Annotated in this window: 74 protein-coding genes and 1 other RNA gene; 27 read left to right on the top strand and 48 right to left on the bottom strand. The window is 55.9% G+C overall.

Annotated features, from left to right (window positions below):
• Positions 1–463 precede the first annotated feature (463 nt).
• Complete coding sequence (locus EF096_RS20625; RefSeq protein ID WP_123890465.1) at positions 464–883, bottom strand: pilin; 420 nt, start codon at positions 881–883, stop codon at positions 464–466.
• A 279-nt stretch (positions 884–1,162) separates the two neighbouring features.
• Between EF096_RS20625 and pilB the strand changes: the two genes are divergently transcribed.
• From pilB to EF096_RS14200, 6 genes are all read left to right on the top strand, one after another.
• Positions 1,163–2,863 (top strand): type IV-A pilus assembly ATPase PilB, encoded by a 1,701-nt coding sequence (gene pilB, locus EF096_RS14225; RefSeq protein WP_123890464.1) that lies wholly within the window; start codon positions 1,163–1,165, stop codon positions 2,861–2,863.
• 3 nt (positions 2,864–2,866) lie between these two features.
• Positions 2,867–4,129 (top strand): type II secretion system F family protein, encoded by a 1,263-nt coding sequence (locus EF096_RS14220; RefSeq protein WP_123890463.1) that lies wholly within the window; start codon positions 2,867–2,869, stop codon positions 4,127–4,129.
• A gap of 3 nt (positions 4,130–4,132) precedes the next feature.
• Positions 4,133–5,005: a prepilin peptidase gene (locus tag EF096_RS14215; RefSeq protein ID WP_123890462.1), complete on the top strand. Its 873-nt coding sequence runs from the start codon at positions 4,133–4,135 to the stop codon at positions 5,003–5,005.
• Positions 5,006–5,083: 78 nt separating this feature from the next.
• The gene (coaE, locus tag EF096_RS14210) at positions 5,084–5,695 is read left to right on the top strand and encodes a dephospho-CoA kinase (protein WP_123890461.1); all 612 of its coding nucleotides are present in this window, start codon (positions 5,084–5,086) and stop codon (positions 5,693–5,695) included.
• The gene (yacG, locus tag EF096_RS14205; protein WP_123890460.1) at positions 5,692–5,880 is read left to right on the top strand and encodes a DNA gyrase inhibitor YacG; all 189 of its coding nucleotides are present in this window, start codon (positions 5,692–5,694) and stop codon (positions 5,878–5,880) included. The genes coaE and yacG overlap by 4 nt, the downstream gene beginning before the upstream one ends.
• A gap of 31 nt (positions 5,881–5,911) precedes the next feature.
• Entirely contained in the window at positions 5,912–6,856 is a 945-nt protein-coding gene (locus tag EF096_RS14200; RefSeq protein ID WP_123890459.1) for a Nudix family hydrolase, read from the top strand.
• A gap of 8 nt (positions 6,857–6,864) precedes the next feature.
• On the opposite strand, the gene ispH is transcribed toward EF096_RS14200, so the two are convergent.
• From ispH to murJ, 6 genes are all read right to left on the bottom strand, one after another.
• Positions 6,865–7,812, bottom strand: coding sequence for a 4-hydroxy-3-methylbut-2-enyl diphosphate reductase (gene ispH, locus EF096_RS14195; RefSeq protein WP_123890458.1), 948 nt, complete (start codon positions 7,810–7,812; stop codon positions 6,865–6,867).
• 93 nt (positions 7,813–7,905) lie between these two features.
• Positions 7,906–8,343 carry an FKBP-type peptidyl-prolyl cis-trans isomerase gene (gene fkpB, locus EF096_RS14190; RefSeq protein WP_123890457.1) on the bottom strand — a complete coding sequence of 146 codons (438 nt, stop codon included), beginning with the start codon at positions 8,341–8,343 and terminating at the stop codon, positions 7,906–7,908.
• A 91-nt stretch (positions 8,344–8,434) separates the two neighbouring features.
• Positions 8,435–8,932 carry a signal peptidase II gene (gene lspA / locus EF096_RS14185; protein WP_123890456.1) on the bottom strand — a complete coding sequence of 166 codons (498 nt, stop codon included), beginning with the start codon at positions 8,930–8,932 and terminating at the stop codon, positions 8,435–8,437.
• A complete protein-coding gene (gene ileS, locus EF096_RS14180) occupies positions 8,925–11,750 on the bottom strand; it encodes an isoleucine--tRNA ligase (protein ID WP_123890455.1) in 2,826 nt (941 codons plus the stop codon). Before ileS ends, lspA begins: the two co-directional genes overlap by 8 nt.
• A gap of 22 nt (positions 11,751–11,772) precedes the next feature.
• Positions 11,773–12,699 (bottom strand): bifunctional riboflavin kinase/FAD synthetase, encoded by a 927-nt coding sequence (gene ribF, locus EF096_RS14175; protein WP_123890454.1) that lies wholly within the window; start codon positions 12,697–12,699, stop codon positions 11,773–11,775.
• A gap of 96 nt (positions 12,700–12,795) precedes the next feature.
• Entirely contained in the window at positions 12,796–14,367 is a 1,572-nt protein-coding gene (gene murJ / locus EF096_RS14170; protein WP_123890453.1) for a murein biosynthesis integral membrane protein MurJ, read from the bottom strand.
• A 274-nt stretch (positions 14,368–14,641) separates the two neighbouring features.
• Between murJ and rpsT the strand changes: the two genes are divergently transcribed.
• Positions 14,642–14,914, top strand: coding sequence for a 30S ribosomal protein S20 (rpsT, locus tag EF096_RS14165; RefSeq protein ID WP_123890477.1), 273 nt, complete (start codon positions 14,642–14,644; stop codon positions 14,912–14,914).
• Positions 14,915–15,057: 143 nt separating this feature from the next.
• On the opposite strand, the gene proB is transcribed toward rpsT, so the two are convergent.
• The 4 genes from proB to rplU all read right to left on the bottom strand — a co-directional run bounded on the left by proB (position 15,058) and on the right by rplU (position 18,164).
• Positions 15,058–16,176: a glutamate 5-kinase gene (proB, locus tag EF096_RS14160; RefSeq protein ID WP_123890452.1), complete on the bottom strand. Its 1,119-nt coding sequence runs from the start codon at positions 16,174–16,176 to the stop codon at positions 15,058–15,060.
• Positions 16,177–16,261: 85 nt separating this feature from the next.
• A complete protein-coding gene (gene cgtA / locus EF096_RS14155) occupies positions 16,262–17,473 on the bottom strand; it encodes an Obg family GTPase CgtA (protein WP_123890451.1) in 1,212 nt (403 codons plus the stop codon).
• A gap of 98 nt (positions 17,474–17,571) precedes the next feature.
• Positions 17,572–17,829 (bottom strand): 50S ribosomal protein L27, encoded by a 258-nt coding sequence (gene rpmA, locus EF096_RS14150; protein WP_123890450.1) that lies wholly within the window; start codon positions 17,827–17,829, stop codon positions 17,572–17,574.
• Between the two features lie 23 nt (positions 17,830–17,852).
• Positions 17,853–18,164, bottom strand: a complete 312-nt coding sequence (gene rplU, locus EF096_RS14145; protein WP_123890476.1) for a 50S ribosomal protein L21 — start codon at positions 18,162–18,164, stop codon at positions 17,853–17,855.
• A 257-nt stretch (positions 18,165–18,421) separates the two neighbouring features.
• Here rplU and EF096_RS14140 point away from each other — a divergent pair, with 257 nt between their 5' ends.
• On the top strand, positions 18,422–19,390 hold the full coding sequence (locus EF096_RS14140; protein WP_123890449.1) for a polyprenyl synthetase family protein: 969 nt from the start codon (positions 18,422–18,424) through the stop codon (positions 19,388–19,390).
• 103 nt (positions 19,391–19,493) lie between these two features.
• Here the strand turns inward: EF096_RS14140 and EF096_RS14135 are convergent, their stop codons facing one another.
• On the bottom strand, positions 19,494–20,111 hold the full coding sequence (locus EF096_RS14135; protein WP_123890448.1) for an FKBP-type peptidyl-prolyl cis-trans isomerase: 618 nt from the start codon (positions 20,109–20,111) through the stop codon (positions 19,494–19,496).
• 119 nt (positions 20,112–20,230) lie between these two features.
• Between EF096_RS14135 and EF096_RS14130 the strand changes: the two genes are divergently transcribed.
• Together EF096_RS14130 and trmA are read left to right on the top strand one after the other, a co-directional pair.
• Complete coding sequence (locus EF096_RS14130) at positions 20,231–21,523, top strand: NCS2 family permease (RefSeq protein WP_123890447.1); 1,293 nt, start codon at positions 20,231–20,233, stop codon at positions 21,521–21,523.
• Positions 21,523–22,608 (top strand): tRNA (uridine(54)-C5)-methyltransferase TrmA, encoded by a 1,086-nt coding sequence (gene trmA / locus EF096_RS14125; RefSeq protein ID WP_123890446.1) that lies wholly within the window; start codon positions 21,523–21,525, stop codon positions 22,606–22,608. Before EF096_RS14130 ends, trmA begins: the two co-directional genes overlap by 1 nt.
• Before the next feature lie 26 nt (positions 22,609–22,634).
• On the opposite strand, the gene EF096_RS20615 is transcribed toward trmA, so the two are convergent.
• The 6 genes from EF096_RS20615 to EF096_RS21005 are packed head-to-tail and all read right to left on the bottom strand — an operon-like array spanning position 22,635 to position 28,568.
• A complete protein-coding gene (locus EF096_RS20615) occupies positions 22,635–23,030 on the bottom strand; it encodes a type IV pilin protein (RefSeq protein ID WP_123890475.1) in 396 nt (131 codons plus the stop codon).
• 6 nt (positions 23,031–23,036) lie between these two features.
• Positions 23,037–26,270 carry a PilC/PilY family type IV pilus protein gene (locus EF096_RS14115; RefSeq protein ID WP_123890445.1) on the bottom strand — a complete coding sequence of 1,078 codons (3,234 nt, stop codon included), beginning with the start codon at positions 26,268–26,270 and terminating at the stop codon, positions 23,037–23,039.
• A 16-nt stretch (positions 26,271–26,286) separates the two neighbouring features.
• Positions 26,287–26,808 (bottom strand): pilus assembly PilX family protein, encoded by a 522-nt coding sequence (locus EF096_RS14110; RefSeq protein ID WP_123890444.1) that lies wholly within the window; start codon positions 26,806–26,808, stop codon positions 26,287–26,289.
• Between the two features lies 1 nt (position 26,809).
• A complete protein-coding gene (locus tag EF096_RS14105; RefSeq protein ID WP_123890474.1) occupies positions 26,810–27,604 on the bottom strand; it encodes a PilW family protein in 795 nt (264 codons plus the stop codon).
• Positions 27,601–28,107: a type IV pilus modification protein PilV gene (gene pilV, locus EF096_RS14100; protein WP_123890443.1), complete on the bottom strand. Its 507-nt coding sequence runs from the start codon at positions 28,105–28,107 to the stop codon at positions 27,601–27,603. The genes EF096_RS14105 and pilV overlap by 4 nt, the downstream gene beginning before the upstream one ends.
• Positions 28,104–28,568 (bottom strand): GspH/FimT family pseudopilin, encoded by a 465-nt coding sequence (locus EF096_RS21005; protein WP_123890473.1) that lies wholly within the window; start codon positions 28,566–28,568, stop codon positions 28,104–28,106. The genes pilV and EF096_RS21005 overlap by 4 nt, the downstream gene beginning before the upstream one ends.
• A 147-nt stretch (positions 28,569–28,715) precedes the next feature.
• Here EF096_RS21005 and EF096_RS14090 point away from each other — a divergent pair, with 147 nt between their 5' ends.
• Positions 28,716–29,234, top strand: coding sequence for a GspH/FimT family pseudopilin (locus EF096_RS14090; protein WP_158611286.1), 519 nt, complete (start codon positions 28,716–28,718; stop codon positions 29,232–29,234).
• Between the two features lie 61 nt (positions 29,235–29,295).
• On the opposite strand, the gene argJ is transcribed toward EF096_RS14090, so the two are convergent.
• From argJ to EF096_RS14075, 3 genes are all read right to left on the bottom strand, one after another.
• Positions 29,296–30,513, bottom strand: a complete 1,218-nt coding sequence (gene argJ / locus EF096_RS14085) for a bifunctional glutamate N-acetyltransferase/amino-acid acetyltransferase ArgJ (protein ID WP_123890441.1) — start codon at positions 30,511–30,513, stop codon at positions 29,296–29,298.
• A 157-nt stretch (positions 30,514–30,670) separates the two neighbouring features.
• Positions 30,671–33,412, bottom strand: coding sequence for a preprotein translocase subunit SecA (gene secA, locus EF096_RS14080; RefSeq protein ID WP_123890440.1), 2,742 nt, complete (start codon positions 33,410–33,412; stop codon positions 30,671–30,673).
• Positions 33,413–33,586: 174 nt separating this feature from the next.
• A complete protein-coding gene (locus EF096_RS14075) occupies positions 33,587–34,519 on the bottom strand; it encodes a M23 family metallopeptidase (protein WP_123890439.1) in 933 nt (310 codons plus the stop codon).
• 77 nt (positions 34,520–34,596) lie between these two features.
• Between EF096_RS14075 and EF096_RS14070 the strand changes: the two genes are divergently transcribed.
• On the top strand, positions 34,597–35,049 hold the full coding sequence (locus EF096_RS14070; RefSeq protein ID WP_123890438.1) for a DUF721 domain-containing protein: 453 nt from the start codon (positions 34,597–34,599) through the stop codon (positions 35,047–35,049).
• 160 nt (positions 35,050–35,209) lie between these two features.
• Here the strand turns inward: EF096_RS14070 and lpxC are convergent, their stop codons facing one another.
• From lpxC to rsmI, 18 genes are all read right to left on the bottom strand, one after another.
• Positions 35,210–36,121 (bottom strand): UDP-3-O-acyl-N-acetylglucosamine deacetylase, encoded by a 912-nt coding sequence (gene lpxC / locus EF096_RS14065; RefSeq protein ID WP_123890437.1) that lies wholly within the window; start codon positions 36,119–36,121, stop codon positions 35,210–35,212.
• Between the two features lie 111 nt (positions 36,122–36,232).
• Entirely contained in the window at positions 36,233–37,411 is a 1,179-nt protein-coding gene (ftsZ, locus tag EF096_RS14060) for a cell division protein FtsZ (protein ID WP_123890436.1), read from the bottom strand.
• A 92-nt stretch (positions 37,412–37,503) separates the two neighbouring features.
• A complete protein-coding gene (gene ftsA, locus EF096_RS14055; RefSeq protein WP_123890435.1) occupies positions 37,504–38,739 on the bottom strand; it encodes a cell division protein FtsA in 1,236 nt (411 codons plus the stop codon).
• A gap of 10 nt (positions 38,740–38,749) precedes the next feature.
• On the bottom strand, positions 38,750–39,613 hold the full coding sequence (locus tag EF096_RS14050; protein WP_235869746.1) for a cell division protein FtsQ/DivIB: 864 nt from the start codon (positions 39,611–39,613) through the stop codon (positions 38,750–38,752).
• 12 nt (positions 39,614–39,625) lie between these two features.
• Positions 39,626–40,543, bottom strand: coding sequence for a D-alanine--D-alanine ligase (locus tag EF096_RS14045; RefSeq protein ID WP_123890471.1), 918 nt, complete (start codon positions 40,541–40,543; stop codon positions 39,626–39,628).
• Positions 40,543–41,949, bottom strand: a complete 1,407-nt coding sequence (gene murC, locus EF096_RS14040; RefSeq protein ID WP_218565776.1) for a UDP-N-acetylmuramate--L-alanine ligase — start codon at positions 41,947–41,949, stop codon at positions 40,543–40,545. The genes EF096_RS14045 and murC overlap by 1 nt, the downstream gene beginning before the upstream one ends.
• A gap of 34 nt (positions 41,950–41,983) precedes the next feature.
• Complete coding sequence (gene murG / locus EF096_RS14035) at positions 41,984–43,057, bottom strand: undecaprenyldiphospho-muramoylpentapeptide beta-N-acetylglucosaminyltransferase (RefSeq protein WP_123890433.1); 1,074 nt, start codon at positions 43,055–43,057, stop codon at positions 41,984–41,986.
• Complete coding sequence (gene ftsW / locus EF096_RS14030; RefSeq protein WP_123890432.1) at positions 43,050–44,225, bottom strand: putative lipid II flippase FtsW; 1,176 nt, start codon at positions 44,223–44,225, stop codon at positions 43,050–43,052. The genes murG and ftsW overlap by 8 nt, the downstream gene beginning before the upstream one ends.
• On the bottom strand, positions 44,222–45,571 hold the full coding sequence (murD, locus tag EF096_RS14025; protein WP_123890431.1) for a UDP-N-acetylmuramoyl-L-alanine--D-glutamate ligase: 1,350 nt from the start codon (positions 45,569–45,571) through the stop codon (positions 44,222–44,224). The genes ftsW and murD overlap by 4 nt, the downstream gene beginning before the upstream one ends.
• A 20-nt stretch (positions 45,572–45,591) precedes the next feature.
• Positions 45,592–46,674, bottom strand: coding sequence for a phospho-N-acetylmuramoyl-pentapeptide-transferase (gene mraY / locus EF096_RS14020; RefSeq protein ID WP_123890430.1), 1,083 nt, complete (start codon positions 46,672–46,674; stop codon positions 45,592–45,594).
• A 1-nt stretch (position 46,675) separates the two neighbouring features.
• Complete coding sequence (locus EF096_RS14015) at positions 46,676–48,064, bottom strand: UDP-N-acetylmuramoyl-tripeptide--D-alanyl-D-alanine ligase (protein ID WP_123890429.1); 1,389 nt, start codon at positions 48,062–48,064, stop codon at positions 46,676–46,678.
• On the bottom strand, positions 48,057–49,508 hold the full coding sequence (locus EF096_RS14010) for a UDP-N-acetylmuramoyl-L-alanyl-D-glutamate--2,6-diaminopimelate ligase (RefSeq protein WP_123890428.1): 1,452 nt from the start codon (positions 49,506–49,508) through the stop codon (positions 48,057–48,059). The genes EF096_RS14015 and EF096_RS14010 overlap by 8 nt, the downstream gene beginning before the upstream one ends.
• Positions 49,505–51,250: a peptidoglycan D,D-transpeptidase FtsI family protein gene (locus tag EF096_RS14005; RefSeq protein WP_123890427.1), complete on the bottom strand. Its 1,746-nt coding sequence runs from the start codon at positions 51,248–51,250 to the stop codon at positions 49,505–49,507. Before EF096_RS14005 ends, EF096_RS14010 begins: the two co-directional genes overlap by 4 nt.
• The gene (gene ftsL / locus EF096_RS14000; RefSeq protein ID WP_123890470.1) at positions 51,247–51,537 is read right to left on the bottom strand and encodes a cell division protein FtsL; all 291 of its coding nucleotides are present in this window, start codon (positions 51,535–51,537) and stop codon (positions 51,247–51,249) included. Before ftsL ends, EF096_RS14005 begins: the two co-directional genes overlap by 4 nt.
• A 17-nt stretch (positions 51,538–51,554) precedes the next feature.
• Complete coding sequence (gene rsmH, locus EF096_RS13995; RefSeq protein ID WP_123890425.1) at positions 51,555–52,493, bottom strand: 16S rRNA (cytosine(1402)-N(4))-methyltransferase RsmH; 939 nt, start codon at positions 52,491–52,493, stop codon at positions 51,555–51,557.
• On the bottom strand, positions 52,490–52,945 hold the full coding sequence (gene mraZ / locus EF096_RS13990) for a division/cell wall cluster transcriptional repressor MraZ (protein WP_123890423.1): 456 nt from the start codon (positions 52,943–52,945) through the stop codon (positions 52,490–52,492). The genes rsmH and mraZ overlap by 4 nt, the downstream gene beginning before the upstream one ends.
• Positions 52,946–53,246: 301 nt before the next feature.
• Positions 53,247–53,605, bottom strand: an RNA gene (gene rnpB, locus EF096_RS13985) — RNase P RNA component class A.
• A gap of 63 nt (positions 53,606–53,668) precedes the next feature.
• A complete protein-coding gene (gene rsmI / locus EF096_RS13980; protein WP_218565775.1) occupies positions 53,669–54,523 on the bottom strand; it encodes a 16S rRNA (cytidine(1402)-2'-O)-methyltransferase in 855 nt (284 codons plus the stop codon).
• A 156-nt stretch (positions 54,524–54,679) separates the two neighbouring features.
• Here rsmI and EF096_RS13975 point away from each other — a divergent pair, with 156 nt between their 5' ends.
• Genes EF096_RS13975 through EF096_RS13960 form a run of 4 tightly spaced genes read left to right on the top strand, consistent with a single transcriptional unit; the run spans position 54,680 to position 58,042 of the window.
• Positions 54,680–56,500: a penicillin-binding protein activator gene (locus EF096_RS13975; protein ID WP_123890420.1), complete on the top strand. Its 1,821-nt coding sequence runs from the start codon at positions 54,680–54,682 to the stop codon at positions 56,498–56,500.
• Positions 56,500–56,874: a YraN family protein gene (locus EF096_RS13970; RefSeq protein ID WP_123890418.1), complete on the top strand. Its 375-nt coding sequence runs from the start codon at positions 56,500–56,502 to the stop codon at positions 56,872–56,874. Before EF096_RS13975 ends, EF096_RS13970 begins: the two co-directional genes overlap by 1 nt.
• Positions 56,875–56,885: 11 nt before the next feature.
• The gene (locus tag EF096_RS13965) at positions 56,886–57,479 is read left to right on the top strand and encodes a phosphoheptose isomerase (RefSeq protein WP_123890416.1); all 594 of its coding nucleotides are present in this window, start codon (positions 56,886–56,888) and stop codon (positions 57,477–57,479) included.
• Positions 57,476–58,042, top strand: coding sequence for a BON domain-containing protein (locus tag EF096_RS13960; RefSeq protein WP_123890414.1), 567 nt, complete (start codon positions 57,476–57,478; stop codon positions 58,040–58,042). Before EF096_RS13965 ends, EF096_RS13960 begins: the two co-directional genes overlap by 4 nt.
• A 99-nt stretch (positions 58,043–58,141) precedes the next feature.
• On the opposite strand, the gene EF096_RS13955 is transcribed toward EF096_RS13960, so the two are convergent.
• The 7 genes from EF096_RS13955 to rplM all read right to left on the bottom strand — a co-directional run bounded on the left by EF096_RS13955 (position 58,142) and on the right by rplM (position 63,078).
• On the bottom strand, positions 58,142–58,543 hold the full coding sequence (locus tag EF096_RS13955; RefSeq protein WP_123890469.1) for a ClpXP protease specificity-enhancing factor: 402 nt from the start codon (positions 58,541–58,543) through the stop codon (positions 58,142–58,144).
• Positions 58,544–58,581: 38 nt separating this feature from the next.
• On the bottom strand, positions 58,582–59,211 hold the full coding sequence (locus tag EF096_RS13950) for a glutathione S-transferase N-terminal domain-containing protein (protein WP_123890412.1): 630 nt from the start codon (positions 59,209–59,211) through the stop codon (positions 58,582–58,584).
• A gap of 162 nt (positions 59,212–59,373) precedes the next feature.
• A complete protein-coding gene (locus EF096_RS13945; RefSeq protein ID WP_123890410.1) occupies positions 59,374–60,162 on the bottom strand; it encodes a cytochrome c1 in 789 nt (262 codons plus the stop codon).
• Positions 60,162–61,385, bottom strand: coding sequence for a cytochrome b (locus tag EF096_RS13940; protein ID WP_123890408.1), 1,224 nt, complete (start codon positions 61,383–61,385; stop codon positions 60,162–60,164). Before EF096_RS13940 ends, EF096_RS13945 begins: the two co-directional genes overlap by 1 nt.
• Positions 61,385–61,978 (bottom strand): ubiquinol-cytochrome c reductase iron-sulfur subunit, encoded by a 594-nt coding sequence (gene petA / locus EF096_RS13935; protein WP_123890406.1) that lies wholly within the window; start codon positions 61,976–61,978, stop codon positions 61,385–61,387. The genes EF096_RS13940 and petA overlap by 1 nt, the downstream gene beginning before the upstream one ends.
• A 266-nt stretch (positions 61,979–62,244) precedes the next feature.
• Positions 62,245–62,637: a 30S ribosomal protein S9 gene (rpsI, locus tag EF096_RS13930; protein WP_123890404.1), complete on the bottom strand. Its 393-nt coding sequence runs from the start codon at positions 62,635–62,637 to the stop codon at positions 62,245–62,247.
• A 12-nt stretch (positions 62,638–62,649) separates the two neighbouring features.
• Positions 62,650–63,078, bottom strand: a complete 429-nt coding sequence (gene rplM / locus EF096_RS13925; protein ID WP_123890402.1) for a 50S ribosomal protein L13 — start codon at positions 63,076–63,078, stop codon at positions 62,650–62,652.
• Positions 63,079–63,344: 266 nt separating this feature from the next.
• Between rplM and EF096_RS13920 the strand changes: the two genes are divergently transcribed.
• Together EF096_RS13920 and EF096_RS13915 are read left to right on the top strand one after the other, a co-directional pair.
• On the top strand, positions 63,345–64,385 hold the full coding sequence (locus EF096_RS13920; protein WP_123890400.1) for an NADP(H)-dependent aldo-keto reductase: 1,041 nt from the start codon (positions 63,345–63,347) through the stop codon (positions 64,383–64,385).
• Positions 64,386–64,530: 145 nt separating this feature from the next.
• Positions 64,531–65,544: a GlxA family transcriptional regulator gene (locus EF096_RS13915; protein WP_123890398.1), complete on the top strand. Its 1,014-nt coding sequence runs from the start codon at positions 64,531–64,533 to the stop codon at positions 65,542–65,544.
• Here the strand turns inward: EF096_RS13915 and zapE are convergent, their stop codons facing one another.
• Positions 65,545–66,636 carry a cell division protein ZapE gene (gene zapE / locus EF096_RS13910; protein WP_123890396.1) on the bottom strand — a complete coding sequence of 364 codons (1,092 nt, stop codon included), beginning with the start codon at positions 66,634–66,636 and terminating at the stop codon, positions 65,545–65,547.
• A 215-nt stretch (positions 66,637–66,851) separates the two neighbouring features.
• A complete protein-coding gene (locus EF096_RS13905) occupies positions 66,852–67,655 on the bottom strand; it encodes an alpha/beta hydrolase (protein WP_408003386.1) in 804 nt (267 codons plus the stop codon).
• A gap of 17 nt (positions 67,656–67,672) precedes the next feature.
• On the opposite strand from EF096_RS13905, the gene EF096_RS13900 reads away from it, so the two are divergent.
• The 9 genes from EF096_RS13900 (at position 67,673) to EF096_RS13860 (ending at position 83,922) form a co-directional block, all read left to right on the top strand.
• Positions 67,673–68,218: a YhcB family protein gene (locus tag EF096_RS13900; RefSeq protein ID WP_220469192.1), complete on the top strand. Its 546-nt coding sequence runs from the start codon at positions 67,673–67,675 to the stop codon at positions 68,216–68,218.
• Between the two features lie 53 nt (positions 68,219–68,271).
• The gene (locus EF096_RS13895; RefSeq protein WP_123890466.1) at positions 68,272–69,411 is read left to right on the top strand and encodes an MlaE family ABC transporter permease; all 1,140 of its coding nucleotides are present in this window, start codon (positions 68,272–68,274) and stop codon (positions 69,409–69,411) included.
• Entirely contained in the window at positions 69,408–70,214 is an 807-nt protein-coding gene (locus EF096_RS13890; RefSeq protein WP_123890394.1) for an ABC transporter ATP-binding protein, read from the top strand. Before EF096_RS13895 ends, EF096_RS13890 begins: the two co-directional genes overlap by 4 nt.
• 3 nt (positions 70,215–70,217) lie before the next feature.
• Positions 70,218–71,156: an MlaD family protein gene (locus EF096_RS13885; RefSeq protein ID WP_123890392.1), complete on the top strand. Its 939-nt coding sequence runs from the start codon at positions 70,218–70,220 to the stop codon at positions 71,154–71,156.
• Entirely contained in the window at positions 71,153–71,794 is a 642-nt protein-coding gene (locus EF096_RS13880) for an ABC-type transport auxiliary lipoprotein family protein (RefSeq protein WP_123890391.1), read from the top strand. Before EF096_RS13885 ends, EF096_RS13880 begins: the two co-directional genes overlap by 4 nt.
• 97 nt (positions 71,795–71,891) lie before the next feature.
• Positions 71,892–72,860, top strand: coding sequence for a helix-turn-helix transcriptional regulator (locus EF096_RS13875; RefSeq protein WP_123890389.1), 969 nt, complete (start codon positions 71,892–71,894; stop codon positions 72,858–72,860).
• A 134-nt stretch (positions 72,861–72,994) separates the two neighbouring features.
• Positions 72,995–74,656, top strand: a complete 1,662-nt coding sequence (locus EF096_RS13870; RefSeq protein WP_158611285.1) for a ShlB/FhaC/HecB family hemolysin secretion/activation protein — start codon at positions 72,995–72,997, stop codon at positions 74,654–74,656.
• Positions 74,657–74,718: 62 nt separating this feature from the next.
• Positions 74,719–79,245 (top strand): two-partner secretion domain-containing protein, encoded by a 4,527-nt coding sequence (locus tag EF096_RS13865; RefSeq protein WP_123890385.1) that lies wholly within the window; start codon positions 74,719–74,721, stop codon positions 79,243–79,245.
• Positions 79,246–79,323: 78 nt separating this feature from the next.
• Positions 79,324–83,922, top strand: a complete 4,599-nt coding sequence (locus EF096_RS13860; protein WP_123890383.1) for an MBG domain-containing protein — start codon at positions 79,324–79,326, stop codon at positions 83,920–83,922.
• Positions 83,923–84,055: the final 133 nt, after the last annotated feature.

Here is an 84,055-nt window from a genome sequence, read left to right as displayed (position 1 = left end):
AGGATGTTGGCGATTACCTGATGGGGTATTACAACCAGCAACGGCCTCATACGTTCAACGGTGGTATATCGCCGGTAGTAGCCGAAGAAAAACTTATAATACTGTCCGGGATCAGTTGACCACTACACATTGAGCATTACCTCTTCAGCAAGCTGATAAGGCATTGTAGCTCTTGACCAACGTTTCGGCTGCTCGGAGTAAACCTGATTGCAGTTTTCGTGAAACTTCGCCAAGACTTCAATATCTGACCACTACTGCGGATAAAGGTCTTCACTGCGGCAGCACTCGCTCAGTTCTGTCTCTTAGAGACTGGGGTGCGATAGCACCCGCCAGGTTACTTCTGCTGGCGAATTGTAATTCCGAAAGCAGAAACACCAATCCCCGGCGGGCCGGGGATTGGTGTTAGCGCAAGAAGCTAATAATTGAGGTCAAGCAAAAATGTTAGCTTGAACCCTATTATTACTTAGCGGCAACCAGAAGGAATGTGGCTATCATCAAGCGTACCAGTACACGTCCAGCGAGAAATCTGGCCAGAACCTGTAACAGTTGGGGTCAGGACCAGGGTGTCGCCGGAGATCGCACCGTCATCAAAGGTTACAGTAATGCCACCAGCACCTGTTACAACCACATCACCCGCACCAAAATACTTACCTTCGAGCAGCTGCGCAGACGCGATAGTCGTAGCACTGGCAGCAGCCGCACCAGCTGTCGCAGAGTCAACCGCAATATCTGCCTGCAGACCAGCGGTCGCTTTCAGGCCTTCAGTTGCTTGGGCACGCGCCGTGTAATCTTGGTAAGCTGGTAGTGCAATAGCAGCCAAAATGCCGATGATCGCGATCACGATCATCAGTTCGATAAGAGTAAAACCTTTTTGAGCTTTCATTTAGTTCTCCATTCATATTTGAGATAGCCCTGCGGCTTGCCAACAAAAAGCAATTATCAGGCCAACCAAGAAAATCAAGAGCAAACCCGGTCCCACCTTGGATCCATTGCGCGCCTAACCTGCTAAGAGCGCCCCCAGACGTCGTTTTGTGACCATATTCGTCACTCTTACCCAGCACTAAAAAGCCCAGTCGCTATCTGACTTTCCGTGCAAGCCAACCAAGACCTATACTATAGTGAAGTTAAAATTCGCGCCTTGTATCAGAGATACGGACTCCCCATGGAAAACCCTTCCCTATCTGGCCTAGCCAGACGCATCGTGCAAGACGAGCTGCTTGATGCAGCAGTCGCGGCGAAAGCCACCCAGCAAGCTAGCCAAGATAAAATCCCTTTTATTACCTATTTGGTACAAAAGAAGCTCGCTAGTTCGCGCGACTTGGCCATGGTGTGTGCGGAAGAATTTGGCTATCCCTACTTTGATCTCTTAGCGATAGACAAGGAAGCACAGCCTCAGGATCTTGTTAGCGAGAAACTGATACGCCAACACAGCGTTTTGCCATTATTCAAGCGTGGCTCTCGCCTTTACCTGGCCACTTCAGACCCAACGAACCAGCAGGCTCTCAGCGACATCCAGTTCAACACAGGTCTAATGACGGACGCAGTCATTGTCGAAGATGACAAACTACATTTAGCAATAGAAAAATTTCTAGACAGCCCCACAGGTGGCCTGGGCGACATGTCTGATGCAGACCTGGATGATTTGGACATTCAGTCCGTCACTGATGACGACAAAAAGGACATGTCCAATGACTCCGACGACGCTCCAATCGTTCGCTTCGTCAATAAAATGCTACTGGACGCAGTGCGCATGGGGTCATCCGACTTGCACTTTGAGCCGTATGAAAAGGCATACCGGGTTCGCTTCCGCACCGACGGTATTTTGCACGAAGTTTCCAAGCCCCCCCAACAGCTGGGCGTTCGTATAGCAGCAAGATTGAAAGTCATGTCATCTATGGACTTAGCAGAAAGACGAAAACCACAAGATGGCCGTATCAAACTGAAAATATCAAAAAACAAAGCTATAGACTTTCGCGTGAACACCCTGCCCACCCTTTGGGGTGAGAAAGTCGTACTGCGTATTCTCGACTCGGAAAGCGCCAAGATGGGCATTGATGCGCTGGGCTACGAGGCAGACCAGAAGCAGATGTACATGGCGGCACTGGAAAGACCTCAAGGCATGATTTTGGTAACCGGCCCCACCGGTTCAGGTAAAACGGTCTCGCTCTACACCGGTTTAAACATTCTAAACACCGTAGAACGCAACATATCTACCGCTGAAGACCCGGTAGAGATCAACCTTGAAGGTATTAACCAGGTTAACGTCAACCCCAAACAGGGGCTGGATTTTGCTAAAGCCCTACGCGCTTTTCTCCGGCAAGACCCAGACATCATCATGGTGGGTGAGATCCGTGACCTGGAAACAGCAGAGATTGCCATCAAGGCAGCCCAAACAGGCCATATGGTGATGTCTACTCTGCACACCAACAGCGCTGCAGAGACACTGACGCGGCTGCGCAATATGGGCGTGCCGTCCTTCAATATTGCCACCTCAGTCAACCTGATTATCGCGCAGCGCTTGGCTCGTCGACTTTGCAAGAGCTGCAAGAAACCAATGGAGGTACCACGCGACACCTTGCTGGAGGAAGGCTTTGCAGCGGACAAAATTGATGCAGGCGTTACAATTTTTGGACCAGTGGGTTGCGAAAACTGTAAAGATGGTTATAAAGGGCGTGTAGGTATCTATGAAGTCGTCAAAATAACCCCAGCCATGCAGCGTATTATCATGGAAGACGGCAATTCTATTCAGATTTCTGAAGTAGCCCAGAGTGAGGGTTTTAGAAGCTTGCGCCAGTCCGCCCTGATGAAAGCAGAAGAGGGCGTTACCAGCCTGGCGGAAGTTAACCGAGTGACCAAGGATTAAGTCATGGCGCAACAAGCAGCACTAAAAAAGAATCCTGCAGCCGCCAATAAAAAGGCCAAGGAAGAAAAGCTCTACCCATTCAAATGGGAGGGTAAAGACCGGAAAGGCACCAAGATCACCGGCGAAATTCAAGGCTCAAATGCGGCGTTAATCAAGAACCAGCTAAGAAAGCAGGGTATTCTTGTAACCAAAATCAACAAAAAATCGACGCTTTTTGGCAAACGCGCAAAAAAGATCAAGCCACTTGATATCGCCTTCTTTACTCGTCAACTGGCAACTATGATGGAGTCTGGTGTCCCCATCATCCAGGCTTTTGAAATCATTGCCGAGGGAGCCGAAAACCCCAATATGGCCCAGTTGGTCAACGAGGTGAAAGTTGATGTGGCTGCAGGTAATACCTTGGCAGACTCGCTACGCCAACATCCTAAATATTTTGACGATTTGTTCTGCAACCTAGTCGAATCCGGCGAACAGTCAGGTCGATTAGAGTCGCTTTTGGATCGCATTGCGACCTACAAAGAGAAAACAGAAGCTCTTAAAGCTAAAATCAAAAAAGCGATGACTTATCCTGTTTCAGTAGTATTGGTTGCGGTCATTGTCACTGCGATCATGCTGCTTAAAGTAGTGCCGAGTTTTCAGGACGTTTTTTCCAGCTTTGGCGCGGAGCTCCCAAGCTTCACTCTTTTTGTAATTGGTCTTTCAGAATGGCTTCAGGCTTGGTGGTTTGTCGCTCTCATTGCGATCATCGTAGGCGGTTACATATATGGTAAAGCACATACGAAATCAAAAAAACTAAGGGATGCTGAAGATCGTGCTTTGCTAAAGGCTCCTATAGTCGGCGATATAATTTATCAAGCGGCCGTGGCAAGGTATGCACGAACACTTTCCACTACTTTTGCCGCCGGCGTACCCTTGGTTGAAGCACTTGACTCAGTCGCCGGCGCCGCAGGTAACGTAGTTTTCTACAACGCCGTCATGAAGATCAAAGAAGATGTCTCCGCGGGTTCACAGCTCAATTTCTCTATGCGCGCAACAAATGTTTTTCCATCATTAGCTGTACAAATGGCAGGCATCGGCGAAGAGTCCGGCAACCTCGACGGGATGCTAGAGAAGGTAGCCGACTACTATGAAGCAGAGGTTGATAACAAAGTCGACAACCTTACCACCCTGCTTGAACCGATGATCATGTGCGTGCTCGGCGTTTTGGTCGGCGGCCTCATCATCGCCATGTACCTTCCCATCTTCCAGCTCGGCAACGTCGTATAACGCATGCAAATTCTCGACTACCTGGCCAGCCAAGCGCTGGCCTTTATTTTGCTCGCAGGCCTGCTGGGCCTGATCATCGGCAGCTTCCTCAACGTGGTCATCCATCGCCTGCCCAGAATGATGGAGGCGCAGTGGCTGCAGCAAAGCCGTGAGATGCTGGAGCTGGAGTCACCAGAGGCAGAACAGACGACCTACAACCTGATATTGCCGCACTCCCACTGCCCTCATTGCAAGACCGAGATCAAGCCCTGGCAAAACCTGCCGGTGATCAGTTACCTGCTGCTCAGAGGCCGTTGCGGGCAATGCAAGGAGACGATCAGCGCTCGTTACCCCCTGGTTGAACTGCTTACCGCTGGGCTATCAATGCTGGTCGCATGGCAGTTTGGCTTCGGTTGGCCGGCGGCGGGCATGCTGGTGCTGACCTGGGGCTTGATCAGTCTTAGCATGATTGACGCGGACACCCAGTTACTGCCGGACGTACTCGTCCTGCCGTTGTTATGGCTAGGGCTGATTGCCAATAGTTTTGGTACTTACACCTCTCTGGACGAAGCGCTCTGGGGCGCCGTGGTCGGTTACCTCAGCCTATGGTCAGTTTATTGGGTATTCAAGCTGGTGACCGGTAAAGAAGGCATGGGCTATGGCGATTTCAAGCTGCTGGCTATGCTCGGTACATGGGGTGGCTGGCAAATTCTGCCACTGACTATCCTTATGTCATCGCTGGTCGGCGCTATTCTTGGCATCATCATCCTGAAGACGCGCGGACAGGACAATGCAACCCCACTGCCCTTCGGGCCTTACCTGGCTATAGCAGGCTGGATTGCACTCATCTGGGGTGAGACAATCACCAGCAGCTATATGCAGTTCGCTGGCTTCTGAGCCAGCGTAACGCCGCTGCAGACGGCACTTCGCATTATCATCTTGAATCCACACGCCCGGAAATAGCTGTTGCCCGTTATGAGTATGATCATAGGATTGACTGGCGGTATCGGTAGCGGCAAGTCAGCCGCAGCCAACCATTTTGCGACAGAGCACGGCATTCATGTGGTAGATGCCGATCTCAAGTCACGGGTGGTGGTAGAGCCAGGCAAACCGGCCCTGGCGCACATTGTTGATCGCTTTGGTGATGACATATTGCTGCCGGACGGCAACCTCGACCGAGCGGCATTACGCCAGCGTATTTTCAGCGACGCTGATGAGCGTATCTGGCTCGAATCCTTACTGCATCCACTGATTCGCGAAGAGACCCTGCGCGACCTCAACAGCGCGACCTCGCCCTATGTGCTCCTGGTTTCGCCGCTACTGATTGAGTCAGGGCAGCACCACCTGACCAGCCGGGTCATAGTGGTAGACGTGCCTGAGGCGCTGCAGCTCGCCAGGACGGCTACGCGCGACCAGGTTTCCGAAGATCAGGTGAAAGCTATCATGCAAGCACAGTCGCAGCGCGAAGCCAGGCTCAGCCAGGCCCACGACATCATTACCAATGATCGTGATCTGGCCCACCTGCACGAGCAGGTCAACACATTGCATCAGCAGTATCTGGCTATGCTGCAGGAGAAAAACCCATGACCCTGAATGTTGAATGTCCAACCTGCAAGGCACCCGTCACCTGGGACGCCAGCTTTCCTGACCGCCCCTTCTGTTCACAGCGCTGTCGCTTGATTGACCTGGGCGCCTGGGCTTCTGAAGAACATGTCATCCCCGGCAATGAGCAGGAACAGGACGTGTTTTCCGAAGACCTGTCCCGGCAATGATCCCATACCGCCCAACGCCCTCGGCACACTGATGCGCCGCATTCACGTGATGGCCGGAGTTATCGTAGACCCGGCCGGCAATATACTAATCGCCAAGCGCCCTGACAGTAGCCACCAGGGCGGATTGTGGGAGTTTCCGGGTGGCAAGCTGGAGTCGGACGAAGAGCGCCTTGCAGGGCTGAGTAGGGAGCTGCAGGAGGAGCTGGGCATCCAGGTTATTGAAGCTCACCCACTGATAGACATCCGCCATGACTATACCGACAAGTCCATTCGGCTGGATGTATGGAAGGTCACTGCTTTTTCGGGTGAGGCACACGGTGCCGAGGGCCAGCCGGTGCGCTGGGTACCGCCACAGACACTGTCTGATTTTGACTTTCCGGCAGCCAACAAGCCCATCGTGATCGCAGCGCAGCTGCCTGATCAGTACCTGATCACACCGGACACCGACGAACAATCGCTGTTGGCTGGACTGGAGCAGGCCAAGGCTAATGGCATTCGCCTCGTGCAACTACGTCAGACCCAACTGGACTGCGCCGCGTATCGTGATCTGGCGGTCAAGGTGCTGGAGCGCTTTGGTGACCACTTTCAATGGCTGCTCAAAGGCGACAATCCGCCAACCTGGCCCGACGCTGGCTGGCATCTCACCAGTGCCCAGCTACGCCGCCTATGGCAGCAGCGCGCACAACAAGCGAAGCCAGGCAACAAACTAATGGCCGCCTCTTGCCACAATGCGGAAGAATTGCAGATGGCGATGGAGCTGGGCATCGACTTTGTAACGCTATCGCCTATTGCTGCGACCCAAAGTCATCCAGGCAGCGAGCCATTGGGCTGGGCGGCTGCAGAGCAACTGATGCAAGCGGCAACTCTGCCAGTCTACCTGCTCGGGGGTATGACGCCTGAACATCTCGACCAAGCGCGCAACTGCGGCGCGCAGGGTGTAGCCGGCATCAGCGCGTTCTGGCCAGACACGCACTAAAACCAACGTTATTCAACCTCAACTACCCTCAGCTCTTTCGGCATGCTGAAGACGATATTCTCTTCCTGCCCGGCCAACTCTTCAGCACCGGTGGCACCTTGCGCATGCAGATGCTGAATAACCTGGCGCACCAGCACGTCAGGCGCGGACGCACCCGCCGTCACGCCGATATTGTTTGCCATAGCCAACCACTGCGGCTGAATCTCATCAGCCCCATCAATCAAATAAGCTGGCGTACCCATACGCTCAGACAACTCACGCAGACGGTTGGAGTTGGAGCTATTCGGGCTACCCACCACCAGTACAAGATCACATTCGCGGGCTAGCTGCTTGACCGCATCCTGACGATTCTGGGTGGCGTAGCAGATATCATCCTTGCGCGGCCCATCGATAGCGGGGAAGCGACTACGCAGCGCATCAATCACCCGCGCCGTATCATCCATGGACAAGGTGGTTTGCGTTACAAAGGCCAAGCGCTCCGGATCTTGTATTTGCAACTTGGCGACGTCTGCTTCGTCCTCAACCAGATAGATTTTGCCACCCCTAGCCTCGTCATACTGGCCCATGGTGCCCTCAACTTCGGGATGACCGGCATGGCCAATCAGCACGCACTCGCGGCCGTCGCGACTGTAACGCGATACTTCCATGTGAACCTTGGTCACCAGCGGGCAAGTCGCGTCAAACACCTTAAGGCCGCGGTCGGCCGCTTCCTGGCGCACAGCCTGAGAAACACCGTGTGCGCTGAAGATAACAATGACATCGTCTGGCACCTGATCAATTTCTTCGACAAAAATCGCGCCACGACTACGCAGGTCTTCAACCACAAATTTGTTATGCACCACTTCATGACGCACATAAATGGGCGGGCCAAATACTTCAAGAGCGCGATTAACGATCTCGATGGCGCGATCAACGCCGGCGCAAAAGCCGCGGGGGTTAGCCAATTTGATCTGCATAGGTACCTCGGGAGGAAAAGGCGAGTGTCGCTGGATTATTCGTCATCGCAACGTCGAATGCGGTTAGGCGACTAACAACAGAAAGCGGCCTGCTCAGGCCGCCTGTACATTGATGATTTCCACATCGAAGGTAATCACCTTACCCGCCAGTGGGTGGTTAAAGTCAACCTCAACCACCTGATCGTGGATGGTTTTCACTACACCGGGTAGCTCACCGCCAGCCGCATCCCGAAAGATAACCAATAGACCTTCTTCCAGCTCCATTTCGTCGAATTGATCACGCGGGATAGTTTGCAGGTTCTGCGGATTACCAGGACCGAAACCGCGCTCAGGCTCGATTTCAAAACCGCGCTTGTCGCCCGCCTTCAAGCCAAAAATAGCCTGCTCAAAACCCGGCAACAAGCTGCCATCGCCTACCTTGAAGGTGGCTGGCTGCTTATCTAGCGTGCTATCGACCACATCGCCATTAGGCAATTTCAGCGTAAAGTGCAAGGTAACCAGTGTGTCGTGGTTGATGCGCAGATCAGTCATGTGGGTACCTCAATGTAAATTTTACGTGACGTGAGGGGCTGTTTGGGCTGAGCCTCTAACAGCGACACCAGCTACTTCTAGCTTCTAGCTTCTAGCTTTGGGACGACTTCTTACCCACAAACATATCCAGTATCAGGCAGGCTGCGCCGACCGAGATAGCGCTGTCGGCAATATTGAACGCCGGGAAGAACCAATCCTGTTGCCAATGCACCAGAATAAAGTCGATCACGTGCCCCAATACCACTCGATCATACAAATTGCCCAGCGCACCACCCAGGATCAGTGCCAGTGCGACGGCCTCCAGCCGCTTACTGCGATCCAGCCGAGACAACCAGACGCAGAGCACAACACTGACCACCACCGCAATCGCGGCAAACAACCAACGCTGCCAGCCTGCGGCATCAGCCAGAAAGCTGAAGGCGGCACCCGTGTTGTAGGCCAGGGTGAAGCTGAACAGGTCCGGGATCACCGGTACCTGTTGATACATGCCCAGATTACTGACAGCAATCCATTTGGTCAGTTGGTCCAGCGCGATTACCACCAGCGATAGCCAGAGCCACCCCAGGCTACCTTTGTTGGCTTCAGGCATGCTGACGCACCTCACCAGCCCCTTCGATATTGTCTACGCAGCGACCACAGATCTCCGGGTGCGCCGGGTTAACACCCACGTCTGAGCGGAAGTGCCAGCAACGAGCGCACTTGGCTTCGACCGACTTGAGAATGCGCAGCTTGAGCCCTGGTAGCTCAGTCGCTACCGCGTCATTGGTCGCGTCTGCCAGTGGCGCCAGCGTGGCCTGAGAGGTAATGAGTACAAAGCGCAGCTCATCACCCAGCTTCGCCAACTGCTCACTCAAGGCAGACTCTACGTACAGCGTCACCTCGGCCTCAAGGTTGCCGCGAATCGCCTTGGCGCTACGCAGATTTTCCAACTCTTTGTTTACCGCCTCTTTAACACCCATGACGGTAGCCCAAAACTCGCGACCCAGGTTCTGATCAGCCGGCAGCTCTGCCAAGCCGTCGTACCAGGTGTTCAACATGACCGAGTCATTATGCTCACCGGGCAAATGTTGCCACAACTCTTCCGAGGTGAAGGACAGCACTGGCGCAATCCAGCGCACCAACGCCTCAGCGATGTGGTACAGCGCAGTCTGGCAAGAGCGACGGGCAATACTATTGGCCTGCGTGGTGTACTGACGATCCTTGATGATATCCAGATAGAAACCGCCCAACTCCTGCACGCAGAAATTGTGTACTTTCTGGTAAACGTTCCAGAACTTGTAGGTGTCGTAGGCTTCAACGATTTCCGCCTGCAACAGGCGCGCACGATCGACAGCCCAGCGGTCCAGATCCAGCATCTGCTCTGCAGGCAGCGCATCCACTTTCGGATCAAAGCCATTCAGATTCGAAAGCAGGAAGCGCGCGGTATTGCGGATGCGGCGGTAGGCGTCGGCACTGCGCTGCAAAATCTGGTCAGATACCGCCATTTCACCGGAATAATCGGTAGACGAAACCCACAGACGCAGAATATCGGCGCCCAAGGTGTCGTTCACTTTCTGTGGTGCGATGGTATTACCCAGCGACTTGGACATCTTGCGGCCATTCTCGTCGACCGTGAAACCATGGGTCAGCAAACCGCGATAGGGCGCGTGCCCATCAATCGCACAGCCGGTCAGCAACGAGGAGTGGAACCAGCCACGATGCTGATCAGAACCTTCCAAGTATAGGTCGGCCAAGGGCCCCTGCTGATGCCCCATCGGATTGGAGCCACGCATCACGTGCCAATGGGTGGTGCCGGAGTCGAACCACACGTCCAGGGTATCGCTGATCTTGTCGTACTGTGCAGCCTCATCCCCCAACAATTCACTCGCATCCATATCGAACCAGGCGTCTATGCCGCCTTGTTCAACACGCTGAGCTACCTGTTCGATCAGCTCAAGGGTGCGCGGGTGCAGCTCTCCGCTCTCTTTATGCAGAAAGAAGGGAATCGGCACACCCCAGTTACGTTGCCGCGAGATACACCAGTCAGGGCGACCGGCGATCATATTGTGCAGGCGCTGCTTGCCCCATGCGGGGACAAAATCGGTCTCTTCAATAGCCTTGATCGCTTGTTCGCGCAAAGACTCACCGCCAGCGACCGGCAGATCCATACCAACAAACCATTGCGCAGTGGCGCGATAGATCAGGGGCGTTTTGTGGCGCCAGCAATGCATATAGCTGTGGTTGATGCTCTCGTGCTTGAGCAGAGCACCGACTTCTTCAAGCTTGGCGACGATGGCCGGATTGGCCTTCCAGATAAACTGGCCGCCAAAGAATGGCAGGTCAGCAACGTAAACACCGTTGCTCTGTACTGGGCTGAAAATGTCGTCATTGGTCATGCCGTACTGTTTACAGGCGCGGAAGTCATCCTCACCGTAAGCCGGTGCCGAATGCACCACGCCAGTACCCGCATCCAGCTCAACGTATTCAGCCAGATATACTGGAGAGAGGCGATCATAAAATGGGTGGCGGAAATTGATCATCTCCAGCGCTGTACCCGGTGCAGTCGCCAGCACCTCGCCCTGCAAGCCATAGCGGGCCAAGCTGTCAGCTACCAGATCTTCAGCCAACAGCAGCAAGCGCTCGCCGGTATCAACCAGCGCGTAGTTGAATTCGGGATGTACGTTCAACGCCTGGTTAGCAGGAATGGTCCAGGGCGTGGTCGTCCAGATCACGACAGCCGCAGGTTTGGGCAGCGCGGCTAGGCCAAACGCGGCGGCCAACTTATCGGCATCCTCTACCGGGAAGGCAACATCAATGGCATCAGACTTTTTGTCCTGATACTCCACTTCGGCCTCGGCCAGCGCCGAACCACAATCAAAGCACCAGTTAACCGGCTTGAGCCCTTTGAAAACGACACCCTGCTCGACCATCTTGCCCAGCGCACGGATCTCACCGGCTTCGTTGGCAAAGTTCATGGTGAGGTAAGGGTTATCCCAGTCGCCTAGCACGCCAAGACGGATAAAGTCGGCTTTCTGCAAAGCGACCTGCTCGGTCGCGTAGGCGCGACTCAACTGACGCACCTTGTCTGCCGGCAAATGCTTGCCGTGGGTCGTCTCCACCTTGTGCTCAATTGGCAGGCCGTGGCAATCCCAACCCGGAACGTAGGGCGCGTCGAAGCCAGATAAGGTCTTGGAGCGCACGATCATATCTTTGATGATCTTGTTCAGCGCATGACCAATATGGATCACACCGTTAGCATAGGGAGGGCCATCGTGCAGGATGAACTGCGGACGACCCTGGCTGACCTCACGGATACGCTGGTACAAACCGTCAAGACGCTTGAGGGTTTCTGGCTCACGATTGGGCAACCCGGCCTTCATCGGAAAATCCGTGGCGGGCAGGTTCAGTGTCGCTTTGTAATCAGTCATCTCGGTTCAGGCTCTTTTAAGTTCACAGGCCCCATTGGGCCCTGGCCGCGGCAAAATCAGCCTTGATTGCCGCCTGCAATTCATCCAGCGAGTCGAAACGTTGCTCGTCTCGCAATTTTTCGTGAAATACGACATCCAGCCGGCGGCCATAAAGGTCGCCAGCAAAATCAAAAAGATGTACTTCCAGATGCGCCTTGCCGTCGCCCTTCACCGTCGGACGCTTGCCAATGTTGGCAACGCCCTTGAGCTGAACACCGTCCAGCTCGACGCTAACGCGGTAAACACCGTGCAACGGCGGATTGACGCGCTTCAGCTGGACATTCGCGGTAGGCGCGCCAATCGTACGCCCCAGTTGCTGACCATAAAGCACTCGTCCGGCAATACTGAACGGCCGACCAAGCAGGCGCTCAGCCAAAGCAAAATCCCCTTCGCCCAGCACCTGACGCAAGCGCGTACTACTTATACGCTCGTCGCTTTCCGCGACGGTATTGGCTGCCTCGACAGTGAAACCATGGCGCTCACCGCTATTTTGCAGGAAAGCGAAATCACCGGAGCGATCACAACCAAAGCGGAAATCATCGCCCACCTCAAGATGTTTCACCCCGAGCCCATCGATCAACACCTGCTGAACAAATTGCTCGGCACTGAGTTCACGCAAGCGACGATTAAAGGCCAGACACAACACGCGATCGACGCCCTGCGCCTGCAATAGCGAGAGCTTCTCGCGTAGGCGCGTCAGTCTGGGCGGAGCGGCATCGGGGGCAAAATACTCTCGTGGCTGCGGCTCAAATATCACCACACAACCGGGCAGTCCGAGACGTGCAGAGTGCGCACGCAACCGGGAGAGAATCGCCTGGTGGCCGGCATGCACGCCGTCGAAGTTGCCAATTGTTGCAACACAGCCCCGGTGCCGGGGCCGCAGATTATGTAGACCGCGGACCAGTTCCATAATGCTCGTTAATGGTGGATCAGTCGAAACGCTGGAGTATACAGGTTTGCAGCCGCCAACGTCATGCACGCTGTCGCTGCGACGCTTTGCAGTACATCAATCGTTACGCAGATCGCGCAAGCGCAGGCCACCAATCAGCAGCACCAGCAGGTAAACACCCATACCCGCAGCCACCAGCAGCGTCATTTCCCCGGCTTTTTGCTGCCACCCCCACACCAGCCAATCCTGCGTTGGCGGCACCAGCCACAACAATACCAACGCCATTGCTACACAGGCAGCTAATAAACGAGCCGTAAAGGCCAGCCAACCGGGTTGTGCCTGAAACACGCCTGCCTTGCGTAAGCCCCACCAGAGCAGCCCGGCATTCAAGAGTGCAGAAAGCGATGTCGCCAACGCTAGCCCCACATGCGCCAATGGCCAGATAAAGATCAGATTCAGGCCCATGTTGGTAATCATGCAGATAATCGCAATCTTGACCGGCGTTTTGGTGTCCTGGCGGGCAAAATAGCCGGGGGCCAGCACCTTGATCAGCATAAAGGTCATTACCCCAACGGAATAGGCCCGTAGCGCAGCAGCGGCTTGCACCACGTCCTCGTCAGCCATAGCGCCATAATGAAACAGCGACGCAATCATTGGCTCAGCGAGCAACAGCAGCGCAATAGCGGCCGGCACACCGACCAAAAGCACCATACGCACTGCCCAGTCCAGCGTGCGCGCAAAAGCGCGCGGATCTTCGGCCGAGTGCTGGCGCGACAGTGCTGGCAAGATTACGGTACCTATGGCGATACCAAAAGCGCCAAGCGGTAGCTCAGACAGACGATCTGCGTAATACAGCCAGGAAATACTGCCGGTTTGCAGGAAAGAGGCGAGCACAGTGTCCAGCAATAGATTGATCTGACTAACCGACACCCCAAACAACGCGGGGATCATCAACGTCATAATGCGCTTAACACCCGGATCTTTGCGATTGGGCCGCGGCGTTGGCAAGAGTTTGATCTGCGCCAGAAACGGCAACTGAAACAGCAGCTGCGCTACCCCGGCGATAAACACTCCCCAGGCAAGCGCCATGATTGGCTGATCGAAATAAGGGGTAAGGCATACGGTGGCGCCGATCATACACACGTTAAGCAATACCGGAGTAAAAGCCGGCACCGCAAAGCGGCCGTAACTATTGAGGATCGCACCACAGAGTGCGGTCAAAGAGATCAAAAACAGATAGGGGAAGGTAATACGCAACATATCGGTAGCCAGTTCAAGCTTACCGTGGTCGTCGTGAAAACCTGGCGCGAACAGCATGATCAACACTGGCGCGCCTGCCACACCCACCGCTGTAATCGCAGCAAGCGTCAACCCGAGAGTTCCGGTTACCCGATCAACCAGCTGCTTGACGTCTGCCAACGCGCGCTTGGCGCGGTACTCGGACAACACAGGTACAAAGGCTTGAGCAAAAGCACCCTCGGCAAACAGCCGGCGCAAAAAGTTTGGGATCTTGAACGCAATAAAGAAGGCATCAGCCTCGGATTGCGAGCCAAAGTAAGCCGCCACCACCACATCACGCACCATACCCAGAATACGTGACAGCAGCGTCATTACACTGACAACCATCCCTGAACGCAGGAGGCTTGGGGCCTTTGGAGGCTGCTTGTCGGAGGATGGAGATTGGGTCATGAATGTGCGCGCCAGGAAAAGCCGACATCATAGCGCCCCGCCGCCCGAATTGTCAGGTGCCGCCAACGTAATCAGCAAACAAGTAATAGAGGTACACCAAGCGCTTTCCCTGTATACTCTGCGCACCGCGCCGAACGACAGGCAACTCTTTGCTGGCATACAGCAAAACCGCCTGTCGGTTTTCCTCAGCCCTCTTGACATTAACCTGTCTCGGCTGCATAGTACGCGGCCTTATTTGTACCTAATTCATCCAGATTTTCTGAGGAGCACGACGGTGGCCAACTCACCTCAAGCCAAGAAACGCGCCAAGCAGGCCGAGAAGCGCCGCAATCACAATGCAAGCCTGCGCTCCATGGTCCGTACCTACATCAAGAACGTGATCAAGGCTATCGACGCCAAAGATCTCGAGCAGGCTAAGACTGCCTATACTGCAGCTATTCCGGTCATCGACCGCATGGCTGACAAGGGCATCATCGACAAGAACAAGGCAGCTCGCCATAAGAGCCGCTTGAACGCACACATCAAGGCAATGGCTGAAGCCGCCTGATCTGCGATTCTTGTTGCAAAAAAAACCGGCCTTGAGCCGGTTTTTTTATTGCCTCGTATAACCACTTGGCACGTCTAATCTATCGCAACTTCAGCCCGCCACTTATTAAGCAGGCCTGCCCAAACAACAAAGGCTTTACCTGGTCAGATCAGCACCAGGTTGTCCTTGTGTACCAACTCCGGATCGTCGATATAACCCAAGATGCGCGCAATAGATTCTGTTGGCTTACCGGCAATACGCGCAGCATCCTGAGCAGCGTAGTTAACCAACCCACGCGCGACCTCTCGGCCATCAGGCGCTATACACACAACCATTTCACCACGCCTGAAACCACCCTCCACAGCGGTAACACCCACCGGCAACAGACTATGCCGCCCAGTAGCAAGCGCCTTTACGGCGCCATCATCCAGCAGCAACCGCCCGCGCGTCTGCAAGTGCCCAGCCAGCCATTGCTTACGGGCCGCGAGCATGCCTCTCTCAGGCAAGAGCAAGGTACCCAGCTCCTCGCCTTGATGCAGCCGTGAGACGACGCGCTCAATACGCCCGCCGACGATAACGGTAGCTGCGCCTGAACGCGCAGCGAGCCGCGCAGCGCGCAACTTGGTCTGCATCCCGCCACGCCCAAGCGCGCCCGCACTACCGCCAGCCATCACGTCCAGCGACGAGTCATCCGCCATCGCTTCCGAGACCAGCTGCGCCTGCGGGTTATTGCGCGGATCGGCGGTGTACAGGCCATCTCTATCGGTAAGAATCACCAACAGATCAGCCTCTACCAGATTAGTCACCAGTGCACCCAAAGTGTCGTTATCCCCAAACCGAATCTCGTCGGTCACCACAGTGTCGTTTTCATTGATCACGGGAATGACATTCAGATCCAGCAGAGCCCGCAGCGTGCTGCGGGCATTCAGATAGCGCTTGCGATCAGACAGATCATCGTGAGTCAGCAATACCTGCGCAGTAGACAAGCCGTGCTGCTGGAAACTGGACTCCCAGGCCTGCACCAGACCCATCTGACCAATGGCGGCAGCCGCCTGCATATCGTGCGTCGTCTTGGGCCGCTCAGTCCAACCCAGGCGACTCATACCTGCCGCAACCGCACCGGACGAAACCAGAACCAACTCAGCGCCGCTGGCGCGTAAGGCCGCTAATTGCTCGACCCATACGGACATGGCAGCACGGTCGAGACCTCGACCATCACCGGTTAATAAGGCACTACCAATCTTGACCACCCAACGACGGGCTCCGGTTACCTTTTCACGCATGCTGATCCCATCAACAGATTGCCCATATTTAAACCAGAACCCCGACTGCAACCAGTCGGAGCTAACACGGTTGCACTAAAGCGAATCAATGGACGTAGAAAATCTCCGGACCATCTTCATCATCTTCGTCGTCATCTTCATCATCGTCCTCACCCTCAAGGGCGATACCCTGCTTGCGCAGAGCGCGACGATCGTCCAGCGCCTGAATGTGCGCGCGCGCCTCATCTTCAATCTGCTGATCAAGCACGGCCTGTTCGGCGGCGTACTCCTCATCATCCTCAAGGCGATTTTCGCGCTCATCCAGCCAGTTCATTACTGCCTTGGCCAGCTCAGCAGTGCCCTGGCGCTCAGAAGCCGAAATAACAAATACCGGACCTTCCCACTCCAGCCGCTCTACCACATCATCCAGCACAGTCTGCTGCTCATCTTCGAGCAACTGATCACACTTGTTCAATACCAACCAGCGCTCACGCATAGTCATTGCAGGACTGAATTTGCCCAGCTCGTGAACAATGGTCTCGACCGACTCAACCGGATCGGCCTGATCCAACGGCGCCATATCCACCAGGTGCAACAGCAGGCGAGTACGCGACAAGTGTTTAAGGAAACGCGTGCCGAGACCAGCACCGTCGGCAGCCCCCTCGATAACACCGGGAATATCAGCGATCACAAAGCTGCGCAGTTGACCGACATCCACTACGCCCAGGTTTGGCACCATGGTCGTGAAGGGATAATCGGCAACCTTAGGCTTGGCCGCAGACACTGAACGAATAAAGGTGCTCTTGCCCGCGTTGGGCAGCCCCAACAGACCTACGTCGGCCAGCACCTTCATTTCCATCTTCAGGTCACGCAACTCACCCAAGGAACCGTTAGAGGTTTGTCGCGGCGCACGATTCACACTGGACTTGAACCGGGTGTTACCCAAGCCATGGAAACCACCCTGCGCCACCAACAGGCGCTGACCTGGCTCGGTCAGGTCGCCAATAATCTCTTGAGTACCAGCATCAATGACAGTGGTCCCCACAGGCACCAGCAACACCATATCTTCACCTTTGGCGCCAGTGCAGTCACTACCCCGACCATTCTCGCCGCGCTGCGCATTGAAGCGACGGGTATAGCGGTAATCAACCAGGGTGTTGAGGTTAACGTCGGCCTCCAGAAATATGGAACCCCCATCGCCACCATCACCACCATCCGGACCACCCTTGGGAATGAATTTCTCACGACGGAAACTCATGCAACCATTACCACCATCACCAGCCTTGACCGTGATGGACACTTCATCAACGAATTTCATCTATCTCCCCTTCCCTATCGGGACGGGCTAATGGAAAGAGTACGCTACAAACAAAAAAGCCCCGTCGCAAGACAGGGCTTTTCAGCAGCAAAGAGCTATCAGGCAGTTACGACATTAACGTAACGACGACCGAACTTGCCCTTAACTTCGAATTTCACCACGCCCTCAGCTTTGGCGAACAAGGTGTGATCCTTGCCCATGCCAACGTTCTTGCCAGGGTGGAACTCAGTGCCACGCTGACGAACGATGATGTTACCCGGAATGATGGTTTGACCACCGTACATTTTTACACCAAGGCGTTTCGATTCTGAATCGCGACCGTTGCGCGTGGAACCGCCTGCTTTTTTGTGTGCCATGAGTCTATATCTCCTGAATCAGCTTAGGCAGAGATGCCAGTAATCTTGATTTCGGTGTACCACTGACGGTGGCCCTGACGCTTCATGTGGTGCTTGCGACGACGGAACTTGATGATACGGATCTTATCACCACGACCGTGAGCACTGATCTCGGCAGTCACTTTAGCGCCCTCAACAACAGGAGCGCCGATCTTGACGTCATCGCCATCTGCAACCAGCAGAACCTTGTCAAACTCGATGCTGGCACCGGTTTCAACGTCCAGCTTCTCTACTTTCAGGAACTCGCCTTCAGCGACCTTGTATTGCTTGCCGCCGGTAACAATGACTGCGTACATGTTGCTTTCTCCGTAATCCTGCTCACCCAGCGCTTGATTAGAATCGTTAGTGGCTGGCATGGCTGCAAGTGGCTCCGCCTATCGGACCCGACCTTGCCATTGTTAAAACAGGGATGCTGTATCTTAGGGGCGAGGATTGTACTCAAGCGCACCGCTTTACGCAAGCACTGACCAAGCCTGATAGACTGCGCTTTTCTTGACAGCAAATGGCCTGCAACCTAGCATGCCGCCGAACCTTTTCAGGAAGTCTGCAACCAATGACCACCCTGCCATTCTATGCACCGGTATCCGATGACTTTGATGCGGTGAATACGCTCATTCTAAATCAGCTGCATTCCCGGGTCCCGCTGGTAGAAAAGATCGGCCACTACATTATAAGCGCTGGCGGCAAACGCCTGCGTCCACTGGTCGTTCTGCTGGGTGCACGCTCCTGCGGGATGGATGATGCACGCCAACACAGTCTGGCCGCGATCATCGAGTTCCTGCACACCGCTACGCTACTGCACGATGACGTAGTAGACACATCAGATTTGCGACGCGGGCGCTCGACAGCCAATGCGCTGTGGGGCAACGCTCCTAGCGTATTGGTTGGCGACTTCCTTTATTCGCGCGCTTTCGAAATGATGGTTGCACTGGGCGACATACAGATTATGCAAATACTCGCCAACGCGACAAACGTCATAGCCGAAGGCGAAGTGCTGCAGCTATCCAAGGTACGCGACGCGAGCACCGACGAAGCCACCTATATGGAAGTCATTCGCAGCAAGACGGCCATGCTATTTGAGGCGGCCTGCCATACCTCTGGCGTGCTGGCCGGTGCAACCGCGGAGCAGACTGAAGCCTTGCGCAAATATGGCAATGCGCTGGGTATAGCGTTCCAGCTAATGGATGACCTGCTCGACTACAGCGGTGACGCCGCTGAAATGGGTAAAAACGTGGGAGACGATTTGGCTGAAGGCAAGCCCACCCTGCCCCTTATCTACACCATCAGCCACGGCACCCCAGAACAGGCAAAACTGGTGCGCAATGCCATTCAAAAAGGCAGCGGCGAACAGATCGAGTTGATACGCGATGCGGTCACCGCATCAGGCGCACTGGAATATACCGCCCGTCTGGCACAAGCGCAGATAGAGGAGGCAATCGACCTGCTACAAGCCCTTCCAGCCTCGCCTTATCGGGATTCACTGGAACAACTGGCTCGTTTTTCGGTAGATCGCACGTTCTAAACCTGTGAGCCTCGCAACTACGTCATTACGTAACGACAGAGGCTCACATATCTGACCTGGTCGAGAGCTGAACTTACCACCGCCGACCAGGACAGGCGCTTACTTACAGAACCTTAAGCAGCTCAATCTCGAAGATCAGCGCGCTATGCGGCGGAATGCTATTACCTGCGCCGCGCTCGCCATAGGCCAGCTCAGCCGGGATAAACAAACGCCACTTAGCGCCTTCCTGCATCAGCTGCAACGCCTCAGTCCAACCCGCAATCACACCGCCCACTGGAAACTCAGCTGGCTGGCCACGCTTGTATGAACTATCAAAGACTTCACCGGAAATTAGCGTGCCTTCATAATGAGTCTGCACGGTAGAGCCCGCCTCTGGAGTCGCACCCTCACCTGCGGTAACAACTTCATACTGCAGACCTGAAGCCAGGGTGGTGACGCCGTCACGCTTGGCATTTTCGGCTAAAAACTCAACACCTGCCTGCGCAGCCAGCTTGGCAGACTCTTGTGCCGCAGCACGCATTTTTTCCTGCAGCTGCTGAAACGCCGCCTGCAGATCCGCTTCAGCCACTTGACTAGGCTGCTGGGTATAAGCGTCACGTAGCCCGGCGGCAACGAGGTCCAGAGTAAGGTCCGGGATATTACTGCTCAGCAGTTGCTCGCCCATCTGGCGGCCAATGCCGTAGCTAACGCGCTGTTCGTCGTTCTCAAAAGTGGTGCTCATGGCGAGCCTCCAGTCATAAAAAGGGCGATAAGCCTGACACAAGAACAGCAAAAATTCACCCACAGCAGCGAATCCGCTACAATGCCCGGCTTTCTGCCTAAACCTCGGAAGCACCCATCATGCTAGAAAAACTATTCAAACTTAGTGAACACGGTACTAACGTGCGCACCGAGCTTTTGGCCGGCCTGACCACCTTCCTGACCATGGCCTATATCATTTTCGTCAATCCGGCGATGATGGCTGATGCTGGCATCGACCCAGGCGCCGCCTTCGTTGCCACCTGTCTGGCAGCGGCTATTGGCTCGCTGGTCATGGGCTTATGGGCCAACTACCCAATCGCTCTGGCACCAGGCATGGGCCTCAACGCGTTCTTCTCCTACACCGTCGTTGGCTCAATGGGTTACAGCTGGGAAGTCGCTCTCGGCGCGGTCTTCTTGTCTGGCCTGATGTTCTTCCTGCTCAGCATCTTCCGCATCCGCGAATGGATCATTAACAGCATCCCTATGGCGCTGCGCTCGGCCATTGCCGCGGGCATTGGCCTGTTCCTGGCCCTTATCGCGCTCAAGAACGCGGGCATAGTAATAGACCACCCTGAGACGCTGGTCGCCATGGGCGACCTGACGCAGCCAGGCGCATTGCTCGCGGCAGGCGGTTTTGCAGTGATTGTGGCGTTGGCGTACCGCAAGGTCACCGGCGCGGTGATGATCGGCATATTGCTGGTAACCGCGATCAGCCTACTGACCGGCTTAAGCCAGGCAGACGGCGTCGTCTCAGCGCCACCCAGCCTGACGCCGACCTTCATGCAGCTGGATATCAAAGGTGCACTAGAAGTTGGCATGCTCAGTATTATTTTCGCTTTCCTCTTCGTTGACCTATTTGACACCTCAGGGACACTGATCGGCGTCGCCCAGCGCGCCAACCTGGTTGATGAGGATGGGAAAATGCCACGCTTGGGCCGCGCCCTGATGGCGGATAGCACTGCCACCATGGCTGGGGCCGCACTCGGCACGTCAACCACCACCAGCTACATTGAATCAGCCGCAGGCACGGCTGCAGGCGGTCGCACAGGCCTGACCGCGTGCGTGGTTGCGCTACTTTTCTTGCTCAGCCTGTTTTTCTCACCGCTCGCCGGCGCCGTACCCGCATTCGCAACCGCGCCAGCCCTGCTCTTTGTTGCCGTGCTGATGACCGGTGGCCTGGTTCAGGTCGACTGGGATGATTTGACTGAAGCAGCCCCGGTCGTGATCACGGCGATCATGATGCCGCTGACCTTCTCAATCGCTAACGGTATCGCCGCCGGTTTTATTGTCTGGACCGCAATCAAACTATTGTCTGGTCGCTGGCGCGACCTCAACCTCAGCCTTTATATCTTGGCTGGGCTCTTCATCATCAAACTGGCGTTGTTCAACTAATGAGCCTTGCATTCAATCCGGAAAACTACGCCACTCAACTGGCAGAAAAGCGTGAGCGCCTGTGTCATCTGCTCGCAGAGTTCGACGCACCTGACCCCGAGGTCTTCACCTCAGCGCCTGAGCACTTCAGGCTACGCGCCGAGTTCCGCCTCTGGTACGAGAACGGACAACCGCATTACGCGATGTTTGAACAGGGCAATAAGCACAAGGCAGTGCTTATCGATCAACTTCCGATCGCCAGTAAGCGCATCAACGAACTGATGACACCGCTGCTGGATGCTTGCAAGGCGAACCCGACACTGGGTCGAAAGCTCTTTCAAGTGGAGTTCCTGACCACGCTGTCTGGCGAGGCGCTAGTCACTCTGTGCTATCACCGCCCCCTGGACGAAGACTGGGACGAGCCCGCCAAACAGCTGGCAAGACAACTGGATATCCAGCTAATAGGCCGTAGCCGCGGACGCAAGCGCGTACTCGAACGCGATTATGTTACTGAAGCACTCGACGTAGCCGGGCGCACCTGGCGCTACCAACAGATAGAGGGCGGCTTTACGCAGCCCAACGGCGGCGTCAATCAACATATGCTGGGATGGGCAGTCGATGCAGTCGGCAGCAATCAAGACGACTTGCTGGAACTGTACTGTGGCAACGGTAACTTTACTTTACCGCTATCCACCCGCTTTCGCCGCGTGATGGCAACCGAACTGGCGAAAAGCTCTGTCAAATCAGCAGTAGAAAACCTGGCCATGAACGAAGCCACCAACGTGACCCTGGTGCGGCTAGCAAGCGAAGAGGTGACTCAAGCGCTCACCGGCGTGCGAGAGTTTCGGCGCCTACAAGGTATAAATCTGGATGATTTCAACTTTGGCACTGTCTTTGTCGACCCGCCAAGAGCAGGTCTAGACCCCGCCACCCTAGCGCTCGTCCAGGGCTATAACCGTATTCTTTACATCTCCTGCAACCCGCAGACTCTGGCGCAAAATCTGGAGACGCTAAACGAGACTCATCGAATAACCCGTTGCGCGCTATTCGATCAGTTTCCTTATAGCCATCATATGGAATCAGGGGTGCTGTTGGAGTCTGTGTAGCAAAGCAAACTCAGGCCCACCAGACCCTAATCAGCCCACTGCGGGCCCCCATTTACAGTTTCAAATACCAAGGTCTGCTCACCACTCATAATACCTTTAGGGGTAACCGTAATCGTGAAAGCGTGAGGGCTATTACGATTATAGGCCGGCGTGTAGAAATCACTACCGTAGAGACCGTCCGGCGCGACCCCCCTTGCCGCTGCCTCATCAGCCGGATACGAAAAGTTCTTGGCTCTAAAGGCCTCCAACTCGCTGGCATACTCCATAATCTGACCCTTTGCCTCGGCCTCTCTCGTATTGCGGATATACTCTTGGTAAGAGGGATAAGCGATTGCGGCGAGAATCGCCACAATCGCCACCACAATCATCACCTCAAGCAAGGTAAAACCGGCATCACGCGAGATCTTGATCGCTTTACTCATCACGACTTAATCTCCTTGTCCGCTTTCAGGCAGTTTGATAGCCCCTGCAGCATCGGGCGTCAACTGCATCCAGCGACCATGGCGCAGGTCACGCACATCACCACCAGGAGGATTCGGGGGATTCGGGGGATTGCCAGGACCACTGGGGGAAACAGTCTCCGTGCCGACGACAATTGCAGTGTCACCGTTTTCGCCGAACAGCACGGTAACGCCTGGAGGCAGGCCAGGTTGCAAGAGTGCGTAACGCTCACCCTGTCCCGTTAGCAAGTCAACCCTGTGAAGATAAGACTTCCCATAGCTGACGGAACAAGGATCGCGCTCATCATCCGACGCAGAGCTTGGCGAATACGTTGTAAACAGTACCTCATAATTAAAGACAGCAGGTGAGGACAACGACTTTTCCCCTTCAGCCTTATTCAGTTGCATATACCATCCACGCTTGGTGGTATCAGGCTGAGCGCCAGTAGACACATTGGTAAAATCGACCAGTGTCGCCGCCGGCTTCGCAGGACCACCGAAAGGTTCTCGATCGCTCAACACAAACAACGCATCTTGTGTTTCATCGTCTAGTGGATGACTACGATACCCTGATGCAAGCGACACAAAATAGCTCGAATTGGCGCCATCGCGTACGTAGGACACCGTTGGCTGCTCGTAAAAACGACGGTGATTCTCACCAGAGCCACCTAAACGAGCTAGCAGTGTGACACTGTGGGACCTAGCCTCTGAACCATCAATATCTGCCCGGAACAACTGCCCACCCAAATCAGCGAAATACAGATGATCAACCACACCATCAGAGTCAGTATCAACCACAGCGATGCTACCCGGAATTGAGTGAGTCATACGCGAGACCGCAGTTACCACATTCCCACTCCGGCTGCCCGCCGACCAAACCAGCTCGCCGGTGTCAGCATTCACCACATAGATCGCGTTGCCCTTCTCGTCTTGAGCACGAAGCTCCTTATGATCATCGTGATCTGCCGGGCTGTAACCACCGCCAAAAATCACCACCGGAACACTCTCGCCATCGCCGGTGGGGAAACGCGCCAACTTCGGAGTAGACCAAGTCTGTCCCAAGTCGACAAAATCACCCGATCCACCTGTAACCTGCCATGCTAACTGCGGGCTACTCACGTTAGTGACATTCAAAGCGTAGTAACTATTGCCGCCACGCCGCATACCCCCATAAATCATAACCTTAGAGGGAGCATCTTCGATTGAGTCACCTGGCTCGCGCAAAACAGCCCAGCTTCCATCCAGGCCATATGTCTGACGCTTATTCCCGCCGGCCAATGGCAAGCGGTTAACCGTGTAACTGGATGCCTTCGAGATAAGTTCATACGGCATAAAAGCGAACTTTTCATCACCATTGCTGGTGTCAATCGCATGCAGCATGCCAGCGTTAGTCGAAACGAAAACAATATTATCTTCATCGAAGTTTTCGCCAACAATCGTACCACCATAGTTAACCATTAATGGGCGGCTATGTAACGGATCTCCCCACATAGTCAGCAACTCCCGCTCAACATTGCCACGAACTGCGTCCGTCGCCTCGGACGGCAAAAAAAGCTGCGCATTCGTGAAGTCGTCTAGATCAAACCGGCGCAGACTCCCGCCAGGAGATGAGGAGTAAAAAAGCCTGCGTGCCGACGACTGCAATCGATCACGAGCGCCACCCAGCATGATATCAGCGCCGTCCGTTGAGCGGCTCCACCAGCTGCGGGATGAAGAAGAAAACTCACTACCACTCATCGCATTATTGCCGGACACGTCATAAAAGGAGGCCTCGCCATCCTCGACCTCAACTCGGTAACGCTTAAGGTTACCGTGCCAAAAGCTGCTTTGCAGCGGCTTAAACAACGAAAAATACATCTCATCCAAATGCTGAAACCGCTGGCTTTGGCTCACTGCCACGCCCGGCGAAACCATTGTGTTCGCTTCGTCCGCGATTAAGTCGAGGGTCGACTGGAACGCCAGGAGCAGACTCTCAGCATTATCAGAGTTATAGGTGCTACCACCACCGGCCGCGGACACGCTTTGCATATTTTCGAGAGTACTACTTTCCATATACAAGCCGATATTGTGGGTTTTGATTTCACGACCAATCGCGTTGTTTTCTCGATTCAGATTACGCGCGATACGGACCTGACAGTTGTACGACCCAGACGTACAAGAAACCAGCTCCACACTGCCAGGGCTGTCGCCTGAAGGCGCTCCATCCGTGAACATGATGATGTGATTCGATTCACACTGATTAGCCTGCACAACGGGAGAGTCGTAGCTAGAACCTGAGGTTATTTGAGCATACTCTGCGCAGCTACCAGTAGGGACCATCTCGCAGTAAGTCACCTCGTTAGCGACTAAACTTTCCGTATAAGAAACTTCGCGTTCTTGATAAAGCCCCGTTCTATACTTAAGATCCCACCAACGGCTATCATCGTATTCACAAGTCGCTGCGCTCGCGGGACAAGAGGGCCTAGGCTGCCACCAGTTATAACTTATCCACGCCCCCCAGCTAATACGGCAAACCTCACCAACAGTACAACTTTCGTTAGCGGGCAATACTCGCCAACCACCATATGTTATTGAGCAAGACGCTTCATTTACGTCACAATAGCTTACGGGCTGCCCATCCGAGTATTCATATTCAGTAGTACATTGCTCTTCATACTCATCTTTTAGACAAAACCTATTCTCTGAAGAAGAGTACGTATTACTACTGCTACGCCCAAGCATATAATCGGCCATCTCCTCGTAGCCAAGGGATGTTGGAGTGCCAGTGCTCGGCATACCGCCAGAAGGATATTGAATGTTTCTACTAGGGTTAATCGAATTAAGCGCATCATCAAAATAGGGACGAGTCTTTTCAGTTACCGGCATTACCGGCACCATGACATATCCACCGTTACTCGAGTTATTGAAGCGCCCCAGCCCTATTTTTACATTCTCATCGGCGTCATCAAGTATCGTCTCCATCGCATCATTGAGGAGGTTGATTCTGCGCTCACGCCAATCGCTCCCCGTACACCAATTAGCTCCCGAGCCTATTTCGCAATTGCGCATAGAGCCTGAGTTATCAAGCATAATCATGACGTTCGCAATATTCTTGTTCACCGAATCGTCTGACAATACTTCAGAGTAATATACCTCAACATCCTCAGCCCATAATTGACCAGAGGAAAACATCGCCACCGCACCGAGAAAAACGACACGAGCATAACGAGTAAAAAGTTTCATTTTTACCTCCCCAACCTCAAAGCTGAATGCAGTCGAGCCCTAATTTCAAGGCCTCTTGCAAATGATTATTCTCAATCTGATAAGACTGCATACTGCTCTCACCTAACACATCAATTACATAGTCCCGGTATATTTCCACATCACTTCCAGAAACCATGCGACAGTTATTCTTCAAGTGCACAATATAACTTCCCGCCTGCAGTAGATCTCGCGAATCCATATGATCCGACGCATCACACTCACTGTTCTTCAACGTCCCATCCGACTGCAAACAGGTTTGTATAGACTTACCATCAAGAATTGACCATGAGAGCTCTGCGTCATTAAGGCCACGCAAGAGAGCCAAACTCGTCGCCACAGCAGACTCCGCAGCATCAAAACTCATAGTATCCGCCTGCACGCCCGTCGCGACCTTAGAAGAGTAGATACTTGTCCGCATCGCGGATATGCCTAGCACCGAAACCATAAGAAGAATAAATAACGAAACGATCAATGCAGAGCCTCGCTGCGCCAAACCGCCATTAAGTAGCGAAGTCATATCAAATACCATCCCAATTAACATTACGGACTTGAGCTGTTGTAGAGAATACACGGCGAATTGCACGATCTTCCGGCGTAACAACCTGCTGATCAAGCACTGAAAGCGTCTGGCCGCCCGCTGGCACAGGCAATGTTGTGTCGCTACTACGCAGTAGCAAGCCTACTCGAATAGACACAACGGAATCATCAGCAACCAAGCCAGCAGCAGATACAAACTTCGTCGCGCCTATATCACTGTCTAGACTCCCATCAACACCATATAGCACCTGGAAACTCTCAACCCCAGAAATCAGCTCTACAGCATTAGGTGCCAATGCGGCGTAACCTCCTGCTCCCGACTTGCGCAAGCTTGAGCACCATAAGCTCTCATCCACTACATAATAGCGATTAACGACGATTTCCCCTTCTGGATTAGCACCACCTGCGGTTAAGTCAGCCCCCTGACAAGCTCTCTGGGCCAGATAGCTCACTACCAAGACATCATTACCGCCAGCGCCTCCATCTGCGGATTGAAACGCGACCGAATTACCTTCGGCGTCGTCAACAGAGAGAGCCTGCACCACAGGCTGGACGAAACCTTCAACCTGACTGCCACGCCCTGCATTCCGAATATCTGCCGCGATATATCGCAGCACCGTTTGCCCATCTTCATTCACACCTGTAACGGCATCCTGCAGCGAAAAGGTCCGCTGATTAGTGATCAAAAGCTGTATGGCCGCAAGACTCAGCAGTAGACCAAGCAGCAACGCGATCATAAGTTCTACCAGGGTAAGCCCTCGCTGTGACCGCCTCATCGAATAAACTCCATTACCAAGCAGTTAGAACCCTCAGCTAAATTCACGCCGTCTGCGCTCGTACACGCGTCAATACTGTTCGCCGCACCGTCACGCTCTCCCCAATTCAGCACGACACATGTCAGGCCATTGAAGTCACAATCATCAATCTTGATTTGCCCATTTGGCAGCGTTTGACTCGCCGACCATGCCAACTGACTGAGATCGAGCCCACTCACGTCACAGCCAGCCCCGCACGTCTGACTGGGAGCATTAGCGGGGGTAGCTATAGCCCCGCTTCTCCTGTAATCATCGATCTTGGCTGAGTTCGCTTGAATTCGCTCTACCGCATCCTGCGCGATCAACATCGCCGCACTTCGGTAGTTGGCATCCTCAGATTTCTGCATAGCCACCAGCTGTACCCCTGCAAACCCCAGAGCGCCAACCGCCAGGACAAGCACTGCAATAAGCACTTCTATCATGCCTATGCCAATTTGCGAACTTCGCATCGACACTATTCTCATGCTCCACACCCTCCTGCGATTTGCTCAACAGTCGCGCGCCCAAGAAAAGAAAGCGTTATCCGCCGCCCATCGACAGTTGCATCCTCGTGGCAGATAGTGATGTTACTTCCTGCAGCGGTCAGCCCTCCCTCGGGCCTATATATCACTGAGGCGATATCACTACGAATCCTCACCTTATCGGCAAGCTGATAGGCGTCGTCACTATTTACAGAAGACTGATGAACGATAGTCCAGCCGTTACCCCAGTCCCCTCCCACAGGTGACACCGTAACCAATGAACGGGAGCTCATGGATTCGGCCCTAGCAGCATTTAAGGCGGAAACCAAATCGCTCGTAGTCGATCTAACTGCATTATTCGCAATAGTTCGCTGAAAGGAAGGTACAGCAAGACTTAACACTATGGCAGCAACAACCAGCGTAATCATCAGCTCTAGTATGGTGAACCCCTTCACACTTCGCATTAAAACAACCCTCCTAGTAGTTCGTACAATATAGGCACTGTATTCGGCAAGGTCTTGCTTGCACCGATAGTCGGTCAGATAGAGGGGATGACAGGCGCGTTTTAACTTGCCGGCCCTGCAAAGCGACTCATGCTCAAGGAGAGAGCGATGAAAAATGGCGGTTTTACTCTAGTTGAAATGCTTACTGCACTGGCAGTAATCACCTTAATCCTGAGTATTGGGCTACCTTCATTTGGCAAGCTGGTAGATAGCCATCGTCTGGACGTCGGCAAGGAACAACTGGCACGCAGCATTCAACAAACCCGCGAAGAGGCTTTGCGACGCAACCAGGCAGTGACCATGGCACCGCTGAACGGAGATTGGAACGAGGGCTGGCGCATTTTCATTGATCACAATCGTAATGCTGCATTCGATGCTGAAGACGAGTTGCTGGCAGAAGATTTTGCCGCTCGGGTCAGCCACATACATGGCAGTGGCGCGTTAGCGAAGTATTTACGCTACAACGCGATGGGAGAGTCTGAGCTGCTGCATGGAGGCTTCCTTGCTGGCACCCTTTACCTGTGTCCGGCACAGCAAGGCGGCGATGGCAGAAGGCTCATTATTAACCGCGTTGGCCGCCTGAGGATGGATGCCAGTGAAATCCCGGCAAGCTACTGCTTACCCTGAGACTAACAGCACAGCGGTCAAGCAAAAGCCTGGCGACAAGCTGCCGCCAGGCCAAAATACATCAGGTTCTGTATTCGGCATTGATTCGCACGTACTCATGCGACAAGTCAGTAGTCCATAAGGTCTCACTGAACTCACCGCGACCAAGCTCGATGCGGATAGTAATTTCGGCCTGCGCCATCACACGGGCGCCCTGCTCTTCGCGGTAGTCTTCAGCACGGCCGCCCTGGCGCGTGATACAGACATCATCCAGATAGACGTCAATCTTCTCGACATCCAGACTCGGCACCCCGGCATAGCCTACAGCGGCCAAAATACGACCCCAATTTGGGTCAGATGCAAACAGCGCCGTCTTGATCAACGGCGAATGCGCCACGGCATAACCGACATCCAGACACTCATCGCGGTTACCGCCACCGTTCACCTGAATAGTCACGAACTTGGTAGCACCCTCACCGTCACGCACTATTGCCTGAGCCAGCTCCAGCATCACTGCATTGATCGCCTCGCTCAATTGCTGATATTCGGCACTCTCAACCGTGTTTATCTCAGGCATATTCGCCTGCCCGGTAGCAATCAGCATGCAAGAGTCATTGGTGCTGGTGTCACCGTCAATGGTGATACGGTTGAACGACAGATCTGCCGCCTTTTTTACCATCTGCTGCAGCACAGGCTGCGCCACTTTGGCATCAGTAGCGACATAACCCAGCATGGTAGCCATATTGGGGCGGATCATGCCCGCCCCCTTTGAGATACCGGTAATAGTCACCAGTTGACCGGCCAAGGTGATCTGGCGACTACTACCCTTCGGCTGAGTATCGGTGGTCATGATGCCTTCGGCCGCCATAGCCCAATTACTTTCAGACAGGTCAGACAAAGCCGCCGGCATGACATCGATAATTTTGGCAGCCGGTAGCACTTCTCCGATAACGCCCGTGCTGAACGGCAGCACTTGCTCCAGGGCAACACCATTCAGTTTAGCCAGGGCCTCACAAGTGCTTATAGCGGCCTGCATGCCTGGCTTGCCACTGCCCGCGTTAGCGTTGCCGGTGTTAACCAGCAAATAGCGGGGAGAGTGGCTCAGGTGCTTGCGCGTCAGCGTAACCGGGGCAGCGCAAAATGCGTTAGTGGTGAACACGCCTGCAATGCTTGCGCCTTCGGCGGCCTCCATTATGACGACATCCTTGCGGCCAACTCGCTTGATGCCTGCCGATGCAATACCAAGACGGAAGCCGGGGACTGGGTGCATAACAGGCAATGGGCCAAGACCGACAGGCATAGCGGAAACTCCAAAGAAAGAAAGGGGAGCTGCAAGGCGGATGGCCGCCCCCTGCAAGCTGCAAATAGTTTTAAGTTTTGGCGAAAGCTGTCAAGTGCTTTGTCAGACTGTTTGACGTAGCTTGGAGCTTAGCGCTTGGAGCTACTGAGCCAAAGGCTCAGCTTATCTGCCCGTGGCAATGCTTATATTTTTTGCCAGAACCACAATGGCATGGTTCATTGCGACCCACCTTAGGGCCTTGCCGTGTGACAGGCGTGCCCGCGGCGGCAGGCTCTGCAGACTGATCAGCCGCACTGTCTGCATCGGCGACAGCGGCAACTTCTTCATGCTTGAATTGCATGCGCTTCTGCATCTCTTCGGCCTGCTGTCGCAGCCGCGCTTCTTCTTCTGCGGGGTCTTCACGCTTGATCTGCACGTGACTCAGAACCCGCACAGTGTCGCGCTTAAGGTTACCCAGCATCTCTTCGAAGAGGTTGAATGCTTCGCGCTTGTATTCCTGCTTGGGATTTTTCTGCGCATAACCGCGCAGATGAATACCCTGACGCAGGTGGTCCATGGTTGCCAAATGCTCTTTCCACAGATCATCCAATACACGCAGTAACATCTGCTTCTCGAAAGAACGCATAGCGTCTGCGCCAGCCAGCAGCTCCTTCTCTTCGTAAGCAAGCACCAACTCTTCCAACACGCGCTGACTGACACCTTCTTCGGCCAGCATTTCATTCTCATCCAGCCACTGCTGAACCGGCAGGTGCAGGCCCAGCTCAGTAGCAAGCTGCTGTTCCAGTCCAGCGATGTCCCATTGCTCGGGCAAGCTGCCGCTGGGCATATGCTGACTGACCACATCGGCTACCACGTCTTCACGAATAGCCTGAATGGTTTCCGATACCGTTTCACTGGCAAGAATGGTGTTGCGCTGACCGTAAATGACCTTACGCTGCTCATTGGCCACATCATCGTATTCCAGCAGCTGCTTACGAATATCGAAATTGCGACCTTCAACCTTGCGCTGCGCTTTTTCAATGGCATTGGTCACCATGCGATGCTCGATGGCCTCGCCTTTCTCCATACCCAATGCCTTCATGAAGTTCTTAACCCGGTCTGATGCAAAAATGCGCATCAGGCTGTCTTCCAGCGACAGGTAAAAACGACTGGAACCCGGGTCGCCCTGACGACCAGCGCGACCACGCAGCTGATTATCGATACGACGCGACTCGTGACGCTCGCACGCAATAATGTGCAAACCACCGGACTCAAGCACCTGCTGGTGACGCTGCTGCCACTCATCCTTGACCTGAGCTATCTGCTGCTCGCTCGGGTTCTCCAGACTTGCCACCTCAGCTTCCCAGCTGCCGCCAAGGATAATATCGGTGCCGCGACCCGCCATGTTGGTTGCGATAGTTACCGCGCCTGGCCGACCGGCCTGGGCGATAATCTCGGCTTCTTTCTCGTGGTACTTGGCGTTCAGAACCTTGTGCGGGATCTTCTCCCGAGTCAGTAACTGGGCAACCACCTCTGAGGACTCGATTGATGCTGTACCGACCAGAGCTGGGCGCCCACTTTCCATGCACTGCTTGATGTCTGCGACGATAGCGGCAAACTTTTCATCAATGCTGAGGTACACCAGATCATTGTGATCCTTGCGAACCATGGGTTTGTTGGTAGGGATAACCAGTACGTCCAGACCATAGATCTGGCGAAACTCAAAAGCCTCGGTATCCGCCGTGCCCGTCATACCTGACAGCGTCGGGTACAAACGGAAGTAGTTTTGGAAAGTCGTGGAGGCGAGGGTCTGGCTCTCAGCCTGAATCTTCAACCCTTCCTTCGCCTCAATGGCCTGATGCAGGCCTTCTGACAAGCGACGGCCCGGCATAGTACGACCAGTATGTTCGTCGACCAGTAATACCTGATTGTTTTGTACGATGTACTCTACATTGCGATGAAACAACGTATGCGCACGCAAGGCCGAGTGCACGTGATGCAGGAGGTTCAGGTTCTGTGCGGCGTAAAGGCTATCACCCTCTGCCAGCAGCCCTTCCTTGACCAGCAACTCTTCAACGTATTGGTGACCCGCCTCGTTCAACTCTACCTGGCGGGTTTTCTCATCAATACTGTAATGGCCATCGACTTCTTCCTCGGCCTCTTCAGCGGGGTAGCCACGCTTGAGCAAAGGGATAAGCGTATTAATGGAGGTATAAAGACGTGAGCTATCTTCAGCCGGGCCGGAGATAATCAACGGCGTCCGCGCTTCGTCAATCAGGATGGAGTCAACCTCATCCACCACCGCAAAATTTGGCTCCCGCTGGAATTTATCTTCCATGCGGAACGCCATATTGTCGCGAAGATAGTCAAAGCCCAACTCGTTATTAGTGCCGTAGGTAATATCGCACCGATACGCATTGCGCTTTTCTTCCGGGTCTTGGAATGGCACTACGACGCCAACCGACATCCCCAGGAATTCATAAAGCGGGCGCATCATATTGGCATCACGCGTGGCCAGGTAATCGTTCACCGTCACCACATGCACGCCCTTACCGGATAGCGCATTGAGATAGACAGGCAGAGTGGCGACCAGGGTTTTACCCTCACCGGTCTTCATCTCGGCAATCTTGCCTTCAAACAATGCCATACCACCAATCATCTGCACATCGAAATGCCGCATACCCATAACGCGCTTACTGGCTTCACGTACCAGGGCAAAAGCTTCGGGCAAAATTGATTCAAGTGGCTCACCGTCCAGCGCGCGCTGCTTCAGGTCCGGTGTTTTCGCTTTGAGCTGCTCGTCGCTGAGAGCGTTAAGCTCTTCCTCCAGTGCGTTGATTGCACTGACGACCTTACCCATCCGCTTCAGCTCACGATCGTTCTTGCTTCCCAACAGCTTTCTCATTAAAGGCGCAAACATAGTCGACTTCGATATCCATATTGGTGATCGGCGAACCCGGCAGTTGCCGCGGGAGGTCGCACAGAAAAAGGCATTCTACTCTGATTATTGCCCGACAATAAACCGGGCGCACGCAAGGACGCCCGGGCACCGCTGTTGCAGCGCCCTTGCGTTAGATATGGGGATCAACAGGGATTATTTCAATGCGACATAGCGTGCAGGATTGACTGCCATGCCGTTACGATAGACTTCAAGGTGCAAATGAGAGCCGGTAGAGCGACCTGTGGTACCCACCGCCGCAATCTCCTGCCCCTTCTGCACCAGATCACCCTTGCTGACCTTTAGCTCGGAGGCATGGGCGTAACGGGTCTTGTAGCCACCACCATGATTGATCTCAACCATATTACCGTAGGCGCCGCTGCGCCCGGAAAATACGACCACGCCGCTACCGACAGCATAGATAGGGGTGCCACGAGGGGCGGCAAAGTCCAACCCGCTGTGCGTGGAAATACGCCCGGTAATCGGGTCGGTGCGACGCCCAAATCCAGACGACAAACGCCCAATGCGCACAGGCTTGAAATCAAGTGCCGAGTCAACATCAGACTGCCGACTCACCATCAGTTCTTCCAGCAACTGTAGCTGCTGCGTGCGATCATCAATCCGCTCGGCCAGTTGCTCAATAACGTTTTGCAAATCAGGCGAGTGATAGCTCAAGTCGTCGGACTGCAGCTCAGGCCCACCCATACCCGGATCGATATCATCGCCAAAGTTAAACTCGCCGTCTGAAAAGTCAGCTAACTCGGTCAGGCGCTCACCCAGTGCATCCAGCCGCGTAAGGCGCATTTGCAGACGAGCCAACTGTTGGCTCATACGCTCCATTTGTGCCTGTTGCCCGTCATCCTCCCCGACATCCTCTATGTCGTAATCCTGGAGTACCTGCTGCCATTGCGGCGCGTCTGTTTCAGCCACTTCATCAAGAGCCCCGCTTCCACCAAGCAGCTGCCACGTCAAAAGCGCGGCGGCAATGGGCAAAGCAGTAAGCACGGCGATACCGGCAGCAACCCAGGGGGCACTTAACGTAACCGTTCGCGACGCACCATGGCGCCCAGTGAGGATAATAATGTTCAAATAAAAGACCCCAAACAATCATGATGGCGGTTCTGATAGGATAACCACCACATCACTCCAACCTGGTTCAGACCTGCATGGCTTTCTATCCGCTGGATGCACGCCGACCCACTGATCTGCTGCGCACCAACACCACCCTGAAAAAACTCTACGCTCAGGCGAAATCTATCGAGCGCCTGCAGTCTTTGGTAGAGACTCAACTGGAGCCTGCAGCAAGGGAACACTGCAAAGTGGCGTCATTTGCAGACGGCGTTTTGCGCTTCGTGGTCAGCAGTAGCCATTGGGCTACACGCCTCAGATACCAGCAAAAGCGTCTTATTCGCGCATTACAAGCCTACAATGAATTCGCAACTTTAACGAAAATACACTGCAAGGTACAACCGCCACTGATCAAAAAAGCACCACCAGTTCGCACAATGCGCAGATCCAGTGTTGCTGCCGAACACCTGCAGGAGACCGCAGAGCAGGTAACTGACCCCAATTTACGCGCCGCACTGCAGAAGCTGGCAAGTCATCACAACGGCAACTGAAGACAGCTCGATGGCACAAAGTGCCATTATCAGGATTACCCCTTGCTGAGCAAAAGAGCCGCCAAGTAGACATTCGAGAGAAAAGAAAACGGCCACCAGAGGTGGCCGTTAAATATAGAACGAAACGAGAAAGCTGTCAGATGACTGCTTTAAGTGACGCTTAGACTGCAGCAGCCGGGCGCATAAACGAAATAGGCGCCGTACCCGCATCTTCAAAGGTCACCACTTCCCAGGCGTCCTTGGTTGCAAGCAGCGTGCGAAGCAACTTGTTATTCAGCGCATGACCTGATTTGTAGCCCTTGAACTCACCCACCAAGCTTTTGCCCAGCAGATAAAGATCGCCAATGGCATCCAGGATCTTGTGCTTAACAAACTCATCTTCATAACGCAGACCGTCCTCGTTGAGTACTCGATACTCATCAACAACGATTGCATTATCCACACTACCGCCCAACGCCAGATTCTGGGAGCGCAGATACTCGATATCACGCATAAACCCGAAGGTCCGGGCGCGACTCACTTCCTTTACAAAAGAAGTACTGGAAAAGTCCACGCATGCGGTCTGACTGCGACCACGGAAAACCGGATGGTCAAAGTCGATACCAAATGAAACCTTGAACCCCTCGAAAGGCACGAAGGTTGCGGTCTTGCCATCCTCTTCCACAGTTACTTCGCGTTTTATACGAATAAACTGCTTGGCGGCGTCCTGCTCCTCAATACCAGCGGACTGGATAAGGAATACAAAAGGACCGGCACTACCGTCCATAATCGGCACTTCAGGAGCACTCAGCTCGACATAGGCGTTATCAATACCCAGACCGGCCATGGCAGACAGCAAATGCTCTACTGTATCAACCTTGGCGCCGTCCTTGATCAGGGTCGTGGACATAGTAGTCTCACCCACGAACTCGGCACGCGCCGGGATCTCGACCACGGGGTCGAGATCGGTACGGCAGAACACGATGCCCGTATCCACAGGTGCAGGTTTCAGCGTGAGATATACCTTCTCACCCGAATGCAGACCAACACCAGTGGCCCGGATGATGTTCTTCAGTGTGCGTTGTCTGATCATGCTTGACTGGGTCCGCTCTAGTTGCGAATAATTTTCAACAAATTGGCGTGCATGATAGCAAAGTACGCCTTTGTTGAATACCAATAAGCCCTATGCCACCGATTGATCAGATCAATCGGCCTGGCGACGCAGGAAGGCTGGAATATCGAGATAATCCAGATCTTCAGCTGGCTGGCTCAAACGCGCGGCTGCACTGCCCTGAGGATGCTGATTACGCATCACCGTAGGACGATCCAGGTCGCGGTAGTTTGGTGCAGAGCCTTCACCCTGGCGAGCAGACGGTGCTTGAGCCTGCGCAGCAGTGTTATCCACTACCTTGACCGGCTTTTCCACCTTGGCACCCAGACCAGTAGCAACCACAGTAACACGCAGCTCATCACGCATCTCTGGATCAATAACGGTACCAACCACAACAGTCGCGCTTTCAGAAGCGAACTCTTCTACGGTGCTACCCACCTCGGAAAACTCACCCAGGGACAGATCCGGACCGGCAGTGATGTTAACCAGAATACCGCGTGCGCCCATCAGGTTGACGTCTTCCAGCAGCGGGCTGCGGATAGCGGCTTCAGCAGCTTCACGAGCACGATTTGGCCCACTGGCGTGACCAGTACCCATCATCGCCATGCCCATTTCGCTCATAACCGTCTTCACGTCGGCGAAGTCAACGTTGATCATACCCGGACGCATGATCAGATCAGCAATACCTTGTACTGCGCCCAGCAATACATCGTTTGCCTTACTGAAGGCAGCCAGTAGGCTGGCGTCTTTACCCAGTACGGTGAGCAATTTTTCGTTAGGAATAGTGATCAGTGAGTCAACGTGCTGACTCAGCTCACGAATACCTTCTTCTGCGATCTGCAGACGCTTACGGCCCTCGAACGGGAACGGTTTGGTTACCACAGCCACTGTGAGGATGCCCATTTCGCGTGCCACTTCTGCAACGACAGGCGCTGCACCGGTACCGGTACCGCCACCCATGCCAGCAGTAATGAACACCATATCGGCGCCCTGCAGCACTTCAGCAATGCGCTCGCGATCTTCGATCGCAGCTTCACGACCAATCAGCGGGTTGGCGCCAGCGCCAAGGCCCTTGGTTACTGCCGAACCCAGCTGGAGCACTGTGCGCGCGCTGACATTTTTCAATGCTTGCGCATCGGTATTGGCGCAGATGAAATCCACACCCTCGACGTTATTGACGACCATGTGCTGGAGCGCATTACCACCGCCACCACCGACACCAACAACTTTGATTACTGCGTTCTGAGGAACGTTATCGATCAGTTCAAACATGACCTTCTCCTTGAGTACAGACTCGTTTCGTTTTCGTTTCGTTTACTGCGTTTAGCCCGCTTTGGCGGGTCTACTACTTAAACTGCAAGTGCTTAAAAGTTGCCTTGAAACCACTTCTTCACCCGTTCGACAACTGGCACTTTATTGCCGCTGTCGCTCGGGCTATTGCTCTGCTCGCCATGGTGTTTGATGCCGTAATGCAGCAGGCCTACACCGGTGGCGTATATCGGGTTACGTACCACATCGGTAAGCCCCTTGAATTCTTGCGGCATGCCAAGGCGAACCGGCATATGGAAGATCTCTTCCGCCAACTCGATCGCGCCTTCCATCTTGGCGGTACCGCCGGTCATCACGATGCCGGCCGGAATCATGTCTTCAAATCCGGAACGACGTAGCTCGGCCTGAATCAGCGTGAACAACTCGTCATAGCGCGGCTCTACCACTTCAGCCAGAGCCTGACGAGACAGGTCGCGCGGCGGCCGATCACCGACACTGGGCACCTTAATGGTTTCTTCTGGACCCGCCAGCTTGGCCAGTGCGCAGGCATAACGGATCTTGATCTCCTCGGCGTACTGAGTCGGGGTGCGCAACGCCATCGCGATATCGTTGGTGACCTGGTCGCCCGCGATCGGGATAACCGCTGTGTGCCGGATCGCGCCTTCGGTGAAGATGGCGATATCCGTTGTGCCGCCGCCAATATCAACCAGGCAGACGCCCAGCTCTTTCTCGTCCTCAGTCAGCACGGCGTAGCTGGAAGCCAGCTGCTCCAGGATCACATCTTCTACTTCCAGGCCACAGCGACGGATGCACTTCTCGATGTTCTGCACAGCGTTGAGCGCACAGGTCACCAGATGCACCTTGGCCTCCAAACGCACACCAGACATGCCAAGCGGCTCCCGTACACCTTCCTGGTTATCGATCACATACTCCTGCGGCAGGATATGCAGCACCTTCTGGTCAGCCGGAATAGCCACTGCCTGCCCAGCATCGAGAACCCGTTCGATATCTGCCTGCACCACCTCACGATCACGAATCGCGACGATGCCATTCGAGTTCAGGCTGCGAATGTGGTTACCGGCAATACCCGCAAAAACCGAGTGAATCTGACAACCCGCCATCAGCTCGGCCTCTTCGATCGCCCGCTGAATCGACTGCACGGTGGACTCAATATTGACCACCACGCCTTTTTTCAGGCCGCGTGAGGGGTGCGAGCCGATACCCACGATCTCCAGCTCGCCGTCCGCACCGATCTCGCCGACCAGTGCCACGACCTTGGAGGTGCCGATATCCAGCCCTACAATCATCCTGCTACCCTGCTTGCTTGCCATAGTCTTCCTGTCACTCCCCCGATTCGGCCGGTTCAACTGGCTCTCGCCAAGCCACGGCCATACCATTGCTGTAACGCAAATCTACTCGCGCGATCATTTCTCGCCGGTCCTGCAGCAACCTTTGCTCAATCGTCATGAAGCGCTGCATCTTGTCCACCAGGTTGTCGCGCCCGAGCAAAACTTCAATGCCGTCTTCGGTAGTCAGAAACCAGCTACCGCGATCACGCAGCTCAAGTTTGCTGACCACCATGCCCTGCGGGCGCAGCAGGCTGCTGAACTGCTGGTAATGGCGCATTACACGACGCTTGGCGCGCTCAGGACCATCAAGCTGCGGCAGCTGTGCAAAACGACTGATATCGTCTGGCGTAAACGCCTTACCCTGATTGTTCAATAACGCCGCATCACCCCAACGGGCGATCGGCAACTGCTCGTCCAGGTCTATCACCAGCTTGTCCGGCCAAACCCGTTTAACCGATGCGTCTGCAACCCAGGGCATTGCCAGCAAATCGGCATGCAGACCGTTCAGATCAATACCCAGAAAGCTTTCATGCAAATAAGGCTGGATAACCTTCTGCACCGCTTCACGATCGATGTAAAGCAACTCACCGTCGACAGTAATCAGCGATACCGGTCTATCTGCCAGCGGCATCAAGCGACTACCCAGCTCGTAAAGCCCCATCCCCAGCGCGACCAGCAACAGTGGCCACAGCAGTGACTGCAGCCGGCGTCCCAGTCCATCGAACGACGGCTTACCCAGGCGACTGCGTACACTCGGACGCGGAGCAGGAGGCGTCACGCGCACAGCGCCGCGGCTCGACGCTTTGCGTCGTGCAGCAGGTGCGGTGCGTGAATCGCGGATCATCTGCCCCAACATTGCTTGACTACCTCAGCAGCGGGCGCTGGCAAGAATCGCCAGCACCAAATCGGTAAATGACATACCCGTGGCTTTAGCAGCCATCGGCACCAGGCTGTGATCGGTCATACCCGGCACAGTGTTAACTTCCAGCAGATAGAAACGTCCTGCCTCATCCTGCATCACGTCTACCCGCCCCCAACCACGACAGCCAACGGCATTGAAAGCACGAAGACACAAGTCTGCGAGCTCGGCTTCTTTTTCTGCCGGCAGCTCACACGGACACAGATACTGGGTATCGTTGGCCAGGTACTTGGCGTCGTAATCGTAAAAATTGTGTGGCGTACGCAAACGGATGGCCGGTAGCGCCTTGCCATCCAGAATGGCGACGGTAAATTCCGCGCCCTGCACCCACTGCTCAACAAGCGCCTGATCGTCGTAAGCCTGCGCACCTTTCCACGCATCCTGAAGGTCCGCCAGGCTATCGGCCTTGGCCATGCCGATAGACGAGCCTTCATGCACCGGCTTGATGATCAGCGGCACACCCAGCTGGTCGACGATACCCGCGCACTCGTCCATCGCACCCAACATGGCGTAGGCCGGCGTCGAGAGGCCCAGGCTTTGCCAGATTTGCTTGGTAATCAGCTTGTCCATGCCCACTGCTGACGCCATAACACCGCTACCGGTATAAGGAATACGCAATGATTCCAACAAGCCCTGCAGGCTGCCGTCCTCACCACCACGCCCATGCAACGCGATGAACACACGATCCGGGCGCTCGGCAATCAACTGCTCTGCCAGACGCTCGTCGGCGTCAATGCCATAGGCATTCACACCCGCACCCAGCAGCGCTTCAAGCACTGCTGCGCCGGACTTCAACGAGACGGCGCGCTCAGCTGAACTGCCACCAAACAGGACGGCCACACGGCCAAAGGCTGCTACATCTACCATCACGCCTTACCTCCAGCGTCTTTTGCTGCCAATGCCTCAGCCAACTGCTGAGCAAGACCGCCAATATCCCCTGCGCCCTGGGTCAACAGAATATCGCCCGGCTGCAGCACGGCTTCCAGGAGCGGCATGACATCAGCATCGCGCTCCACATAAATAGGGTCCAACTGACCACGCTGGCGAATGCTGCGGCACAGGTGCTTACTGTCTGCGCCAGGCACGGGTTCTTCACCGGCCGGGTAGACTTCCATCAGCAGAAGGGCGTTGGTCTCGCCCAACACCTGCACAAAGTCTTCATAGAGGTCGCGGGTACGGCTATAGCGGTGCGGCTGATAGAGCATGACCAAACGACGCTCCGGCCAACCGGCGCGCACGGCCTTGATCACCGCAGCCACTTCACGCGGGTGATGTCCGTAGTCGTCAACCAGCATGATCTGGCCATCAGCCCAGCTGTAATCGCCATACACCTGAAAGCGGCGACCCACGCCCTGAAAGCCAGTCAAGCCGGCCAATATGGCTTGGTCGGAAACGCCCTCATCCGTCGCAACCGCAATGGTTGCCAACGAGTTCAGCACGTTGTGCACGCCAGGCATGTTGACCGAGACATTGAGCGGCTCATGTCCTTCACGCAGTACCGTAAAGTGGGTTTGCATGCCTTGCTGGTGAATATCGACTGCGCGGATATCGGCGTCTTCTGACTCACCATAGGTGATGACCTGACGATTGACCTGCGGCAGAATCTCGCGCACCACCGGATCGTCGATACACAGCACAGCCAGCCCATAGAATGGCAGGTTGTGCAGAAATTCAACGAAGGTGCGCTTCAAGCGATTGAAGTCGCCTTCGTAGGTGGCCATGTGGTCTGCATCGATATTGGTGACGATCGCCACCATCGGCTGCAGATGCAGGAAGGACGCATCACTTTCGTCTGCTTCAGCCACCAGATAGCGACTTTCACCCAACTGGGCGTTGGTGCCGGCGGCGGTCAGCCGACCGCCGATAACAAACGTCGGGCTCAAACCGTCGGCAGCCAGTACCGACGCAATCAAACTGGTTGTTGTGGTCTTACCGTGGGTCCCAGCGACCGCAATACCATGGCGATAGCGCATCAGCTCGGCCAGCATCTCTGCGCGCGGCACCACAGGTATACGCTGATCCATCGCAGCGGCGACTTCCGGGTTCTGCGGATTAATGGCGCTAGAGACGACCAGTACATCAGCCGACTGCACATTCTCCGCACGATGCCCAATATCAATCCGCGCCCCGAATTCTTCCAACCGCTGGGTAACTGCGGAGCGCTTGAGGTCTGAGCCAGACACTTCATAGCCAAGATTCAATAACACCTCAGCGATCCCGCACATACCTACGCCGCCGATACCCACAAAGTGAATGCGGCGAATGCGGCGCATTTCCGGCAGGGTGAACGTTGCCTTGTTACGTTTTTTACTGTTCACGAGCAACCTCCAGGCAGGCACGCACCAAATCTGTGGTGGCATTGGGTGTTGCTTGTTCGCGGGCGCGTAATGCCATCTCTTGCAGTAACTCCGGTTGATTCATATAAGTCGTCAATTTCTCTGCCAACAGAGCACCGGTTAGCGTGGCCTGGGGCAGTAGCTCTGCGCCGCCCCGCTCAGCCAGGTAGCGCGCATTAGCGCTCTGGTGATCATCAATAGCGTGTGGCAGCGGGATCAAAAACGAGGGACGACCCGCAGCGGCCAACTCACATACCGTCAGTGCTCCCGCGCGGCAGACCACTAGATCAGCCCATTCATAGGCGCCGCTCATGTCGGCAATAAAGGCCTCGACATCAGCTCGCACTCCGGCGTGTTGATAGCCTTCACGTGCAGTCAATAGATGTTGCTTGCCGCACTGATGAACAACCTGCGGACGCTGCTCCTGCGGGATCAGGCTGAGCGCTTCTGGCAAAAGCCTGTTCAGCGGCATAGCACCAAGGCTCCCGCCCAGGACCAGCAGCCGCAGCGGACGCCGACCATCGAAAGCAAGCGCCGGCACCTGGAAGATCTCTTCGCGCACGGGGTTACCCGTGCTGCGACGGCGCTTGTCGTCCGGAAAGCTACCCGCGAAACCTTCGCAGCAGCGCTTGGCAACGCGCGACAAAAGCCTGTTGGCAGTGCCCACTACTGCGTTCTGCTCATGGATGATGACCGGAATACGATGCATCCACGCGGCCAAGCCACCCGGACCGGTCACGTAGCCACCGGCGCCCAGAACAAACACCGGACGCAACTCAGACAACAGCTTGAGCGACTGGCCCAACGCACGAAGAATACGGAACGGTGCCTTGAGCAGATCCAGCTTGCCCTTGCCGCGCAGCCCCTGAATATCAATGTAATGAATCGGGAAGCCAGCCTGCGGCACGAGATCGACCTCGATACCTCGGCGCGTTCCCAGCCAGTGCACGTCGAAACCTTGATCACGCAGCAAGCGAGCACAGGCCAGTGCGGGGAATACGTGCCCACCGGTGCCACCAGCCATTACCAGAACTCTTTTAGCCATTTGCGGCCTCCCGTAGCGCCTGACGACGCTCCCAGTCAATGCGCAGCAATAGGCCCAAAGACACGCAGCACACCACCAACGAGCTACCGCCGTAGCTTAGAAACGGCAACGTCAGCCCCTTGGTTGGCAACAGGCCGATGTTAACGCCCACATTAATCAGCACCTGACCACACCACATGATTGCCAGACCGTAAGCCAGATAGGCGGAAAACATCCTGCCGGCGCGCTCGGCCCACAAGCCGATATACAGCGCGCGTACCGCAACGAAAATCAGCAGTGCGAAGGCGGCCAGCGCACCAATCATGCCCAGCTCTTCAGCCAGCACGGAAAACACGAAGTCGGTGTGCGCTTCGGGCAGATAAAACTGCTTCTGAATGCTATTACCCAAGCCAACCCCCAGCCATTCGCCTCGCCCGAAGGCGATCAACGCCTGGGTCAGCTGATAGCCAGTACCGTAGGGGTCATCCCACGGATTGAGAAAGCCGGTCAGGCGCTGCAAGCGGTAGGGCTCGAACGCGACCAGAAGACCGGCCAAACCGCCAAGCGAACCGAACAGCAACAGAAAGCGGAACAGCCCTACACCGCCCAGGAAAAGCATGCCGGTGGCCGCCCCCATCAATACCACGGTGGCCCCAAAGTCGGGCTCAATGATCAGCAACCAAGCCATAGGGCCAAGCACCATGAAGGGCTTGATAAAGCCGAACCATTGCTCTTTGACTTCTGCCTGACGATGCACCAGGTAACCGGACAAAAAGACCACAGCAAACAACTTGGCCAGCTCTGAGGGCTGCACGTTAATGGGGCCAACAGCAATCCAGCGCCAGCTACCGTTAACTTCACGGCCGATGCCGGGAATCAATACCGCCAGCAGCAAGGCAAAGCCGAGGAACAACAGCGGGAACCGGAACTGCTCCCAAAGGCGCACCGGCACCGCCAGGGTAGCCGCCATCGCCAGCAAACCGATCACCAGATAGACGATCTGGCGGTTCATGTAATAAAGCGGGTCGCCGAGACGACCGGCCGCTACTTCCATCGAGGCGGACGTCACCATGACCAGCCCTAACGCGAGCAAACACAGAGACCCCACCAACAACGGCAGGTCCATGTCAAACCGACGCTCGCCAATCAGCGGTGCGCTAGCGTCGCGAGCAGTGGCAAGCCAGTTCATAGCGCTAGCCTCCCGACGGCGTCGGCAAACAAGCGGCCACGCTCTTCAAAGTTTTTAAACATGTCCAGGCTGGCGCAAGCAGGCGATAACAACACGATGTCACCGGGCTGCGCTTTGGCCGCTGCAAGCTGCACTGCAGCTTCAATGCTATCGACCTGCGTAGTATCCAGACTGTTTGGCAACGCCGCCGCAACCTTGTCTGCGTCACGCCCCAAAAGCACCGCAGCGCGGCAATAGCGCTCGACCGGCTGGCTCAAAGGTTTAAAGTCGGCGCCTTTACCATCACCACCGGCAATCAGCACCAACTTGCCGTCAATGTCCGCACCCAAGCCGTTGATGGCCGCCAGCGCAGCGCCCACATTGGTCGCCTTGGAATCATCAAAGAAGCTAACCCCTGCGTGCTCCCCCACCCACTGACAGCGATGTGGCAAACCGGCAAAGCTACGCAACGTCTCCAGCATGGGCTGCATCGGGACGCCGGCAGCATGCCCAAGCGCCAGCGCCGCCAGCGCGTTGGATTGATTATGGGCGCCACGCATTTTCAGCTCGCGAGTTGGCATCAAAGGCTCAAACTGAAAGGCCAGCCAGCTTTCACCGTCTTGCTGTACCAGTCCAAACCCTTTGAAGTCAGGACGTGACAGACCAAAAGTGAACGTAGGCAACTCATCTGCGACCAGGGGACGCGACAAGGCGTCGTCACGATTCACCACAACCTGCTCTGCGCCGCGAAATATGCGGTGCTTGGCCAGATGATAAGCAGCAAGGCCGCTGTAACGATCCATATGATCTTCGCTCACGTTCAATACCGTGGCGACCCGCGCATTCAAGCGGTCTGTGGTTTCCAACTGGAAGCTGGAGAGTTCGAGCACATACAGCGCCGCATTCTCATCCAACAGATCTAGCGCAGGTGTACCCAGATTGCCGCCGACAGCTACCGCAATTCCCGCGGCAGCCGCCATCTCGCCAACCAGTGTGGTGACGGTACTTTTCGCGTTTGAACCAGTAATGGCCACAATCGGCGCCTTTGCCTCGCGAGCAAACAGTTCGATATCGCCGACGATAGACACACCAGCTTTAGCGGCGGCCAGCAATGCAGGCGTACTCAACGCAATACCAGGGCTGACAATCAGCTCGCTGGCGCCACACAGGAGCTGCTCATCAAGCTCACCCAAATACAGGTCAGCCATGGGCGCAAATCGCTTCAGCTTGTCCAGACCCGGTGGGTTTTGGCGGGTATCAACCACGGCAAATGACAGGCCTCGGCCCGCCAAATAACGGGCGACCGAGAGCCCGCTACTGCCGAGCCCGACGATGATCCGTTTTTTGTCCGTAGTAATCAGTGACACCCGTTATTCCTCAGCTTCTATTAACGCAGTTTCAAGGTAGCGAGACCGATCAACACCAGTACCACGGTGATGATCCAGAACCGCACAATCACGCGCGGTTCAGGCCAGCCCTTCAATTCAAAATGGTGGTGAATCGGCGCCATGCGGAATACGCGGCGCCCGGTCAACTTGAACGACGCGACCTGCACAATCACCGACAGGGTTTCCACCACAAAGATGCCCCCCATGATGAAGAGCACAATTTCCTGCCGCACGATGACAGCAATCACACCAAGCGCGGCGCCCAGCGCCAATGCGCCGACGTCGCCCATAAAGACTTGAGCTGGATAGGTGTTAAACCAGAGAAAGCCAAGACCGGCGCCCAGCAAGGCACCACAGAAAATGATCAGCTCACCTGCGCCCGGCACATAGGGGATCAGCAGGTACTCGGCGAACTTCGCATTACCCGACAGATAGGCAAAGATACCCAGCGCGCCACCAACCATGACTGTTGGCATAATCGCCAGACCATCAAGACCGTCAGTCAGGTTGACCGCATTGCTGGAGCCCACAATCACAAAGTAAGTCAGGACAACGAAAAACGCGCCCAACTGAAACTCTACCTGTTTAAAGAACGGCACGATCAGCGTGGTTTCGACCGGCGTTTGCGCGTGCATGTAGAGCACAATTGCAGCAACCATCCCGAATATCGACTGCCAAAAATACTTCCAGCGTGAAGGCAGGCCACGCGAACTCTTCTCAACCACCTTGCGGTAGTCATCCACCCAACCGATAGCGCCAAAGCTCAGTGTCACGCCCAACACAACCCATACATAGAGGTTGCTCAAGTCCGCCCACAACAGCGTGCTAATACCGATTGCGACCAGGATCAGCGCACCGCCCATGGTCGGCGTACCTGCCTTGGACAAATGCGATTGCGGCCCGTCGTTGCGCACTGACTGACCGATTTGGCGAAAGCTCAGGGTGCGGATCATCCAGGGGCCAAGACACAGCGCTAATGCCAGCGCCGTGAGCACACCCAGAATCCCGCGCAGCGTCAGGTACTGAAAGACCGAGAAGCCGGAGTAGAACTGCTGTAGATATTCGGCTAGTAGAAGCAACATATCAGCTGACCCTGTTGTCGTTGTTTTGCGTGTCAGCCGAGGCCGTCAGACCGGCAACAACTTCATCCATACCCGCACTGCGCGAGCCCTTGACCAGTACCTGAGTACTGATATCCAGTCGCCCTTTGAGCGATTCGACTAATTCATCCTTGCTGGCGAATAGCTCGCCGCGCTCACCAAAAGCCTCGACCGCCAACGCAGAAAGCCGGCCAACCGCATAGAGCCCATCCAGTCCTTTCTCTAATGCGTACTCGCCTACCTCGGTATGGCTGGACTCAGCCCAGTCGCCCAGCTCGCCCATATCGCCCAGCACCAGAATCCGGGTTCCCTGCAAGCCAGCCAGCAGATCAATAGCGGCCTTCACTGAGGCAGGATTGGCGTTGTAGCTGTCGTCAATGATTTGTGCTCCAGCCACACCAGCACAGCAGTTGCCGCGACCGGCTACCGGCGCCAGGTCGGCGAGGCCATTGCTCACGCATTCCAGCGAAACACCCGCCGCCAGTGCAGCGCCCGCTGCGGCAAGCGCGTTGGCGACGTTATGCTGACCGCGCAGCTGCAATGAAACCTGCACTTCACCGGCAGGCGATTGCAGCTTGAATGAAGGGCATCCCTTGCTATCGATTTCAATCTGTTCAGCGCGCAGTTGGGCCGTCGGATTTTTCAGACTGAAAGCACAGCAAGTGCGCTTGCTACCCAGCAACTGGTACCACTGCTCAAACCAGGGGCTGTCCAGGTTGAGGATGGCCTGGCCACCATCAGGTAACTCACTGACGATTTCACCTTTCGCCTTGGCGATACCTTCCGGGCTGCCGAAGCGCCCCACATGTGCCATCTCGGCGTTGGTCAGCACGCTGATATGCGGCTTTGCCAACCCCATGGTGTAAGCAATATCACCAGCAGCAGCAGCACCCATTTCGACAACCGCATACTGATTCGTTTTCTGTAAACGCAAGAGCGTCAGAGGCACGCCCAGTTCATTGTTCAGGTTACCCTCAGTGGCCAATACACTGCCGGCATGGCGCAGGATGGCTGCCAGCATTTCCTTGACGGTGGTTTTGCCGCTGGATCCAGTAATCGCGATGATCTTGCCCTTAAAGCCATCACGCACCAGCGCGGCGAGCTGACCCAGCGCCAGCTGGCAATCGTGGACCAGCAGCTGAGGCAGCTCATCATCAACCAGATATTCAACCATCGCAGCAGCAGCGCCCTGCTCGCGTGCCTGAGCCACGTAGTCATGGCCGTTCACGCGGCTACCCGGCAACGCGACAAACAAACCTCCGGGCTGCACCGCACGAGCATCAATACTGACGCTGTCAAAGTGGGTATCCACACCGTTCATAGTCGCCGCAAGCGGCTTCAATAGTTCCGAAAGGCGAATTGCTTCAAGCATGTTGCGCCTCCCATTGCAGAAGCGCCTGACGCGCATGTTCTATATCGCTGAAGGGATGACGCACGCCTTCAATCTCCTGGTAAGTTTCATGCCCTTTGCCGGCGAGCAGAATGACATCGCCGGCGCCTGCCTTGGTGATCGTTGCAAGGATCGCCTCAGCACGGTTGGGTATGACGGTGGCAGAGCCACTGCGTTCCATACCCTGGCAAATTTGCTTAATAATCTGTTGTGCCGACTCACTACGCGGGTTGTCGCTGGTCACCACGATTTCATCCGCGCGCGCTTCAGCCACCTTGGCCATCAGCGGGCGCTTGCCTTTATCGCGATCACCGCCGCAACCAAATACGCAAATAACCCGACCGCTGGCATGCTCATGCAACGCAGCCAACGCCTTGTCGAGCGCGTCCGGGGTGTGCGCATAATCGACCACCACCAGAGGCTTCTCGCCGCCGCCCAGACGCTGCATCCGACCCGCCGGTGGCTGTAGCTGAGCAGCCAACTCGAGCACCTGAGGCAGAGCAATACGCAAGGCGTATAAGCTTGAAATTACGGCGAGCAGGTTGCTCAAATTAAACCGGCCCAGCAACGCACTGCGTAACTGAAAACGCTGCCCCTGAGCATGCAACGTGGCGCTTACGCCATCAGTGCCGTACTGGACATCGCTGCAGTAAAAGGTGGCGCTGGCGTCTTCCAGGCTATAGCTGATTACCGGCGAGCTGCATTGCGCTGCCAACTCACGCCCAAACCGATCGTCAATATTGATTACGGCAGCCTGCAGAGGACGCTTGAACAACAGCGCCTTGGCGGCGCCGTACGCCTGCATATCACCGTGATAATCGAGGTGATCGCGGCTTAGATTGGTAAAGACCGCAACGGCGAAATCCACTGCGGCAACACGCCCTTGATCCAGCGCATGGGAAGACACTTCGACAGCCACGTGGCTGGCGCCTTGCGCGTGCAAACGTGCCAACTGAGCCTGCATCAGCAAAGCGTCGGGCGTCGTCATGCCGTGTTCGGAAAGTTGCCCAAGCATGCCGCTACCCAGAGTGCCAATCACACCGCAAGGCTTGGCAGCCATATCGAGGGCTTGAGCAAGCATTTGGCTAACACTGGTTTTGCCATTGGTGCCGGTTATACCGATCACCTGCAATTGCTTACTGGGTTGCTGATAAAAAAGCCCGGCCAGTTCGGATAGCTTTTGCTGCAACTCGGGAACTGCAATCGCGCAGACTGAAAGAGGAGCTATCTCGTACTCGGCAGGCTCGTAAGCAACTGCGACGGCTCCTGACGCAACGGCCTGATCGATATAAGCACGACCATCCTGCTGTAATCCCGGAACGGCAAGAAACAGATCGCCAGGGCGAACGCGACGACTATCCATCGTCATGCCGCTGATCTCGAGATCAGGCGTCACTTGAGCCGGAAATAACTGAGCCAGTTTCATCCGCGCGCGCCCTCCTCTGGCAAAGGCGGCAACTCAACCTGCTGCGTATCGCTGAGATTATCCGGAGCAACATTCATCAATCGCAGTGCGTTGGACATCAAACCGCTAAACACGGGAGCCGCAACCAGGCCGCCGTAGTAACCGCCATTACTGGGTTCATCAACAACCACAGCGATCGCAATGCGCGGATTGGTACTCGGACCAAAGCCTGCGAATAGGGAACGGTAGGCGTCTTCCTGATAGCCATTGCTTGAAGTGCTGACCTTGCGCGCCGTACCACTCTTGCCTGACACGTGGTAGCCAGGCACACGCGCACGGTAGACACCGCCCTCACCTTCAATGACGTTTTGCAGCATGCCCTGAACGGTCTTGACTGAATCTTCCGGCAGCACCTGCTGTGCAGCGGGTTCTTCATCCACCCGCAGCAGCGACATGGGCACCTTGCGCCCATCATTAGCCAGAATCGAATAGGCCTGTGCCAACTGCACAGCTGTGACAGACAAGCCATAGCCATAGGATAGCGCTGCTGTTTCCGCCGAACGCCACTCACGATAGCTCGGCAATTTACCTACCCGCTCGCCCGGAAAACCAAGACCGGTATACTCACCAAGCCCTACGCTTTGCATGGCGTCGTGAACGGCCTGACCACCAATATCGAGTGCCACCTTACTCATGCCAACGTTACTGGACTTCAACAAAATGCCACTCAGATCCAGTACGCCGCCAGGGGCACGCGATACGTCACGAATGGTATAGCGGCCAATACGCAGGGTACCGGGATAAACGTTAACCTTGTCGCTCGGTTTCCAGCGGCCGGTAGCCAAAGCGGCAGTCATGGAAATGGGCTTCATGGTCGAGCCAGGCTCGAACACATCGATCAGTGCGCGATTTCGCATCATGCCGGGCTGCAGGTTGGCGCGATTGTTGGGGTTGTAGGTTGGATGATTGACCATCGCCAACACTTCGCCGGTACGCACATCCAGCATCACGATAGAACCGGCTTTGGCATCAAATTCCTGCAGCGCTTCGCGCAATTGACGGTGCGCCAGATACTGCAAACGCAGGTCAATTGACAGCTTCAGATCATTACCAGGGCGGGCATTACTGACAACCTGCACATCCTTAATCAGTCGGCCACGACGATCCTGCAGCACTTGCCGCTTCCCGGGTACACCTTGCAGCCACTGGTCATAGGCCAATTCCAAACCTTCCTGGCCTTTTTCATCCAAATTGGTAAAGCCAACCAAATGTGCTGCAACCTCGCCCGCAGGATAAAAACGGCGATACTCTTCGATGCTGTACACACCATGCACCTGCAACGCCATGACGGCTTCACCATCCAGCGGTGTCATGCGGCGACGCAAATAGATGAATTCTTTATCTGCGTTGGCTTTGAGTCGATCGTTAAAGGTGGAGAGGTCTGTACCCAGAGCACGGGCCAGGTCCGGCCAATGCGCTTCCTGGTCGATCAACTGCGAAGGGTTTGCCCAGATAGTCAAAACGGGTGTGCTGACAGCCAACGGCTCGCCATTGCGATCGGTAATCTGTCCGCGGTGCGCAGGAATAGGCACATGGCGCACGCTGCGCTTGTCACCCTGGCTTTTGAGGAAACCCTCATCCAGCACGTGCAGCTCGACAATGCGCCAGGACACAGCCACACAGCACAAGCCAAGCAGCGCGATCACCAGACGAAAACGCCAGGGATACAGACTGCCATTGGGCTTGAAGCCGAATTTCTTCATGGCTGCACCAAAATGACGTCGCTCGGCTCTGGCACATGCATGCCCAGTTGCTCGGTCGCGATACGCTCAATGCGGCTATAGGCCGTCCAGGTGCTTTGCTCAAGCACCAGGCGTCCCCATTCGGCTTGCGCCTTTTCTCGTACTTCTATTTCCGCTGCCATCTCGTTCAGAAGCAAACGGCTCCAGTGAGCGCTATAAGAAACCGCCAAAGCAGTGATCACCACCAGCACACCCACCAGCAGCAGCCAGCCGCTGCCCGCCGGCAGATGCCGTTGTGATTTGATCATTTGCTCTGGCGCGGTCATTAGCGCTTCTCCGCGATACGCAGTACAGCGCTGCGAGAACGAGGGTTTGCCGCAATTTCTGCAGCAGTAGGCTTGATCGCCTTACCAACCAGATTGACCGACACCGGAATATCGATATCACGGATAGGCAGGTCGCGCGGCAGCGGTGCGCCCTTGGCCTCGCGGCGCATGAATTGCTTAACCAGACGATCTTCCAGCGAATGAAAGCTGATCACCACCAAGCGGCCACCCGGAGCAAGGCACTCCAGAGCCGCGCGCAAACCGTCAGCCAAATCGTCCAGCTCACGATTGATAAAAATCCGGATACCCTGGAAAGCGCGCGTAGCAGGATGCTTGCCTTTCTCCCACGCGGGATTGGCTTCCTTTAATACCGCTGCGAGATCACCTGTGCGGGTAAAAGCCTGCTGCTCACGGCGCGTAACAACGGCGCGAGCCATGCGTTTGGAGAAACGCTCTTCACCGTATTCTTTTAATACAGTGGCAATGTCGCTTTCGCTGGCACTGTTGACCCAATCCGCTGCGCTTTGACCCATACCCGGATTCATACGCATATCCAACGGGCCGTCATGCAAGAAGCTAAAGCCGCGTTCGGGGTCATCCAACTGCGGCGACGACACCCCAAGATCCAGCAGTACGCCATCGACCTTACCGTGCAAACCCTTGTCCTTGAGCTCTTGCGCCATATCGGCAAATGAGCGCTGCACAACGACAAAGCGGCCGTCTATGGCCGCTAGTTCATTCCCTGCCCGGATGGCTTCCGGATCTTTATCGAAGGCGATCAGGCGCCCTCCCGGCGCCAGCCCCGATAGCAGCGCGCGACTGTGCCCGCCGCGCCCGAAAGTACCGTCGATATAAAGCCCGTCCGGTTTAATGGCGAGCCCTTCCAGCGCTTCATTCAGCAGAACGCTGACATGCTGGTAATTGGATTGCGCGTTCATAGGCTCAAGGAATGCAGTTCCACCGGTAATTCACCGGTGTCCTGCGATTCGTCCAAGTAGGCACTGGTGGTGGCCGTCCAGGCCTCTTCACTCCAGAGCTCAAATTTATTGATTTGCCCGACCAGCATGACTTTCTTGTCTAGCCCGGCGTGCTCGCGCAACAGCGGCGGAATAACAAAGCGGCCGTTATTATCCAGCTCCAGATCATTGGCATTACCAATCAGCAGGCGCTGTAGCCGCTTTACCGCAGGATTCATGTTCGGCGCAGAGCGCAGCTGCGCCTCAACCGCCTCCCACTCCTGCAAGGGATAAATCCAAAGACAACGTTCTTCCAGTGCAATAGTCGCCACCAACTGACCGCCACAGGACTCCACCAAGCGGTCGCGATAGCGCGCAGGCATCGCGAGTCGCCCTTTGGCGTCCAGATTGATGGCGTTGGATCCACGAAACACGCTGTTTACCTTCCCCTTTGGTGAATTGACGCTCTACGCCAATAATTCCCACTTTTATCCACTTCATGCCACTTTTGCACACTATAGAAATGCGCGGATACACCGTCAAGCACGCAATTGCGGGAAAAAGCCTTGTAGAGCAGGGGTTTAGCGCAAAAAGGAAGGAATTCACCTGCAAACAACATAAGGGATAGGGGGTAAAGCAGATTCAAAGCAAACAGATCCACTCGCAACTTAAAGTGGTTTATGAAGAGTAAGATCTTTTTGATCTAAAAGAGAGGGGAGTCACAACAAGAAGAAAAATAAGAGTTGGCCTATAAGCCGGGTTCTGTCGAGAACAGTCATTCCTCTGGGATTGCCATCACTGACAACCTCAAGCAACCTACCCGAATCCAGTGCGGGCCACACCAATGGATTCCTATTTGGTCTTGCTCCGAGTGGGGTTTACCACGCCACAGACTGTTACCAGCTGCGCGGTGCGCTCTTACCGCACCTTTTCACCCTTACCGGCGCTTACGCGCTTAGGCGGTTTGCTCTCTGCTGCACTTTCCGTAGGCTCACGCCTCCCAGGCGTTACCTGGCACTCTGCCCTATGGAGCCCGGACTTTCCTCCCTGCCGACGCCTTGCGGTGCCAACACAGCGACTGTCCAGCCAACTCTTGGCGGCAAGGTTAGCCGCCTTCGGCCCACAGAGCAAGGAGAAACGACTTCACGCAGGCCTGATCACGCGTTCTTGGTACCGCGATCAAGAGCCAGTTGGTATAGCTGATTCTTGCGCTCACCGGTAATTTGCGCCGCCAGCCGTGCCGCCTGCTTAACCGGCAACTCTTGCAACAGCGCATCCAGCACACGCAAGGTTTCGCCTGAAACCTCCTCAGACTCAGCCACCGACGCTCCCTCCACCACCAACACGCACTCACCCCGCTGCTGATCGCTATCACCGCGAACCCAGTCAGCCAGCTCAGCGATCGGTGCCGAGCGCAACGTCTCAAAGGTTTTCGTCAACTCTCGGGCCAATACAACACGACGCTCGGCACCGAGGATTTCACACATATCATCCAGGCACTCCAACAGCCGATGGGGCGCTTCATATACCATCCAGGTGCGCGACTCATCGGCGAGCGCCTGCAAGCGCTGGCGGCGCCCGTGTGACTTGGCTGGCAAAAAACCCTCGAACGCGAAGCGGTCGGAGGGCAACCCTGCCGCACTAAGGGCCGCAATCAGCGCACAGGCGCCAGGGAGGGGAGAAACCCGTACGCCCGCTTCTCGCGCCTGCCTTACCAAGTGGTAACCGGGATCAGAAATAAGCGGCGTACCCGCGTCCGAGATCAGCGCCAGGTCGTCACCAGCCAGCAATCGAGCCACTAATCGCTCGCCCTTGTCACGTTCATTATGGTCGTGACAGGCCGTCATGGGTGTACCTATACCAAAGTGCTGCATCAGCCGTGCACTGTGACGGGTATCCTCGGCGGCGATCAAGGCAACCGAGCGCAGCACCTCAAGCGCTCTAGGCGAAATGTCCTGTAGATTGCCGATTGGCGTCGCAACCACAAAGAGCGTACCTGTACCGGTTGTCATAAATACCCCTAATAATAAACTGTGATGCATTGTACAGGAGCGACAACCACCGCTGCGATTGCCTGGAGATTGGCTGGTCCCTTGGTTACAATGCACGCATTGATTATCTCAAGGGAAGCGCTCTAGCTGCGTCCCTCCGCGCAAGGACACCTCTGCATGCCCCGCACTCTTCGCCTGACCGCGCTCGCCGCTGCCTTTTCCTGGCTAGTGGTCGGCTGTACCACCCAGCCCACCAATCTGGACGACCTGCCCAGAACACCGCGAGCCTCTGTCGACCAACTGCTGAAAGATGCCAAGAATGAGGTTGGTCCGCAGGCAGAACTCATGCGTCTTTACGCTGCGCAGACGGCCATGCAAACCAATGATCCCGAGCGCACCAAACGCATACTAGAGCAGATCCCGCAGAGCAAGCTACCTACCGACCAGCAGATCCGCTTCAGCGAATTACAGGCGCAAAGCGCATTGGCGCTCGGCGACAAAAACGGCGCGCTGCGTGCAATCCAGCACCCTTCACTGCAGCAGATTGATAGCCGCCCACTGGAAGAGCAGTTGCGGATCCAGCAACTGCGCGCCGACATCTACGATGCCAACGACAGACCAATAGAGGGTGCCCGCGAGCGGGTCTTTATTAACAGCCTGCTAGCCGCTGAAGCACAGACAGAGAACCAGCAAGCCATATGGGATAGCCTGAACGGTGCTCGCACCACGCAGCTGCAGGCGGCAGCCAAAGATGCGACCGGCGAGTTTGCCGGCTGGGTTCAACTGGCCTTGATCAATCGGCAGAACAACAACCTCGGCATGCAGATTCAGGCCCTGCAGGCTTGGCGCGAAGCCTATGCCAATCATCCAGCCAATCAGAACCTGCCAAAAGCGATCGCTCAAATTCAGGAGCTAAAAGCCAACAGGCCAACGCATATTGGCCTGTTACTGCCCTTCAGCGGGCCGCTCGCCGGCGTCGCACAGGCATTGAAAGATGGCTTTCTTGCCGCCCAATTCCAGGCTCAAACCCAAGGCATCGAACAACCCGAAGTGACCCTGTATGACAGTACCCAGTATGCCGACCCACTACAGGCCCTGAACCAGGCCAAGTCAGAGGGCGTTCAATGGGTCATTGGGCCACTGGAAAAAGACAAGGTTGCCTACCTGGCCAGTCAGCCCAATCTGCCACTCCCCGTTCTGTCACTGAATTACAGCGAACAACCCAGCACCGAAGGGCTCGATTTGTTTCAGTTCGGCCTGGCGCCGGAAGACGAGGCTCGCTCCGCGGCTACGCGCGCATGGGATGACGGCTTTCGCCGGATGGCCACCCTGTCCACCAATGACGACTGGAGTCAGCGCGCTAATAACGCTTTCAAACAACAGTGGGAAGCAATGGGTGGCGAGATAATTGGTCAGGAAATTGTTGACCAACCGGCCACAGTCGCCAATCAGATGGGCGAGCTGCTGAAAATCCGCCAAAGCGAACGCCGAGCCAGTAGCATTCAACGACTGCTGCGCTACGTCAAAGCCCTACCCACTCCGCGCCAGGATCTAGACGCGCTATTCCTGGCCGCCACACCACTGCAAGCCAGGCAAATCAAACCAACACTTGCGTTTCAGTACGCTGCCAGCCTGCCGGTATACGCCACATCGCATTCATATACGGTTGACCCAAGCGGCAGCCAGAACACCGACCTGGACGGACTGCTAGTCGCCGAAACCCCGTGGCTACTTGAGCACGACGACCCGCTGTATCAGGGCGTCACCTCCAACTGGCCACAAGCAGCGGGCCCACTAGGGCGAATTTACGCCATGGGCATAGACGCTCAGCGGGTATTCAACCGCCTACCGCAGATGCGTCAATATCCAGAAACCCGCATCGATGGTGCTACCGGGCTGCTATCACTCACTCAAGACGGTCGTATTCAACGCGATCTTGCCTGGGGTCAAATCCAGGACGGACTGCTCCAACCGGCGGTCGTTGAACGTGACTTCTAATGCTGCGCTTCACAGCCAAGCAACGCACAGGCAATCAAGCCGAAGCCCTGGCTGAACAAATCATGCGGCGTGCGGGTCTAAAATGTCTCGCGCGCAATTACCGATGCAAGCAGGGCGAGCTTGATCTGGTCATGCGCGACGGGGATACAGTAGTATTTGTCGAAGTACGTTACCGGCGGCAAAACCGCTGGGGCGGCGCAGCAGAGAGTGTTAACCAGACAAAGCAGCAACGCGTCATACTAGCTGCCCAGCACTTCCTGCTGAACCACCCGAAATTGGTCAACCGTCCCTGCCGCTTCGATGTTATTGCCGCCGAAGGCAATCCCGCGGATCCAGCTGCCTACAACTGGATCCGAGAGGCTTTCACTTGCTAGCGAGTTCCCCTATGGATATGCAACACCGAATTAAACAGCTCTTTACTGACAGCATTGAAACCAAGACACGCGCCATGGATGTACTCGGGCCGAGTATTGAGCAGGGTAGCCAGGCAATGGTTAACGCGCTGCTCAATGAAGGCAAGATACTGACCTGCGGCAACGGCGGCTCAGCAGGAGATGCTCAACACTTTTCTTCAGAACTGCTAAATCGCTTTGAACGTGAGCGTCCGAGCCTGCCAGCAATCGCGCTGACAACGGATGCATCCACTATCACTTCGATAGCCAACGATTACAGCTACGAAGAAGTATTTTCCAAGCAAATCAGAGCCTTGGGGCAGCCCGGCGACATACTACTGGCCATCTCTACCAGCGGCAATTCGGCCAATGTGATGCAAGCCATCCAGGCCGCACATGATCGCGAAATGCTGGTTGTCGCCCTGACCGGACGAGACGGCGGCGCAATGGCGTCTCTACTTCTCCCAGAAGACGTTGAAATCCGTGTACCAGCCCGCTCTACTGCCCGCATTCAGGAAGTGCATCTACTCGCCATTCATTGCCTATGCGACCTTATCGATCGACAACTGTTTGGGAGCGAGGAATGATAAGACTAGCTACCGTAGCCCTGCTAATCACTTTGACTGGCTGCACCAGCGTGCTGACCGCGGCGCGTGACACACCGATCAAAGACAATCGCGGCACCCGCACACTGGGTAGCAGCATTGATGATCAGCTTATCGAAACCAAGGTGTCGGTTAACGTCAACAAGGCCCACCCGGATATCGAGAGCCAGGGTCGGATCTCCGTAACCAGCTACAACGCCGTTGTCTTGCTAGCGGGCCAACTACCTCGGCAGGAGCTCATTGCAGTCGCCGGAGAGGCAGCCAAGAACACGCAGAAAGTCAAAGTCGTACACAACGAGCTGACTGCCTCCCCCCCACTCTCTTTACTTGCGCTTAACCAGGACGCCCTGATTACCACCAACCTGAAAACACGCATGCTGACCGCTGGCAATATCCCCGGAAGCCGCATAAAGGTCGTAACAGTAGCCGGAGTGGTGTACCTGATGGGCCTGGTAACACAAAACGAAGCCTCGCTTGCCGTAGCCCAAGCTCAGCAAATAGGCGGCGTACAGCGCATTGTGAAGCTCTTTGAATATATCGACTGATTGCCGATAGTTTCAGAGCAAAAAAAAGCGCCACTTCCATACCGGAGTGGCGCTTTTTTCTTGCTCACAAGACGTTAAATATAACTCAAACAATGAACTCTACTTAACGACCTTAAGCGACGGACGACCGCCTTCAGGCTTACTTGGCGGCTTGCTATCAAGGCCTGCATCGTCGCCTGGAGGCGGCGTTACCGGCTCAACTTCAAACACCATGCCCTGACCATTCTCACGAGCATAGATCGCCATGACTGCATCAGCAGGAATCCACACCTGCTGCGCAACACCACCAAAGCGACCATCAAAACAGATACGCTCGTTATCCATATGTAACTCGCGCACTGCACTGGGCGACAAATTCAGCACTATCTGCCCATCTTCAACAAAACCTTCGGGTACCGCAGTGCCGGGAAAACCAGCATTTACTAACAGATACGGCGTGCAATTATTATCCAGAATCCATTCATACAGCGCTCGAATCAGGTAGGGGCGACTGGAATTCATATCCGTCATGCCTTACTCCTTTGGTTGCATAGAATGAGTTACTGCATTTCCTTCTCTGCAGCGGACAGGCTCGCAATAAACCCTTCGCGCTTGAAAACGCGGTCCATGTAATCCTGAAGCGGCTTTGCCTGCTTCGGCAATTCAACACCCAACTCCGGCAAACGCCAGAGAATTGGAGCAATACAGCAATCAACCAAACCAAACTCTTCGCTCATAAAGAACGGCATCTCGGCGAACACAGGAGCAACGCCTGTCAGGCTTTCACGCAACTCTTTACGAGCCTTGGTTACAGCGGCAGGTGCACTCTTGGCATCGACGATAATGTCGACCAGGCGACACCAGTCCCGCTGCACGCGATACATCAGCAAGCGGCTATTGGCACGCGCAACCGGGTAAACCGGCAGTAGCGGCGGATGCGGGAAACGCTCGTCCAGGTACTCCATCATGATATTCGGCTCATAAAGCACCAAATCACGATCAAGCAATGTAGGAACACTGTTGTAAGGGTTGGTTTCAGCCAGCTCTTGGGGGTGATTATCAGGCTCAACATCCACCACATCGACGGTGACGCCCTTCTCTGCCAGCACGATTCGTACACGGTGGCAGTAGTGGTCACGTGGATCGGAGAAAAAAGCCATAGAGGAACGCTTGTTGGCGGTAACGCCCATAAATCAACCCTCATCCTTTAGCGGACTGCGGCAAGCACACTGAATGCAGCATGAAACTCAAGAAAACGCAGGCCTCTGCCCACGCAAACGAAAGACTATTATACCCTAGAAACAAGTGCGCGCCCCAAAGGGCGCGCACCGATAGTTAGCAAATACCGACAATCAATGAACGTCGCGCCAGTACTCACGCTTCAACAGGTAGGCAAACACGAACAGGAAGGCCAGATAAAGCAGAACGTAAACACCAATGCGCTGACGCTCCAACTTGACCGGATCTGCCGAGTAAGCAAGGAAAGTAACCAGGTTACGCACCGTGGTATCAAACTCTTCTTCGCTCTGGGTGCCGGTATCCGGAACCACTGTCAGCACATCACACTGCTCTTCCTTCATGATGTCACCGGTAAGGGTATCACGCATTACCTTACCATCATGATTCTTAACCGGCATCGCCTTACATCCGACAACCTGACGGCCTTGAAGCTCAGCCATCACATTAGGCATGCCCACGTTGGGGAATGTCGTGTTGTTGACCCCCAGTGGACGCGCGGAATCCTCATAGAAAGTCCGTAGGTAGGTGTAAAGCCAGTCGACACCGCGCACACGGGCAACCAGAGTCAGGTCGGGTGGCGCAGCACCAAACCAGGTCTTGCCGTCATCGTGACGCATGCCATTTTTCATATGCTCACCGATCAAAGTACCCTCGGTAAACACGACATTGTCCAGCATCAGCTGCTCAGGGATACCAAGATCATTGGCAACCCTCTCATAGCGCTGATACTGAGCCGAATGGCAACCCATGCAGTAGTTAGCAAAGGTACGCAGACCATCCTGCATAGCGGCCTTGTCTGTCAGGTCGATATTCGCTTCATCAAGCGCTACCGCGGGACCACCAGCAGCCATAGAGACCGCCGGCACAAGCGCAAAAAACAGAGCAATTAATTGTTTTTTCATTAGCCAGTAACCCTCTCCGGAACCGGTTTGGTCTTCTCCATGCTCGTATAGAACGGCATCAGGATGAAGAACGCGAAGTACAGTACGGTGCAGACTTGCGACAGCTTGGTCAGTGCAGGAGTTGAAGGCACAGCGCCCAGAATCCCGAGAACCACGAACACAATGCAGAACAAGAACAGCGCAAGCTTGCTCATCCAACCCTTGTAGCGGATTGAACGAACCGGACTACGGTCCAACCAGGGCAAAACAAAGAGCACTGCAATAGCCGCACCCATGGCAACCACACCCGGGAAAGCCGAACCCGCAACCGAGGGCACCGCACGCAAAATCGCGTAGAAGGGCGTGAAATACCAGACAGGCGCAATATGGTTTGGTGTCTTCAGCTGGTTGGCAATCTCGAAGTTAGGCTTCTCCAGGAAGTAACCACCCATTTCTGGCGCAAAGAAAACAATCGAGCAGAAGACAAACAGGAAGACCACCACACCTACGATATCCTTCACGGTGTAGTACGGATGGAAAGCAATACCATCGAGTGGCTTGCCGTTTTCATCCTTGAACTTCTTGATATCAACGCCGTCCGGGTTGTTGGAACCCACTTCGTGCAAGGCAATGATGTGCAACACAACCAAGCCAAGCAAAACAACCGGCAAAGCCACAACGTGCAAGGCAAAAAAGCGGTTGAGGGTAATACCAGAGATCAGGAAGTCACCACGCACCCACTGGGCCAGATCAGGACCAATAAAGGGAATGGCGCCAAACAGCGAAATAATAACCTGAGCACCCCAGTACGACATCTGCCCCCAGGGCAACAGGTAACCCATAAAGGCTTCACCCATCAACACCAGGTAGATCATCATACCGAACAGCCAAATCAGCTCACGCGGCTTCTGATAAGAGCCGTACATGATACCGCGCAGCATGTGCAGGTAAACCACCACAAAAAACGCAGAAGCGCCGGTGGAGTGCAGGTAGCGAAGCAACCAGCCGTATTTCACATCACGCATGATGTACTCGACTGACGCAAAGGCACCGCTCGCCGAGGGCTCATAACTCATGGTCAACCAGATACCGGTAACCAACTGGTTAACCAGCACCAGCATCGCCAGAGAGCCGAAGAAGTAGAAGAAGTTAAAGTTCTTGGGCGCATAGTACTTGGTCAGGTGATCTTCCATCACCCGGGTGACGGACATCCGCGCATTGACCCACTGCATCAATTTATTCATCAGGCGCTCTCCTGCCCCACGCCGACAACAATAATGTCATCAGATTCGTAGGAGTAAGGCGGAACCGGCAGATTCAACGGCGCTGGCTGGCCCTTGAAAACTCGACCGGACATGTCGTAATGAGAACCGTGACAAGGACAGAAATAACCGCCTTTCCAGTCAGCACCCATCTCCGCAGAAGCCACTTCAGGCTTGAACAATGGTGAGCAGCCCAAGTGTGTGCACACACCCATGACCACCAACAACTCAGGCTTGATAGCCCGTGTCTTACCATCAACGTAGCTTGGCTGACTGGAGGCTTCGGATTGCGGATCGGCCACCTCTGAGTCGGTATCGTCCAGCAGCGCTAACGCTTCAGGCGTGCGGTGAGAGACGAATACCGGCTGACCGCGCCACTCAACCACGATCTGCTGGCCCAGCTCGATCTTGCTGATATTCACTTTCACCGGCGCACCCGCCGCTTTGGCTCTGGCGCTCGGGAACCAAGATCCCACAAAGGGGACTGCTACCCCTGCTGCTCCGGCGGCACCTACCACACTAGTAGCGGCCACCAGGAAGCGACGCCGGCCATTATTCACGCCGTCATTACTCATCCAGTCGTCTCCCATCAGCTAATTTCAGACCTTTTCCAAGGACTTTTTTCAAGTTTTATACAGCCTGCACAAAATGAACCTGATGGTAATGAAAAACCCCTTTTTTGACAAGGTGATATCCACTTCCAAGGCTAGTAGACACTATACCTAAAGCCACTCCATACAACTGCCACAGATAGCATAGTTCATTGCGACACCTTGCCGCAGACACAAAAACGCCCGGCACTCCCCTAGGGAGGCCGGGCGTTTTAAGCGCCAAAGACTGATTAACGCTTGGAGTACTGAGGACGCTTACGTGCTTTCCGCAGACCCACTTTCTTACGCTCAACTTCACGCGCATCACGCGTTACGTAGCCCGCTTTACGCAGTTCGCCACGCAGAGTCTCATCATAATCCATCAGTGCACGGGTGATACCGTGACGGATAGCACCGGCTTGACCGGAAATACCACCACCACTAACGGTGACGAAAACATCGAACTTTTCAGTGTTTTCTGTCAGTTCAAGCGGCTGACGCACGATCATGCGAGCAGTTTCGCGACCGAAGAACACATCGATGCTACGGTTGTTGATAGAAATATTGCCAGAACCCGGACGCAGGAATACGCGAGCGGTGGCGGTTTTACGACGGCCGGTGCCGTAGTTCTGTGTCGCCGACATAGTGAACTCCTGTTAGATCTTCAGTTCTTGGGGTTGTTGTGCGGTATGCGGATGAACAGATCCTGCGTAGACCTTCATCTTGCGATACATGGCACGACCCAGTGGGTTCTTCGGCAACATACCTTTCACGGCGCTTTCAATAACACGCTCAGGAGCACGCTGAATCAGCTTCTCGAAGTTGATCGACTTGATGCCGCCCGGGAAACCGGAGTGGCTGTAGTAGATCTTGTCCTGAGTTTTGTTACCGGTCACATGCACTTTTTCTGCATTGATAACTACGATGTAGTCACCGGTATCAACGTGCGGGGTGTATTCGGGCTTGTGCTTACCGCGCAGACGTGAAGCAATCTCGGTAGCAAGACGACCCAGGGTCAGACCATTGGCGTCTACAACATACCAATCACGTTTTACGGTTTCAGTTTTTGCGCTGAAGGTTTTCATTAATCCTAGCCTCAGAGGCCGCTCTAATAATAAGAGGGCGAATCTTACAGAATGAAATGTGTTTTTACAAGACAACAAAGCCTAGTACAGACACTCAGTGGGGGCTGCGTGGGTCTGGGTGGCATCTGCGCTGTAAACAACAACGACAGGCTAGGCATCCTGTCGAAAGTGGCGGGCATTATGCCAAGGCGTTGAAAAAATACAACCTTTATTTGAATTGATGGTCAATAATGGGCCACATCATTCCGGCAACCAAGGAGCTCGTCATGCAATACCGCCCCCTCGGCCGCACCAACCTGAAAGTCAGCGCTTTGTGCCTAGGCACCATGACCTGGGGTGAACAGAACACCCAGGCGGACGCATTCGCGCAAATCGATCGCGCACGCGACTCTGGCGTCAATTTCATTGATACCGCCGAAATGTACCCGGTACCACCAAAGGCTGAAACCTATAGTGCTACCGAGAGCATCATAGGCAACTTTTTCAAGCAACGCGGCGAACGCGAGAAGTGGATCCTGGCCAGCAAAATAGCCGGCCCGGGTAACGGCATGAACTATTTGCGTAATGGCCGCACTCGCTTTACTCAGGAACACATCGAGAGCGCGGTGGACGCTAGCCTGCAGCGCTTACAAACCGACTACATCGACCTATATCAGCTGCATTGGCCCGACCGCAGCACCAACTTCTTTGGTCAACTGGGCTATCAGCACAACCCGGACGATGAGCTGACGCCTTTTGAAGACACGCTTGAAGCGCTGGACAAGCAGGTTAAAGCAGGCAAGATCCGCTATATTGGCCTTTCTAACGAAACCCCTTGGGGCGTGAGCCGCTTTTTGCAGTTAGCCGACGCACGCGGCTGGCCGCGGGTAGCTTCCGTGCAAAACCCCTACAACCTGCTGAACCGCACCTACGAGATCGGATTGGCCGAGATGTCGTTGCGCGAGCAGTGTGGCCTTCTCGCCTACTCGCCACTGGCCTTTGGCGCACTGACTGGTAAATACCTCAACGGTCTCAAGCCGGAAAAGGGCCGCCTGACGCTGTTCACCCGCTTCAACCGCTACAGCAACCCGCAAGCGCAAAAAGCCTGCGCCCGCTACGTGCAGCTAGCGCGTGACCATGGTTTGGACCCAGCTCAAATGGCGCTTGCCTTCGTCACTCGGCAACCCTTCGTCACCAGCAACATTATTGGTGCCACCAACATGGATCAGCTCAACCGTAACTTGAGTAGCGTCAACATGGGCCTGACTGACAGCGTCTTGCAGGCGATTGCCGAGATCCACCAGAGCCAGCCCAACCCTGCCCCCTGAACAAAGCGCCAGGCAAAAACCCCACCTCACAGCGTGGCTACCTATAGGCAGCCACGCTTGACCCCTAATTGCAGACCAGCGAGACTGCCAGACAAGACGACATTTCAGCCACTATTGGCCGATCCAGCATACAAAGATAATAATCATGCTCACGCAAACCTCTTCCCTGCCCCCTTTGCAGGAGGTTGCAATACTCGCTACCAACCTGACCATCGCCTCTACCGTCATGCAGGCTAAAGACTTCTTTTATATGGCCAGCCTGAACGACGGCCGGCAACGCGGCATCGGCCTGCAGCCGAGCTTCCAAACCCTGATCGTGACCGCAGATGATCAGCCAGCAAACAGTTTCAGTCAGGACCCTTTGCCCGCTCAAGCACGAATAGACCAGGTGGAGCCTCAGCTAATCATCCTGCCGGCATTCTGGGGCGATTTTGACCAACTGACTGCGCAATATCCTCAAGTGCTCCCCTGGCTGCGTGAAGCGCACAGCAAGGGTGCCGTAATCGGCGCCGTTGCCAACGGAGCCTATTGGGCCGCCGCAGCGGGTCTGCTTGACCAAAAAGAAGCAACTACCTACTGGCGCTATCAAGACGACTTCAGCGCGCGCTTCCCCCGCGTTGACCTACAGCGGGACAAACACCTTACGGATGCGGGCAGCATCCTGTGTGCCGCTGGCATAGACTCGGGGCGGGATTTATTTGTTCATCTGGCAGAGAGACTATGCGGGGCTGGCGTTGCACAAACGGTGGCCCGGGACGTGTTCTACGAGGTGCAGCGCAGCTATAGTCTTGGCGTGATCGGGTTTGGCGGGCAAAAAATGCATCATGACCCGGCCATCCTGCAGATTCAGCAATGGCTGGAAAGTCATTTTGCCGACAAGTTCCGCTTTGAGGACCTGGCCAGCCGACACGGCATGAGCATCCGCAACTTTATGCGCCGATTCCAGCAGGCAACGGGAGACAAACCCTTGCAGTACCTGCAGCGAATGCGCATCGAGATCGCCAAAAGCAAGCTCAGCACCAGCCAGCTCAGCATCAAGACCATCAGCTATGAAGTGGGCTATGACGACGCGAGCTTTTTCGCCAGGCTATTTCGCCAGCACACCAACCAGTCACCCAACCAATACCGCCGGCAGTACCAGCGGCAGATTACCGAGTAATCAGGGCTTGTGTGCGCGCGCCAGGAACTCGTGGGATTGCATTTCCAGCAGACGGCTCAAGGTACGCTGAAATTCAAACTCCAGCCTTCCACCGGTATACAGGTCTTTGAGTGCTACCTCAGCTGAAATGATCAGTTTGACGTTGCGGTCGTAGAACTCATCTACCAAGTTAATGAAGCGCCGCGCCATGTCGTTCTTGCTGACATCCATCTGCTCAACGTTGGCAATGAGTACCGCATGAAAGATACGGCCGAGCTCGATGTAGTCATTCTGGCTGCGCGGTCCATCGCAGAGATCGCGAAACTCGAACCAGGCAACATCTTCACAGACGCGCACCGATTTTATCCCCCGATTCTCGATAATCAATTCTTCGCCTTCGACCACTTCATCCATATCCGGAACCAGGCTGTCGAAGCTGCGCTGCAAGCTGTTATTCGCTTCACAATCCAGCGGCCAGTGGTACAGCTCCGCCTGCTCCAGCGCACGCAGACGGTAGTCAACGCCGTTATCCACATTGACTACCTCTGTCCGAGAGTTCAGCAGAGCGATAGCAGGCAGGAAGCGCGCGCGCTGCAGACCATCCTTGTACAACCCATCTGGCACGATATTGGATGTAGCAACCAGGGTCACGCCCTGAGCAAACAGCTCTTCCATCAAACTGCCCAGAATCATCGCATCGGTAATATCGGAAACGAAAAACTCGTCGAAGCAAATCACCTTTGCCTCTTCCGCAAACTGAGCAGCAACCAGCTTCAGCGGATCCTTTTTACCCTTCATCGCCCGCAACTCCTGGTGCACCCTCTGCATAAAACGATGAAAGTGCGTGCGCATCTTGCGCTTAAAAGGAAGAGCGTCAAAAAAAGTATCGACTAGATAAGTCTTGCCGCGACCGACGCCACCCCAGAAGTAAATACCTTTAACCGGCTCCGGCTTTTTGCCGCGCAGCCTACCGAGCAGTCCAGGCTTGGCGTGCTCGTTGGCGACCAGCTCCTCGAACAGGCGCTGCAAATGACGCACTGCCTTTTCCTGGGCTGGATCATGAAAAAAGTCCGGACGCTGGAGGTCCGCCTTGTAACGCTCAAGGGGAGACATACGCTGTTACCAAAAGGGGGTTCGACGGGTGCGATACTCTACTCGGACGCCACCACCTTGGCAATCGAGCTCCCTGCCTGCATGCAGCTCTAGAGCGCGCAGAGCGCCAAGAATCCTGGCGCCCGACACGCTAAATAAACCGCCCTGAAAGGCATACGGCCATCACTGCCGACTCATTCAACCGGTAGGTCGCATACAAATAAACAACAAAAAACTCAGCTCAGAGCCTCTTCAACTGCCGTTTTAAGCGGCACTAACTGGCCATGAAAGAAGTGGCCGGTGTCGGCAAAGCGCACCACCGTAGAATCGGCTTCATCGGCGAAGGCGTCATATACCGACTGCGGTGCAACGACGTCATCTGCCTCACCCATCATCACGATTGCTGCGCCGCCGAGCGGCTTTAGGTCGCCAAAACGCTGCTTTTCAACAGAGGGTGCAACCAACACCAGGCGCTCTGGCCACGCGGGCAACTCACTGGCCGCCGCAGCAGCGACATAACCACCAAAGGAGAAACCCATCAACCACAACTGGTCCATCTGCAATTCGGCACGTGCCCAGGCAATCACGGCAAGGCAATCCTGAACCTCGCCCACACCATAGTCATGCTCTCCCGCGCTCCGCCCCACCCCGCGGAAGTTGAAGCGCAGCGTGCTAGCTCCCATATCGCGGGCCGTGCGCATCAGGGTATGCACCACCTTGTTTTGCATGGTGCCGCCCTGCACCGGATTGGGGTGACAGATAATCGCAACCAGACCTGCGCGGTCTCCTGTCGTAACAACGGCTTCAATTGGGCCAGCGGGCCCTTCGATTACAACCTGCTCTTCACCCGGACGACTCATGGGTTTCTCCGTGACTGCTGCTGCATGAATGGCGTCGTAGACGTGGAACTGCCAGCACAGCCAGCACTCCAATCTGATATTCTGACCTTTGCTCGTTGAGCCTGGCAAGAAGAAGCGCCAAGCCAACTTGCTAGTGCCAGACTGGTCTGATGTTCGCACCGGAAAGAACAGTGCCGACATAGACACTAGCCTTGGCCATGAAATGTCGTTACCGTAAGCCTAAGCTACTGGGGCAAGAGCATCATTATTGTCCGGAAGCACCAACCGAAAGTGAGGGACCCAAGGTGGAAGCAAGCGAGAACTTGTGGATAGCAGCAGCCATTGCCCTGGCAGTGGGAATCATAGTCGGTGTCGTACTGGCGCGCGTATCTCGTCGCATCAGTGGCGGCAGCTCATCTAGCTCCCAGGCTCAACTGGAAAGCCTGCAGCTGCGTTTTGAAGAATATCAGCAGGAAGTCGCTGCACACTTCAAAACCACAGCCAATCTGGCTGGACGCATGAACCGCAGCTACCAGGACATACAGGAGCACCTGACCCACGGCGCGCTGGAACTGGCACCCGACGACATGACGCGTCAACGTCTATTGGCGGCACTCGATCAGGACGCCCCGATCGCGCCCAGCAGCCGCAAGCCAAGCGAAAGCGCCTTCGACAGCCTGGAGCCGCCACGCGATTATGCTCCCAAGGATGCCGGCGGCCCCGGCACACTGTCTGAAGACTACGGCATCAAGCGCAAGCCTTGAGCCAATCCGCCCGCGTGAACGTCTGAGCGCGGGCAACTCACCCCATGCCACCTATGCCCTCAACCCAGCCCCCATTCCTGACACTACCCAAAGACCCGTCGGACATCTTACGTATTTCCGGCGACTGGACTCTTAAACACTACGCGGAACTACGCACGCTGATCGGGCAAATACCGGAAAAGCAGCGGCAGAACTTTACCCAAGTGGATATGAGTCAATTGGCAGGACTGGACACAGCGGGCGGCCAGCTGCTGGCTGAGCTGCTCGGGGCAGAACAGCTCAAGCAGGTCAGCGACAACAGTCCCGACATGGCACGCGAGCGCCGCACCCTTTTGCAGCGTATCGCCAGTAGCTGTCCTGAAAGCACCGACAACCAAAAAACCGAACCTGGGCTGATAATTGCTCTTCTAGAGCAAATCGGCGTATCCATGCTTGGCTTTTATGCCCACCTGATCGACTTGCTCGGCTTTATTGGACTGACGTTAAGCGCGCTCGCTCGAAACCTGGTGCGCCCGGGCAATTGGCGGATTACCGCTATCGTTGCGCAGATTGAGCAGACGGCCTTCAATGCCATTCCCATAGTGGCGCTGCTCACCTTTATGGTGGGCGCTGTCATTGCCTTTCTGGGCGCCACCGTTCTTGAGTCCTTTGGGGCCAGCATTTATACCGTTGACCTGATTGCCTTTTCTTTTTTGCGCGAGTTCGGCGTATTGCTGACAGCCATTTTGATGGCTGGTCGCACCGCCAGCGCCTTTACTGCGCAGATCGGCTCGATGAAAGCCAATGAAGAGATAGATGCGATTCGAGCGCTAGGACTCAATCCGCTGGAAATCCTGGTACTGCCTCGTGTTCTGGCGCTAATGGTAGCCATGCCCGTACTGACCTTTATTGCCATGCTCTCAGGTCTATTCGGTGGCGCTATGGTCTGCGCCTTGTCGCTGGATATATCGCCCACCATGTATGTCAGCATGCTGCATCAGAATGTTGAGGTTAGGCATTTCTTGCTGGGTATCGCCAAGGCACCCATCTTTGCCTTTTTGATTGCGGTGATCGGCTGCATGGAAGGCTTCAAGGTCAGCGGCAGCGCTGAGTCAGTCGGCGAACATACGACCTCCAGCGTAGTGCAATGCATTTTTGTGGTCATCCTGGTTGATGCTCTGGCGGCGCTGTTTTACATGGAGATGGGCTGGTGAGCGAAAAAACTGATAAACAGCAGCAGCCACTGGTCTCCGTGCGCGGGCTTGTTAACCGCTTTGGCAGCCAAACGATTCATGACCAGCTGGATCTCGACATCTTTCCGCGCGAAATTATCGGCGTGGTGGGCGGCTCCGGCACCGGCAAATCGGTACTGCTGCGCTCCATAGTCGGCCTGCGCCGCCCTACCGGTGGCTCTGTCAGGGTGTTTGGCAAGGAGCTAGAAAACCTGTCAACCGAGCAGCGCTCAGAAATGGAAAGGCGCTTTGGCGTGCTCTTTCAGGGCGGCGCGCTGTTCTCATCGCTGACCGTACTGGAAAACATCGCGCTACCGCTGATCGAGCATGCCGGGCTTAGCCGCGACGATGCCGAGCATCTGGCAAAGATGAAAGTAGCGCTGACCGGCTTGCCTCCCGAAGCAGGCGATAAATATCCCTCAATGCTGTCTGGCGGCATGGTTAAACGCGCCGCACTAGCGCGTGCGTTGGCGCTCGACCCCGACATTCTGTTTCTCGACGAGCCCACAGCAGGCCTTGACCCCATTGGTGCAGCAGCCTTTGATCAATTGATCGCGACCCTGCGCGACGCACTGGGCTTGAGTGTTTTTCTGGTTACCCATGACCTCGACACCCTCTACGCCATCTGTGACCGCGTTGCGGTACTATCGCAAAAGCGCGTGCTGGTAGCTGACGATTTGCAGACCGTCAGCAACACCGACAATGAATGGATTCAAGCTTACTTTCATGGCCCCAGAGGCCGCGCCGCATCAGGTCAACACGCCCTTAACCCGGAGCCTAACTAGATCATGGAAACCCGTGCCCATCACGTGCTGATCGGCTTTTTCACAGTGCTTTCAGCACTGGCAGCCATCAGTTTTGCTATCTGGATGAGCAGCTCCAGCACCAGCAGCGAGTACCGCTACTACACCGTACTCTTCAAGCAGGCGGTGACCGGCCTCTCGCGCGGCAGCGCGGTGCAATTCAGCGGCATCCGTATTGGCGACATCACCGAGCTCACACTCGACAAGGAAGACCCACGCAAGGTGCGCGCACGCATCCGCATCGATCCCAGCGTGCCGATCAAGGAAAGTACTGTTGCCAGTCTGTCGTTCACCGGCATCACCGGCAACTCGGTCATCGAGCTCAGCCATGACGACCCAAGCAGCCCGCCCTTGCAAAGCAAGAACGGCGAAGATCCGGTGATTTACGCCAAACCCTCGCCCTTTGCCAGTCTGCTGGCGAACGGCGAAGATCTGATGACCAATATCAACAAGTTGATCATCAATGCGCGCGACATCTTCTCGGAAGAAAACGTACAGCATCTCAGCCAGACGCTGGAGGGGCTGCATCAGGCTACTGACAGCATCAGCAACCCGGATGGCAACCTGCAGCAACTCCTGGTCGAGCTGAAAGAGACCAGCCGTGCGGCGAAGGCGGCGCTGGAGCAAAGCAATACACTGATTGCCAATGCCGATCGACTGGTAACTAACCAGGGCGCGCAAACGCTCAGTAGCGCTGAAGAGGCTATGGCATCAGTCGCCAAGTCCAGCGCCACACTCGAGCAAATACTGGTCGACAACCAGGCCTCTTTTTCCAGCGGCATGCAGGGCTTGGGGCAGCTTGATCCTGCCATCAATGAGCTACGCTCAACCCTCTCCGAGCTGCGCCTGCTAACCCGTCGACTACAGGATGACCCCGCCCGCTTTTTGCTTGGGCGCGATAACAAACAGGAGTTTCAACCATGATCCAGCGTCGCGTTGTGCAGATTGGCGCCGCCCTGCTGGCACTCAGCCTGGCGAGCGCCTGCTCGGTACTGCCAGAATCGGCCCCGACTACGTTCTACCAACTGCCCACACCGCAGCTGGAGCCTAATCAAGCGCAACCAATGCGGCTGTCATTGCGCATCACCACGCCAGATGCCAGCTATGCCTTGCAAACACCGCGCATCATGGTTAGCCCTGATGAAAACACCATCAATAGCTATGAAGGTGCACGCTGGAGCGACCCCAACACCGCGCTCATGCGCGAGCATCTGATCCAGGCATTTCAGCAGGACGGCAGCTTTCGCACAGTCAGCAACGAAAGCCATGCGCTGCAAGCAGACGTCCACCTGTACAGCGACCTGCGTCAATTTCAGACACGCTACGTTGATGGTGTACCGGAGATAGCCGTTACGCTGGATGCCAAACTGGTAGATCCCACCAGCCGTCAGGTCATCGCCGCCAGGCACTTTCAACTGACACGCGAACTTGATAGCCCTGAGGTACCCGCAGTGGTAGCCGGCCTGGGCGCAGCGTCAGACGAGCTGGCACGCGAGCTGATTAGCTGGAGCCGAACCTCGCTCGCTCGCTTGGACGCAGCACGGGTAGCAGAGCAACCCTGAATAGCGAAGTAGCCGTAATACGACGACAGTGCCCAAAAAAACAACAGTGCTGCATATACAGCGGGGTGTGCAGCAGCAGTCATAGAGATAACCGGCAATGGCCTACATCAGGTTCTCCACCCAAGACTACCCATTGGCAGAGCGTATGGAAGCTGCTCAGGACATATACGCAGCGATGGCCAACATCGAGATCGCCACTGAGAAAGGTAAAGCGCCCAATATAGAAACCCGACTACGCCTTTTGCCCGGCGTCTCTATCGCGATGGTAGAAAGCTCGCCGCTGATCGTCAATCGTAGCTCGCGACAACTGCAGGATGGCAATGACGATTTTTCGCTGCTGATAAACCCAGCTGGACGGGCATCATGGCTTTCAGAGCTCGACGGGGTTGGCGAGATCGAGTGCCCTCCCGGCGCAGGTTGTTTTGGTTTTAACGACCGGCCGGGCACGATTGTCTTCCAGGGCAATAAAACCTACATGCTTAACATCTCTTTCTCGCGAGCATTACTCGGACCACTCGTAGTCGATCTTGAACGCAAAAGTAAATCCCCTCTTCTTGCCAAGGAAACCTTTGTTCATCTGGCGCAATGTGCAATCGAACTGATCCAGAATCAAGATGCCGAAGAAGGCGATATTCTGGGTGATACCAACCGGCTACTGGACCTGGCGGCTATCTCGGTAGGCGCTCCGCGCGACGTAGAAATACTCGCGCGCCAACGCGGACTAAAGCAGGCACGGCTGCGCGCCGTTAAAGCCGACCTGATGATAAACGCCTGGCGTAGCAACACCTCGCTTGACTGGGTGGCAAAACGACACGGCGTATCACCCGGCTATATCCGCGCTATGTTTGAGCAGGAAGGACAAAGCTACACCGATTACGTGCTGGAGCTGCGCCTGGACCGCGTTTTTCACGCGTTGAGTAGCCCGACCCACGCCCACAAGACCGTATCCGCTATTCTCTACGATGCCGGTTTCAACAACCCTTCCTGGTTCTACCGCGCATTCAAGCGCCGCTTTGGTTTAACGCCTAGCGAAGCCCGCGACCCCGCGGCGAAAGCCCGCCCCTAGCACCTTCCACCACTCCCCCCCCCGCCGCGTAAATACTTACCCGGTGTGGCGCTGAGTGGAGGCCCACCAACAAGCGCATTGTTACGCTCCTCCCCCACTGAATTTGCACACCGCATCAAAGGGGAAGGGAAACCGTGAAAAAACTGGTCGCAGTATCAAGTTTGCAGGTCGTATGGCTGTTTTCATGTATCGCAGCAACACCGTTACAAGCCGCCGAAAGTGCCGGCGGCGCGCTACGAGACTTAGAGATTCGCCCGCTAGATCTGCCACCAGAGCCACCGGCAGACACCCCAAGCCTAACGCCACCACCTGCCGAACAACAGGTCCAGGGTGGCGATACCGTCGATATCATCGGTTTTCGTTTTACCGGCAACAGCGCATTCAGTGATGAGCAACTGGCAGCCGTTTTGCTCGATCTGTCCGGCCAGGCGCTGACACTTTCGCAGCTACAGCAAGCCGCCGACCGCATCACAGCCTGGTACCGCCAACACGAATGGCTACTGGCAAGAGCCATATTGCCACCCCAAGAAATCGATGATGGCTACCTACTGATTCAGGTGGTCGAAGGCAACTACGACCAGGTTGACCTGAGCAACCAGAGCACGCTGCCAGACCGGCTTATGATCAACGCAACACGCCGCCTAAATAGCGGAGACGGCGTGCGCGCTGGTACGCTGGAAAATGCGCTGATGAACCTCGATGCGCTGCCCGGCACACAAGTCAGTTCACAGCTGTCACGTGGAGAGGCCGTCGGCACTAGCGCCCTGCACATCGAGGTCACTGACCAGCCCGCGCTAAGCGGACAGCTGTCGCTCGATAACTACGGCAACACCTACAATGGCGAGTACCGTCTGAACGGCGGCCTCTCCGTCGCCAACCCACTTGGTCTGGGCGACTCGCTACAGTTGCAGGCGCTCGTATCCGATGGTGACCAGCACTTCCTCAGCACCCAGTACGAACTCCCGGTTGGCCCCTGGAATACCCGTGTCGGTGCTAGCCTGTCCTGGCTGGAGTACGAACTGGGCAAGGACTTCGACAGCCTAAACGCCAAGGGTAAAGCCACCACCGGCAGCGTGTTTGCCAGCCAGAATTGGTGGCAACAACGCAGTTGGGGCGTATCCAGCCGGATCGAATGGCGCTACCGCGATCTGGAAGATGAGCAGCTCGGGCTAACCAGCGAGAAAACCTTACGCAGCGTTACCCTTGACCTTGTTAATGGCTACTGGCGCGATGAGGTACTTGGCGGCAGTGCCAACAGCTATCGGCTGAGCTGGACCCACGGCGAACTATCTCTGGATACCCCCTACGCCCAAGCCTCCGACTTTTACGGCACCGAAGGCCGCTACCATAAAGTCAACCTGGCACTGCTACGTCAGCAGCGCCTGACCCCGCGCCTGTCCCTCAACCTCAACCTGCGCGGCCAACTGGCGGACGGCAACCTGGACTCAGCGGAAAAAATCAGCCTGGGCGGAGCCTACGGCATCCGCGCCTTCCCGCAGGGTGAAGCATCGGGTGATGAAGGCTGGCTCGCCAGCACCGAACTGCGCTATGCCCTCAATAGCCAGTGGCAACTGGGCACCTTTCTTGAAGCCGGCGGTATTACCTACAACAAAGACCCTCTGGCTTTTGGCGACCGCCACCGCAATCTGAAGGGAGCCGGCGTATCCGCCTACTGGCAACCGCACCGTCAATGGCAGGTCAGCGCAATCGCCGCCACGTCTCTGGACAATGAAGAGGCTGTCAGTGACGAACCGGAAGACGTTTATTTCTGGGGCCAAGTGCAATGGATGTTCTAAGCCCCTCACGTACCTGAGCCCGAAAACAGCATCTCGCGATCACCGTCAGACAGGAAAGTCCCATGGCCCACACAAAGCATCCGTTCACCCCCACCGCACTGGCCATTGCCATCAGCCTGATCTCGGCCAGTCTGCACGCCGCAGACCTGCCCACCGGCGGCAACATCGTCGGTGGCTCCGGCAGCATCAGCCAGGATGGCAACAGCCTGAACGTGCAGCAGAACAGTGACAAGCTGATCACCAACTGGGACAGCTTTGATATTGGCGCGGGCAACACTGTCAACTTCTACCAGCCGGGCAGCAACTCGGTAGCGTTGAACCGGGTGATTGGTGAAGACGCCTCGGCGATCTACGGCAACCTCAACGCCAACGGCAAGGTCTTTCTGGTCAACCCCAACGGCGTGTTGTTTGGTCAGGGTGCGGCGGTCAACGTCGGTGCGCTGGTGGCCTCGACCTTGAGTCTCAGTGATGAAGACTTTAACAACGGCAATTACCAGTTTCAGGGTGACGGCAACAACGCCGCCGTGATCAACCGCGGCAGCCTCAAGGCCGACAACGGTACCGTTGCCCTGCTCGGTGGCCAGGTCAGTAACCAGGGGATCATTCAGGCCAACCAAGGCAACGTGGCACTGGCTGCAGGCGACAAGGTGAGCCTGGATTTTGCCGGCGATGGCCTGCTCAACGTCACCGTGGATGAAAGCGCCATTGATGCACTGGTCGAGAACCACCAACTGATCCGCGCCAACGGCGGCCAGGTAGTGATGACCGCCAGCGCCACCGATGCCCTGCTGCAAACCGTGGTCAACAACACCGGCATCATCGAAGCACAAACCCTGGACAACCAGAGCGGCACCATCGTGCTCAAGGGTGGCTTTAACGGCGGCACGGTCAATGTCGCCGGCACGCTGGATGCCTCAGCCCCGGACAGCGGCGACGGCGGTTTTATCGACACCTCCGGTGCCCACGTCAAAATCGCCGGCGGCACCCAGGTCACCACCAAAGCCAACAACGGCAGCACCGGCGAATGGCTGATCGACCCGACCGACTTCACCATCAGCGCCGGCAGCGACGCCCTGACCGACAGCGGCATTGGTGCTGCCACCCTCAGCGCCAATCTGGAAGACAACAACATTACCCTGGCGACCATTGAAGCGGGAACCGACGCTGGCGATATACACGTCGATGCCGCAGTGAGCTGGAATGCCGACCACACCCTCAGCCTGAAAGCCCACAACGATATCCATATCAACCAAGCCATCACCGCCACCAACGGCGGCCTGACCCTCGACGCAGTTGGTGCGATCAGCGCCGACGGCGCGGTCAACGTCGACACCTTTAATCTGCAACGCGGCGCCTGGAGCCAGTTGGGCAGCAGTCTTGCCAATTTCTCAGCCGGGGACTTCCGCCTCAACACCGCCAATGCCAGCTTTATTCGTGCTCTTGGCGGCGACGGCGCAGCGTCGAGTCCGTATCAACTGACTGACATATACGGCGTGCAGGGCTTCGCTTCCCATTCCCTGCTGGATAGCCACCTTGTGCTGGTCAACGATATTGACGCCAGCGGCACAGCGAACTGGAATGCCGGAGCGGGCTACTTGCCAATTGGCACTCTGGGGACCTACTTCACGGGCTCGCTGGATGGGCAAGGCCATGTGATAGATGGGCTAACGATTTACCGACGCTACTCGAACAACATCGGACTATTTGGCGCCACGTCCAACAGTGCAATCAGCAACATCGGGCTCACCAACGTCTCCATCGACGGCAACAGTTACGTCGCGGGGATAGTTGGCTATGGCTACAACGGCGGGACGCCGCTGTCAGCGACTGGCGAGATCAGCAACAGCTATGTCACCGGGACCGTGACCGGCCGCTATACAAGGGTGGCCGGATTGGCTGGCCACTTCAGCGGCACCATTCGTGACAGCTACTTCACCGGCTCCCTCGCAGGCACCGCCGGCGAGTACAAAGGCGGGCTGGTCGGTTCACTTACCGGTAACATCCACAACAGCTACGCAACGGCGGACGTCGTCGGCGATGGCACCTACGTTGGCGGACTCGTCGGAGGCATGACCGGATCAATCTACACAAGCCTTGCTACCGGCAACGTCAGTAGTTCTGGCCCCTGGACTGACAGCACCGGCGGGCTGGTGGGAAGCATCTTTGGTTCGATCTACGACAGCTACGCCACTGGCAATGTTAGCGGAGCAACCGCAGTTGGCGGCCTCGCCGGCCAAATCAGCTATGGCGGGATTAACAGAAGCTACGCAACCGGCAACGTCACAGGCGATGCCATCGTGGGCGCGTTGATTGGCAGAAATAACGGCTATTACATTAGCAATAGCTACTGGAACAGCGATACCAACAGCGCTGCCACAGCCAGTGGCGCTGGCGTCAACAGCGGCGCGACCGGGCTGACTACCGCACAGATGTTCGAAGCCAGCAACCTTGAAGGCTTTGATTTTGACGGCGTCTGGGCCAATGCCGACAATCAAACCACCCCCTACCTGCGCGCTCTGGCCGGCAACCGGGTGTTCAATAAAAACGACCTGCCCACCGGCACCATCGACGCCACTAACCGCCCGGCACTCTACACCGTGATCCAGAACGCCGAGCAGCTGCAGGCGGTGCGCGACAACCTGTCAGCGAACTATCTGCTGGGCAACCACATTGATGCCAGCGCAACCGCCAGCTGGAACGGCGGCGCGGGGTTTGATCCGCTGGGCGTATCGAATAACAGCTTCAGCGGTCAGTTGGACGGCATGGGGTACATCGTCGACGGGCTGACCATTAAGCGTGCGGACCAGCTCGGAGTGGGGCTGTTTGGATATACCACGGCCGACAGCCAGATCCGTAACCTTGGGCTGAGCAACGTCAACATTCAGGGCCAGTCTTTTGTCGGCGCTCTGGTTGGCAAAAGCCTTGGAATCCTTGATGGTGTCTTTGCCACCGGCCGCGTGGGTGGTGACTTTGTGGTTGGCGGCCTGGCTGGCTCAAGCCAGGGCAACATTACTGAAAGCTACGCCGCAACGGATATTGAAGCATTCTCCATCGCCGGTGGTCTGGTCGGCTCCCAAGGCCCGGGCATTTACGACTCAGCAACCCGGACACGTGGCACCAGCAGCGTCGACAACAGCTATGCCACCGGCACCATCAAGGTCACCGTTGATCCCGCATCGGGGTCCGCTGGCGGACTGGTGGGTATGCTGGATGGGGCCATCAGCAACAGTTACAGCACGGTCATTATCAATGACACCGCAGCGGGGCTGGTTGGCAGCGCGACGCAAGGCGTGTTTACCAATGTGTACTACGCCAACACCGACCGCGACGGCAACGCGCTGGATACTGTTGGCCTTGATTTTGGGGGCCGAAGCTGGGCCGAGATGGCCCAACTGGATACCTTCATTACATGGGGCAGCGACATTGACGCCGAGGGCGGCACCGGCGCTATTTGGCGCCTGTATGAAGGTAACGCGACGCCGCTGCTGCGCCGTTTTCTAACCGCCCTGCACGTGGCCGGTGAAAACACCACCACCACTTATGATGGCACCGAGCAGAGCGGCAGCTGGAGCGCCACAGGCGAGTACGATGCTGATCGCGTTTACGGTCAGCCCATCGGTGGCAAAAATGCCGGCAACTACGCCCTCGACATGGGCGGCCTGTACTCCGACCAACAGGGCTACGACCTGATCACCAGCGGTGGCGGCACCCTGACCATCAACAAAGCCCAAGCCACCGTCACCGCCAACAGCGGCACCACCACTTATAACGGCACCGAGCAGAGTGTTGATGGCTTCACTGTCGACGGCTTGGTTAACGGCGAAGATCAAAGCGTACTGACCGGGGTAACCACAAGCGGCGGCAAAGGTACCAATGCTGGTAGCTATGTACTCACGGTCGGTGGTGGCAGCGCCGATAACTACGAGTTGACCTTCGTCGACGGCACCCTGACCATCGAACGCAAGGCTATCACCGGCAGCATCACCGCCGACGGCAAGACCTACGACGGCAGCACCTACGCCAACACCCACGGCACCCTGGACGGTGTCATCAGCGGCGATGATCTGCAGTTCAACACCGCAGGCGCCTTTGCCAACAAGACCGCCGGCGATGGCAAACAGGTCACCGTCAGCGGCTCACTCGGTGGCGGTGACGCCGGCAACTATGTGCTGACTACCAACAGCAGCGCCACGGCCAATATTGACCGCAAGATCATCACCGCCGACGTCCGCGCCCTGGACAAGCTGTTCGACGGCTCTCTGGCCGCGACGCTGGAAGGCGTGCTCAACGGCACCATCAGTGGTGATGACGTCGCGTTACAGCTCAGTGGCCTGTTCGCCAGCCTCACGCCGGACGAGAACCGCGTTCTGGTGGATGCCTCACTGACCGGCGATGACGCAGGCAACTACCAACTGGTCGCCCCGGACTCAGTAACGGCCAACATGCGGGGCTTTGTGCAGAGCGCTGATTACCAGTCCGCTATCGACAGTCAGCCACAAGAGCAGCGCGGACTCAGTGCACCGAAAGACACGGGCTATCAGCTTGACGTCGACGACGATGCACTGCATCTGCCCATGGCAAGTCGCTAAACCTGCCCGACCTCTATGACTTACGGAATAGCGCCGCTGCGCCTCGCAGCGGCCGGTTAAACACCAAAGGGATTTCACATGAGCAGTTCATCCAAACGCCCCAACTTCGCCCCCACTGCTTTGGCCATCGCCATCAGCCTGAGCGCCGCCCACCTGCACGCCGCAGACCTGCCCACCGGCGGCAACATCGTCGGTGGCTCCGGCAGCATCAGCCAGGATGGCAACAGCCTGAACGTGCAGCAGAACAGCGACAAGCTGATCACCAACTGGGACAGCTTCGATATTGGTGCGGGTAATACGGTCAATTTCCACCAGCCGGGCAGCAACTCGGTGGCGCTGAACCGGGTGATTGGTGAAGACGCCTCGGCGATCTACGGCAACCTCAATGCCAACGGCAAGGTCTTTCTGGTCAACCCCAACGGGGTGTTGTTTGGCGAGGGGGCGGCGGTCAACGTGGGTGCGCTGGTGGCCTCAACCCTGAGCCTGTCTGATCAGGACTTTAACGACGGCAATTACCAGTTTCAGGGTGACGGCAACAACGCCGCCGTGATCAACCGCGGCAGCCTCAAGGCCGACAACGGTACCGTTGCCCTGCTCGGTGGCCAGGTCAGTAACCAGGGGATCATTCAGGCCAACCAAGGCAACGTGGCACTGGCTGCAGGCGACAAGGTGAGCCTGGATTTTGCCGGCGATGGCCTGCTCAACGTCACCGTGGATGAAAGCGCCATTGATGCACTGGTCGAGAACCACCAACTGATCCGCGCCAACGGCGGCCAGGTAGTGATGACCGCCAGCGCCACCGATGCCCTGCTGCAAACCGTGGTCAACAACACCGGCATCATCGAAGCACAAACCCTGGACAACCAGAGCGGCACCATCGTACTAAAGGGCGGCTTTAACGGCGGTACCGTCAATGTCGCCGGCACGCTGGATGCCTCTGCCCCGGACAGCGGCGACGGCGGCTTTATCGACACCTCCGGCGCCCACGTAAAGATTGCCGATGGCACACGGGTCACCACCAAAGCCAACAATGGCACCACCGGCGAATGGCTGATCGACCCGACCGATTTTTACGTTACCGACAGCAATGACCCGAAAACCGACAGCGGCATTGGTGCTGCAACCCTTAGCGCCAACCTGGAAGACAACAATGTCACGCTGATTCCCTTCAGCGAGGGGGAAGAGCACGGTGACATGCACGTGAATGGCGAAATCAGCTGGGATGCAGCGACTACTCTCGAGTTGAGATCCTATCGTAATCTGCATATCAACAAAGCCATTACTGCCAGTAATGGCCATCTACGCTTGGATGCAGTAAATCTGGTCACCGCCGATGGAGCGATCGATACCGCCAGTTTTGCACTCTTGAAGGGTACCTGGAAGCAACTCGGGCCCGAACTACCTGACTTTAATACCGGCATCTTTTACACCTCATTAGCATACTCCACCTTTATCCGCGCTCTCGGAGGAAGTGGGGCGTCCAACGACCCCTATCAACTAACCGATATTTATGGTGTGCAGGGTATTGCGTCTCACACCCTACTCCACACGGACTTTGCCTTGGCCAACGATATGGATGCCAGCGGAACCATAAACTGGCATGGAGGGGCCGGCTTTTCCCCGATCGGTGAGCAACACAATAGATTTGGAGGGAGCCTCTCTGGCCAAGGCCATGTCATTCGGGACCTCTATATTTTTCGGCCAACAGCAGTCGCAGTAGGGCTGTTTGGTTACACCGAACGGGGCTCAGGCATCAGTGGCGTTGGGCTGGAAAATGTAAACATTACCGGAAGAACTTATGTAGGGGCTCTTGCAGGATACAGCGCCGCCAATACCTATCAGAGCTATGCGACCGGCACGGTCACGGGTCATGGTGATCGAGTGGGTGGACTGATTGGTAGCACCACATATGCGCCAACCATACGCGATTCCTGGACCGACGTTACCGTCAGCTCCACTGGCAGCGCAGTCGGCGGGCTGGCAGGGGTGGCTGGAGGAAGCGTAATCAGTAATTCCTTCGCATTGGGTGATGTCACCGGACAGAACGAGGTTGGCGGCTTGGTTGGGCGTTCAGGCAACACGCACTACGGAAATTATGCCTCCGGCACGGTTAGAGGCCACCACGAGGTAGGGGGGCTGCTCGGCAGCTTCGCGGGAGGCATGCCCGGTGATTACGAACTCTCCAACTCCTACGCCACAGGTGAAGTCATCGGCTCGGGCAATTCGGTTGGGGGACTGATCGGCTGGAACTCCTTGAAAGTCACTTATGCCTATGCAACAGGCAACGTAACTGGCAACAGTTATGTTGGGGGGCTGATAGGTCAACATCGCGCCCGATACAACAATGACTCCTTAAGTATTAGTAGAGCCTACGCCACCGGTACAGTTCAGGCTAACACCAGCGACGCAGGGGGCTTGGTCGGTTTGAGTGAGGCTGGCATCACCTTGTCATTTTTCAATCAAGACACAACCCCCCAGTTGGCGGGCGTTGGCTCGGGCTCCAGTGAGGGCACGACCGGTCTGACCAGCGCTGAGATGATGGATCTCGACAGCTTCAACAGCTGGGGCACATCGATCGATGCCGAAGGAGGCACCGGCAGCGGATGGCGAATCTATGATGGTTACAGCACCCCGCTGCTACGCAGCTTTCTCACCGCGCTGAGCCTTGACGGGGGCGACACGACGGTAACCTACAACGGTAAGGTTCAGACCGGCAACTGGATCCCGAGCGCTGAATACAACTCGGAGCAGGTACTGGGCAACGACATCGTAGGCAAGCGCAACGCCGGCACCTACGAACTCGACCTTGGTGGGCTCTACTCGACACAACAGGGCTACGACCTCAGCGTCAGCAACGGCACCCTGACCATCAACAAGGCTCAGGCCACTGTCACCGCCAATAGCGATCAGGTCACCTACAACGGTACCGAGCAGAGCGTCAGCGGCTTTACCGTGGGCGGGCTGGTCAATGACGAAGATGCCAGCGTGCTCACCGGCGTGACTACCAGCGGCGGCAAAGGCACCAACGCTGGCAGCTATACGCTGACAGCCAGCGGTACCGACGGCAATTACGAGCTGACCTTTGTCGACGGCACCCTGACCATCAACAAAGCCAAAGCCACCGTCACCGCCAACAGCAACACCACCACCTACAACGGCTCCGAGCAGGGCGTCAGTGGCTTTACCGTCGATGGGTTGGTCAACGATGAGGATGAAAGCGTACTTAGCGGCGTCACTACCAGCGGAGGCAAAGGCACCAACGCCGGTAGCTATGTATTCAAAGTCGGCGGCGGTACCAGCGATAACTACGAGCTGACCTTCGTCGATGGCACCCTGACCATCAATAAAGCCGCAGCTACCGTCACCGCCAACAGCGGTACCACCACTTATAACGGCACCGAGCAGAGCGTCAACGGCTTTACCGTCGACGGGCTGGTTAACAGCGAGGGTGCCGGCGTGCTAAGCGGCGTCACCACCAGCGGCGGTACAGGCACTAACGCCGGTAGCTATATCCTCACCGCCAGCGGTACTGACGGCAATTATGAGCTGACCTTTGTTGACGGCACCCTGACCATCAACAAGGCCGCAGCTACCGTCACCGCTAACAGCGGTACCACCACTTACAACGGTACCGAGCAGAGCGTCAACGGCTTTACCGTCGACGGGCTGGTCAATAACGAAGTTGCCAGCGTGCTTAGCGGCGTCAGCACCAGCGGCGGTAAAGGCACCAACGCTGGCAGCTATACGCTGACTGCCAGCGGCAGCGACGGCAACTACGAGCTGACCTTCGTCGACGGCACACTGACCATCAATAAAGCCGCAGCTACCGTCACCGCCAACAGCGGTACCACCACCTACAACGGCACAGAGCAGAGCGGCAGCGGTTTTACCGCCACAGGCCTGGTAAACGGCGAGACTGAAAGTGTGCTCACCGGCGTCACCACCAGCGGCGGTAAAGGCACTAATGCCGGTAGCTACACGCTGACCGCCAGTGGCAGCGACGGTAACTACGAACTGACCTTCGTCGACGGCACCCTGACTATCGAGCGCAAGGCAATCACCGGCAACATCACAGCCGACAGCAAGAGCTACGACGGCAGCACTTACGCCAATACCCACGGCACGCTCGATGGCATGATCAGCGGCGATGATCTGCAGTTCAACACCACAGGTGCCTTTGCCAACAAGAACGCTGGCGATGGCAAACAGGTGGCCGTAACGGGCTCCCTGACTGGCGACGACGCAGGCAACTACCTGCTGACCAGCACCAACAGCAGCACCACCGCAGACATCGGTCGCAAGGTTGTCACCGTTAACATAGCGGCCAAAAACAAGTTATTCGACGGCACACTCGCGGCAGTTATTGAAGGCATTCTCAACGGTACCATCAGCGGTGACGACGTTGTGCTTAAGCTCGATGGCGCTTTTGTCAGCGCTGAGCCGGGCGAGCACAGTGTCACCGTAAGCGCCTCGCTCGAAGGCAGCGATGCTGGCAACTACCTGCTACAGGCGCCGGAGTCACTAACCGCGATTATTACCCGTGGCGAGTCGTCACCTGTCTACCAATCCGCCATCGTCAGCCAGACGCAGCAGCGACAACTGCTTGCTCCTGCCGACACCGGCTATGCCTTGCAAGTAGACGACGACGCCCTCCATCTGCCCATGGCAAGCCGGTAAGCAGCGCTAGCCCGGATTTCTCATAGGTCCCCAGCAAGTCTCGCAGACTGTGCGGGTTACCGCCATTACCGCTCATTGGCGGCCGTGACTGATCAATAATCGATCAATTCCTGTTGTCCGGACACACGGCCCC

The organism is Pseudomonas neustonica (genome assembly GCF_003797945.1).
GTDB classification, from domain to species: Bacteria; Pseudomonadota; Gammaproteobacteria; order Pseudomonadales; family Pseudomonadaceae; genus Halopseudomonas; species Halopseudomonas neustonica.
The sequence above is the reverse complement of the archived record's forward strand: the minus strand, read 5'-3'. Positions and strand labels throughout refer to the sequence as shown.

Excerpts from the sequence above, each read along its gene's own strand:
- pilB (WP_123890464.1), top strand. The coding sequence starts at position 1,163 with ATGGAAAACCCTTCCCTATCTGGCCTAGCCAGACGCATCGTGCAAGAC.
- EF096_RS14050 (WP_235869746.1), bottom strand. The coding sequence starts at position 39,613 with ATGTTGGGGCAGATGATCCGCGATTCACGCACCGCACCTGCTGCACGA.
- EF096_RS13915 (WP_123890398.1), top strand. The coding sequence starts at position 64,531 with ATGCTCACGCAAACCTCTTCCCTGCCCCCTTTGCAGGAGGTTGCAATA.
- mraY (WP_123890430.1), bottom strand. The coding sequence starts at position 46,674 with ATGTTGCTTCTACTAGCCGAATATCTACAGCAGTTCTACTCCGGCTTC.
- EF096_RS20625 (WP_123890465.1), bottom strand. The coding sequence starts at position 883 with ATGAAAGCTCAAAAAGGTTTTACTCTTATCGAACTGATGATCGTGATC.
- argJ (WP_123890441.1), bottom strand. The coding sequence starts at position 30,513 with ATGCCTGTCGGTCTTGGCCCATTGCCTGTTATGCACCCAGTCCCCGGC.
- trmA (WP_123890446.1), top strand. The coding sequence starts at position 21,523 with ATGAGCCTTGCATTCAATCCGGAAAACTACGCCACTCAACTGGCAGAA.
- coaE (WP_123890461.1), top strand. The coding sequence starts at position 5,084 with ATGAGTATGATCATAGGATTGACTGGCGGTATCGGTAGCGGCAAGTCA.
- ftsW (WP_123890432.1), bottom strand. The coding sequence starts at position 44,225 with ATGAACTGGCTTGCCACTGCTCGCGACGCTAGCGCACCGCTGATTGGC.
- ftsL (WP_123890470.1), bottom strand. The coding sequence starts at position 51,537 with ATGATCAAATCACAACGGCATCTGCCGGCGGGCAGCGGCTGGCTGCTG.
- EF096_RS13895 (WP_123890466.1), top strand. The coding sequence starts at position 68,272 with ATGCCCTCAACCCAGCCCCCATTCCTGACACTACCCAAAGACCCGTCG.
- EF096_RS14010 (WP_123890428.1), bottom strand. The coding sequence starts at position 49,508 with ATGAAACTGGCTCAGTTATTTCCGGCTCAAGTGACGCCTGATCTCGAG.
- EF096_RS14115 (WP_123890445.1), bottom strand. The coding sequence starts at position 26,270 with ATGAAACTTTTTACTCGTTATGCTCGTGTCGTTTTTCTCGGTGCGGTG.
- fkpB (WP_123890457.1), bottom strand. The coding sequence starts at position 8,343 with ATGACTGATCTGCGCATCAACCACGACACACTGGTTACCTTGCACTTT.
- EF096_RS21005 (WP_123890473.1), bottom strand. The coding sequence starts at position 28,568 with ATGCGAAGTGTGAAGGGGTTCACCATACTAGAGCTGATGATTACGCTG.
- rpmA (WP_123890450.1), bottom strand. The coding sequence starts at position 17,829 with ATGGCACACAAAAAAGCAGGCGGTTCCACGCGCAACGGTCGCGATTCA.
- EF096_RS13865 (WP_123890385.1), top strand. The coding sequence starts at position 74,719 with ATGGCCCACACAAAGCATCCGTTCACCCCCACCGCACTGGCCATTGCC.
- rplU (WP_123890476.1), bottom strand. The coding sequence starts at position 18,164 with ATGTACGCAGTCATTGTTACCGGCGGCAAGCAATACAAGGTCGCTGAA.
- ribF (WP_123890454.1), bottom strand. The coding sequence starts at position 12,699 with ATGGAACTGGTCCGCGGTCTACATAATCTGCGGCCCCGGCACCGGGGC.
- EF096_RS13880 (WP_123890391.1), top strand. The coding sequence starts at position 71,153 with ATGATCCAGCGTCGCGTTGTGCAGATTGGCGCCGCCCTGCTGGCACTC.
- EF096_RS13965 (WP_123890416.1), top strand. The coding sequence starts at position 56,886 with ATGGATATGCAACACCGAATTAAACAGCTCTTTACTGACAGCATTGAA.
- EF096_RS14045 (WP_123890471.1), bottom strand. The coding sequence starts at position 40,543 with ATGGTAGATGTAGCAGCCTTTGGCCGTGTGGCCGTCCTGTTTGGTGGC.
- murC (WP_218565776.1), bottom strand. The coding sequence starts at position 41,949 with ATGCGCCGCATTCGCCGCATTCACTTTGTGGGTATCGGCGGCGTAGGT.
- petA (WP_123890406.1), bottom strand. The coding sequence starts at position 61,978 with ATGAGTAATGACGGCGTGAATAATGGCCGGCGTCGCTTCCTGGTGGCC.
- rplM (WP_123890402.1), bottom strand. The coding sequence starts at position 63,078 with ATGAAAACCTTCAGCGCAAAAACTGAAACCGTAAAACGTGATTGGTAT.
- EF096_RS14215 (WP_123890462.1), top strand. The coding sequence starts at position 4,133 with ATGCAAATTCTCGACTACCTGGCCAGCCAAGCGCTGGCCTTTATTTTG.
- EF096_RS14015 (WP_123890429.1), bottom strand. The coding sequence starts at position 48,064 with ATGCTTGAAGCAATTCGCCTTTCGGAACTATTGAAGCCGCTTGCGGCG.
- secA (WP_123890440.1), bottom strand. The coding sequence starts at position 33,412 with ATGTTTGCGCCTTTAATGAGAAAGCTGTTGGGAAGCAAGAACGATCGT.
- EF096_RS14070 (WP_123890438.1), top strand. The coding sequence starts at position 34,597 with ATGGCTTTCTATCCGCTGGATGCACGCCGACCCACTGATCTGCTGCGC.
- pilV (WP_123890443.1), bottom strand. The coding sequence starts at position 28,107 with ATGAGAATAGTGTCGATGCGAAGTTCGCAAATTGGCATAGGCATGATA.
- EF096_RS13960 (WP_123890414.1), top strand. The coding sequence starts at position 57,476 with ATGATAAGACTAGCTACCGTAGCCCTGCTAATCACTTTGACTGGCTGC.
- murG (WP_123890433.1), bottom strand. The coding sequence starts at position 43,057 with ATGGCTAAAAGAGTTCTGGTAATGGCTGGTGGCACCGGTGGGCACGTA.
- EF096_RS14140 (WP_123890449.1), top strand. The coding sequence starts at position 18,422 with ATGACCACCCTGCCATTCTATGCACCGGTATCCGATGACTTTGATGCG.
- lspA (WP_123890456.1), bottom strand. The coding sequence starts at position 8,932 with ATGCCTGAAGCCAACAAAGGTAGCCTGGGGTGGCTCTGGCTATCGCTG.
- EF096_RS13955 (WP_123890469.1), bottom strand. The coding sequence starts at position 58,543 with ATGAATTCCAGTCGCCCCTACCTGATTCGAGCGCTGTATGAATGGATT.
- lpxC (WP_123890437.1), bottom strand. The coding sequence starts at position 36,121 with ATGATCAGACAACGCACACTGAAGAACATCATCCGGGCCACTGGTGTT.
- ileS (WP_123890455.1), bottom strand. The coding sequence starts at position 11,750 with ATGACTGATTACAAAGCGACACTGAACCTGCCCGCCACGGATTTTCCG.
- EF096_RS14135 (WP_123890448.1), bottom strand. The coding sequence starts at position 20,111 with ATGAGCACCACTTTTGAGAACGACGAACAGCGCGTTAGCTACGGCATT.
- rsmI (WP_218565775.1), bottom strand. The coding sequence starts at position 54,523 with ATGACAACCGGTACAGGTACGCTCTTTGTGGTTGCGACGCCAATCGGC.
- rpsI (WP_123890404.1), bottom strand. The coding sequence starts at position 62,637 with ATGTCGGCGACACAGAACTACGGCACCGGCCGTCGTAAAACCGCCACC.
- EF096_RS14200 (WP_123890459.1), top strand. The coding sequence starts at position 5,912 with ATGCGCCGCATTCACGTGATGGCCGGAGTTATCGTAGACCCGGCCGGC.
- EF096_RS14105 (WP_123890474.1), bottom strand. The coding sequence starts at position 27,604 with ATGAGGCGGTCACAGCGAGGGCTTACCCTGGTAGAACTTATGATCGCG.
- EF096_RS13920 (WP_123890400.1), top strand. The coding sequence starts at position 63,345 with ATGCAATACCGCCCCCTCGGCCGCACCAACCTGAAAGTCAGCGCTTTG.
- EF096_RS13970 (WP_123890418.1), top strand. The coding sequence starts at position 56,500 with ATGCTGCGCTTCACAGCCAAGCAACGCACAGGCAATCAAGCCGAAGCC.
- zapE (WP_123890396.1), bottom strand. The coding sequence starts at position 66,636 with ATGTCTCCCCTTGAGCGTTACAAGGCGGACCTCCAGCGTCCGGACTTT.
- rsmH (WP_123890425.1), bottom strand. The coding sequence starts at position 52,493 with ATGAACGCGCAATCCAATTACCAGCATGTCAGCGTTCTGCTGAATGAA.
- EF096_RS13885 (WP_123890392.1), top strand. The coding sequence starts at position 70,218 with ATGGAAACCCGTGCCCATCACGTGCTGATCGGCTTTTTCACAGTGCTT.
- EF096_RS14130 (WP_123890447.1), top strand. The coding sequence starts at position 20,231 with ATGCTAGAAAAACTATTCAAACTTAGTGAACACGGTACTAACGTGCGC.
- EF096_RS13950 (WP_123890412.1), bottom strand. The coding sequence starts at position 59,211 with ATGGGCGTTACCGCCAACAAGCGTTCCTCTATGGCTTTTTTCTCCGAT.
- EF096_RS13940 (WP_123890408.1), bottom strand. The coding sequence starts at position 61,385 with ATGAATAAATTGATGCAGTGGGTCAATGCGCGGATGTCCGTCACCCGG.
- ftsA (WP_123890435.1), bottom strand. The coding sequence starts at position 38,739 with ATGGCAAGCAAGCAGGGTAGCAGGATGATTGTAGGGCTGGATATCGGC.
- EF096_RS14005 (WP_123890427.1), bottom strand. The coding sequence starts at position 51,250 with ATGAAGAAATTCGGCTTCAAGCCCAATGGCAGTCTGTATCCCTGGCGT.
- EF096_RS13875 (WP_123890389.1), top strand. The coding sequence starts at position 71,892 with ATGGCCTACATCAGGTTCTCCACCCAAGACTACCCATTGGCAGAGCGT.
- ftsZ (WP_123890436.1), bottom strand. The coding sequence starts at position 37,411 with ATGTTTGAACTGATCGATAACGTTCCTCAGAACGCAGTAATCAAAGTT.
- EF096_RS20615 (WP_123890475.1), bottom strand. The coding sequence starts at position 23,030 with ATGAGTAAAGCGATCAAGATCTCGCGTGATGCCGGTTTTACCTTGCTT.
- EF096_RS13945 (WP_123890410.1), bottom strand. The coding sequence starts at position 60,162 with ATGAAAAAACAATTAATTGCTCTGTTTTTTGCGCTTGTGCCGGCGGTC.
- proB (WP_123890452.1), bottom strand. The coding sequence starts at position 16,176 with ATGCGTGAAAAGGTAACCGGAGCCCGTCGTTGGGTGGTCAAGATTGGT.
- murJ (WP_123890453.1), bottom strand. The coding sequence starts at position 14,367 with ATGACCCAATCTCCATCCTCCGACAAGCAGCCTCCAAAGGCCCCAAGC.
- EF096_RS13900 (WP_220469192.1), top strand. The coding sequence starts at position 67,673 with ATGAAATGTCGTTACCGTAAGCCTAAGCTACTGGGGCAAGAGCATCAT.
- EF096_RS13975 (WP_123890420.1), top strand. The coding sequence starts at position 54,680 with ATGCCCCGCACTCTTCGCCTGACCGCGCTCGCCGCTGCCTTTTCCTGG.
- EF096_RS13905 (WP_408003386.1), bottom strand. The coding sequence starts at position 67,655 with ATGTCGGCACTGTTCTTTCCGGTGCGAACATCAGACCAGTCTGGCACT.
- yacG (WP_123890460.1), top strand. The coding sequence starts at position 5,692 with ATGACCCTGAATGTTGAATGTCCAACCTGCAAGGCACCCGTCACCTGG.
- EF096_RS14110 (WP_123890444.1), bottom strand. The coding sequence starts at position 26,808 with ATGACTTCGCTACTTAATGGCGGTTTGGCGCAGCGAGGCTCTGCATTG.
- EF096_RS14090 (WP_158611286.1), top strand. The coding sequence starts at position 28,716 with ATGAAAAATGGCGGTTTTACTCTAGTTGAAATGCTTACTGCACTGGCA.
- ispH (WP_123890458.1), bottom strand. The coding sequence starts at position 7,812 with ATGCAGATCAAATTGGCTAACCCCCGCGGCTTTTGCGCCGGCGTTGAT.
- cgtA (WP_123890451.1), bottom strand. The coding sequence starts at position 17,473 with ATGAAATTCGTTGATGAAGTGTCCATCACGGTCAAGGCTGGTGATGGT.
- EF096_RS13860 (WP_123890383.1), top strand. The coding sequence starts at position 79,324 with ATGAGCAGTTCATCCAAACGCCCCAACTTCGCCCCCACTGCTTTGGCC.
- EF096_RS14220 (WP_123890463.1), top strand. The coding sequence starts at position 2,867 with ATGGCGCAACAAGCAGCACTAAAAAAGAATCCTGCAGCCGCCAATAAA.